The organism is Klebsiella sp. 4_1_44FAA (genome assembly GCF_000238715.1).
Taxonomy (GTDB): Bacteria; Pseudomonadota; Gammaproteobacteria; order Enterobacterales; family Enterobacteriaceae; genus Klebsiella; species Klebsiella pneumoniae.
On record NZ_JH414799.1, the window covers coordinates 127,414 to 239,432 of the forward strand.

The following is a 112,019-nucleotide window of genomic DNA, read 5'->3' on the forward strand; positions in this document are numbered from 1 at the left end:
AGCCAGCCGCCGGACCAGGCGCTGGTTCCGCCGAGCACTGACGCTTTCTCCGCCACCATGACGCTGGCGCCGTGCATCGCAGCAGTCACCGCGGCAGAGAGCCCCGCGGCGCCGGAGCCGACCACCAGCACATCCACCTTCACAGGCCCGCTCATGTTGGACTCCTTACTGCAGAGGTGAAAAAGCGGTGGGGCGCATCAGCACCGACTCGAGGCGTTCCACGGCGGCCAGTTCGCGATTTTTACGCGAGAAGGTCTGCCAGCGTTCGTCCTGGGCCATCCGCGCGCGGCGCACCAGACGATCGTCCAGGCTTTCATAAGCCCAGATGTGCACTACCTGATTGACCACGCCGATCTCGGTAAAAAAGAAGCCGATTAGCTGGCCGAGATGGTCGGTTTGCACCGCCAGGGCATCGCTTTGGTATAGCGCCAGCCAGTCGGCCATTTTCAGCGGATTGATGGTGTACGTGCGTTTTTCGTAGATCATGATGTTTTCCTGATTAGTGGGTGGAGTGTTGTGCCAGATGGCAGGCGGCGAGATAGCCAAACGTCAGCCCCGGGCCGAGGGTGATGCCGGGGCTCGGATAGGTGCCGGCCATCAGCGAATCCATGTCGTTTCCCACCGCGTACAGCCCCGGGATGGGGTGTCCTTCGGTATTGACGACCTGGGCATCGGCGGTGGTGACCAGGCCCCGTGAGGTCCCCAGATCGCCGGTATAAAGTTTGATGGCATAGAACGGCGCGCTGAGCAGGGGGGCATTACAGGCGTCAGGCTGATGGCCCGGATCGCCCATCGCCCGGTTATAGCTGTTGCCGCCTTTAGCAAATTCCCGATCCACGCCCTGCGCGGCGTCGCGGTTGTAGCGGGCTACCGTCTCGCTCAGGGTTTGGGCATCCAGACCAAGCTGTTGCGCCAGCGCGGCCAGGGTATCGGCTTTGTGCAGATAGCCGGCGGCGACCAGGGCGTCATTATTGACCGGCGCCGGGCGTGCCAGCCCGAGGCCATAACGCTTCATCGCCTGGGCGTCGCAGAGTAAAAAACAGGGGGCATTTTCCGCTGCATCCTGCATTGCGCTGGCGAAATGGTGATAGGAGCTGGACTCGTTGACGAAGCGTACCGCCCGCTGATTGACGGCAATCACGCCCGGTTTTGCGCGATCGGTTACCAGATGGGGGAAGCGCTCCTCGCTGCCGTCGGCCCGGGTCAGCACCGATACCGGCGCCCAGAAATAATTGGATGGCCGATCGGCTCCCTCGCGAGCGTTAAGCGCCGCCGCGAGACGCAGCGCGGCGCCATCGTTGGCCGGCGGCGACATGGTGAAATGCTCGCGGGTGTGCGGCCGATAGCGCGCCGCCAGCGCGCCCGCGGCAAAGCCGCCTGCGGCCAGCACCACCCCGCGTCGGGCGTGCAGCGTCTCTCTTTGCCCCTGATACTCAATCTCCACCCCGCGGACCGCGCCTTGCGCTTCGTACAGCGTCAGAACATTGACATTCAGCCGCAGGCTCATGCCTTTACGCAGCGCCGTAGTCGCCATGCGGGCTATCAGCGCATTGCCCATCGCCAGGCGGGTGCCGCGAGGGTACTTCACCCGGTCGCGGGCGTAGCGCAGCAGCAGCCGGGTGCAATGGGCCAGGGAGCGCAGCGAGCGGCGCATGTCGAGAAAATGTTGAATATCGACGCGGTTGACCATCATCCCGCCAAACAGCAGCATCCCCGGCGGCGGTGAACGCAGGTCGCGAAACGCGTCCCCCAGTTCACGACCGTCATACTCCACCACCTCCAGCGCACGACCGACGTCGACTGCGCCGGGTTCATCCGGATAGTAATCGGGCGAGAGCGGACGCAGGCTGTACTTTACTGCCCCCTCACGCTCGAGAAAGGCCAGCGCTTCCCGCCCGGCGCTGACAAACGCTTCGGCAAGATCTTCGCGGTACTGGCCCTCGCCGATAATGGTTCGCAGGTAGGTTTTCATCGCCTCGGCGCTACCGCTTTTGCCCTCGGCGCGCGCCTGGTCGGTATCGTGCAGCCACACGGCGCCGCCGGAGATGGCCGAGGTGCCGCCGAACTGGCCGGCTTTCTCCAGCATCAGCACCGACAGCCCGTTACAGCAGGCGGTGACCGCGGCGGCAAAACCGGCCGCGCCGCTGCCGATGACGATCACATCCCAGCTCTTCATGCCGCCGCTCCCTGCGCCTGCGGGATGGCGCCGATAAACTGGCCCATCAGCCTCATCTGCGCCAGCGCCATTTCCGGCCCGGTCTGTACTTTGCAACCACGTGCGGCGGCGAAAGTGAGCAACGGCGTCATCACCGGGGCGGTGACAACGTCGGCCACATGAGTGGTGCTGTCGAGCGTATCCAGCAGCGCCTGCGGTAGAGGCAGCTCATCAAATCCGGCCATGCCGGCCGGTGAACCATTAACCAGGAGATCGAGGCCGTAAAGGGTGTCTGGCAGCGCGCTCAGTTGCACCGTCGGAAAGGCCTCAGCCAGAAGGTCATGCAGGCGCTGCCGGGTGGCCGGGGTTTGATCGTGCAGGGCCAGCCGACGGATCCCCGCCTCGCACAGTCCCCAGGCGATGGCGCTGCCGACGCCGCCGCAACCGGAGAGCAGCGCCTGCTTACCTGCCGGCTGAAAACCCTGCGCCTCGGCGGCGAGCTGAAAGCCGACGCCGTCCAGCATATCGCCCTGCAGGCGGCCATCCGCCAGCTTGCGGATCACATTGACGGCGTTGAGTCGGCGGGCGCGCGGCGTGAGGTCGTCGACCAGCGCGGCGGCGCGTTGTTTATGCGGCACCGTCACCAGCACGCCGGTCATGTTCTGCCAGCCGCGCAGGGCGTTGAGGTAGGCGGCCACCGCGTCCGGGGCGATATCCACCGGGATCATGACGCTGTCCATGTGCTGTTCGGCAAAGTAGCGGTTGAAGTTATCCGGTGATTTCACCTGGGCGATCGGATGACCAATCACGGCGACAACCTGGGTAGTTCCACTGACCATTTCAAACCTCATTTGTTAAATGAATGTTGTGAAAGTATTTCAGTGGAAGCTGGGAGCGACAACGCAGAATTCGGACATGTCGGTTGTTAATCGCACGAACGCTGCGATAATCGCAGGAAATCGATAATGATGTTGCAAAAATGTGAGCGAATATGCAAAACACCATTCATCCACGCGATCTGATCGTCGGTTTACAAAAAGGGCTGGCGCTAATTCAGCTTTTTTCCAAAACATGCCCAAAGCTCACCGTCGCCCAGACGGCGAAAATGAGCGGCCTGACGCAAAGCGCCGCGCGACGTTTTCTGCTGACGCTCCTGCATGAGCGCTATCTGCAAACCGACGGGCGCTATTACTGGCTTACCCCAAAGACGCTGCGGCTTGGCCAGGCCTATGTCGATTCGGCGCAGTTTCCTCGCATGGTACGGCCGATTGTCGAATACATCGCCAGCCGGACCGAAGAGCACGCCTCGGTGGGGGTGGTGGATGAAGATGAACTGGTCTATATCGCCCGCAGTCGGCATACGCCGTTCAACTCTACGTCGGTGCGGCTTGGGGAGCGGGTGCCCATTTTCTGTACCGCCGGGGGGCGACTGTGGCTGGCTTCGCTGCCGGAAGCAGAGTGTGAGACCGTCCTGCAGCGCATAACCCGGGAACAACGTACCCCCTATACGGTGACCGATATCGCGTCGCTGATGGAGAAAATCGCCCAGGTACGGCGCCAGGGATACGCCACCATTGAGCAGGAGTTTGAGATTGGCATGCTGGTGCTGGCGGTGCCGTTAACCGACAGGGAAGGGACCTGGTGGGGGGCGCTGAGTCTGACCAGTCATCAATCGCGCACTTCGCTGGAAGCGTTATGCCGCGATCACCTCGATCTGCTCTACAGCGCGCAGGCGATGCTGGTGGGTTAAACAGGGCAGCCAGTGGCGCTGCCCTAAGATAGACGTCGCTTAGGCCGACGCTTTGGTCAGAAAGGTGTTCCAGTCGCTGGCCGCGTTATTCACGAAAGTATTCCAGCTGTTGCCGGCGGTGTTAACAAAGCTTCCCCAGTTTTCCTTTCCGGCGGTCACAAAGGTTTCCCAGTTTGACTGTCCGGTCAGGAAGGAACCAAACGCCATCGCGCTGTCGCCGACGAAGGAGGCAAATGCGGTGCCGGAGGTCAGAACAAAAGAGGTGAAGCCGACGCCAGAGTTGGCGACAAAGCTGGCGAAGCTGCTGGCTGCGCCGAACAGATTAAAGCCACCGGAGATATACTCCATTTCGTTCAGTGTTAACTCTTTCATTGCAATTCCTTGTAGTGATTATTTCCCAAAGGGGCAAGAGCCCCGGCGAAAGGTAGCATTGCAGGACCGTGCGGCGCGAGTGATGCCCGATGCGTACTGGCTCAATTTTTCCTCATTTTTTGATATGAAAGATAGCGGGAAAGCGACGGGGGAGGGGAGGGAAGTATGAAATGAGAAAGAAAGCGATGATGAAACAGGAAAGAAAAAGCCCCGTAAATACGGGGCTTTAGATCGTACGGGAGTGCGTAATTATCTCACGTAAGCCAGCAGACTATGTGAATCCGGCACCATAAAGTCAACGGACATCATCACGGACAGCGCGGTGATGGCGACGATAGAAAAGACGAACAGCTTACGCGCCCAGACTTTATCATCGGCCACTTTATAGCCACGCAGCGCCATGCCCAGCCACCAGACGCTGACCGCTGCCGCCACGACCAGGTATTTATACCCGGCGTAGCCGCCCAGCGAGAGCATCAGGGTTGCCACGGCAAAGGCGACGATGTACAGCGTAATATGGTTTTTGGCGACCGAAATGCCTTTCACCACCGGCAGCACCGGAATATTCGCCGCCTGATAATCCTTAAAGCGGAAAATCGCGATGGCGTAGGAGTGAGGCATCTGCCACAGGCTAAAGATAGCCAGCAGGATCGCCGCACCGCTGTCGAAATCACCGGTGACCGCGCAGTAGCCAATCACCGGCGGCGCAGCGCCGGAGAGTGAGCCAATCAGCGTGCCGTAGACGGAGTGGCGTTTCATGTACAGGCTGTAGACGCCGACATAAACCACGAACCCCATCACCCCCAGCCAGCAGGCCAGCGGGTTAGCGCCGAACCACAGCAGCATGAAGCCAGCAATACCCAGCAAGGTGGCGTACACCAGCGAAGCTTCTGGCGAGATCAGCCCTTTGACCAGCACCCGGTTTTTCGTCCGTTCCATCTTACGATCGATGTCCCGGTCGATGTAGTTGTTGAATACACAACCCGAGGCGACCACCAGGGATACTCCAAGGAGCGTCCAGACGAACAGCGGATAGTCGATGTGGCCTTTGGAGGCCAGCAGGAAACCGCCGATCACGGAGATCAGGTTGCCAAAAATAATGCCTGGTTTCGTTACTTGCAGGTATTGCTTAAACATACTCGCCGCTCTTAGTGCATCATCATGTTGTAGTTCAGGTTCCACATAATCCAGATGGAGCCGACAACCACGATCGCAATGATGATTACGGTGAAGATAAATGCGGTCAGGTTCCAACCTTCATCGGACTTGCTGTTCATATGCAGGAAGTACACGAGGTGTACCACGATCTGCACCACAGCGGTCACCAGAATGGTGCCAAGGATAACCGCATGCGAGGCGGAGCCACTCATCACCATGGCGAACGGAATGACCGTCAGGATGATGGACAGGATAAATCCTGTCATGTAGCTCTTCACGCTGCCGTGAGAAGCGCCGCTATGATCGGTAGAATGACTCATTACATCGCCCCCATCAGATAGACAACCGAGAACACGCAGATCCACACGACGTCCAGGAAGTGCCAGAACAGGCTCAGGCACAGGATACGCGTGCGGTTAGTGCTGGTCAGGCCACGACGTGAAACCTGGAACATCAGCACCGCCATCCAGATAAGACCGGAGGTCACGTGCAGACCGTGGGTGCCGACCAGCGCGAAGAACGCGGACAGGAAGCCACTACGATCCGGACCAAAGCCTTCCATGATCAGGTGATGGAATTCATAGATTTCCATCCCGATGAATCCGGCGCCAAACAACCAGGTCAACGCCAGCCAGGAAACCACCTGGCTTTTGTTGTTTTTGTACATGGCGATAGCCGCCATGCCGTAGGTGATGGAGCTGAACAGCAGCAGTGCGGTTTCAACCAGAACGAACGGCAGTTCAAAAATATCTTTGCCCGTCGGTCCGCCGGCCGTGCCGTTCACCAGAACGGCATAGGTAGCAAACAGCGTAGCGAAGATAATGCAGTCGCTCATCAGGTAGATCCAGAAACCGAATACCTTCATCGGTCCTGTATCATGGTGCCCGTGTTCATGCGCGTGGGCAGTATGCGCAAGAGTATCAGTTGCCATTTTTCAGCCCTGCTTTGTTAATCTCATCGAAATGCTGTTTTTCCAGTTTTTCGACTTCTGCAACCGGTACGTAGTAATCCACGTCCTCGTCAAAGCTCTTAATAATCCAGGTCGCTACGATGCCGATGAAGCTGGCGATCGCCATCCACCAGATATGCCAGATCATGGCGAAACCAAATACCGTAGCGAAGGCGGCAATCACGATGCCGGCGCCGCTGTTTTTCGGCATATGAATTTCTTCATAGTGAGCAGGCTGTTTGTACGCTTCACCTTTCTCTTTCATTTCCCAGAAGGCATCACGTTCGTGAACCTGAGGAACGATAGCGAAGTTGTAGAACGGCGGTGGAGAAGAGGTTGCCCACTCCAGCGTACGGCCACCCCACGGGTCACCGGTCAGGTCACGGTTCTGATCGCGGTCGCGAATAGACACGTAGAACTGAATCAGCTGGCACAGAATACCGCAGGCGATCAGCGCCGCACCGCAAGCTGCAATAACCAGCATCGGGTGGAACTGCGGATCGATCTGCTGGCTCAGACGACGGGTCATACCCATGAAGCCCAGCACGTACAGCGGCATAAACGCCACGAAGAAGCCGATGATCCAGAACCAGAAAGCGCGTTTGCCCCAGGTTTCGTTCAGGGTGAAGCCAAAGGCTTTCGGCCACCAGTAGGTCAGACCTGCGAAGCAACCGAACACTACGCCGCCGATGATAACGTTATGGAAGTGCGCAATCAGGAACAGGCTGTTGTGCAGAACGAAGTCCGCGCCCGGTACCGCCAGCAGCACGCCGGTCATCCCACCTACGGAGAAGGTCACGATAAAGCCGATAGTCCACATCATCGCCGAGTTGAAGACGATGCGACCCTGATACATGGTGAACAGCCAGTTGAAGATCTTAACCCCGGTCGGGATCGCGATAATCATGGTAGTAATACCGAAGAAGGCGTTTACGTTCGCGCCAGCACCCATGGTGAAGAAGTGGTGCAGCCAAACGATGAACGACAGAACGGTAATACAGACGGTTGCCCATACCAGAGAGGTGTAACCGAACAGACGCTTACGCGAGAAGGTCGCGGCGATTTCGGAGAAGACCCCGAACACCGGCAGAACCAGGATGTACACTTCCGGGTGACCCCAGGCCCAAATCAGGTTGATGTACATCATCATGTTGCCACCCATATCGTTGGTAAAGAAATGGGTGCCCAGGTAACGATCCAGGGTCAGCAGCGCGATGGTGACGGTCAGAATTGGGAACGAGGCGATAATCAGGATGTTAGCGCACAGAGATGCCCAGGAGAATACTGGCATCTTGAACATGGTCATGCCCGGGGCGCGCATCTTGATAATGGTCACGAAGAAGTTAATACCGGTCAGGGTAGTACCGATACCGGAGAGCTGCAGCGCCCAAATCCAGTAATCAACCCCTACGCCAGGACTGTACTCAATTCCCGACAGCGGCGGATAGGCCAGCCAACCGGTCTGCGCGAACTCACCAACGCCCAGAGACAGGTTAACCAGAATCACGCCCACAACGGTGAACCAGAAGCTCAGGTTGTTGAGGAACGGGAAGGCTACGTCGCGCGCGCCGAGCTGAAGCGGAACCACCAGGTTCATCAGACCGATAACAAACGGCATCGCCACGAAGAAGATCATGATGACGCCGTGGGCGGTAAAGATCTGATCGTAGTGATGAGGCGGCAGGAAGCCGGCTTCCCCGGCCGAAGCCAGCACCTGCTGGCTACGCATCATGATGGCGTCAGCAAAGCCACGCAGCAGCATGACGATTGCCACGATAACGTACATGATACCGAGACGTTTGTGGTCGACAGAAGTCAGCCACTCGTTCCATAGGTAGGACCACTTACCGAAGTAAGTGATGGCTGCCAGAAGCGCCAGTCCCCCAATGATAATCGCAGCCACCGTTACCACGATAATAGGTTCGTGGTAGGGCACTGCATCCAGTGTAAGTTTTCCGAACATCGTTTTCTTCCTCGGCCCCTTAGTGAGCGGTTTCCGCGTGGCTCATGTCCATGCCTTCCATCCCGTCGTGAGCAGCGTGCTCGCCTTCAGGTTTAGACATGTTCATGCTCTCGTGAGACATGAATTTGTTCACAACATCTTTGAACAGATCCGGTTTCACGTTAGAGAAATATTCCACTTTGTTGTATTCGCTAGGCACAGCCACTTTCTCGAACGCGGCCATGGAGTCCATGGAGTTCGGAGACTGTTTGGCTTTTGCAACCCACTGATCGAATGTCGCCCGATCCGGGGTGGCAATCGCTTTGAACTTCATACCTGAGAAGCCCGGGCCACTGTAGCTAGCGGAGATACCGTCATAAGTACCAGCTTCGTCAGCAATGAGGTGCAGCTGAGTCTGCATACCGGCCATTGCATAAATCTGGCTACCTAAGCGCGGAATAAAGAACGAGTTCATCACCGAGTTAGAGGTCACTTTGAAGTGTACCGGTACGTTCGCCGGGAAGGCGATTTCGTTAACGGTAGCAATACCCTGTTCCGGATAGATAAAGAACCATTTCCAGTCCATCGATACGACTTCGATGGTGATTGGCTTCTCGTCATGGACAAGCGGTTTGCTTGGCTCCAGTGCGTGAGTGGTTTTCCAGGTCAGAACGGCCAGGAACAGGATGATCAGAATAGGTACCGTCCAGACCACAGCTTCCACTTTGTTGGAGTGTGACCAGTTCGGGCTATACTTCGCATCTTTATTGCTCGCGCGATACTTCCAGGCAAATCCTACTGCCATCAAGACGGCGGGAATAACGACAATCATCATCAGGCCGAAGGCCGTCAGAATCAAAGAGCGTTGCTCCAGTCCAATCTGTCCTTTTGGGTCAAGGAGTGCAGAATCACAACCACTGAGTAATACAGTACCTGCGATTAATGACATCCATCCCAAACTTTTATTGTATTTCCTGAGTCTCATTGAACGACCTCAATTCCACGGGATCTGGTGGCGTTTAAAGTGTATGGGCATTTTACGGTAAGGTTGCATTACTGTAAACATGATTGGATCTCTGTCAGTTCTGTGTTAGCGGCTTCTGCTTGGTTTGTCACATATGTAACGTAGTGTTACTTAATCGCTTGCAAAGCCTGATTTTCGCGGGATTGATAACGAAAGGGATAAGAAAAGGAGTGCTTAGCGGCTAATGGGCATAACCACCCACAAATTAGAACAATTGTTTAACATTTAATTATCAAATAAAAGACATTGTGAAAACGAAAAATAAAATCCCCGGAGCTGAATCGGTTAAATTATTTAAAGAATCGAACGAAAACTGTCAATAATTTCCAGAAATCAAAAACGCACAAAACAACAAATAGCGCGGCGGACAATATAAAAGCGTTAATAAGCCGTTATAATTACGTTTCGTAATTACAACGGCTAATAATGATGCTGGATCCTTAAATCAGGCGGGTTTTACGCAGCGCCAGATAGTCAAGCAGGCCGCCGAACAAAATCCCGCCGACGGCGGTGAGCGCGGCAACCTCCAGCAGGCCGGACAGGAAGGAGAACGACGTATAATCCAGCGCGTTGAGGATCAGCAGCGCCAGCCACACCGCGAGCAGCAGGCAGCCCAGTGTCAGGATCCCCAGTGCCAGCGCATAGGCCTGCGGGAACTCGCTACGCGGCATAAAGCTTGCGGTGCGTTGGGTATGCTCAAGCGTTTGCCGGCACAGCAGCAATAGGGCAATCCCCGGCACCGCCGCAACGACAGAGAAGAGATAGAAGGTCGACCAGCCGTGAGCCTCGACAAACCAGCCGGCAATCGGCCCAACGTATACGCGACCGACCGCAGAGAGCGCCGAGAGCAGCGCGAACTGGGTGGCGGAGAACGACTTATTACATAGCGTCATCAGCAGCGCGACAAATGCCGCCGTCCCCATTCCCCCGCACAGGTTTTCAAAGAATACTGCGGTCGCCATGGAATAGAGGTGCTTATCGGTAATCGACAGCAGCCAGTAGCCGGCGTTAGAGACCCCCTGCAGCAAACCGAAAATGAGCAGTGCCCGAAACAGCGTCAGCCGCTGCATCAGGACGCCGCCGTACAGGGCGCCGAGAATGGTGGCGAACAGGCCTAAGGTTTTGTTCACCATTCCCACTTCGCCAGCGTCAAATCCCACGCCGCGGATCAGGAAGGTGGTGGTCAGGCTCATGGCAAACGCATCGCCAAGCTTATAAAGGACGATGAGCAGCAGAATCAGCCAGGCGTTGTTGCGGCCGAAAAAATCGCGCAGCGGTTCGGCTACCGCCTGCTCGAGCGATCTGGGAACCGGGATAACGTCGCTCGGTTCGGGCGCCAGCAGCGTGGCGATAATGCAGGGCACCAGCAGCGCCGCCATCAGCCAGTACATCCCCTGCCAGCCGAGATAGCGGTCGGCAAGCCACAGGGCCAGTCCACCGGAGACCAGCATCCCCAGGCGATAGCCCAGCACGCTGATCGCGGCGCCGGCGCCACGCTCTTCTGCTGGCAACACGTCGGTTTTCCAGGCGTCGAACACAATATCCTGCGACGCCGAGCAGAAGGCGATCACCACCGCCAGCGCCGCCATCCAGCGTAATTGGGTGACCGGCTCAAGAAAGCCCATCGTCGCGATCGCCAGCAGGAGTAATACCTGGGTGGTCAACAGCCAACCGCGACGACGCCCAAGAAACGGCGGCGTGTAGCGGTCCATCAGCGGGGACCAGAGGAATTTAAAGACATAGGCCTGGCCGACGAGCGAGAAAAAACCGATCGTTTTCAGATCGATATTTTCCACCGTCATCCAGGCCTGCAGGGTACCGGAGGTGAGAGCCAGCGGCAGACCGGAGGCGAAGCCAAGGATCAGCAAAATGGCTGATTTCGGCTGCTGAAAAATGCGTAAGTAATGACTGGACATAGCATAAAGCACGAACCCGGCGGAGGCCGGGTTCGCGATAGCATTAACGCGCGTTTTGCTTGATGAAATCGTGGATGCTGGTGTCCTGCGCCATATCGGCGATGGTATCGGTCAGGACGCTGTTGACGGCATCAGCGATGTTTTTGTTCGAGGCCTGGAAGGCGCCTTCAACGGAGTAGCTGGCGCGGTAGTTTTTGGTCATTTTTGTGCCGTTTGCCGCGGTGGCGATGATGGCGATATCGGCTTTGGTGGCGATGTTATAGCGCACGTTACCCTGAGAGACGTCAGCATAGAGTTTGTTGACGATGATCTGCAGATCGACCGCGCCGTTCGGGCCAATCATGTAGCCGCGAGACGTCATCTGTTTCTCCAGCACTTCCTGCAGCAGGAAGCGCAGATCGCGGGAGGCGGTGAGAGTGACCAGCTGATTGTCACGCGTCACTTTCGCCAGCGCCTGGTCCGGACGCTGATCGGCGCCGTTGATGCTGACGGTCACGCCCATCAGGCTTGGATCCTGCTGCGGCAGCGTGATTTTCGGCGATACTTCAATGGTGGTCGGCGGCGTGGCGCATCCTGCCAGCATAAACATGGCGACCAACGGGAAAAGAATCTTCTTAAGCATGTTCAGGTCTCAACGCATGGTGTTGTTATAAGGAAAATTACCGCCATCATAGCATTGCCAACGGCAAGGGGAAGTGGCAACGCGTGTAAATCCATCGTGCTGGCGGTTTTCTGAGCGTCCCGCCACGGTTAATGGCTCGTTCCCCGACGGATCTGGCGACCAGAGCCAGTAAACGTGATACTTTTGAATGAAAATATCAGAACAATGCTAATTTTTTGTTGTTTTCTCCTAATGGAAGCGGTAAAAGCGGCTAACATTTAAATGGAGTGGCGGCATCTCAGCGTTGTCGGAGGAGAAAATTCATGATGATACGTGAACAGATCGAAGCAAAACTTAGAGCAGCGTTCGACCCGATGTATCTCGAAGTCGTGGATGAAAGTTATCGTCACAACGTCCCTGCGGGCTCTGAAAGTCATTTTAAAGTGGTGTTAGTGAGCGATCGCTTCACTGGCGAGCGTTTCCTCAATCGCCACCGTATGATCTACGGCACGCTAACCGAGGAGCTGTCGAATACGGTGCATGCCCTGGCGCTGCACACCTACACGATTAAAGAATGGGAAGCATTACAGGATACGGTATTTGCTTCGCCGCCGTGCCGCGGCGCAGGGAGTATCGCTTAGAAATCCCATTTGCAACCGCTGGCGCTTTTCCAGTATGTTGCTTGCAGATTTAGCAAAAACGGCCTACGGGCCGTTTTGTTTTGCCTGGAAAATGCGCAAAGTCAGCGCTTTTGCGGGCAAATTTGAGCGGGAAATGTGAAAAATGCCGCAGCACCAGGCGACAACCGTTCTCGACTCACAAAAGTGATGCCGCTATAATGCCGCGTCTTATATATGAATGTCTTCGGGATGATTCTGACGACAGGGAATGTGTTTCTGATTTGAAGAGGGCATCCCGGTTCTGCGAAGCCACCTACACGCGCTTCCAGAGTTGACCGAGCACTGTGATTTTTTTGAGGTAACAAGATGCAAGTTTCAGTTGAAACCACTCAGGGCCTTGGGCGCCGTGTAACGATTACTATCGCCGCTGACAGCATCGAGAATGCTGTCAAAAGCGAGCTGGTCAACGTAGCGAAAAAAGTTCGCATTGACGGCTTCCGTAAAGGCAAAGTGCCGATGAATATTGTTGCTCAGCGCTATGGCGCTTCCGTTCGCCAGGACGTGCTGGGCGACCTGATGAGCCGTCATTTCGTTGACGCGATCATCAAAGAAAAAATCAATCCGGCCGGCGCGCCGAACTACGTTCCGGGCGAATACAAACTGGGCGAAGACTTCACCTACGCGGTAGAGTTCGAAGTGTATCCGGAAGTTGAACTGCAGGGTCTGGACGCGATCGAAGTTGAAAAACCGGTTGTTGAAGTCACCGACGCTGACGTTGATACCATGCTGGAAACTCTGCGCAAGCAGCAGGCGACCTGGAAAGAAAAAGAAGGCGCGGTTGACGCTGAAGATCGCGTAACCATCGACTTCACCGGTTCTGTTGACGGCGAAGAGTTCGAAGGCGGCAAAGCCTCTGACTTCGTACTGGCGATGGGCCAGGGTCGCATGATCCCGGGCTTCGAAGACGGTATCAAAGGCCACAAAGCGGGTGAAGAGTTCACCATCGACGTGACCTTCCCGGAAGAGTACCACGCAGAAAACCTGAAAGGTAAAGCGGCTAAGTTCGTTATCAACCTGAAGAAAGTCGAAGAGCGTGAACTGCCTGAGCTGACCGAAGAGTTCATCAAACGTTTCGGCGTGGAAGATGGTTCCGTCGCTGGCCTGCGCGCTGAAGTGCGTAAAAATATGGAACGCGAGCTGAAAGGCGCTGTGCGTAACCGCGTGAAGTCTCAGGCTATCGAAGGTCTGGTTAAAGCCAACGAGATCGACGTTCCGGCTGCCCTGATCGACAGCGAAATCGACGTGCTGCGTCGTCAGGCTGCTCAGCGTTTCGGCGGCAACGAGAAACAGGCTCTGGAACTGCCGCGCGAGCTGTTCGAAGAGCAGGCTAAACGTCGCGTCGTTGTTGGTCTGCTGCTGGGCGAAGTGATCCGCACCAACGAGCTGAAAGCTGACGAAGAGCGCGTAAAAGCCCTGATCGAAGAGATGGCTTCTGCGTACGAAGATCCGTCTGAAGTCGTTGAGTTCTACAGCAAGAACAAAGAGCTGATGGACAACATGCGCAACGTGGCGCTGGAAGAGCAGGCTGTTGAAGCCGTGCTGGCGAAAGCCAAAGTGTCTGAAAAAGCCACTTCCTTCAACGAACTGATGAACCAGCAGGCGTAATTTCGCCGCTATCGTTTAAGGTTCGAGCAAAAACCCGTTGCCGAAAGGCGGCGGGTTTTTTTTTTAAGATAATGATAGCCACAGGCACGGTGCGAAAACGCATTAACCATGATAGCGTTACAGCAAAAGCTTGTTATGCTTGAAATATGGCAACACCATCCCCATTACCGGGGGAGGCAACTGCATCCGCAATCGCACGCGTATTGAAGAGGCGGTGACGCATTCAGCGGATAGAAACTGTGGCTGATAATCCGTCCGTAAGGTTACAATCAGTGCAGCAGGTATTTTAAAATTACTCCAGGAGACGGAAATGTCATACAGTGGCGAACGAGACAACTTTGCACCCCATATGGCCCTGGTGCCGATGGTCATTGAACAGACCTCACGCGGTGAACGTTCTTTTGATATCTACTCCCGTCTGCTTAAGGAACGCGTCATTTTTCTGACCGGCCAGGTCGAAGACCACATGGCAAACCTGATCGTGGCGCAGATGCTGTTTCTGGAAGCGGAAAACCCGGAAAAAGACATTTACCTGTACATTAACTCTCCGGGCGGGGTAATCACCGCCGGGATGTCGATTTATGACACCATGCAGTTCATCAAGCCGGATGTCAGCACCATCTGTATGGGGCAGGCCGCTTCTATGGGCGCGTTCCTGCTGACCGCCGGGGCGAAAGGCAAGCGCTTCTGCCTGCCGAACTCCCGCGTGATGATCCACCAGCCGCTGGGCGGCTATCAGGGACAGGCGACGGATATTGAGATCCACGCCCGTGAAATCCTGAAGGTGAAAGGACGCATGAATGAGCTGATGGCGCATCATACCGGCCAGTCTCTTGAGCAGATTGAGCGTGACACCGAGCGTGACCGCTTCCTGTCTGCTGCGGAAGCCGTGGAGTACGGGCTGGTCGACTCTATTTTGACCCATCGTAATTGATGCCCAAGGCGCAAGGGTGCCGCTTTACGCTTCATCCTTCTCGCCACGTCTGTGCGAGCGGTTGGCTTTTATTCGGCCGCTTGTCTGGCAGGCTTGCGGCCGGTGGCTTCGCTACCGGCTCGATGTAGCGCGAAGGATTTTGTGTATATACTAATGAAGGGCGGCACAACGCTATATGGCGGCTTGCGCCTGAGAATGGCATTTGCGTCGTCGTGTGCGGCACAAAGAACTTAAAAAGAGGTTTGGACTCATGACAGATAAACGCAAAGATGGATCGGGCAAATTGTTGTATTGCTCTTTTTGCGGCAAAAGCCAGCATGAAGTGCGTAAGCTGATCGCCGGGCCATCCGTGTATATCTGCGACGAATGCGTTGATTTATGTAACGACATCATTCGCGAAGAGATTAAAGAAGTGGCGCCGCACCGCGAGCGCAGCGCGCTGCCGACGCCGCACGAGATTCGCCACCACCTTGATGACTACGTCATCGGTCAGGAACAGGCGAAGAAGGTGTTGGCGGTCGCGGTATACAACCACTACAAGCGTCTGCGCAATGGCGATACCAGCAATGGCGTAGAGCTGGGTAAAAGCAACATCCTGCTGATCGGGCCGACCGGTTCCGGTAAAACGCTGCTGGCGGAAACGCTGGCGCGCCTGCTGGATGTGCCGTTTACCATGGCGGATGCCACTACCCTGACCGAAGCCGGTTATGTGGGTGAGGACGTCGAAAATATCATTCAGAAACTGCTGCAGAAGTGCGATTACGACGTGCAGAAAGCGCAGCGCGGCATCGTTTATATCGACGAAATCGACAAAATTTCGCGTAAATCCGATAACCCGTCGATTACGCGCGACGTCTCAGGCGAAGGCGTGCAGCAGGCGCTGCTGAAGCTTATCGAAGGGACCGTTGCCGCCGTTCCGCCGCAGGGCGGGCGTAAACATCCGCAGCAGGAGTTCCTGCAGGTTGATACCTCCAAGATCCTGTTTATCTGCGGCGGCGCGTTCGCTGGCCTGGACAAAGTGATTTCCCACCGTGTGGAAACCGGCTCCGGCATTGGTTTTGGCGCGACGGTAAAAGCGAAGTCCGACAAAGCGAGCGAAGGGGAACTGCTGGCTCAGGTCGAGCCGGAAGATCTGATCAAGTTTGGTCTGATCCCGGAGTTCATCGGCCGTCTGCCGGTAGTGGCGACCCTGAACGAGCTGAGCGAAGAAGCCCTGATCCAGATCCTGAAAGAGCCGAAAAACGCCCTGACCAAGCAGTATCAGGCGCTGTTTAGCCTTGAAGGCGCAGAGCTCGAATTCCGCGACGAAGCGCTGGACGCTATCGCCAAGAAAGCGATGGCGCGTAAAACCGGCGCCCGTGGCCTGCGCTCAATTGTGGAAGCGGCGCTGCTGGATACCATGTATGACCTGCCTTCGATGGAAGATGTCGAAAAAGTGGTCATTGATGAGTCGGTTATCGCCGGTCAGAGCAAACCGCTGCTGATCTACGGCAAACCGGAAGCTCAGCAGGCATCTGGTGAATAATTAACCATTTCACTCAAGCAGTTAACAAAAGGGGGGATTTTATCTCCCCTTTTATTTTTCCTGCATTCCCGCCGTTGAATGTGTGGAATACATCCCCATATACTGGATTACATATTAACGACGATGCAGTGGAGTGTGGCGTCGTCGGCTACCTGGCGGACTTTAAACTAAGAGAGAGCTCTATGAATCCTGAGCGTTCTGAACGCATTGAAATCCCCGTATTGCCATTGCGCGATGTGGTGGTTTATCCGCACATGGTCATACCCCTGTTCGTAGGGCGGGAAAAATCTATCCGTTGCCTCGAAGCGGCCATGGACCATGATAAAAAAATCATGCTGGTTGCGCAGAAAGAAGCGTCGACGGATGAGCCGGGTGTAAACGATCTTTTCACCGTTGGAACCGTGGCGTCTATTTTGCAGATGCTGAAGCTGCCGGACGGCACCGTGAAGGTGCTGGTCGAAGGGCTGCAGCGTGCTCGCATTTCTGCGCTGTCTGATAATGGCGAGCATTTCTCGGCGAAAGCGGAGTATCTCGACTCGCCGGCGATTGACGAACGCGAGCAGGAAGTGCTGGTTCGCACCGCTATCAGCCAGTTTGAAGGCTATATCAAGCTGAACAAGAAGATCCCACCGGAAGTGCTGACGTCGCTGAACAGCATCGACGATCCGGCGCGCCTGGCGGATACCATCGCGGCGCACATGCCGCTGAAGCTGGCTGACAAGCAGTCTGTGCTTGAGATGTCCGACGTTAACGAACGTCTGGAATATCTGATGGCGATGATGGAATCGGAAATCGATCTGCTGCAGGTTGAGAAGCGCATTCGCAACCGCGTCAAAAAGCAGATGGAGAAATCTCAGCGCGAGTACTATCTGAACGAGCAAATGAAAGCGATTCAGAAAGAACTCGGCGAGATGGACGACGCCCCGGACGAAAACGAAGCGCTGAAGCGTAAGATCGACGCGGCGAAAATGCCGAAAGAGGCGAAAGAAAAAACCGAAGCGGAACTGCAGAAGCTGAAGATGATGTCGCCGATGTCTGCGGAAGCGACCGTCGTGCGTGGCTACATCGACTGGATGGTGCAGGTGCCGTGGAATGCGCGCAGTAAGGTCAAAAAAGACCTGCGTCAGGCCCAGGAGATCCTCGATACCGATCACTATGGCCTGGAGCGCGTGAAGGATCGCATCCTTGAATATCTCGCGGTGCAGAGCCGGGTGAACAAAATCAAGGGGCCAATCCTTTGTCTGGTGGGACCGCCGGGGGTAGGTAAAACCTCGCTGGGTCAATCCATCGCCAAAGCGACCGGACGGAAATACGTTCGTATGGCGCTTGGCGGCGTGCGCGATGAAGCGGAAATCCGCGGTCATCGTCGGACCTACATTGGCTCGATGCCGGGCAAACTGATCCAGAAAATGGCGAAAGTGGGGGTCAAAAACCCGCTGTTCCTGTTGGACGAGATCGACAAAATGTCTTCCGACATGCGCGGCGACCCGGCTTCCGCGTTGCTTGAGGTGCTGGATCCGGAACAGAACGTGGCCTTTAACGACCACTACCTGGAAGTGGATTACGATCTCAGCGACGTGATGTTCGTGGCGACTTCCAACTCCATGAACATTCCGGCGCCGCTGTTGGACCGTATGGAAGTGATTCGTCTCTCCGGCTATACCGAAGATGAAAAACTGAACATCGCCAAACGTCATCTGCTGCCGAAGCAGATCGAACGTAACGCGCTGAAGAAAGGCGAGCTGACCGTCGACGATAGCGCCATTATCGGCATTATTCGTTACTACACGCGGGAAGCGGGGGTACGTAGCCTGGAGCGTGAAATCTCCAAGCTGTGCCGCAAGGCCGTTAAGCAACTGCTGCTGGATAAATCGCTGAAACACATCGAAATTAACGGTGAGAATCTGCATGATTATCTCGGCGTACAGCGCTTCGACTATGGCCGCGCCGATAGTGAGAACCGCGTCGGTCAGGTGACCGGTCTGGCGTGGACGGAAGTGGGCGGCGATCTGCTGACCATCGAAACCGCCTGCGTGCCGGGCAAAGGCAAGCTGACCTACACCGGCTCGCTGGGCGAGGTGATGCAGGAGTCGATTCAGGCTGCGCTGACGGTGGTACGTTCGCGGGCTGACAAGCTGGGCATTAACGCCGACTTCTACGAGAAGCGTGACATTCACGTGCACGTGCCGGAAGGGGCGACGCCTAAGGATGGTCCGAGCGCGGGTATTGCCATGTGCACGGCGCTGGTCTCCTGCCTGACCGGTAACCCGGTACGCGCTGATGTGGCGATGACCGGTGAAATTACTCTGCGTGGTCAGGTGCTGCCGATCGGCGGTCTGAAGGAAAAACTGCTGGCGGCGCATCGCGGCGGCATTAAGACTGTTCTGATTCCTGATGAGAACAAACGCGACCTTGAAGAAATTCCGGATAACGTTATCGCCGATTTGGATATCCATCCGGTGAAACGAATCGAGGAAGTTCTGACACTTGCGCTGCAGAACGAACCGTTCGGCATGCAGGTTGTGACCGCGAAATAGTGATTCTGCGCAAATTGCGCTAATAAAAATAGGGCTGGTAAGTCATTTCGGACTTGCCAGCCTTTTTTTGTGTAGCTAACTTAGATCGCTGGCAGGGGGGTCATCGACAACTGCTGTTGTAAGGGCATGACAGTCCTGATATAACTGCTGCGCGGTCGCACTATGAAGGACTCAGGTGCGATATAAATTATAAAGAGAGGAAGAGAACAGTGAATAAATCTCAACTGATTGACAAAATTGCTGCGGGTGCGGACATTTCTAAAGCTGCAGCTGGACGTGCGTTAGATGCTTTAATCGCTTCTGTTACTGAATCTCTGCAGGCTGGGGATGACGTTGCGCTGGTAGGTTTTGGTACCTTTGCTGTTAAAGAACGTGCCGCCCGTACTGGTCGCAACCCGCAAACAGGTAAAGAAATTACTATCGCTGCCGCAAAAGTGCCGGGCTTCCGTGCTGGTAAAGCGCTGAAAGACGCGGTGAACTGATCGGCTTTCCCGTCAGGGAATGTGACGAAGTACAAGGGCGCATCGTGAGATGTGCCTTTTTTATTGCCTTTTCAGACCACTTTATGTGTGTTTATCGCCACTTGTGGGCTGACAATCACCCTGTTTTCTTGTCAAAATACGTCCTCACGCGCGGCGGCCATCACGTGCTATGCTGCGCGAGCTAAAGTCATCTACAGCGGAGCGTTGTTACACCATGATGGACAACCTACGCACGGCCGCCAACAGCGTCGTGCTCAAGATTATTTTCGGTATCATTATCGTCTCGTTCATTTTGACCGGGGTGAGTGGTTACCTGATTGGCGGTGGCAAAAACTATGCCGCAAAAGTGAATGGCCAGGAGATTGGCCGTGGGCAGTTTGAAAACGCCGTCGCCAGCGAACGTAACCGTATGCAGCAGCAGCTTGGCGATCAATTCTCCGAGCTGGCGGCGAACGAAAACTACATGAAAACCATGCGCCAGCAGGTGCTGAACCGCCTGATCGATGAGTCGCTTCTGGATCAGTATGCCCGCGAGCTGGGCCTCAGCATCAGCGATGAGCAGGTGAAGCAGGCGATCTTCCAGACTCAGGCGTTCCAGACGAACGGTAAGTTCGACAACCAGCGTTTCAGCGGTATTGTCGCCCAGATGGGGATGACCACCGATCAGTACGCCCAGGCGCTGCGTAACCAGCTGACCACGCAGCAGCTGATTAACGCCATTGCGGGTACCGACTTCATGCTGCCGGGCGAGTCCGATCAGCTGGCGGCGCTGGTATCTCAACAGCGGGTGGTCCGCGAAGCGACCATCAACGTAAATGCCCTGGCGGCAAAACAGACCGCCAGCGATGAGGAAATCAACGCCTTCTGGCAGCAGAATCAGGCCCGTTTTATGGCGCCGGAGCAGTTCCGCGTCAGCTACATCAAAATGGATGCCGCCAGCATGCAGGAGAGCGCCTCTGACGAAGAGATTCAGTCATGGTACGACCAGCACAAGGATCAGTTCACTCAGCCGCAGCGCAACCGCTACAGCGTGATTCAGACCAAAACTGAAGCCGATGCGAAAGCGGTACTGGCCGAGCTGCAAAAAGGAGCGGACTTCGCCACGCTGGCGAAAGAAAAATCGACCGATATTATCTCTGCCCGCAACGGTGGCGATATGGGGTGGATGGAAGATGCCTCTACCGTGCCTGAGTTGAAAGATGCCGGGCTGAAAGAGAAAGGCCAGCTGTCTGGCGTGATCAAATCCTCGGTTGGCTTCCTGGTAGCTCGTCTGGACGACGTCCAGCCGGCGCAGGTGAAGCCGCTGGCTGACGTGCGTAATGACATTGCGGCGAAAGTGAAGCAGGAAAAAGCGTTGGATGCTTACTACGCGCTGCAGCAGAAGGTGAGCGATGCGGCCAGCAACGATAATGAATCGCTGGCGAGCGCAGCGCAGGTCGCCGGGCTGAAGGTCGTAGAAACCGGCTGGTTTGGCCGCGATAACCTGCCGGAGGAGCTGAACTTTAAACCGGTCGCTGACGCTATTTTCAACGGCGGTCTGGTGGGTGAGAACGGCGCGCCGGGCAGCAACTCCGATATCATTACCGTTGACGGCGATCGCGCTTTTGTTCTGCGCATTAGCGAACACAAAGCCGAGGCGGTGAAGCCGCTTGCCGAAGTGAAGGCACAGGTTAGCGATATCGTTAAGCACAATAAAGCGGAACAGCAGGCGAAACTGGAGGCCGACAAGCTGCTGGCGGCGCTGAAAGACGGCAAAGGCGATGAAGCGATGAAGGCGGCTGGCCTGAGCTTTGGCGCGCCGCAGACGCTTTCTCGTACCGGCCAGGATCCGCTGAGCCAGCTGGCATTTACCCTGCCGCTGCCGCAGCAGGGTAAACCGGTCTACGGCGTGGGCAGCAATATGCAAGGCGATGTGGTGCTGGTAGCGCTGGATGAGGTGAAAGCCGGCAGCATGCCGGAAGAGCAGAAGAAGGCCATGGTTCAGGGGATCACCCAGAACAATGCCCAAATCGCTTTCGAAGCGCTGATGAGCAACCTGCGCAAGGCGGCGAAAATTAAGCTCGGCGACAGCATCGACCAGCAGCAGTAATTTCGCGTCGTCTCGCAAAAATGAGCAACACGATGTAATCCTCAAGGGCCGCTTTCGCGGCCCTTTCCATTTCTGTGATTTGCCTTTTGTCGACCATCCGCACTGACGCTATCGTGACCTTGCTGTCTACACACAAGGAGATATCAGCATGAAATATGGAATAAAAGCACTGATGGCCGCGGGCGTTCTGGTTTTTGCGGTAGGCGTACAGGGGGCGCTGGCGGCACCCGCCAGCGGCAAAGCGGCAGTGAATAAAGAAAATGTGCAGGCGTCCTCTTCGGCGAAGGCGGAAGCGGTGCCCGGCGAGGCCGACAACGGGGCGACAAAGGTCAGTATTAACCGCGCCAGCGCCGAACAGCTGGCGCAGGCGTTGAATGGCGTAGGATTGAAAAAAGCCCAGGCCATTGTCAGCTACCGCGAAGAGTACGGGCCGTTCAAAACCCTCGATGATCTGAAGCAGGTCCCGGGAATGGGGAGCGCGTTGGTGGAGCGCAATTTAGCCCATCTGACGCTGTAAATTTTATGCCAGACCTTGCACAGCGGTGATTTTTTGCCAGGATAAAGAGGTTGCATCAAGTGGTGTGACCTCTTACCTCATAAACAACAATAACAGAAAGGCATTAGTGCTATGCAGACACAAATTAAAGTTCGCGGCTATCATCTGGACGTCTACCAGCATGTGAACAACGCTCGCTACCTGGAGTTCCTTGAGGAAGCCCGCTGGGACGGCCTGGAAAACAGCCCCGCGTTTCAGTGGATGATGGAGAAAAACATCGCCTTCGTGGTGGTGAATATCAATATTAACTATCGTCGTCCGGCGGTACTGGGCGATGTGCTGACGGTGAGCAGCAAACTGGAGCAACTCAACGGCAAAAGCGGCACCCTAAGCCAGGTGGTCACCCTCAACCCCAATGGCGAAGTAGTGGCCGATGCGCTGATTACCTTCGTTTGTATCGATTTGAAAACCCAGAAGGCGCTGCCGCTGGAAGGGGAATTGCGTGCGAAACTTGACCAGATGAACCTGCGCTGACAACCGTCGTGCGACTGGCGGGCCCACGGCAGGTGATGAACCCGTAGCCCCGGTAAGCATCGCGCCACCGGGGAATTTGAGTCAAAGCTCCGGTAAATCGATCCCCGGAGATTATGCCTGCGCCAGTCCGGTTTTTTGCTGCATAACCGCCATTACCCCGACCTTGTCCGCCAGATACTGGTTGAGTCCGTTTGCGCGCAGGTTACAGGCGGCGCACTGGCCGCAGCCATCGCCCTTAATGCCGTTGTAGCAGGTGAGGGTTTCCCGGCGCACCAGATCCAGCTGACCCCAGTAGTCGGCGAGCGCCCAGGTCTCGGCTTTATTCAGCCACATCAGCGGCGTCTCAAAGCGAATGTCTTTCGCCATCCCCAGGCTGACGGCGTGGTGCAGCGCTTTGACAAACTCATCGCGGCAGTCCGGGTAGCCGGAGAAGTCGGTCTCGCACACGCCGGTGATGATGGCTTCGGCTTTTACCTGATAGGCGTAGATTGCCGTCAGGGTTAAAAACAGAATATTACGCCCGGGGACAAAGGTGTTGGGAATACCCTCGGCATCAGGCTGATAGTCCGGTACCGGAATGTTATCGCGGGTCAGGCTGCTGACTGCCAGTTCGTTGAGCAGAGTGACGTCCAGCACTTTATGCGCGACGGCGCCCAGTTTCAGGGCGAGTTCGCGCGCAACGTCGATTTCCGCGCGGTGGCGTTGGCCATAATCAAAAGTGACGCAATGCACTTCATCATACTGTTGCAGAGCCTGCACCAGACAGGTGGTTGAATCTTGTCCTCCGCTGAAGACAACTACGGCGCGTTTCATGGCAATTCCTGACTAAATGAATAAAGGCGATATGGTAGCGCCAGACGCCCTCCATCACCAGCTCTCTCACGTCGACGAGGCCGGCAGCCAGGCGCTGGCGAAGTCGAACCAGCCCCGGGCGTTGAGGCGCAGACCATTGACCCCCGGTGGCGCGCTGATCCGATAGTTATACTTGAACAGCGGCGTCATGATGGCGTCTTCCATCAGGCTGTTAAATACGTTGCGCAGCGCATCGTTGCGGCTGCGAGCGTCGGGCTGAGACTGCACCGCGTCTAATGTCGCCTGCAGATGAGCATATTGCGCCCCGGTCAGCAAATTAGGCCACAGCATATCGCAACGCAGCCACTGTTCCAGGGCGTACTCCGGCGCTTCGCCGATCAGACGGTCGCCCATCATCAGGTCGGCCTGCCCCAGATGCTGGCAGCCTTCCCAGTTTTTAGCGTCGTGAAACAAGAGCGTCAGCTCGCAGCCCAGCAGAGCCAGACGTTGCCTCAGCTGTTCGGCCATCGCATGTAGCTCGACCGGCAGATGATAGAGCAGGGTGAGCCTGGCCGGCAGCGGTACCGCGTTGTTTGCCGGTCCCTGCGGGATGGACCATCCCGGCAGCACCTCATGGCTTGGCGTAATCAGATCCTCCTCGAGCGGCAGCGTATCCAGTAGCGACGAGTGATGGATTATCGACACCAGCCGCTGGGCCTGCGCTTTGCTAAGCCGAGGGCTGTGGCGCAGGGTCAAATAGCAGAAGCCAAGGCTGATACGGTTGCTGACCTGACGCAGATTATGCAGCTCTGCGCGATCGCCGATGGTGATCTGCACCGGATGGCGGCAGCTGGTGCCGAGATCGCGGTCAAAGAGCTGAGGAGTGATCCAGTACTCCACCGCCTGGATCAGCGGATGCTGCAGGTGGTAGCGGGGATGGTTTTCCAGGCGGACGAGTTCCGGACTAAACCGCTTCAGGCGGAACGGTCCGCAGCCAATGGCCGGATCGTCGGGATGCGCCAACACGCTGCAGTAGCTGGCGAGGCGGAACGGCAGCCAGTAGTCAGGGCGATGCAGGGTTATTGTTAAACACTGGGCATGGGTGACATCGATACGGCTGATGCTGGCGAAGAGGGTCCGCAAGGCGGGCAGCTCAAGCAGCAGCAGTAACCGCTGTCGCAACTGCGCGGTTTCCACCGTATCGCCATTGTGCCAGCACAGCGTGGAGCGGATATAAAAATGCCAGCGCAGGCCGTCCGGGGAGACCTGCCAGTGGTGCGCCAGATCGCCGATCGGCATATTGTCGCCTTCGTCGAAGCGCGTCAGCCCGGCATAGATTTGTCCGGCCAGATGCTGCTCGGCGCGGCCGGGGAGAAAGCCGGGACGCAGCGGCTCCAGCGGGCGATAGTAAGGAATACGCAGCGTGGGGGTATTGTTTTGCCACTGACCGCCGAGGAAGGGATGGAGCAGGGCTTTCAGCTCCACCGGGGCAAGCTGCGCCAGCTCCAGCGCGGTTTGTTGCTGACCGTTGTTCAGCGCCTGCTCCATCATCTCGTTGCGCAGACTTTCCGGGGTTTTGTGAAATAAGAGCTGTCCGCGTTTGCCGCGCCCGGAGCTGGCCTGCCAGCTTAGCCACCCGGCCTCCTGCGCCTGACGCAGCAGAGTACGGACGTGGCGCTCGCTGCAAAAACAGCGCTCCGCCAGTTCGCCGACGGTGACCTGCTGCGGCGCCCCGGCTGAGGGTTGCCATAGGCGCTGGTATTGATTTAAACGGTGTAAGAGTCGCATGGGGGCCGTCGTCCACCGGGCCGCTGTAAACCCGGAACAATTAATAATATCTATTCACTATTACTTCCGTATATCCCAGGTGATACTGCAACACAAGCGAAGCCCATCACACATCGGGGAATATACCATGGCAAAACTGGCGGCATTTGATATGGACGGCACCCTGCTGATGCCGGACCATCGTCTTGGAGAAAAGACGCTTTCCGCGCTGAAACGGCTGCGTGAGCGCGATATCACCTTGACCTTCGCCACCGGCCGCCATGTGCTGGAGATGCACCATGTGATTGGCGAATTTTCCCTTGATGCATTTCTGATCACCGGCAACGGGACGCGCATCCATTCGCTGGAAGGGGAGGAGCTTTATCGCCAGGATCTCGCTCCCGAGGCGGCGGAAGCGGTGCTGCACGGCAAATGGGATACCCAGGCCAGCATGCACGTCTTTAACGATGGCGGCTGGTTCACCGGCCAGGCAAGGCCTGAATTGTTGCAAGCGCATGTATTCAGCGGCTTTCACTATCAACTGTGCGATCTAAAGCGTATGTCGGCGCAGCATGTCACCAAGATCTGTTTCTGCGGCGATCATGACGATTTGCGCCGTCTGCGGATCCAGCTGAATGAGACGCTGGGCGATCGCGCATTTCTCTGCTTCTCGGCAATGGACTGTCTGGAGGTGCTGCCGGTTGGCTGCAATAAAGGCGCGGCGCTGGCGGTGCTCAGCCAGCATTTAGGCTTCACCCTGCAGGAGTGCATGGCCTTCGGCGATGCGATGAACGACCGCGAGATGCTGGGCAGCGTTGGGCGGGGGTTCATCATGGGCAACGCGATGCCGCAGCTGAAAGCCGAGCTGCCGCATCTGCCGGTAATTGGCGACTGCCGGAATCAGGCAGTCTCCCATTTTTTAACTCATTGGCTGGATAATCCTGATCTTCCTTATTCCCCCGAATAGAGAGACCCTTCCAGCAAGCCAGATAGGCTTCTATCTGGCTTTTTTTATCGCCTTTCGACCAGACCGGCGATCTCCGCCTGCCAGGGCGCAATATCGCCGATATTGTCCGCCACCCACTGCGGGTTGTAATAGCTTTCCAGGTAACGCTCGCCGCTGTCGCACAGGAGTGTCACTATCGAGCCGGTGCGACCTTCTTCGCGCATCCGCGCGGCCAGCTGCAATACGCCCCACATATTGGTGCCGGTCGAGGCGCCGACCTTGCGCCCAAGCTGCGTTTCCAGCCACAGGGCGGTGGCTACGCTCGCCGCATCCGGCACGCGCAGCATCTCATCGACAACGTCGGGAATAAACGACGGCTCGACGCGCGGCCGTCCGATGCCTTCAATTTTGCTGCCGACCGGGCTGCGCAGGCTGGCGTCGCGGGTCTGCCAGTAATCGAGGAACACCGAATTCTGCGGATCAACGACCATCAGCTGCGTCTCGTAGCCCTGGCTGCGAATATAGCGGCCAATGGTCGCTGAGGTGCCGCCGGTGCCGGCGCTCATGACGATCCATGACGGCTGCGGGTGCGGCTCATGGCTCATCTGGCGGAAAATACTGTCGGCGATATTGTTGTTGCCGCGCCAGTCGGTGGCCCGCTCGGCGAAGGTAAACTGATCCATATAATGGCCGTTCAGCTCGCGGGCCAGCGTTTCGGAAGCCGCGTAGATTTCGCCGGCGCTCTGCACAAAATGGCAGCGTCCGCCGTAGAACTCGATCTGTTCGATTTTGCGTCTGGCGGTGCAGGAGGGCATCACAGCGATAAACGGCAGCCCCAGCAGGCGGGCGAAATAGGCCTCCGAAACGGCGGTTGACCCTGAGGAGGACTCTATAATTGGCGTGCCTTCTTTGATCCAGCCGTTGCACAAGCCATAGAGAAACAGCGACCGCGCCAGGCGATGCTTCAGGCTGCCGGTGGGGTGGGTGCTTTCATCTTTCAGATACAGGTGGATGCCCGGAAAAGCGGGCAGCGGCAGACGGATCAGGTGCGTGTCGGCGGAACGCTGATAGTCAGCGTTGATTTCGCTAATGGCATGTTTAACCCAGGCGCTATTCATCGTGATTTCCTGTTTGTCATTTTGTGCCTAGCTTAGCGGAAAGCGCAGGAAAAATTGTTGCCATTTAACCTGTGGATTACCATTATGAGAGCAAAATTTTCTCTGAGGATGCCCAATGCTAGATAAAATTGACCGTAAGCTGCTGGCGCTACTGCAGGAAGATTGCACCCTCTCTTTGCAGGCGCTGGCCGATGCCGTTAATCTGACCACCACGCCCTGCTGGAAACGCCTGAAACGGCTCGAAGACGAGGGTATTCTCCGCGGGCGCGTCGCCCTGTTGGACGCGGAAAAGGTGGGGCTGGGGCTGACGGCGTTCGTCCTGATCAAGACCCAGCATCACAGCAGCGACTGGTACTGTCAGTTCGTGAGCGAAGTGACGCAGATGGCGGAAGTGCTCGGCTTCTGGCGGATGGCGGGGGAGTATGACTACCTGCTACGGGTGCAGGTGGCTGATATGAAACGCTATGACGACTTTTATAAACGTTTAGTGAACAGTGTGCCCGGTCTGTCGGATGTCACTTCGAGTTTTGCCATGGAACAGATAAAATATACCACCGCCTTGCCTGTCGAATAACGGTATTGCGCCGTAACCCATTACAAAATCAGGATTTTATTGCTTGCGATTATTTGCTCAACTCAGCTGGTACTTCCGCCGGGAGTGGCGCCGCTATCTTGGCGCAATTGCCCTGCTGGTCATTATTGCCGTCCTGCAGCTTATTCCACCGAAGGTGGTGGGCATTGTGGTAGACGGCGTGACGCAACAGCATTACACCGCGGAGAAGGTGTGGATGTGGATCGGCGCGCTGGTGCTGATCGCGGTGATGGTCTACCTGCTGCGCTATGTCTGGCGCGTGCTGTTGTTCGGCGCTTCTTACCAGTTGGCGGTTGAGCTGCGGGAAGATTTTTACCGGCAACTGAGCCGCCAGCATCCGGCGTTCTATTTGCGCCATCGCACTGGGGATCTTATCGCCCGCGCCACCAATGACGTGGACCGGGTGGTGTTTGCCGCTGGCGAAGGAGTATTAACCCTCGTGGATTCCCTGGTGATGGGCTGTGCGGTATTGATTGTAATGTCGACGCAGATTAGCTGGCAGCTTACTCTGCTGGCGCTGCTGCCGATGCCGCTGATGGCCCTGGCGATCAAACGCAACGGCGATGCGCTTCACGAACGTTTTCGCGTTGCTCAGGCGGCCTTTTCCAGCCTCAACGATCGCACGCAGGAGAGCCTGACCAGCATCCGCATGATTAAGGCGTTTGGGCTGGAGGATCGCCAGTCGGCGCAGTTTGCTGCCGATGCTGCCGATACCGGCGCGAAAAACATGCGCGTGGCGCGCATTGACGCCCGCTTCGACCCCACCATCTATATCGCCATCGGGGCCGCTAACCTGCTGGCCATCGGCGGCGGCAGCTGGATGGTGATCCACGGCAGCCTGACCCTGGGCCAGCTGACCAGCTTCGTGATGTATCTTGGCCTGATGATCTGGCCGATGCTGGCGCTGGCGTGGATGTTTAACATCGTGGAGCGCGGTAGCGCGGCCTATGGTCGTATCCGCACGATGCTTGAAGAGGCGCCGGCGGTGGATGACGGGAGCGAGGCGGTGCCGGCAGGCCGCGGCGTCCTGCAGGTTGCTATCCGTGATTTCATCTATCCGCAGGCGAGCAAACCTTCGCTGGAGCAGGTAAATTTTACTCTCCAGCCGGGGCAAATGCTGGGCATCTGCGGGCCGACGGGCGCCGGCAAAAGCACCATTCTGGCGCTGCTGCAGCGCCATTTTGACGTCACTCACGGCGAGATCCGCTTTCACGATCTGCCGCTGCCGATTCTGCAGCTCGACAGCTGGCGCGCCCGGTTGGCGGTGGTCAATCAGACGCCATTTTTATTCTCCGATACCGTCGCCAATAATATCGCGCTGGGAAAACCGGACGCGACGCAGGCGCAGATTGAGCGGGTTGCTCAACTGGCCAGCGTGCATGACGATATTTTGCGTCTGCCTCAGGGCTACGAGACCGAAGTGGGCGAGCGCGGCGTGATGCTCTCCGGCGGCCAGAAACAGCGCATCTCCATTGCTCGCGCCCTGCTGCTGGAGGCCGAAATTTTGATCCTCGACGATGCCTTATCGGCGGTGGATGGCCGCACCGAGCACCAGATCCTGCATAACCTGCGCCAGTGGGGGGAGGGGCGGACGGTCATTATCAGCGCCCACCGCCTGTCGGCGCTCACCGAGGCCAGTGAAATTTTGGTACTGCAGCATGGGCATATTGCCCAGCGCGGCCGCCACGAGGCGCTGGCCGTGCAGCCCGGCTGGTACCGCGACATGTATCGATATCAGCAGCTGGAGGCCGCGCTCGACGAGGTTCCGCAGACGCAAGAGGGGGCCCTGGATGCGTAGCTTTACCGAACTCTGGCCGACGCTTAAACGCCTGCTGGCCTATGGTTCACCGTGGCGCAAGCCGTTGGCCATCGCGGTGGCGATGATGTGGATTGCGGCGGCGGCGGAAGTGAGCGGCCCGCTGCTTATCAGCTATTTCATCGACAACATGGTGGCGAAACATACGCTGCCGCTGAAGCTGGTGGCCGGCCTGGCGGTAGCCTATATCTGCCTGCAGCTGCTGGCGGCGCTCCTGCACTATAACCAGTCGCTGCTGTTTAACCGCGCCGCGGTCGGCGTCGTCCAGCAGTTGCGCAGCGACGTGATGGATGCCGCCCTGCATCAGCCGCTCAGCGAGTTTGATACCCAGCCGGTTGGGCAGCTTATCTCACGGGTAACCAACGATACGGAAGTCATTCGCGATCTGTACGTGACGGTGGTGGCTACGGTACTGCGCAGCGCCGCGCTGATCGGCGCGATGCTGGTGGCGATGTTTAGCCTCGACTGGCGGATGGCGCTGGTGGCGATCGCGATTTTCCCGGCGGTGCTGATCGTGATGATTATCTATCAGCGCTATAGCACGCCGATCGTGCGGCGGGTGCGCGCCTGGCTTGCCGACATCAACGATGGCTTCAACGAAGTGATCAACGGCATGGGCGTCATCCAGCAGTTCCGCCAGCAGGCGCGCTTTGGCGAACGGATGCGCGAGGCCAGCTATGCCCACTATCTGGCGCGGATGCAGACGCTGCGCCTGGACGGTTTTCTGCTGCGCCCGCTGCTGAGCCTTTTTTCCTCGCTGGTGCTGTGCGGGCTGCTGATGCTGTTCGGCTTTAGCGCGGTGGGCACGATCGAGGTTGGGGTCCTGTACGCGTTTATCAGCTATCTTGGACGCCTTAACGAGCCGCTTATCGAGCTGACCACCCAGCAGTCGATGCTGCAGCAGGCGGTGGTCGCCGGCGAGCGCGTTTTCGAGCTGATGGATCGCCCGCGCCAGGCGTGGGGTGCGGATGACGCGCCGCTGAGCAGCGGTCGGGTGGAAATTGACCATCTCTCCTTTGCTTACCGGGGGGACCGTCTGGTTCTCCAGGATATCACGCTGGATATTCCCTCCCGCAGCTTCGTGGCGCTGGTCGGACATACCGGCAGCGGAAAAAGTACCCTCGCCAGTCTGATGATGGGCTATTACCCGTTAACCCACGGCGAGATCCGCATCGATGGTCGACCGCTCGCATCCCTCAGCCACAGCGCGTTGCGTCGGGGCATCGCGATGGTGCAACAGGATCCCGTAGTGCTGGCGGATACCTTTTACGCCAACGTCGCGCTGGGCCGGGACATCAGTGAGGCGCAGGTTTGGGAAGCGCTGGAGGCGGTGCAGCTGGCGGCGGTGGCGCGCAGCATGAGCGATGGGCTGTACACCCAACTGGGCGAGCAGGGCAATAATCTCTCCGTCGGGCAGAAGCAGCTGCTGGCGCTGGCGCGCGTGCTGGTGGACACCCCGCAGGTACTGATTTTGGATGAGGCGACGGCAAACATCGACTCCGGTACCGAGCAGGCGATCCAGCAGGCGCTGGCGAAGGTCCGCCAGCATACCACCCTCGTGGTTATTGCCCATCGGCTGTCGACCATTGTGGAGGCCGATACCATCCTGGTTCTGCATCGAGGTAGGGCTGTCGAGCGGGGCACCCATCAGCAGCTGCTGGCGGCGAAAGGCCGCTACTGGCAGATGTATCAGCTGCAGCTGGCCGGCGAAGAGCTGGCGGCCAGCGCCAGAGAGGAGTCGCTCAGCGCCTGATGCACCACCAGCAGGCAGGGAACGCTGGGCGGCCTGCAATGGTGCAAAAACGTTACATCAAATGCACCGTTGTGGTGCATTTTTGCGCGCCAGGCGCCGTTGCGCAGGATATTGCCTGACCTGTCCCCTGTTTTTTGCCATCAAAGGGCCGCTTTGCGGCCTTTTTTCATTTCTGGCATAGCCCTTGCTTTATATCCATCGTGTTAGCTGCGGCCATTACCGAATACTGACTGGAGGGGACTTATGAAGCTGGTTACCGTGGTAATCAAACCATTCAAACTGGAAGACGTGCGTGAAGCTTTGTCTTCCATCGGCATTCAGGGCCTGACGGTCACTGAAGTCAAAGGATTTGGCCGTCAGAAAGGTCACGCGGAGCTCTACCGCGGCGCCGAGTATAGCGTCAACTTTCTGCCAAAAGTGAAGATTGATGTGGCGATTGCCGACGATCAGCTGGATGAAGTCATCGATGTCATCAGCAAAGCGGCTTACACCGGAAAAATTGGCGACGGCAAAATTTTCGTCGCTGAATTGCAGCGCGTCATTCGCATCCGTACCGGCGAAGCTGACGAAGCGGCACTGTAATTTCCAGACCACACAGTGATGGGGAACGAAACAATGAAAATGGCAACAATGAAATCGGGTCTGGGGGCATTAGCCCTTCTGCCGGGGCTGGCGATGGCCGCACCTGCGGTGGCGGACAAAGCCGATAACGCGTTTATGATGATTTGCACCGCGCTGGTTCTGTTTATGACTATCCCGGGGATTGCGCTGTTTTACGGCGGCCTGATCCGCGGTAAGAACGTTCTGTCCATGCTGACTCAGGTGATTGTCACCTTTGGCCTGGTCTGCGTATTGTGGGTGATTTATGGCTATACCCTGGCCTTCGGCACCGGCGGCAGCTTCTTCGGCAGCTTTGACTGGGTGATGCTGAAAAATATTGAGCTGAAAGCGCTGATGGGTACCTTCTATCAGTATATCCACGTGGCATTCCAGGGCTCGTTCGCCTGCATCACCGTCGGGCTGATTGTCGGGGCGCTGGCGGAACGTATTCGTTTCTCCGCGGTACTGATCTTTGTGGTGGTATGGATGACACTCTCCTACGTGCCGATTGCGCATATGGTTTGGGGCGGCGGTCTGCTGGCGACCCATGGCGCGCTGGACTTCGCCGGCGGCACCGTTGTGCACATCAACGCCGCGGTCGCCGGGCTGGTCGGCGCCTATATGATGGGCAAACGCGTGGGCTTCGGCAAAGAAGCGTTCAAACCGCATAACCTGCCGATGGTGTTCACTGGCACCGCTATCCTCTACGTGGGCTGGTTCGGCTTCAACGCCGGCTCTGCCAGCGCAGCGAATGAAATTGCGGCCCTGGCGTTCGTTAACACCGTCGTGGCGACCGCTGCGGCTATCCTGGCGTGGACCTTTGGCGAATGGGCTCTGCGCGGCAAACCTTCACTGCTGGGCGCCTGCTCCGGGGCAATTGCCGGTCTGGTTGGCGTTACGCCGGCGTGTGGTTATATCGGTGTCGGCGGGGCGCTGATCGTCGGTATCGCCTCTGGCCTGGCGGGTATCTGGGGCGTGACTGCGCTGAAACGCTGGCTGCGTGTGGATGATCCTTGCGACGTCTTCGGCGTTCACGGTGTCTGCGGCATCGTCGGCTGTATCCTGACTGGTATCTTCGCGGCGACTTCTCTGGGCGGCGTCGGTTATGCGGAAGGCGTCACCATGGGCCATCAGCTGCTGGTGCAACTGGAAAGTATCGCCATCACCGTGGTCTGGTCCGGCGTTGTGGCGTTCATCGGCTACAAAGTGGCGGATATGACCGTCGGGCTGCGCGTGCCGGAAGAGCAGGAGCGCGAAGGGCTGGACGTCAACAGCCATGGCGAAAACGCCTATAACGCCTGATAAAAAAGCCATTCTCTCCTGATAGCGAAAAGCCTCCCGTCCGGGAGGCTTTTTTTATGCGTTGCGGTTGCGCATCACCCCTTCCTGAACCGTTGAGGCAACCAGCGTGCCATCCTGGGTGTAGAATTCGCCGCGAACGAAGCCGCGGGCGCTGGAGGCCGAGGTGCTTTCGACGCTATAAAGCAGCCATTCATTAATATTAAACGGCCGGTGGAACCACATAGAGTGGTCGATGGTGGCGACCTGCATGCCGGGCTCAAGGAAACCAACGCCGTGCGGCTGCAGCGCCACCGGCAGGAAGTTAAAGTCTGAAGCATAGCCCAGCAGATACTGATGAATACGCAGATCGTCAGGGACGGCGCCGTTGGCGCGCAGCCAGACCTGGCGCACCGGTTCGGCGATATGGCCTTTCATTGGGTTATGAAACTCCACCGGACGGATCTCCAGCGGTTTATCGCAGAGGAATTTGTCTTTCACCTGCGGCGGCAGGAGATGCGCCAGCTTGCGAGCGATATCGGTTTCCGAAGGCAGGCCGTCAGGGGAGGGGGCGGCCGGCATTGCTTTCTGATGCTCATAGCCATTCTCTGGCGCCTGGAAGGAGGCGGTCATATAGAAAATCGGCTTCCCGTTCTGGATGGCGGCTACCCGACGGGCGCTGAAGCTGTTGCCGTCGCGCAGCACCTCCACATCGTAAACGATCGGCTTCTGGCTATCGCCGGGGCGAAGAAAGTAGCTGTGAAACGAATGAACCAGACGCTCAACGGGCACGGTCTCTTTTGCCGCATACAGCGCCTGACCCACTACCTGGCCGCCAAAAACCTGACGTAACCCCAGGTCTTCGCTCTGCCCGCGAAACAACCCTTCCTCAATTTTTTCCAGATCTAATAATGCCAGCAGGTTAGAGAGTGCCTGACTCATACTTATCCTCAATTAACAATAGCGGCGCAGCGCGCGTAATGTGGCCAAGTATAACCTGGAATCGCAAGTGGTCCGATGGGTGTAATAATCTGAATAACGACCAGTTAACAGGAACAAATCTGAGATCTGTGCCACACTTATTGACGACACGAAAGTTCCTGCCGGCGAAGCGGCGGAACATCCTCCTGGGTATTAAGGGATGATAAGGAGAACATCATGAAATTTGCCTATATGTTTAGTGCTTTAGCCGTCGCCGCGACGCTGACCGCCTGTGCTAATCACCACTCGAACAATTCTTCGACGCAGGCGGCCGCGCCCGACCCTTACGGTATCGCGACGCTGAGCGTGGCGCAGCAGCAGCCGAGCGTCACGGGGACGATTAATATCCGCCAGAGAATCGCTTTACCGCCGGATGCGGTACTGACGGTGACCCTGTCGGATGCTTCTCTGGCAGATGCGCCAGCCCGCGTATTGTCGCAAAAAGCGGTGCGTACCGAAGGCAAACAGGCGCCATTTAACTTTGCGCTGCCTTACAACCCGGCAGATATTCAACCGAACGCTCGCATTCTGCTAAGCGCGGCGATCACGGTTAACGGCCAGTTGATGTTTATTACCGATACCGTGCAGACGGTAATAAACCAGGGCGGCACTCATGCCGAACTGACGCTGGTTCCGGTCCAGCAGACCGCCGTTCCTGTCGCCCAGTAAGCTCGCTACGCCCCCGGATGGGGGCTTTTTTTTGCCTTCAATAAACCCAGCGATAATGCTGGAGATCGATATGGCCGCTGCCGGAGACCTGCACACCCTCGGCCAGCAGCGCCTGACGCTGCCGCTGTAGATCGGGGCCGGTGAGGGAGATATCGCCATGGCGATTGACCACCCGATGCCATGGCAGGGTGGACCCTTCCGGCAGGCGCTTCAATACGCCGCCCACCTGGCGCGCCGCGCGCGGTGAACCTGCCAGCCGGGCGACCTCGCCGTAGGTCGTGACATACCCTTCCGGTATCGACGCCACGATGTGCCAGACGCGTTGGGGAAATGTGTCGTGCGGAGCCATTTTCTGTCCTGTTACCGGCAAAACGTCAGCATAAGCGCTAAGCCAGGAGCTGTACAGCCGGCCTGGGTCAGGCGGCCTGTTCGACGGTGAACGTCAGAGCGAGGCCGAGGATCTGCATGCCATGGACATTGTCGGAGGCTGAGCTGGCGATGAGACTTTCAAGAAATTTCAACCGCTGCGAAGTGGCGTTGATGATCAGCCTCGCGCGCAGGCCCGGCATGGTTAACGACGAGATAGGGTACACCACCCGACCGCTGATATAGACCGGCAGCTTGCGTAGCTCCACCTGGCGCAGCACGCCGACGGTGGAATAGAGCAGCGCCAGCGGCGTAACCGCCCGCACCGGCGCGGGACTGATGGTCGCGAAGTCGAGCATTTTTTCAGGACGCAGGTAGTTTACGCCCTGAAAGGCGATAGTCATCCCTTCAATAGCAGGTAAAGGCAGAGTGATGGTCTGTGGTGATGAGTCAGTCATTCGATTACCGTCGAGACAATGTACTGGTGATAAAAGAGGACGAAGAGGATAAGTATGGTGGATAACCCGGATGTGTGCTGAGCGCGGGCTCGCAATCTCACAGGCTGACCGTGAGTGGCTGGTTTTATTCGCGTTATTGCGCAATAAACCAGCAGGCGGACGGTGTGAGCTTGCAATTCACCAGGTCAGCAGGGATAATGCGCCAGCGCGTTAGGCAACTAACGCTCTCAATGGGGGCTCTGTTGGTTCTCCCGCAACGCTACTCTGTTTACCAGGTCAGGTCCGGAAGGAAGCAGCCAGAGCAGACGACGTGTGTGCCGGGATGTAGCTGGCAGGGCCCCCACCCATTTCTCCCGCCTGGTGTTTCCCTTATATTTGTCCGGTTTTTACTCCTGCAATAATTAATTTCTGATAAAGATCGCATATTAGTTTTTGTTGTTAAAACCCCCTGCTTTTATTCCATAATATTTACTTGTCATAAATCTGAAATACTACTGAAATATTAATGTCATTTGCATGTCATAAATAAAGCGCATCTTACTGATGGGAATTTGTTGCCAGGCTCATGCTGTAAAATATATCTCTGGATCAGCATGTTAACTTCGTGTATTAATTATGATGATTTTATTGCACGGGAAGCGTAGCTATGACCACAGTGGTTTTGAATGTAAAAATTGACGCAGAGCTAAAAGAAAAGTTGCGTCATTTTGCGGAAGTTAATAACGAGAACCTGGGAACGGCAACGGAAAAGCTGCTGCAGCTGGCTTTTCAGCTGGAGGAGTCAGCAGGTGAGGCGGGGGTGACGGAAGAGGACATTGACAGCCAGCATACCGAAGAGGAAGCGACGCCACTTACCCCTAAAGAAATCAAAGCATTAAGAAAACTTCTGAAGAAGAAAAAATGAAACAACAATTCTCTACAGCCAGCAACTATAGCGAAGCTTGCGATATGTTGCGCTCAGGATACGTAAAACACGTCCGCCTGAACTGGAATATCGGTAGTGATGAGTTCTTTCGCATTGCTTCCGACTGGTGTGACACCGGCGCTAAAATCAAAAAAGATGAAGATGGCTTTATTATTTCCCTGAAAGGGTTTCCTATTCCGCGCCAGCATTAATGAAATTGCCTTCTTTCTGTCATTGGGTTGCCATAACCAGAGGGCAGGATAGCCAGGCAATTTTATAAAAACATCTCATATACCTCATGGATGAAGGCCATTTGACGGGCTGAAGTCAGCCCGTCGCTATTTTCTTATATTATTTTTCGCATACGTGTATTTTCCTTCTGTTCAGCAAGGCTTTGCCACAGCGGTTGTAGCGTGGAGAAGGCCCGGCGCAATGCTTCATCCGGCAGCGTAAACGGCAGACGTAAATAGCGATCGAACGCCCCTTCCAGCCCAAACCGCGTACCGGTGCCGATATGGATCCCCTGGCTTTCCGCACGCGCAGAGAACAGGGTGGCTAGCATGTCAGGAAGTTCCACCCAAAAAGAGAGCCCACCTTCCGGTGGCGAAAACCGCCAGCGGGGAAAATATTCCGCCATCAGCGTTTCGCACATGTCCCGGCGCGCCTTGAGCATATCCCGCCGCGGCGGCAGCAGTGTGGCGGCATTTTCCAGTAGCCAGCTGCAGGCCAGTTGCTCCAGCAGCGGCGTACCCAAATCCAGCGAATCGCGGGCCTGAATAAGCGAGGCGATGGTCCGCGCGCTGGCGCGGATCCAGCCGATACGTAGTCCCCCCCAGAAGCTTTTCCCGGCCGAACCAATGGTGAGCACCGCGGCATCGGGATTGAAGCTGGCCAGCGGCGGGGGCGGCGGCGCGTTATACCAAAGGTCGGCCATGGTCTCGTCGATTACCAGCGTTGTTCGCGTCCTGGCGGCGATGTCCGCAACCCGCTGGCGGGTGGGGGCATCCATACAGCGTCCGGTGGGGTTGTGAAAATCCGGCATCAGCCACGCCAGCCGCGGCGCAGTCTGCGCAATAGTCGCCGCCAGTCCATCGCAGTCCCATCCCTGCTGCGGAAGCGCAACCCCGACGGGGCGGCAGGAGGCGCCCTGAATGGCGCTGATGGCCATCGGATAGGTGGGGGCGTCAATAACCACCCGATCGCCCGGCCCGGTGAACAGGCGCAGGATCAGCGCGAAGGCGCTGAGGGCGCCGTTGACCACCATCACCTCATCGGGCCGCGTCGGCAGACCGCGTTCGCTGTAGCGCCGGGCAATCGCCTCCCGCAGCACCGGCAGCCCCTGCTGGTCATAGCCAGTCTGTGCGAGATAGGGCGGCAGCAGGGTCATAGCGTGCTGGAAGGCCTGATGGACCTCCGGCCCGGCGCTGAGGGCGGCGGTAGATAGATTAAGCGTAGATGAGATGCCGGCAGGCAGAGGAAGATCGGCGGGGCGTTCCGGCAAAACAATGCGTGACCCGCTCCCCTGGCGGCTGTAGAGAAAGCCCTCCTCCCGCAACTGGCCGAGGGCGCTGGCGATGGTGGTCCGGCTGACGTTCAGGGCCGCCGCCAGCTCGCGCTCGCCGGGCAGGCGCGTTTGCAGCGTCAGGCGACCATCAAGGATCAGCAGGCGGAGCGCTTCCGCCAGCTGGCGCCATAGCGGCGTGCGTGAGCTGGTCTCCTGCCAGTTGCCGAGCAGGCGTACCAGCGATTGGGTTCCAAAGCGTCGGGCTGACATAGCGATCCACTTTTCCAAAACTGGCCATTAATTATCAGTCCATTTTTGCTGATGATGAGGGCATTCGCAATGATGTTGAGGAAAAAATATGCTTCGTCGCCTGCTGCAGTTATATATTGGTCTGGTGCTTTACGGCGTGTCCACGGCGCTCTTCGTGCATGCCAATCTCGGCGCCGATCCGTGGGATGTTTTCCATCTCGGGGTGGCTAAACAGCTGGGTATCAGTTTCGGTACGGTGATTATCCTGACCGGCGCGGCGGTACTGCTGCTGTGGATCCCGATCCGGCAAATGCCGGGGCTCGGCACGGTGAGCAATGTCATCGTGCTGGGACTGGCGGCGGACGCCACGCTGGCCGTCCTGCCGCCGCTGGAGTCGATGGTGGCGCGCAGTGCGCTGCTGGTAGGAGCGATTGTGCTGAACGCTATCGCTACCGGAATGTATATTGGCGCGGGCTTTGGCCCCGGGCCGCGCGATGGCCTGATGACCGGTCTGCATGCTCGCACTGGTTGGTCACTGCGCGGTATCCGGACGGCGATCGAGCTTTCCGTACTGCTGATTGGCTGGCTGCTGGGGGGCAAATTTGGCGTCGGAACCGTCATCTACGCGCTGTCGATTGGGCCGCTGATCCAGCTGTGCCTACCGTGGTTCAGCCAGCCCCTCAGCCGCAACGCGGTCAGCCCTCCCCGGGAAATAGTCTCCTGAATTAACCCATCGCCCTCTTCATCATGGAGAGGGCCTTTCATCGCTTACAGGCCGCTCAGGCCATGAAGCATCATGTAGATCCCCACCACAATAATCAGTAAGCCTGAGAACCAGGGCGCCTTGCGCGAGAGGTCGTTAAGCCACGGCCAGCGGCGGGTGGCATGTTTAAGGCTCAGGGCGGCGATGGCCCCGGAAGCCACCAGCGTCAGCGCCAGACCAACGCTAAAGCCCAGCACCAGCGTGGCGCCCAGCGAGAATTTCTTCAGCTGTAAACAGATAAGCAGCACGGTAATGGACGCCGGGCAGGGGATCAGCCCGCCGGTCAGGCCAAACAGCACGATCTGCCCGGTCGTCACCTGGCGGCCATCAAAGCGCCGGTTGATCTCCTGAGCATGGGCCCGCTGATGCGCGTCCTGCCACTCCTCCGCCACCAGCGGCGCGGCGGATGAGGACGCATGGTGATGGTCATGGTGATGGTCATGGTGGTGATCATGTTCGTGGTGATGATCATGTTCGTGATGGTGATCGTGGTGCGTGTGGGGCTGCGATTCGCGCCAGGTGCGCCAGAGCATCCAGCAGGCAATCAGCACAATGACAATCCCTGAGACCAGCTGAAACCAGGGTTCAGAGGTCTGCGCGTTCCAGCCGCGGCCAAACCACAGGCCGGCCATGGCGATCAGCCAGACCACTGCCGTATGCGAAACCGTGGCCGCCAGCCCCAGCAGTACCGCCTGTTTTAACGTTCCTCGCACCGCCACGATAAAGGCGGCCATCATGGTTTTTGAGTGCCCGGGTTCGAGACCGTGCAGCGCGCCGAGCAGTATTGCGCTGGGTATAAACAGCCAGGCATTGCCCTGCTGCAGAAGGGAAGTGAAATCGTTCATATCGGGATCCTTGCCAAAAGTGCGTTTATCCTACTCCCCCCCAGTAGTAAAATACTACCCCCCAGTAGATAAAGCGGCTAATAAAAAGGATCATGGTATGCTGGCAGGCGTTGCTGACCACGCAGGTCGGTAATCCCGGACAGAATGAAACGGTGGATCGTGCAATGTCACATACAGTTCGACACAAAAAGATGTTACTGACCCGGCTGAAGAAAATTCAGGGGCAGAGTACCGCGTTAGAGAAAATGCTTAATCGCGAGCATGAGTGCGCTGAAATATTACAGCAGCTGGCGGCGATCCGCGGCGCGGTCAACGGCATGATGCTGCAGGTTATTCAGGGGCATCTTACCGACCATGTGGTGAAAGAGCCTGACGAGACGCAGCGCGAAGCGGATCTGGAGACGGTGATGCAGGTGATTAAATCCTATCTGAAGTAGCGCCCCCTGACGTTCCGCTCAAGCCACCCGCCGCTTAATGCGCATGGAGGTTATGCTCTGCCCACAGAATGAACTGCTCTTTTGGCAGCGCTTTGCTGTAAAGCCACCCCTGGGCGTACTGAACGCCATGCTGGCGCAGCCAGTCGCGCTGGCTTTCGGTTTCCACCCCTTCGGCGACGGTGGCCAGATTGAGCGCTTTGGCCATTTCAATAATGTGCGGCGTCAGCGGCCGGTACTCGAGGGTATCGACAAAAGATTTATCGATTTTCAGCGTGTCGACGTCCAGTTTCTGCAGATAGCTCAGGCTGGAGTAGCCGGTGCCAAAGTCATCAATCGAGATCCGATGCCCGGCCTGACGGTAGTGAGCGATCACCGGCATGGTGGTCTCCGGGTCGACAAACCCGCGCTCGGTGATTTCAAGGATGATCTGTTCGGCAGCGATCCCCCAGTGCTGCAGCTGATCGTGTAACAACGTCGGTAGGGTGGGCGAGCGTAAATCATCTACCGACAGGTTGATGGATATGTGCACTTCCGGCCGCTGCCGCAGCCAGGGACCGAGATCGGTAAAAATTTTCCTGACGATATCTTCCGTCAGCTGCGTGATGAGCCCGGTCTGCTCGGCCAGGGGAATAAAGATATCCGGCGATAAAAAAGTGCCATCGGGTTGCTGCCAGCGGGCCAGGGCCTCGGCCCCGGCAATTTTCCCGTCCTGCAACGAAATAATCGGCTGATAGTGAACCTGAATCGCTTCGGAATTGAGGGCGTCCAGCATGCTGTTGCGCGGTGAGCGCAGGTGCCTTAGCAGACGCAGCAGCAGCCAGGTGGCGAGCAGGCTGGTGAAAATGCCGGCAGGGAGCCAGAAGAACAGCTGCTGTCGAATGCGCTGCTGCAGCGGCAAGGTTGAAGACCAGGTTACGATGCCAGAGCCCAGCTCGGGAATGCGCTGGATCCGGTAGACTGTGTTATCCAGAGTAAGCATATCCACATGCGGATCTTTAATGCGTTGCCAGACTTTCGCCGGCAGCGGCTGACTGCTGATCACCATTTTCTGGTGGTCCAGGCCAAACAGCATGGTATGGATCTTCTCTTCGCTGGCGGGAACGACATCAATAAAGGATACGGGGTCGATCATCACCATGTGCTGCCGGCTGCCCATGGCCGTCATCTGATGATCGAGGCCAAGATCGTTAATTGAGGTCAGCCAGGTGCGATAGCCGTCGGGGGCAATGTGGTCCGGCGGGGGGAAGGTGACCGCGACGCTATGGTCTTCCAGGGAGGAGCATTGCGGCACGGAATCACGCAGCCAGAGCACTTCCTGAATGTAGCGATGGGTATAGGCGATGCGGCGGAGCGTAAGCAGATGTTCAGGGCTACAGGAGGCGGCGGTGTGTGCGTCAGCCTCTCGTAACGCTTCCCGGGCCTGGTCGGCAACCTGCAGCGTCCGAACGACGATACGGTTGGAATAGTCATCCAGTTCACGATAGAACTGCATTTTGGCCTGCCGCGCCGCCTGCCAGATGCTGAGTGAAATGGGCAGGATGATGGCCAGTATCAGCACTCCTGTAAACAGCGCCATCAGATGCCGGGTCCTCATGCCTGTGTCCTTATCGTTCGCCGGGTGTCATCAGTATATGCGAAAGATAATTCGGGCGCAGCGGGAGAAAACGCGTCGTTTGGGGAAAAAGCCGGCATCACAACAGGCTGCGATGCCGGGAGAGAAGGATGATTCCGATGTAGCAGAATAAAAATGAGGGTGTGAATGCCGGGCAGGGTGTGTTCCGGCATTCAGTCGCAGCATACGCTGCGCAGATGACAGCAATATGTTAGCTAGTGTGCATCCGGCGCCGGGATATCAGCGCTGATGCGCAGGTCGTTCTCATCAAACACCATGCAGAAGCGCTCATCGAAAGCCAGATTAATTTTCTGCCAGGGGCGGAAATGGACGTCGCCGGGCAGCAGAACCTTGACGTTGTCGTGGCCGTAGCACTGGCCGAACAGATAGGTATTGTTGCCCAGACGCTCCACCACTTCACATTGAAACTCCACCACGGTACCAGTGGCGACTTCCGGGGTGAGGTGCTCCGGCCGGATCCCCAGCGTCACCGCAGCGCCGGGCTTCAGCGGCTGGGTGGCGATATTCAGGGCCAGCTGATGGTCCTGCGCGAGGGTGACCGTTAAGCGTTCCGGCTGCCAGTCGCTGACGATAGCCGGCAGAAAGTTCATCTTCGGCGAGCCGATAAAGCCGGCGACGAATTTGTTGACCGGATTGTAGTACAGCGCCATCGGCGAACCCATTTGTTCGACTTTCCCGTAGTTCATGACCACGATTTTATCGGCCAGCGTCATCGCCTCCACCTGATCGTGCGTGACATACACCATAGTGGTCTTCAGCTCCTGGTGCAGACGGGCAATATGCAGGCGCATATCGACGCGCAGCTCCGCATCAAGGTTAGAGAGCGGCTCATCGAACATAAATACCCGGGGATTACGCACGATCGCCCGGCCAATGGCCACGCGCTGCCGCTGGCCGCCAGAGAGCTGCTTCGGTTTACGATCCAGCAGGTGCGAGAGCTGCAGCGTTTTAGCCACCATTTCCACCTGGCGACGGATCTCCGTTTTCGGCACTTTATTCACCTTCAGCCCGTAGCCCATGTTCTCTGCCACCGTCATGTGCGGATAGAGCGCATAGGACTGGAAGACCATCGCCACGCCGCGGCGGGCGGGCACGACATCATTCATCACCTCATCGCCGATCAGTACTTCTCCTTCGCTGACCTCTTCCAGCCCGGCAATCATGCGCAGTAGCGTCGATTTTCCACAACCGGAAGGGCCGACGAAGACGGCAAACTCGCCATCTTCAATATCGAGATTGACCTGGTGCAGCGTCACCGTGCTGCCGAACCTTTTGGTGACATTCCTCAGTCGTATATTGGACATCCACATTCCCCGGAGTGAGTAGCTGTTATTTGCCGTTGGCGTGTCGCTGATTTGAGTGTGTTTGTATTACGTGTAACAAATCAGTGTGACGATATTCAACAGCGCTAAAATCATGTCCTGACTATAACTTCCGCGGTTTTTGCGCCATACAGCGGCGTTTCATTTCTGCAAGGATGATCACACAACTGGCAGCTTATGGTAGTTTTATCCCCAATCAAAGCGTAGCGTATAACAAAAGCGAATCAGAGTCTGTTTTCTATGTAACAAGGCAGTTTGAAATGATTTTTTTCTAACTGGCAGACGTAAGTCAAATAAAAAACCATTAAATTGTTATACCTTCACATTAGGTTGATAATGAAAAAGAACACGCTTGCTGCACTGATCCTTACCACTCTCGCGGCGGGGCAACTCGCCAGCCTGCAGGCGCATGCCGCCGGGCAGCTCAACGTCTGGGAGGACATTAAAAAATCCGCTGGCATCAAAACCGCGGTTAGCGATTTTGAAAAGCAGTACAACGTGAAGGTCAATCTCCAGGAGATGCCCTACGCCCAGCAACTGGAAAAACTGCGCCTCGACGGCCCGGCGGGCATTGGGCCGGACGTGCTGGTGATCCCGAATGACCAGCTCGGCGGCGCCGTGGTTCAGGGACTACTCTCGCCGCTCAGCGTCGATCAGGCGAAACAGGATGCCTTTACGCCAGCCTCCATCAATGCCTTCCGCATGGACAACGCGCTGTATGGGATCCCGAAGGCGGTGGAAACCCTGGTGCTTATCTACAACAAGGACCTGATCGACAAGCCGCTGGACAGCCTGCAGGCCTGGCTGGACTACTCGAAAACCCAGCGCGAGCAGAACAAATACGGCCTGCTCGCCAAGTTTGACCAGATCTATTACAGCTGGGGGGCGATTGGCCCGATGGGCGGCTATATCTTTGCTAAAAACGACAGCGGCGGCTTTAACCCGCAGCAGGTGGGTCTCAATACCCCCGGCGCCGTCGAAGCCGTCACCTTCCTGAAAAAATTCTATGCCGAGAAGGTCTTTCCGGCGGGGATCCTCGGCGATAACGGGCTGAATGCCATCGATTCCCTGTTTACCGAGAAAAAAGCGGCGGCGGTGATCAACGGCCCCTGGGCCTTCCAGCCGTATGAAGCCGCTGGCATTAACTATGGCGTGGCGCCCCTGCCGACCCTGCCGGACGGCAAGCCGATGAGCTCCTTCCTCGGCGTCAAAGGCTATGTAGTATCGACCTGGAGTAAAGACAAAGCGCTGGCGCAACAGTTTATCGAGTTCATCAACCAGCCGCAGTATGTGAAAGCCCGCTATGTCGCCACTGGCGAAATTCCGCCGCTGAAGGCGATGATTGACGATCCGGTGATTAAAAACGACCAAAAGGCCAGCGCCGTCGCCATCCAGTCGGCGCGAGCGGTAGCGATGCCGGGCATTCCCGAGATGGGGGAAGTGTGGGGGCCGGCCAACGCCGCGCTTGAACTGAGCCTCACCGGTAAGCAGGCGCCGCAGGCCGCGCTCGATAACGCGGTGAAACAGATCACGATGCAGATCGAAGCGATGCAGGCCAGCAATCAGTAATTCACCGTCACGTGAAGTCACCGAGCGGGAGGGGGACCTCCCGTTTGTAGAAGGAGTCGAGTGTGAGCATCCATTCCAGCGAAAATTTTAGCGACGCACGCGGGCCCGGGCGCCATGCATGGTGCGGCCTGCTGCTGGCAATCGTGCCGGGTTTCGGTCAGTTTTATCATCGCCAGTGGCTGAAAGGGCTGGTCTTCCTGGTGCTGCTGAGCAGCTTTCTGGGGATTTTTTATGATTTCCTGCGTGAGGGGTTGTGGGGGTTATATACCCTGGGTGAAGAGGTACCGCGGGATAACTCTATCTTCCTGTTAGCCGAGGGGATTATCAGCGTGCTGATCGTCGCTTTCGGCGTGCTGATCTATTTTCTCTCGCTGCGGGATGCGTGGCTCAACGGCAAAAAACGCGATGAGGGGATCGCCCTCAACAGCGTGCGTAAGCAGTACCAGATGCTGCTGAGCGACGGCTTTCCGTACCTGATGATCACCCCGGGCTTTATTCTGCTGGTGTTTGTGGTGATCTTTCCGATTCTGTTCGGTTTCGCCATCGCCTTCACCAACTACAACCTGTACCACACCCCGCCGGCGAAGCTGGTGGACTGGGTGGGGCTGAAAAACTTTATTAATATTTTCACCCTCTCCATCTGGCGCTCCACTTTCCTGGATGTGCTGCAGTGGACCGTGGTGTGGACGCTGCTGGCGACCACCCTGCAGTGTACGGTGGGCGTACTGCTGGCGATTCTGGTGAACCAAAAAGATCTGCGCTTTAAGCCGCTGATCCGCACCATCTTTATTTTGCCGTGGGCGGTGCCGGGGTTTGTCACCATTCTCGTTTTTGCCGGCATGTTCAACGACTCCTTCGGGGTCATCAACAACGCGATCCTGTCCTTTTTTGGCATCAGTCCGAAGGCATGGCTCACCGATCCGTTTTGGACTAAAACGGCGCTGATCATGATGCAGACCTGGCTTGGCTTCCCGTTTGTCTTTGCCATGACCACCGGCGTGTTGCAGGCGATCCCGGACGATCTGTATGAAGCGGCGACGATGGACGGCGCCAGCGCCTTTACCCGTCTGCGCACCATCACCCTGCCGCTGGTGCTGTATGCGATCGCGCCGATCATCATCACCCAGTACACCTTCAACTTTAATAACTTCAATATCATTTACCTGTTCAACAACGGCGGCCCTGCGGTGGCAGGCTCTAACGCCGGCGGGACGGATATTCTGGTGTCGTGGATCTATAAGCTGACGATGTCTTCGTCGCAGTACGCCATCGCGGCGACCATCACGATCCTGCTGTCGATCTTTGTCGTCGGCCTGGCGCTGTGGCAGTTCCGCGCCACCAAATCCTTCAAAAATGACGACATGGCGTAAGGGAAGCAACATGGCTCAATCACCCAGTATTAAACGCGAAAAGTGGATCCGACTCTCTCTCACCTGGCTGGTGGTTATTCTGGTCTCGGTGGTGATTATCTATCCGCTGGTCTGGACGGTCGGGGCGTCGCTGAACGCCGGCAATAGCTTGCTCAGTACCTCAATCATTCCGGAAAATGTGTCGTTCCAGCACTATGCCGATCTGTTCAATGGCAATGTGAATTACCTCACCTGGTACTGGAACTCGATGAAAATCAGCTTCCTGACTATGGTGCTGACCCTGATTAGCGTCAGCTTTACCGCTTACGCCTTCTCCCGCTTCCGCTTTAAAGGGCGGCAGAACGGGCTGATGCTGTTCCTGCTGCTGCAGATGATCCCACAGTTTTCCGCGCTGATTGCCATCTTTGTGCTGTCGCAACTGCTTGGCCTGATAAACAGCCACCTGGCGCTGGTGCTGATCTACGTCGGGGGAATGATCCCGATGAACACCTGGCTGATGAAAGGGTATCTCGACGCGATCCCTAAAGACCTGGATGAGTCCGCTCGCATGGACGGCGCCAGCAGCTTTCGCATCTTTATCGAGATCATCATGCCGTTGTCGAGGCCCATCCTCGCGGTGGTGGCGCTGTTCTCGTTCACTGGGCCGCTGGGGGATTTCATCCTCTCCAGCACCATCCTGCGTACCCCGGATAAATACACGCTGCCTATCGGTCTGTATAACCTGGTGGCGCAAAAAATGGGTGCCAGCTACACCACCTACGCGGCGGGGGCGGTGCTGATCGCCGTACCGGTGGCGATCCTCTACCTGGCGCTACAAAAATACTTCGTCTCCGGACTGACCTCGGGCAGTACTAAAGGATAAGCACATGAAAAGATTCACACCCGCATGGCTTGCGGTTTGTCTGGCATGCAGTTTCTCCACTTCTTCTCTGGCCGCGGACGCGCTTGCAACCCGCGCGTTTCAGGGCATGCCGGCGGACTTTATCAAAGGCGCGGATATCTCCACGCTGCTGGACGCCGAAAAGCACGGGGCGACGTTCTACGATCAGAATAATCAGCGCAAGGATCCGATCGCCATTCTGAAAGAGAACGGCGTCAACTATGTCCGCCTCCGTCTGTGGGTGGATCCGCAATCGGCGAGCAGCGAGGACTATGGCGGAGGTAACAATGATCTGGCCACCACCCTGGCGCTGGCGAAACGGGCGAAAGCCCAGGGGATGAAGCTGCTGCTTGATTTTCACTACAGCGATTTCTGGACCGATCCCGGCAAGCAGTTCAAGCCGAAAGCATGGGAAAAGATGGATTACCCGCAGCTGAAAACGGCGATTCATGACTATACCCGCGATACCATCGCCCGCTTTAAGCAGGCGGGCGTGCTGCCGGATATGGTGCAGATCGGCAACGAAATCAACGGCGGCATCCTGTGGCCGGAAGGGAAAAGCTGGGGGCAGGGCGGCGGAGAGTTCGACCGGCTGGCTGGCCTGCTGAACGCGGCTATCGCTGGCCTGAAGGAGAACCTGCGCCAGGGCGAGCAGGTGAAAATCATGCTGCATCTGGCCGAAGGGACCAAGAACGATACCTTCCGCTGGTGGTTTGATGAGATCGACAAGCGCCATGTACCGTATGACGTGATTGGTCTGTCGATGTACACCTACTGGAATGGCCCGATCAGCGCCCTGAAGGCCAATATGGATGACATCAGCAAACGCTATAACAAAGACGTCATCGTCGTCGAGGCGGCCTATGCCTATACCCTGGCCAACTGCGATAACGCGGAAAATAGTTTCCAGGCGAAAGAGGAAAAGGATGGGGGATATCCCGCCAGCGTACAGGGGCAATATAACTATATTCACGATTTAATGCAGGCGGTGGTTGATGTGCCAGACCAGCGTGGCAAAGGTATTTTCTATTGGGAGCCTACATGGATTGCCGTGCCGGGAAATACCTGGGCCACCCCGGCGGGGATGAAATATATCCACGACGAGTGGAAAGAGGGTAATGCACGTGAAAATCAGGCGCTATTTGATTGCCAGGGAAAAGTATTGCCGTCGGTAAAAGTTTTTAATTAATTTTTTTGTCGTCTTTTTCAGGAAGTTTATTATGAATAAATTTGCACCTTTACATCCGAAGGTTAGTACGCTGCTGCATGGCGCGGATTATAATCCGGAGCAATGGGAGAATGACCCCGATATTATTGATAAAGACATTGCCATGATGCAGCAGGCAAAATGCAATGTGATGTCGGTGGGAATATTTAGCTGGGCGAAACTGGAGCCACGCGAAGGGGTATTTAATTTCGCCTGGCTGGATATTATCCTCGATAAACTGTATACCGCCGGCATTCATGTCTTTCTGGCCACGCCGAGCGGCGCGCGTCCGGCGTGGATGTCGCAGCGCTATCCGCAGGTTCTGCGGGTGGGGCGCGATCGGGTGCCGGCCCTGCACGGCGGCCGTCACAACCACTGTATGTCGTCACCGGTCTATCGCGAGAAAACCCTGAAAATCAACACCCTGCTGGCAGAACGTTATTCCTCACACCCGGCGGTGCTGGGCTGGCATATTTCCAACGAATATGGCGGTGAATGCCATTGCGATCTCTGCCAGAACCGTTTTCGCGACTGGCTGAAGGCGCGTTACCAGACCCTGGAGAACCTCAACCAGGCCTGGTGGAGCACCTTCTGGAGTCATACCTATACTGACTGGTCGCAGATTGAATCGCCTGCGCCGCAGGGCGAGATGTCGATCCACGGTCTTAATCTTGACTGGCATCGCTTTAATACCGCTCAGGTGACCGATTTCTGCCGCCATGAAATTGCTCCGCTGAAGGCGGCGAATGCCTCCCTGCCGGTGACTACCAACTTTATGGAGTATTTCTACGATTACGACTACTGGCAGCTGGCGGAGGCGCTGGATTTCATCTCCTGGGACAGCTATCCGATGTGGCACCGCGATAAAGACGAAACCGCGCTGGCCTGCTACACCGCGATGTATCACGACATGATGCGCAGCCTGAAGGGCGGCAAACCGTTTGTGCTGATGGAGTCCACCCCGGGCGCCACCAACTGGCAGCCGACCAGCAAACTGAAGAAGCCGGGAATGCATATTCTTTCCTCGCTACAGGCGGTGGCGCATGGCGCCGACTCGGTGCAGTATTTCCAGTGGCGGAAAAGCCGCGGTTCGGTTGAGAAATTTCACGGCGCAGTGGTCGACCACGTCGGACATATTGATACCCGCATTGGCCGCGAAGTCTGCCAGCTCGGCGAGATCCTCAGCAAGCTGCCGGAGGTGAGAGGCTGTCGCACCGAGGCGAAAGTAGCGATTATCTTCGACCAGCAGAACCGCTGGGCGCTGGATGACGCCCAGGGGCCGCGTAATCTTGGGATGGAATATGAGAAGACGGTCAACGAGCACTACCGCCCGTTCTGGGAGCAGGGCATCGCCGTCGATGTGATTGACGCCGATGTCGATTTAACGCCGTATCAGTTAGTGATTGCCCCGATGTTATATATGGTGCGCGACGGCTTTGCCGGTCGGGCGGAGGCGTTTGTCGCCAACGGCGGCCACCTGGTGACCACCTACTGGACCGGTATCGTCAATGAGTCCGATCTCTGCTATCTCGGCGGCTTCCCGGGCCCGCTGCGCAATCTGCTGGGGATCTGGGCGGAAGAGATCGACTGCCTGAATGAAGGCGAGTTTAATCTGGTGCAGGGGCTTGCCGGGAATCAGTGCGGTCTGCAGGGCCCTTATCAGGTGCGCCATCTCTGCGAACTGATCCATATCGAGAGCGCCCAGGCGCTGGCCACCTACCGGGATGATTTTTATGCCGGACGGCCGGCTGTGACGGTGAACGCGTTCGGGAAAGGCAAAGCCTGGCATGTGGCCTCCCGCAACGATTTAGCCTTCCAGCGCGATTTCTTTACCGCCCTGAGCAAGGAGCTGGCCCTGCCGCGGGCGATAGCGACGGAGTTACCACCCGGCGTGGTGGCGACTGCGCGCACCGACGGTGACAACGCATTTATCTTCCTGCAGAACTACAGCGCGCAAAACCATACCCTGACCCTGCCGCAAGGGTATCGGGATTGCCTGACCGACGCGGCGGTATCGGCTCCACTGACCCTGTCGGCATGGGATTGCCGTATTCTCCGTCGTCACGCGTAATTTCTTCTTCTCCACGCCTGCTCTGACGAGCAGGCTTTTTTTTATCTTAAACCTGGAGTTTATTATGGTGAGTTTAAAATCCTTCCTGCACTATTTCTCCCCAGCGCGTCCGGCACAGCCATTAAGCGAGGCGGAAAAACAGCAAATCGAGGCGCTGATTCAGGCCTTTGGTGGCGAAGCGAATATTACGCAAGTGGACGCCTGTATTACCCGTCTGCGGGTTAGCGTTCGCCATCTTGCGGCCGTGGACTCCGAAGCATTACAGCAGCAGGGCGCGCTGGGGGTTATTATTCTTGGTCAACAGGTGCATGCTATTTTCGGTAAACAGTCCGATGCGCTGCGTCAGCTTCTGGATGAACATTTTGCCGCCCGGAAATAAATAAAACGGGATAACCTGAAAACAGGTTATCCCGAAAATAAGACAAAGACAGCAGTGGCAATAAAGTTTACCGGAAGATAATTAACAGTCTTACAGCAGGAGATAAAAATAACGTATGAGTCTTAGCCGTGCGCAATTACCACCAGGCCTCAACCTGCACGCCGAAATTCCAGGTATTATTCGCCGTCTGGTCTTCAAACGGTTTACCATCTTCGGAATCATTCAAATATGAAGCAAAAATGCGTAATTCCGGACGTGACATAAAGTCTGGCCCGTCCGCCAGGCCCAACGCAATGGTGTATTTCTCACCGGCCTGTTTGTAGCTGGTGCCATTGTTGTAGCTGTCTTTCTGATAGAAACCGCCGACTTCGCCAATCAGGCGCACGTATTCGGTGAACTGGTACTGCCCGCGGGCGACCAGCGACAGCATCCGCGTTTTGTCGGTATAGTCGGTAATGTCATCCGCCGAGCCCCAGGTCAGAACGTGGTTGATAGAAAACTTCTCAGTAATCGGGATCAGGCCGGTGTTAATCACGCGATAACCGGTGGCGTCGTTCACGTAGTTCCACATATCGTACCAGCCGCCGCCCTGGGAGACCATGTTCTGCGCCAGGCCTTTGTTGGCGTACTGCAGCACGGTTTTGTTATAGCCGCCCAGCATATCCTGACTGATTTCACCGGTCAGCATGACGCCGTTGTCAGCATCGTACAGTCCGCCGTAGCTATCCTGTTTTTTGGTGGTGTTTGGCATCGCGTAGTCGATACCGAATTCGGTCCACGAGCCCGCCCATGGCTTCCAGCCCGCGTAGCGTAAATCGATATAGTTGATATTGACGTTGCTGTCGCCATCGACGCGATAGTCAACATCGTTGGCATCGCCGCGGATCCAGGCCAGCGAGACGGCGCCCGGGCCGAGGGTGTAGTTTTCCACCCCGGCTCCGGAGCCGGAAATGTTCCAGTATTTGGTATCGATGATATGCAGATCATGGCGCTGGTAGTAACGTTTACCGCCCCAGATCACCGCATTCGGATCGCCAGGGATCAGCCCCTTTATCTGCAGGTTCAACTGACGTAAGCCGAACTGTGCATCATCGTTCAGCGTGGTTTCATTATCGTTAGAGCCGTCGGAGACCATGCTGACCATACTGTCGAGATAGAAGCTGACGTCATCTTTCTTATAGACCTCAGAGCCCAGCTCCAGCTCGCCGTAGGTATCCGACTCGTTCCCCAAACGGCCCAGCTTATTTTTTTGCCATTCCGCTTCGCTACCGTCGCCGGAGACCCCAACCCCGGCGCGCATATAGCCATGGAAATCGATCGTTGGGATCGCGGCGGTGGCCGCAAACGCGGAAGGAGCGATTAGCGCAGCGGCTAACGCGACTGAAAGGGCGCGCAGTGTAGTGTTCATCTCTATCCTCTTATTGTTTTGTATTACGTTCACATAACTGGTGTCATAAAATGCCTAAATGTAACTTCAGGCAAATGAGATATGATTATTGTGTGATTAACTGCAAATAATCACGGTGGTTTTTGTTGTGATGGGTGAGATGATTCACAATTCGTTGTATTGTGAACGTAATACTTTTATCGCTATTGTTTTGCAGTGAGAGGTGGCGGTGAGCGTTTTTTCAAATGGCCCCTGTTACAATCATGGGATAACAACATAAGGAACCGGACCATGAAGTCTAAAAGCGCTACTCTGGAAGACGTCGCACGCCATGCGGGCGTCTCTTACCAGACCGTGTCCAGGGTACTCAACAAATCAGCTAATGTATCCGAAGCGACGCGTCGCAAGGTGGAGAAATCGATAGAGGCCTTACGCTATGTGCCAAACCGGCTGGCGCAGCAGCTGGTGGGGAAGGAGAGCCAGACGGTCGGGCTGGTGACTATTTCTCTGGCCTGGCATGCGCCTTCCCAGGTGGCGGCGGCGGTAAAACGCTATGCCAACCTGGAAGGTTACCAGGTTCTGATTTCGATGATCGATGAGAGCGTCAACCAAAGCATCCAGGATTCCATCAATGAGCTGAAATCTCAGCGGGTGGATAAAGTCATTATCAACGTGCCGCTGGAGACCGAACAGGCGCAGAAAATCGCTGCTGACAACGATGATATCGTCTGCCTGTTTCTCGACGTTGATCCCTACAGCTCCGTGTTTAACGTTTCGTTTAACCCGGCGGACGGCACCCGGGCCAGCGTCAAATATCTCTATGAGATGGGGCATCGGGAGATCGCCCTGCTGGCGGGGCCGGACAGCTCAGTCTCGGCCAAACTCCGGTTAAAAAGCTGGCTGGAGACCCTGGATGGTTACGGACTGAAGCCGGTGACCGTCCTGCACGGCAACTGGGATGCGCAGAGCGGCTACGCCGGCGCGCTGCAGATGCTGCGCGAAACGCCTAATTTCAGCGCTGTGCTGGTGGGTAATGATCAGATGGCGCTGGGGGTGCTCAGCGCCTTCCATCAGCATCAGGTGGCGGTGCCGGGTGAGAAGTCGGTTATTGGCTATGACGATACCTATGAAAGCTCCTTTTTCTATCCGGCGCTGAGTACCGTGTCGCTCGACCTCGACCTGCAGGGGAAAGAGGCGGTGCGGCGGATCCTCGCCAGCACCAGCGGGGCGCCTCATACCTCATCCATTCTGCCGGCGCGCCTGGTGATACGCCATTCCAGCGGCGCCCGAATTGAGCAGGGAAAAGATCTGCAGGCCATTGCGGAACAGCTCCGCGCCATCGCCCACCGTCTGGCACCCTGACGCCAAAGGCGGGGAAACTCGCCTTATCACCTTACCCTTAAATTGAGCAGGGTTGATCTTTGTCACAGCACGGCGTAACCTTATTGTTATGTTATAACGTAATGAAGAGGTCATCATGAAAGCCCATATCCATCCTCCCTATCGTACGGTGGTGTTTCACGACACCAGCGCGAATGAGTATTTTAAAGTCGGCTCAACTATCCGCACCGATCGCGTGATTGAACTCGATGGCGAAACTTTTCCGTATGTGACGATCGACGTCTCCTCGAAATCGCATCCGTACTACACGGGCAAACAAAAAACCTTCGCCAATGAAGGCAGTGCAGCCCGATTCCGCCAGCGCTTCGGCGGCTTTATTGATGCGAAAAGGAAAGCATGATGCAGGTCGTCAACTCATTACGTAGCGCTAAACAGCGCCACCCGGATTGCCAGCTGGTTAAGCGCAAAGGGCGGCTGTACGTTATCTGTAAGAGCAACCCCCGCTTCAAAGCGGTGCAGGGGCGCAAAAAACGCCGTTAACGGAAACTCTCCAGCGAGCGGCGCTGTTGGCCGTCGGCGGTAAAATTGTCGGCGGCCAGCCATTGGCGCATGGCGTTATCCAGCTCCGGCCATTCGCCGTCTATCACCGAAAACCAGTCCGTGTCCCGGTTGTGTCCTTTACTCACCAGCGCCTGGCGAAAACGTCCTTCGTACTGAAACCCCAGCCGCCTTGCCGCCCGGGCTGATGGGATATTAAGACTGTTGCATTTCCATTCATAGCGACGGTAGCCGAGCGTATCAAAGACATACTGCATCAACAGCCAGTGCGCTTCGGTGGCCATGGCCGTTCGGCTCAGTAACGGTGAAAAATGCACATGCCCCACCTCTACCACACCGTGAGCGATATCGATACGCATTAACGCCAGCGAGCCGACCGCTTTCCCTCGCTGCTGGTCAACGACGGCAAAATGAATCGGGTCTGCCAGCGTGGCGACCTGCTCCACCCAGGCACTGAATTCTGCAAGGTTGCTCTCAGGTTCACGCAGCAGCCACGTCCAGCTGCGGGCGTCTGGCGCCAGCTGGTGAGCGGCGAACAGATCGCTGGCATGAGCAAGAGTCAGCGGTTCGAGTCGACAACGGCTGCCCTGTAATACCTGTCGTGTCGGCCAGGGGCGCGGCTGCCAGTCAGGCAGCGCGACGCCGAGCGCCTGGCCAAACTGATTATATTCGCACATTGCGGTTTCCTTATTGGGGATTTACAGCAGCGTACGCGCTCGCTGGTTCCATAAAAAGTGCCAATAGAGTATGTTTTTATGGGGCCACGAGGGGGCAAAATGAATATACCGGACGAGGGGTTTTTTACGCTGTTGACGCAGGGGATGCGGAACCGCACGGTCGAAACCTTACAGCGCGCCCTTTACCACACCTTGCGTGACGCTATCCTGCAGGGAACCCTGACGGCCCGCTGCCGTTTACCCGGATCGCGGGTGATGGCCGAACGGCTACACCTGTCGCGGAATACGGTCAATGCCGCACTGGAACAGCTGGCGCTGGAGGGGTACCTGACACGGAGCCGTCAGGGAACGCAGGTGGCACCACTCGCCTCCTGCCGCCAGGAGGCGGGTCAGATGCCGCCCGTCGTGCTGCCTGAGCGGCTGCAAAGGCTGCCAGCCGCGATGCGCCGCGACTCACCGACGCTGGCATTTACGCCAGGCATGCCGGCGGTAAACTATTTCCCGCTGCCGCTGTGGCGGCGACTGATGGATAACGTGCTACGCGAAGATGGTAGCGCGCTGCTGGGTTATGGCGAAGCCGCGGGCGATCCTTTGCTGCGAGAGGCTATCGCTCGTCATCTGGCGCTCTCCCGGGGCATCCGGTGCGATATCCGGCAGATCGTCATCACCGAAGGCGCGCTGGAAGGCGTCAACTTATGCGCCTCGCTACTGACCAACCCGGGCGACAGCGTGTGGCTGGAAGAACCGGGGTACCTGGGGGCGAGGAGTGGCTTTCAGCGGGCGGGACTGCGGGTCAGAGGAATGGCTGTCGACGATGAAGGGATGTGTATTGCCAACGGCGTCGCGGAGCCGCCCCGGCTCATTTTCACCTCTCCTTCACACCAGTATCCCTATGGGAGCATCATGAGCGCCGGGCGCCGTCTGGCGCTCGTGGAATATGCCCGCCGGCACGGGGCGTGGATTGTGGAGGATGACTACGACAGCGAGTTTCGCCATAGCGGAGAACCGATCCCGGCGATGCTGGGAATGGTGCCTGATGCCCCGGTGGTCTATCTCGGCACCTTCAGCAAAACGCTGTTTCCGGCGTTGCGTATCGGTTTTATGGTTATGCCGCCCGCGCTGGCGGATGCTGCTCAGGACGCCATTGGCGCGCTGCTGCGCGGGGGACACCGTGCTGAACAGCGGGCGCTGGCCAGCTTTATCGAGAAGGGACACTATGCGCGCCATCTGGCAGCGATGCGCCGCCTGTACCGTAAACGTCAGCAACAGCTGCGCGAGGCGCTGGCGCAAGAGATAACCGTGCCGTGCGACGTTCTCGGCGGGGGAGGGGGGATGCACCTGACGGTGGCGATGGAGGGCGTTAATGACCGGACGCTTGCGCAGCAGGCGCGCCAGTTTCAGCTGGCGCCCGCCGCGTTAAGTCATTTCTATCTCGACCCGCAGCGAGCGCGGAGCGGACTGGTGCTTGGGTATGGCAATACCTCTGCTTCTCGCTATCTCCCGGCGCTGCGGACCCTAAATCGCCTTATTGCGCAGCACCGGCGCGCGTGAGGGTAAAGACATCGTAGAAGGAGAGCTCGCCTTTGGTGGCGACCATCTTTTTGAGCTGCGCCTTCTGCTCGCTATCGACGTCTGGCGACTGCAGGATACGGTCGATCAGCTGCCGGGGGACAAAGCGGGTGTTGTACCATTCCCCGTTGTAGCACACGCGAAAGTCGAGGACATCGATATCCTCGTAGCGATAGCGTGGATAGACGTCAAAGAAGAAAAAGGCGTTGAACAGAATGAACAGCACCACCAGCAACCAGACCGAGTCTACCAGCGTTTCAGAGCGCAGCATGACCACCAGCGTCGCCAGAAACGCGGCATACATGGCAACAAACAGTCCCGGATGGTTGCGGATAAAACTGATGCTAAAACGCGGGCGATTATCGCGTTTTTCCTGGACGTTGAGTTCGTCAATGGTGTGAATCAGCAGGCGTTGTATTTCTGTCATCTTGGTCCTCGAATTCTGCAATGAGCCTGCCGCGCCCGGCGGACCAGGCGCGGCAGGCTCAGCCTGAAGGCTATTTTATGTTGCAATATTCTGCGGAGAAAGTAACAGATCAGTTACAGAAAAGCATAACAGTTACGGATTTGTCGGCGGAAGGCGCTTAATGATCTGCGCCGGGTTACCGCCGACGACGGTACAGGCAGGGACGTCTTTGGTGACTACCGCGCCGGACGCAATGACCGCATTATCGCCAATGGTCACGCCGGGATTGATCACTGCCCGACCCCCAATCCACACATTGTGGCCAATAGTTACCGGCTTGCCGTATTCCTGGCCGCTATTACGCGCATCGGCGTCCAGCGGATGAGTGGCAGTATAAATATGGACGCCTGGCGCCAGCATACAGTTATCGCCAATATGGATAGGGCAGACGTCGAGCATCACGCAGTCAAAATTGGCGTAAAAACCGGCGCCGAGAAAAATATTATAACCATAGTCGCAGCGAAAGCTTGGCTCGATATACGCATCGCCGGCGCGAGCGAACAGCTCGGCCAGAATATGCTGACGTTGTTCCTGGTCATCCGGGGCGGAATGATTATAACGGTGCAACAACTGTCTGGCGCGCAGGCGATCGGCGCGAAGCGTTGGGTCGCCAGATAAATAGAGCTCACCGGCGATCATTTTGCGTTTTTCTTCACTCATGGGTCTTCCTTATACCTGACTGTTGATGGCCGTAGCAGTATAAAAAAGAAACCGGTTACAGGGTTGCTGTTGGCTGAATGATGTGATGTCTATCACAAAGATACCCTGCGGCGGCTGACCCGTACCGTCCGGCCAGCAGACCACGTAGTACGCGTAAATTAGCGGATAAATTTCCAGACAGAGGTCGGGATTTTATCGTATAGCTTATTCATGGTCAGTTCCGCCAGACGATGGTCGGCAGCTGAGTAAAATACCGCCAGCTCATTATCAGACAGTTCATATTTATTTTTTTCAATGACGCGCTCCAGCGTGTCAATTGTCTGGCAACGACGTAAGCGCATCAAATAGTCTGTTTTAGTTAATGGCTTATCAGACATAATTCCACCTTTTGATTGTAATAATTCTAACACGATAGACTGGCCGGGTTTTCCCGGCTGGCGTTGACAAAGCAACGAAATAGTCGGTTACCGGATTTTTTCCACTTTTGCAAATCCGTAGAGTTAATGCCGTAGTTACTGAACAACGTAAAAGTGTCGTCCAGATATTCGTCAACCTGAGCGATCAGCTTATTATCCTCTGCATACTTAATTTTATAATTAAGAGCGAATGTGGCAATGTGCTCGATCAATTCATTTAACTGGAGATTGACAGCCGACGTCGGGTCGTTGACCCAGCCATGGTTGCTCTCTTCCAGGTTTGCAAGGCAGTCATGATACAGCGTTTCGCAGAGAAAGCGTAGCTGTGCAATATCATGTCTTTTTGGCGAGTATTCGTCCATAACGCATCCCCTTTTGAGTGGTTTAAACGACGACTAGCAAACACCGTTGTGGGATGAACACGACTAACTGACCTGACACTAACTGAGTAATCCTGCTGATTTAACTATAATCCACTCTCCAACAGATTTCATCGTGCTATTACGAAAAATTACAATTATCAGCGAGAAATTATCTTAAAAATAGACGAATTAATTTCGCAGGCGCTGGCCCACAGCCGGAGAAATAGAGAAATCTTATGAATCATTGGTTTAAGGCAGGCAGCTGTCGCGTTCAGAAACCGCCGACCCGTGGATAATGATAGTAGGATTATTCCTGGTAAATGAGTGTTTGCCGATCCCGAGTTGTTGAACAAGCTGCTAAAAATAGCCTGCGCCATATCAATATATATTAAATGCAGAACGAAAAATAAACAATGGCAATATGTGCCTTGCCAGCCAGTGATAAAAAAGGGCCGCGGTAGCGGCCCTTTGTTCAGGAGTGAAGATTAATGATGCTCAACCTGATGGCTGTGCTCTATATCTTCCGATTTTTTGCTAAAGCGGCGACGAACCACCACAAAGAACACCGGCACGAAGAAGATCGCCAGGATCGTCGCGGTCACCATCCCGCCCATTACGCCTGTACCGACGGCGTTCTGCGCACCGGAGCCGGCGCCGGAGCTGATAACTAGCGGCATTACCCCGAGGATGAACGCCAGAGATGTCATCAGGATTGGACGTAGACGCATACGTACTGCTTCAAGCGTCGCCTCAATCAGCCCTTTGCCCTCTTTCTCCATCAGGTCTTTGGCGAATTCAACGATCAATATTGCGTTCTTCGCCGACAGGCCGATGGTGGTCAGCAGACCCACCTGGAAGTAAACGTCGTTGGTTAGCCCGCGGAAGGTGGCGGCTAACAGCGCACCGACCACACCCAAGGGGACGACCAGCATAACCGAGAACGGAATCGACCAGCTCTCATACAGCGCCGCCAGACACAGGAAGACGACAATCAGCGAGATGGCATACAGGGCAGGGGCCTGGTTGCCGGACAGTCGCTCCTGATAAGACATCCCGGTCCAGTCGTAGCCGATACCGGAAGGCAGTTTACCCGCCAGCTCTTCCATCAGCGCCATCGCCTCACCGGTACTCTTGCCTGGCGCGGCCTGACCGAGGATTTCCAGTGACGGCAGACCGTTGTAGCGTTCCAGACGCGGCGAACCGTATTCCCAACGCGAGGTCGAGAAAGCAGAGAACGGCACCATCTGACCATCGCTGCCGCGAACATACCACTTGCCGATATCTTCCGGCAGCATACGGTATTTCGCTTCGGACATGATGTACACTTTCTTCACGCGGCCGCGGTCGATAAAGTCGTTGACATAGCTTCCGCCCCAGGCTGCGCCCAGCGTGGTGTTAATGTCGCTGATGGAGACGCCCAGCGCCTGAGCTTTCTCCTGATCGATATCGATTTTAAACTGCGGTGTATCTTCCAGACCGTTAGGGCGCACGCCGGTCAGCACGTCAGGATGCTGCGCCACCATGCCAAACAGTTGGTTACGCGCCTGGGTCAGTTTTTCGTGGCCCAGACCGCCCTGGTCAATCAGCTCGAAGTCAAAGCCGGTCGCGGTACCCAGTTCAACGATAGCCGGCAGGTTAAAGGCGAAGACCATCGCATCTTTAATCTGCGAGAAGTAGCCCATTGCTCTCGCGGTGATCGCTTCAACTTTGTTTTCCTCACCCGGACGCTGGCTCCAGTCTTTCAGCGAAACGAACGCGATACCGGTGTTCTGGCCGCGGCCGGCGAAACCGAAGCCGTTAACCGCAAACACGGATTCCACGTTGTCCTTCTCTTTGGTGAGATAGTAATTCGTCATCTCATCCAGCACTTTCTGCGTACGCTCCTGTGTGGCGCCGGCAGGCAGCTGCGCCATACTCAGGAATACACCCTGGTCCTCGTCCGGCAGGAACGAGCTCGGCAGACGGACGAACAGCCATGCCATACCCACCACGATGATCAGATACAGCACCAGATAACGACCGGTGCTGCGCAGAATGTTACCTACGCTGTCGGTGTAATGGTGCGTGCTCTTATCAAACATGCGGTTAAACCAGCCGAAGAAGCCGGTGGTCGCGCCATGGCTGCCTTTCTGAATGGGTTTCAGCATCGTGGCGCACAGCGCCGGCGTCAGGATTAACGCCACCAGTACCGACAGCGCCATCGCGGAAACGATAGTGATGGAGAACTGGCGATAGATGGCCCCGGTTGAGCCGCCGAAGAACGCCATCGGGATAAATACCGCCGACAGCACCATAGCGATACCTACCAGCGCGCCCTGAATCTGTCCCATCGATTTACGCGTCGCTTCTTTCGGCGGCAGACCCTCTTCCGCCATCACGCGCTCGACGTTCTCTACCACCACGATGGCGTCATCCACCAACAGGCCGATGGCGAGCACCATCCCGAACATCGTCAGGGTGTTTATCGAGAAGCCAAACGCCGCCAGCACCGCGAAGGTGCCTAACAGGACCACCGGTACCGCGATGGTGGGGATCAGGGTGGCGCGGAAGTTCTGCAGGAACAGATACATGACCAGGAACACCAGGATGATCGCTTCCACCAGCGTTTTAACCACTTCGTGAATAGAAATTTTCACGAACGGGGTGGTGTCATACGGGTAAACGATCTTCATCCCCGACGGGAAAAACGGCTCCATCTTCGCCAGTTCAGCGCGAATAGCGTTGGCGGTATCCAGCGCGTTCGCGCCGGTAGCCAGTTTAATACCCAGACCGGATGCCGGCTGGCCGTTAAACTTCGCCACTACGTCATAGCTTTCGCCGCCCAGCTCAATTTTGGCGACATCACGCAGACGAACCTGGGAACCGTCCTGGTTCACCTTCAGCAGGATGTTGCCAAACTCTTCCGTATTGGTCAGACGCGTCTGCGCGATGATCGAGGCGTTAAGCTGCTGGCCTTTCACCGGCGGCGTACCGCCTAACTGGCCCGCGGCCACCTGGGCGTTCTGCGCTTTCAGGGCGCTGATCACATCCACCGGCGTAAGCTGGAAGTTGTTCAGTTTGTTTGGATCCATCCAGATACGCATCGCATACTGGGAACCGAATAGCTGAACGTCGCCGACGCCGCTGGTACGGCTAATCGGATCCTTCATGTTGGCCGCCACGTAGTCCGAAATATCGTCCTGGTTCATGGTGCCGTTGGTGTTAATGACGCCGACAACCATCAGGAAGCTGCTGGACGCTTTCTCAACGCTAATCCCTTGCTGCTGTACTTCTTGCGGCAGCAGAGGCGTCGCCAGCGCCAGCTTGTTCTGAACCTGAACCTGGGCGATATCCGGATCGGTACCGGATTCGAAGGTCAGCGTAATGGTTGCCGTACCGGTGGAGTCGCCATTTGAGGACATGTACATCAGGTGATCGATACCGTTCATATTCTGTTCGATAACCTGAGTTACGGTGTTCTGCACCGTTTCGGCGTCAGCACCGGGGTACATGGCGGTAATGGAAATTGCTGGCGGCGCAATCGTCGGATATTGCGCCACCGGCAATTTGAGGATCGATAATCCCCCAGCCAGCATGATGATAATGGCGATCACCCATGCAAATATGGGGCGATCGATAAAGAAATTAGGCATGTCTTAACGGCTCCTGTTTAAGTTAAGACTTGGTTTGTTCTGATGGCGCGTTGCCTGCGGCTTGCTGTTTATCATCAGAAGCTACTTCCTGCGCTTTTACCTGCACACCTGGTTTGATTTTTTGCAGGCCGGTGACGATAACGCGATCGCCGGATTTCAGACCGTCAGTGACCAGCCATTTATCGCCGATCGCCTGAGAAGCAGTGACCTGGCGGACTTCGACTTTATCGCCTTCCCCCACTACCATGACGCTGGCGTCGCCGCGCGGCGTACGGGTAACACCCTGTTGCGGTACCAGCAGGGCGTCAGGGTTAATCCCTTCTTCCAGACGGGCACGGACGAACATCCCCGGTAGCAGGGTGTGATCCGGGTTCGGGAAAATAGCGCGTAGCGTGATTGAGCCGGTGGTCTGATCGACGGTGACATCCGAGAATTCCAGCGTGCCGGACTGTGGATACTTAAGACCGTCATTAGTCACCAGCTCCACTTTCGCTTTGCCGTTTTCCTGTTTCAGGCGGCCGTCGGCTAGCTCCTGCTTCAGGCGCAGGAAATCATTGCTCGACTGGGTGACGTCAACATAGATCGGATCCAGCTGCTGAACGGTTGCCAGGGCGGTCGTTTGACCATTCTGTACCAGCGCCCCTTCGGTCACGGCGGATTTACCGATCCGGCCGCTGATCGGCGAGGTGACTTTGGTGTAGGCCAGATTGATGCGCGCGGTTTCAACGGCCGCTTTCGCCGCGACCACGGCCGCATTGCTCTGCTGCGCCGTCGCAACGGCGGTATCGTAGTCTTGTTGACTAATATATTTGGTGCCCAACAGTTTCTGATAACGCTTGACCGTCAGTTGATCCATGTTTGCCGCCGCCTGGGCTTTTGCCAGGTCGCCTTTGGCGCTGTCATAGCTGGCCTGATAGGTGGCTGGATCGATCTGATACAGGGAGACGCCGGCCTGGATATCGCTACCTTCCACGAAGTTACGTTTTAAAATAATGCCACTGACCTGAGGACGGACTTCCGCAATGCGATAGGCGCTGGTGCGGCCTGGCAGTTCGGTGGTTATTTGTAGAGGTGCGGATTTGAGCGTCACAATACCGACTTCCGGCATGTGCTGGGCTCCCTGTTGAGCCGGTTTATCGTCACATCCTGTTAGCGCTAAGCTGCCTGAGAGCATCAGAACGACCGCCAGAGGCGTTAACCCTCTGTTTTTGTTCATATGTAAACCTCGAGTGTCCAATTTCAAAATGTTCAGTGGCTCAAACAACCACAAACCCACTACAGTCTTTCTATTATGGTCATGCTATGGTACATACATTCACAAATATATGTAAACGTAACCTCTGTAAAGTCATTAACCTATGGCACGAAAAACCAAACAACAGGCACGTGAAACCCGGCAACTGATTCTGGATGTTGCTCTGCGTCTGTTTTCGCAGCAAGGCGTATCATCTACCTCGTTGGCAACAATTGCAAAAGCTGCGGGTGTAACGAGGGGGGCTATCTACTGGCATTTCAAGAATAAATCAGATTTATTCAACGAAATTTGGGAGCTGTCAGACGCCAGTATTAGCGATCTCGAAATTGAGTATCGGGCAAAATTCCCCAACGATCCACTCTCAGTTATCAGGGAGATTCTAGTCTATGTTCTTGAAGCGACAGTGACAGAAGAACGTCGACGATTAATGATGGAGATTATCTATCATAAGTGTGAGTTCGTCGGTGAAATGACCGTGGTGCAGCAGGCCCAGCGGCAGCTCTCCCTGGCGAGTTATGAGCGTATCGAGCAGACCTTGAAAGAGTGCATCGCGGCGAAGCTGCTGCCCGCCAATTTACTCACCCGGCGGGCGGCCGTGTTAATGCGCAGCTACCTTTCCGGACTGATGGAAAACTGGCTGTTTGCCCCCGATTCGTTCGACCTGCATGCGGAAGCGCGGGACTACGTCGCTATTCTGCTGGAGATGTATCAATTCTGCCCGACGCTACGCGGCCCGGAGAGCTTGTCAGCTTAAAGGTAGCGCGCGGATGGGCGTGAATTTTTAGCGCCGTCCGCCGCTATTCGCCAGCGCTGAGAAGTGCTATTCTGCGCGCTTGCGACGACCCCCGGTATTCTCCGGCATTTGCATTCATTCATATTAACTATGCTGCACACGATCTCCAGGCAACGCGCCACGTTCATCTTTATTATCACGCTGCTCTGTTTTATTGGCCTTTTCAGCCCAGTCCAGGGCCGCGCCGCGGATCTCCCCGATCGGGCAGAGGTGCAGAGCCAGCTCAATACGTTAAACAAGCAAAAAGAACTGACTCCGCAGGACAAACTGGTCCAGCAGGATCTGACTCAGACGCTGGAAACGCTGGATAAAATCGAGCGTATCAAAAGCGAGACGGCACAGCTGCGACAGCAGGTCGAGCAGGCGCCGGCGAAGCTGCGCCAGGCGGTGGAGAGCCTCAATAACCTGAGCGATGTCCCGAACGACGACGCGACGCGCAAAACGCTAAGTACGCTCTCCCTGCGTCAGCTGGAGTCGCGCGTCACCCAGACGCTGGACGATCTGCAGAATGCGCAAAACGATCTGGCGACCTATAACAGCCAGCTGGTTTCCCTGCAAACGCAGCCGGAACGTGTGCAAAATGCGATGTTCAACGCCTCCCAGCAGCTGCAGCAGATCCGCAATCGTCTGAATGGCACCTCGGTGGGCGACGAGACCCTACGCCCGACCCAGCAGGTGCTGTTGCAGGCTCAACAGGCATTGCTCAACGCGCAGATCGAGCAACAGCGCAAGAGCCTCGAAGGCAACACTATCCTGCAGGATACCCTACAGAAGCAGCGTGACTACGTCACCGCCTGGAGCAACCGGCTGGAGCATCAGCTACAGCTGCTGCAGGAGGCCGTGAACAGCAAACGGCTGACCCTGACCGAGAAAACCGCCCAGGAGGCGGTTACCCCCGACGAAACGGCGCGTATTCAGGCCAACCCGCTGGTCAAGCAGGAGCTGGATATTAACCATCAGCTCAGCGAGAAGCTGATCCAGGCAACAGAGAACGGTAACCAGCTGGTGCAGCGCAATATCCAGGTCAAAAACTGGCTCGACCGCGCGCTGCAGTCTGAACGGGATATTAAAGAGCAAATTTCAGTTCTACGGGGGAGCCTGCTGCTGTCGCGTATTCTTTACCAACAGCAACAGACACTACCGTCGGCGGATGAGCTGCAGGATATGACCAACCGCATCGCCGACCTGCGGCTTGAACAGTTTGAGGTGAACCAGCAGCGCGACGCGCTGTTCCAGAGCGATGCCTTTGTCGCCAAACTGGAGGAGGGGCACAGCAGCGAAGTGAACGATGAAGTCCACGCCGCGCTACTGGAAGTGATCGACATGCGTCGCGAACTGCTTGATCAGTTCAACAAACAGTTGGGCAACCAGCTGATGATGGCCATCAACCTGCAGATCAACCAGCAGCAGCTGATGAGCGTCTCGAGCAGTCTGAAGGAAATTCTGACCCAGCAAATTTTCTGGGTGAACAGCAATAAACCGATGGACTGGGAGTGGATTAAGGCCTTCCCGGAGGCGCTGAAAGGTCAGTTTAAGGCGATGAAAATCACCGTGAACTGGGAAAAAGCGTGGCCTGCGGTGTTTGTCGCTTTCCTGGCCGGTTTACCGCTGCTGTTGATTGCCGGCCTCATCCGCTGGCGTCTGCAGTGGCTCAAGGATTATCAGGCAAAGCTTGCTTCCCAGGTGGGACAGCTGCGCAACGATACCCAGCTGCATACGCCGAAGGCGATCCTGATCGATCTGATCCGCGCCTTACCGGTGGTGCTGTTGATTCTGGCTATCGGTCTGATCTTACTCACCATGCAGTTAAATATTAGCGGACTGCTGTGGGCGTACAGTAAAAAGCTGGCTATGTTCTGGCTGGTGTTTGGCCTGTGCTGGAAAGTGCTGGAAAAGAACGGCGTCGCGGTCAACCACTTTAATATGCCGGCGCAGTTGACCAGCCACTGGCGGCGGCAGATTGTTCGCGTCAGCCTGGCGCTGCTGCCGCTGAATTTCTGGTCGGTGATTTCCGAACTGTCGCCGCTGAACCTGATGGACGACGTGCTGGGGCAGTTGGTGATTTTCTTCAACTTACTGCTGATCGCGGTGCTGGTTTGGCCGATGTGCCGGGAAAGTTGGCGCGATAAAGAGTCGCACAGCCTGCGCCTGCTGACGATCACGGTGTTGTCTATCGTTCCGGTGGCCCTGATGGTGCTGACGGCAACCGGCTACTTCTACACGACGCTGCGTCTGGCGGGACGCTGGATCGAGACCGTGTATCTGGTGATGATCTGGAACCTGCTGTACCAGACCGTGCTGCGCGGCCTGAGCGTGGCGGCGCGGCGTATCGCCTGGCGCCGCGCGCTGGCGCGCCGTCAACATCTGGTGAAGGAAGGGGCGGAAGGCGCCGAGCCGCAGGAAGAGCCAACTATCGCTCTCGAGCAGGTCAACCAGCAGACGCTGCGCATCACCATGTTGGTGATGGTCGCGCTGTTCGCAGTGATGTTCTGGGCGATTTGGTCTGATTTGATCACCGTTTTCGCCTACCTCGACAGCATTACCCTCTGGCACTACAACGGCACCGAGGCGGGGGCCAGCGTGGTGCGCAGCGTGACGATGGGCAGTTTGTTGTTCGCCATTGTGGCGTCAATGGTCGCCTGGGCGCTGATCCGCAACCTGCCGGGTTTGCTGGAGGTGCTGGTGCTGTCGCGGCTCAACATGCGTCAGGGGACCTCCTACGCCATCACCACCATTCTCAACTATGCGATTATCGCTATCGGGGCGATGACGGTATTCGGGGCGCTGGGTGTCTCCTGGGATAAACTGCAATGGCTGGCGGCCGCGCTGTCGGTTGGTTTAGGTTTTGGTCTGCAGGAGATCTTCGGTAACTTTGTCTCCGGCCTAATCATTCTGTTCGAACGTCCGGTGCGCATTGGGGATACGGTCACTATCGGAACCTTCTCGGGGACGGTAAGCAAAATCCGTATTCGCGCCACCACCATCACCGACTTCGATCGCAAAGAGGTGATTATCCCGAACAAGGCGTTCGTTACCGAGCGCTTGATCAACTGGTCGCTCTCGGACACCGTGACCCGGGTGGTGATCCGCCTCGGCGTCGCCTATGGCTCAGACCTGGATAAGGTGAAAGAGGTGCTGCTGAAGGCCGCGCACGATCATCCGAAAGTGATGCAGGAGCCGGCGCCAGCGGTTTTCTTCACCACCTTCGGGGCCAGTACCCTGGATCATGAACTGCGTCTGTATGTTCGAGAACTGCGCGATCGCAGCTACACGGTGGATGAGCTCAACCGCGCCATCGACCGCCTGTGCCGGGAGAATGACATCAACATTGCCTTTAACCAGCTGGAAGTTCATCTGCGCAATGAAAAAGGCGATGAAGTCACCGAAGTGAAACGGGACGGGAAAGGCGACGATCTGGCGCCCACCACCGCGTCCTGATCGAAGAGGGGCGGCGCAAAGCCGCCCCTGCTGTATCAGGGCGCCAGCGCGGCGAGTTCTTCATCGCTCAGCCCGGTGAGCTCCTGCACGGTTTGACGTTCGAGGCCGCGCGCCAGCATTCTGGCGGCGATGCTGCGAGTGGCGGCTTCTCGACCTTCCTGCTCACCCTCTTGCTGTCCCTGTTTACGGCCTTTCTCTTCCAGCCATTCGGCAATGGTCATCATCAGCTCCTTATGCCTGGGCGACTGCGCCGCCAGCGTGCGGATCAGCGCCCCCGGATGTTCCGTAGTTCCCGCCTGCAACATATAGCGCAGCAGCGTATTCAGCTGCGCTTCTGTCAGATAGCCTTGCGTCATCAGCGCAATCAGCGGCACCTGCAGCTCGGCCAGATCGCGATGGCGGATATGCTTTTGCAGCAGCTCCAGCATGGCCATCCGCCGATGACGGGCGATCTGATTATCTGGCATTACGGTGAGGTCCACCAGCGGAAAATCATTGCTATAGAGCGCCTTCGCCAGCGCCGGATCGGCGAATAGCTGTTGCCAGTTGCGGGCCCAGGGCCAGGGGCTCACTTTGCCGTGATAAAACAGAATCGGCACCACCAGCGGCAGAGTGTCGTGGCCGGCGTCCAGATGACGCTGCATGGCGGCCAGCGTATAGCGCAGCAGGCGAAACGCCATCAGCTTGTCCGGGGTACTCTGGTGCTCAATCAGCGCGTACACATAGCCCGGTCCATGACGCGTGCGCAGTGAGTAAAGGATATCGGAATAGCTGGCGCGCAGGTCCTCTTCAACAAAGCTACCGGAGACCAGCTGCAGCGAATCCAGTTCGCAGATCGCCAGAAACGGCGCGGGGAGGTACAACTGCAAAAAATCCTTCGCGACCGCCTGATGCATGAGCATCTGGCGAAACACCGCGTCGTGTGGGGTTTGACTGACTTTTTCCATCAATATTGTCTCCAGTGGCGTCATGCGCAGAGGACCAGACTGCCAGCACACTGCCGGAGACAACATCCTACTTCTCTGGGTTTTGCGACCCGCTTTCCGCGTTTTTTAACTTGTTTGCATAATCCCGCCGGACAATTTCCAGCGCGCTCAGCACGGTTTGCGCCGGGATCTGATGCGATTCCAGCAACATGATTAAATCGACGGCCAGTTTGACCTCATCGGATGCATTTTCCAGCGACATCGGGCTCTCCTGTTAGCGCGTCAGCCGCGCCAGTACGTTTTCAATCTTGTCCAGCGCCTGTCGGCAGCGCGCCAACCGGCCGCTGTAGGCTTCAACTTCTTTCCCCAGCCGCTGCTGCTCGTCAAGGCTGGTCGCCTGCGCCAGCTGACGCTGGCGTTGGTCGCGCATCGCCAGCAGGCGGCGCTCATACTCCTGATGCTGCAGGCGACGGCGCTGCCAGCGGCTCAACGTTGGCGACGCGTGGTCCCAACTGCGCAAGGACCAGGTGGCGGTTTCACGGCGCAGCGCGGCGATTTGCGCCGCCAGACGCTCGGCAATCCAGACCACCTGCGGCAGCTGCTGGCGCTCGATGGCCTGGCGGAGCTGGTTAAAGTTGTGTTGGGCTTCCGCCAGATAGGCCTGCATCAGCGTGCTGCGGGTGTGGAAGAGCTGGCGGTCAAAGCGCGGGCTGAGGGTCGCGTGCTCCGCCAGCGGCGCCACCAGCGCGGCCAGCTCGCTGAGCTGGTCGTTCAGCGTTTGTAAAAGTTGAGCAGTTTTCACCAACCCCCTCCATTTTCCGTCAGCCAATTGTGCTACAGTAGCCTCATCTGTTTGATAACGATTCGCATTATGCCACCTGTTATTTTAACCATTATCGGCTGGCTGGCGGTAGCGCTGGGTACGCTGGGCGTCTTCTTACCGTTGCTGCCGACGACGCCGTTTATTCTGCTCGCCGCCTGGTGCTTTGCCCGCTCATCGCCGCGCTTTCACCAGTGGCTGCTGTATCGCTCCTGGTTTGGCGGCTATCTTCGCCACTGGCAACAGTACCGCGCCATGCCTCGCGGCGCTAAACCGCGCGCCATTGCGATGATCGTGGTGACTTTTGCTATTTCGCTATGGCTGGTTAAGCTTACGTGGGTGCGCATCATGCTGTTGGTCATTCTGGCCTGTCTGCTGATCTTTATGTGGCGCATTCCGGTGGTTGACGCAAAGCAACAAAAGCACTGATGCGCAATAATGCCTGTTGCAATTGTTGCCGACAGCCAGTAAATTCTGGCGTTTTCGAGCGCGGGCAAGCCTGGTCAAAGGTTAAACAAATGTTTCTTTGGCCCCTTTTGCACGCCCGTGGGTAATACCGTTTCAATCAGGCATACACTTATGACCGCAACTGCACAGCAGCTTGAATATCTGAAGAACAGCATCCAGAGTATCGAGGATTATCCAAAACCTGGCATTCTTTTCCGCGATGTCACCAGCTTACTGGAAGACCCGAAGGCCTACGCGCTTAGCATTGAACTGCTGACCGAGCGCTACAAAGACGCGGGTATTACCAAAGTGGTAGGGACTGAGGCGCGTGGCTTCCTGTTCGGCGCACCGGTTGCGCTGGCGCTGGGCGTGGGCTTTGTTCCGGTACGCAAGCCGCGTAAGTTGCCGCGTGAAACCATCGCCGAGACCTATGAGCTGGAGTATGGCACCGATCAGCTGGAGATCCACGTTGACGCCATTAAACCGGGCGATAAAGTGCTGGTGGTTGACGATCTGCTGGCGACCGGCGGCACTATCGACGCCACGGTCAAACTGATCCGCCGCCTCGGCGGCGAAGTGCACGATGCCGCTTTCATTATCAATCTCTTCGATCTGGGCGGCGAACAGCGCCTGGAGAAGCTGGGGATCCACTGCTACAGTCTGGTGCCGTTCCCGGGCCACTAAGCAAATCCCTCCACATAGCCTCGCCGATCGGGCGGGGCTGTGATAGCATGACCCCTTCGTGATTTCACCTTCCAGCGTTTCAGAGCCAGCCCATGAGTTATCAGGTCTTAGCCCGTAAATGGCGCCCACAAACCTTTGCTGACGTCGTCGGCCAGGAACATGTGCTGACCGCACTGGCGAACGGCTTGTCGTTAGGGCGCATTCATCACGCTTATCTTTTTTCCGGTACCCGCGGGGTCGGGAAGACCTCCATCGCCCGTCTGCTGGCGAAAGGGTTAAACTGTGAAACCGGCATCACCGCCACCCCCTGCGGCGTGTGCGATAACTGCCGGGAAATTGAACAGGGGCGCTTTGTCGATCTGATTGAGATTGACGCCGCCTCGCGAACCAAAGTCGAAGATACCCGCGATCTGCTGGACAACGTCCAGTACGCGCCGGCCCGCGGCCGCTTTAAGGTCTATCTCATCGACGAAGTCCATATGCTGTCGCGTCACAGCTTCAACGCGTTGTTAAAAACGCTGGAGGAGCCGCCGGCGCACGTCAAATTCCTGCTGGCGACAACGGATCCGCAGAAGCTGCCGGTAACGATCTTATCCCGCTGCCTGCAGTTCCACCTGAAGGCGCTGGACGTTGAACAGATCCGCCATCAGCTGGAGCATATTCTTGGCGAAGAGCAGATTGCCTTTGAGCCCCGCGCGCTGCAGCTGTTGTCGCGGGCGGCCGATGGCAGCCTGCGCGATGCCTTAAGCCTGACCGATCAGGCGATTGCCAGTGGGGAAGGGCAGCTGACGGCCGCATCGGTGAGCACCATGCTCGGCACCCTTGATGACGATCAGGCGCTGTCGCTGATTGAAGCGCTGGTTGCTGCCGACGGCGAGCGGGTCATGGCGGGCGTCAATGACGCCGCCGCACGCGGCGTCGAGTGGGAGGCGCTGCTGGTCGAGATGCAGAGCCTGCTGCACCGCATCGCCATGGTTCAGCTGTCGCCTTCGGCGCTGGGCGCCGACATGGCCGCGGTCGAAGTGCGGATGCGCGAACTGGCGCGAACCGTACCGCCCGGCGACGTTCAGCTCTACTACCAAACGCTGCTGATTGGCCGCAAAGAGCTGCCTTACGCCCCGGACCGGCGGATGGGCGTCGAAATGACGCTGCTGCGTGCCCTGGCGTTTCATCCGCGTAAGCCGCTGCCGGAGCCGGAGGTGCAGCCGGCACAGGCCGCCGCGCCCGCGCCGCGTCAGCCGGTTGCCCCCGCCGCGCCGCCGCCACAGTCGCCGCAGAGTTTGCCGCCGACCACCAGCCAGGTGCTGGCGGCCCGCAGCCACCTGCAGCGCAGTCAGGGAGCAACCACCCCAAAAAAGAGTGAACCGGCAGCCGCTTCCCGCGCGCGGCCGGTGAATAACGCTGCGCTGGAGCGACTGAGTTCGATTACCGAGCGCGTCCAGGCTCGTCCGGCCGCGGCCGCGCTGGAGCAGGCCCCGGCGAAGAAAGAGGCCTATCGCTGGAAGGCGACGACGGTGGTGGAAGAGAGCAAAGTCGAAGTCGCCACGCCCAAAGCGCTGAAAAAGGCGCTGGAGCATGAGAAGACGCCGGAGCTGGCGGCCAAGCTCGCCGAAGAAGCGGTCGAGCGCGACAGCTGGGCGGCGGAAGTGAGCCAGCTGGCGGTACCGAAGCTGGTCGAGCAGGTGGCGCTCAACGCGTGGAAAGAGCAGGAGGGCAGCCGCGTCTGTCTGCATCTGCGTCCCAGCCAGCGCCACCTCAATTCCGCCAGCGCGCAGCAAAAGCTGGCTGAAGCGCTGGGGGTGTTGTACGGTACGCCGGTTGAATTGACCATCGTGGAAGACGATAATCCCGCGATGCGTACGCCGCTGGAGTGGCGGCAGGCTATTTATGAAGAGAAGCTCGCGCAGGCGCGCGAAGCCATTATCGCGGATAATAACATTCAGACCCTGCGTCGTTTCTTCGACGCCGATCTGGATGAAGAGAGTATTCGCCCCATTTGAATGCCAGTCTGACTGGCATTCAGTACCTTTAACGATGACTGACTGAGAGAGAAGCCTATGTTTGGTGGAAAAGGCGGCCTGGGTAACCTGATGAAGCAGGCCCAGCAGATGCAAGAGAAAATGCAGAAGATGCAGGAAGAGATCGCTCAGCTGGAAGTAACCGGCGAATCCGGCGCGGGTCTGGTGAAAGTGACCATTAACGGCGCGCACAACTGCCGCCGTGTGGAGATCGACCCAAGCCTGCTGGAAGACGACAAAGAGATGCTCGAAGATCTGGTGGCTGCCGCGTTCAACGACGCCGCGCGCCGTATCGAAGAGACCCAGAAAGAGAAGATGGCTTCCGTTTCTGCCGGTATGCAACTGCCGCCAGGCTTCAAGATGCCGTTCTGATGCAAACCAGCCCGCTGTTAACTCAGCTTATGGAAGCGCTGCGCTGTCTGCCGGGCGTCGGCCCGAAGTCAGCGCAGCGCATGGCGTTTACCCTGCTGCAGCGCGATCGCAGCGGCGGGATGCGCCTGGCGCAGGCGCTGACGCGTGCGATGTCGGAGATCGGCCACTGCGCCGATTGCCGCACCTTCACCGAGCAGGAGGTGTGCAATATCTGCAGCAACCCGCGTCGCCAGGAAAACGGCCAGATCTGCGTGGTAGAGAGTCCGGCGGACATCTATGCCATTGAGCAGACCGGGCAGTATTCCGGCCGCTACTTCGTGCTGATGGGGCACCTGTCGCCGCTCGACGGCATCGGGCCTGATGACATCGGGCTCGATCGCCTGGAGCAACGGCTGGAGGCGGAGTCGATCACCGAGGTGATCCTCGCCACCAACCCGACCGTTGAGGGCGAGGCGACGGCCAACTACATCGCAGAGCTGTGCGCGCAGTATGGCGTCGACGCCAGCCGAATCGCCCACGGCGTGCCGGTGGGCGGCGAGCTGGAGATGGTCGACGGCACCACGCTGTCCCACTCCCTGGCCGGTCGCCACAAGATTACTTTCTGAACAAATGGAGGCGGCCTTCGCCGCCTCCGCTTGAAAAATTTCCCCGCTGTCCCCATCTCCCACTCAACGGTTTTTTACCCATTTAAAATGGCATTGTTGAGGTTGAATCAGATGAAAGGACAAGAAACTCGTGGTTTTCAGTCAGAAGTAAAACAGCTTCTGCACCTGATGATCCATTCCCTCTATTCCAACAAAGAAATCTTTCTGCGTGAGCTGATTTCCAACGCCTCTGATGCGGCCGATAAGCTGCGTTTCCGCGCGCTGTCGCAGCCGGATTTGTATGAGGGAGACGGCGAGCTGCGCGTGCGGGTTTCGTTTGATAAAGACAACCGCACCCTGACCATCGCCGATAACGGTATCGGTATGAACCGGGAAGAGGTTATCGACCATCTCGGCACCATCGCCAAATCCGGCACCAAAGCGTTCCTCGAATCGATGGGTTCTGACCAGGCGAAGGATAGCCAGCTGATCGGTCAGTTCGGCGTCGGCTTCTATTCGGCCTTCATCGTGGCGGACAAAGTGACCGTGCGTACCCGTGCGGCGGGCGACAAGCCGGAAAACGGCGTGTTCTGGGAATCCGCCGGCGAAGGCGAATATACCGTAGCTGATATCACCAAAGCCGATCGCGGCACCGAAATCACCCTGCATCTGCGCGAAGGCGAAGATGATTTCCTCAACGACTGGCGCGTGCGCTCTATCATCAGCAAGTATTCCGACCATATCGCGCTGCCGGTTGAGATTGAAAAACGGGAAGAGAAAGACGGCGAAACCGTGGTTTCGTGGGAAAAAATCAACAAGGCGCAGGCCCTGTGGACCCGCAGCAAATCCGAAGTTAACGACGACGAATACAAAGAGTTTTATAAGCATATCGCTCACGACTACAGCGACCCGCTGACCTGGAGCCACAACCGCGTGGAAGGTAAGCAGGAGTACACCAGCCTGCTGTATATCCCGTCGCAGGCGCCGTGGGATATGTGGAACCGCGATCATAAACACGGCCTGAAGCTGTACGTCCAGCGTGTGTTCATCATGGACGACGCCGAGCAATTTATGCCGAACTACCTGCGCTTCGTGCGCGGCCTGATCGATTCCAACGATCTGCCGCTGAACGTCTCCCGTGAAATCCTGCAGGACAGCAGCGTGACCCGCAACCTGCGCACTGCGCTGACCAAACGCGCGCTGCAGATGCTGGATAAGCTGGCGAAAGACGACGCTGAAAAATACCATACCTTCTGGAAACAGTTCGGCCTGGTGCTGAAAGAGGGCCCGGCGGAAGATCCGAGCAACCAGGAAGCGATCGCCAAACTGCTGCGTTTCGCAACCACCCATACCGACTCCTCCGCGCAGACCGTATCGCTGGAAGAGTATGTCTCACGCATGAAAGAAGGTCAGGAGAAGATCTACTACATCACAGCCGACAGCTATGCGGCGGCGAAGAGCAGCCCGCACCTCGAGCTGCTGCGTAAGAAAGGGATCGAAGTGCTGCTGCTCTCCGATCGCATCGACGAGTGGATGATGAGCTACCTGACTGAGTTCGACGGCAAAGCGTTCCAGTCTGTCGCTAAAGCCGACGAGTCGCTGGACAAGCTGGCGGATGAAGTAGACGAGTCCACCAAAGAAGCCGAAAAAGCGCTGGAGCCGTTCGTTGAGCGGGTGAAAAACCTGCTTGGCGACCGGGTGAAAGAGGTGCGTCTGACCCATCGTCTGACCGACACCCCGGCGATTGTCACTACCGATGCCGATGAGATGAGCACTCAGATGGCGAAGCTGTTCGCGGCAGCGGGCCAGGCGGCGCCGGAAGTGAAATACATCTTCGAACTGAACCCGGCGCATCAGCTGGTGAAACGCGCGGCTGATACCCAGGATGACGCCCAGTTCGGCGAATGGGTGGAACTGCTGCTGGATCAGGCGCTGCTGGCCGAGCGCGGCACGCTGGAAGATCCGAACCAGTTTATCCGTCGTATGAACCAGCTGCTGGCTTCCTGACACGAAGCTGAACGAGTAGCCCGGCCGAGCGACGCGACGCCGGGAACGGGATAAATGCCCCGTCTGAGCGATGTGCTCAGGCGGGGCATTTCACATTGGATTGCATAAAATATCTCACCATTAACCGTTTCAGCCGCACCGCCTTCCTTGAGCCATCGCCGTTCTGGTGGTATGGTTTAGCGTTTTTGAAAAATTGAATCGACTTTTGAGGGGATTTTCGTAATGCGTATTATTCTGCTTGGCGCTCCGGGCGCGGGTAAAGGAACTCAGGCTCAGTTCATCATGGAGAAATACGGTATTCCGCAAATCTCCACCGGCGATATGCTGCGCGCGGCGGTAAAATCCGGCTCTGAGCTCGGTAAGCAAGCGAAAGACATTATGGACGCTGGCAAGCTGGTGACCGATGAGCTGGTCATCGCGCTGGTGAAAGAGCGTATCGCCCAGGAAGATTGCCGTAACGGCTTCCTGCTGGACGGCTTCCCGCGGACCATTCCGCAGGCTGACGCCATGAAAGAGGCGGGCATTACCGTTGATTACGTGCTGGAATTCGACGTGCCGGACGAACTGATCGTCGACCGCATCGTTGGCCGTCGCGTCCACGCGGCATCCGGTCGCGTATACCACATCAAATTCAATCCGCCGAAGGTGGAAGGCAAAGACGACGTGACCGGCGAAGAGCTGACCACCCGTAAAGACGATCAGGAAGAGACCGTGCGTAAGCGTCTGGTAGAATACCATCAGATGACAGCGCCGCTGATCGGCTACTACACCAAAGAAGCGCAGGCGGGCAACACCAAATACGCCAAAGTCGACGGCACCAAAGCGGTAGCTGACGTGCGCGCCGAACTGGAAAAAATCCTCGGCTGATAAAGCCTTTTCTCATCCTGCTGCGGCAGGATGAGAACTCCTCTCATTTCTACCTTTTGCTATGATTGGTTCCGTTTAGCGCCATTTCAGCTACAATTGGCTGCGATTCAAATGGTTAAGAGGCGGTAATGCATCAGACGAAAACAGGTATCTTGCTGGCCAATTTAGGCACTCCCGATGCGCCCACCCCCGGGGCGGTGAAGCGCTATCTGCGACAATTCCTCAGCGACAAACGGGTGGTGGATACGTCTCGTCTGCTATGGTGGCCGCTGCTGCGCGGCGTCATACTGCCGATTCGCTCCCCGCGTGTGGCGAAGCTCTATCAGTCCGTGTGGATGGAAGAGGGATCGCCGCTGATGGTGTATAGTCGTCGCCAGCAGCAGGCGCTGGCTGCCAGGCTGCCGGATACCCCGGTGGCGCTGGGCATGAGCTATGGTTCACCGTCACTGGCCAGCGCGGTGGATGACTTACTGGCGCAGGGGGTGGAGCACATCGTGGTGCTGCCGCTGTATCCGCAATATTCCTGCTCGACGGTGGCCGCCGTCTGGGACGAACTGGCGCGGATTCTGGCGAAAAAGCGCGCCATTCCGGGTATCTCGTTTATTCGCGACTATGCCGAACATCCGGACTATATCCATGCGCTGGCGGCCAGCGTGCGCGCTTCCTTCGCTGTCCATGGGGAACCGGATCTGCTGCTGCTCTCCTATCATGGGATCCCGCAGCGCTATGCCAACCAGGGCGATGATTATCCTCAGCGCTGTCGCGATACGACGCGGGAACTGGTTTCCGCGCTGGGGCTGCCGCCGGAGCGGGTGATGATGACTTTCCAGTCGCGCTTTGGCCGGGAACCCTGGCTGACGCCGTACACCGATGAAACGCTAAAGATGCTCGGCGAGAAAGGGACGAAGCATATTCAGGTGCTGTGCCCGGGGTTTGCCGCCGACTGTCTCGAAACGCTGGAAGAAATCGCCGTCCAGAACCGGGAAATATTCCTCGAAGCAGGCGGCAAGCAATATGAATATATTCCGGCGCTTAATGCGGACGCAGCGCATATTGAGATGATGGTCAATCTGACGGCGCCTTATCGCTGATCGCGCGCAGGGCGGGGAATATGCTACTATTTCCCGCTTGTTCCCTGTTATTTAAGCGCCACTATGAAATTTCCCGGTAAACGCAAATCTAAACACTATTTTCCCGTTAACGCCCGCGATCCGCTGCTGCAGCAAATTCAGCCGGAGAATGAATCCAGCGTCTCCTGGGTGGTCGGTATCGACCAGACGCTGGTGGATATCGAAGCGAAAGTGGATGAGGCGTTTATCGTGCGCTACGGCCTGAGCGCGGGCCATTCGCTGGTGATTGAAGATGACGTCGCCGAGGCGCTGTACCAGGAGCTGGTGCGCAACAATCTCATTACCCATCAGTTTGCCGGCGGCACCATCGGCAATACCATGCACAACTACTCGGTGCTGGCGGACGATCGCTCGGTGCTGCTTGGCGTGATGTGCAGCAATATCGAAATCGGCGGCTACGCCTATCGTTACCTGTGCAATACCTCCAGCCGCACCGATCTGAACTATCTGCAGGGCGTCGACGGCGCCATTGGCCGCTGCTTTACCCTGATCGGTGACAGCGGCGAGCGCACCTTCGCCATCAGCCCGGGCCACATGAACAAGCTGCGTCCCGAAAGCATTCCGGAAGCGGTGATCGCCGGCGCCTCGGCGCTGGTGCTGACCTCTTACCTGGTCCGCTGCAAGCCGGGCGAGCCGATGCCGGACGCCACGATGAAGGCTATTGAGTATGCCAAAAAGCACGATGTGCCGGTGGTGTTAACCCTCGGAACCAAATACGTGATTGCCGATAACCCGGCGTGGTGGCAGGAGTTCCTGCAGGAGCATGTCTCTATTCTGGCAATGAACGAAGAGGAAGGGGAAGCGCTGACCGGCTTTGCCGATCCGCTGTCAGCGGCGAATAAGGCGCTGGACTGGGTCGACCTGGTGCTGTGCACCGCCGGCCCGGCGGGCCTGTATATGGCGGGCTTCACCGAAGAAGAGGCGAAGCGGAAAACCCAGCATCCGCTGCTGCCGGGGGCGATCCCGGAGTTTAACCAGTTTGAATTCAGCCGCGCGATGCGTCACCAGGATTGCGTTAATCCGCTGCGCATATATTCCCATATCGCTCCCTATATGGGCGGCCCCGAGAAGATCATGAACACCAACGGCGCAGGCGACGGCGCGCTGGCGGCGCTGCTGCATGACATCACCGCCAATAACTACCACCGCAATAACGTCCCCAACTCCAGCAAGCACAAATGCAAATGGCTGACCTACTCCTCGCTGGCGCAGGTGTGTAAATATGCCAACCGCGTGAGCTATCAGGTGCTGAACCAGCACTCGCCGCGTTTAACTCGCGGCCTGCCGGAGCGTGAGGACAGCCTGGAAGAGGCGTACTGGGATCGGTAAGCGCGTCCCTCTCCCGGCGGGGAGAGGGCAGTACATCAGCCGGTGACCACTTCGCCGGCCGGTGGCGTTTCCAGAAGCCGCAGCATGGCGCGGGCAATTTCCCGTTCGCCCATCACCACCTGATTGGCTCCGCGATCGATAATGTAGTCCACTTCGTCATCATAATGGGCGCGGGCGATAATCTCGATATTCGGACATTTTTCCCGTGCGGAAGCGACAATCTCTCCGGCCTCGTAGCCGTTAGGGATTGTCAGCAGCAGCCAGCGGGCGCAATCGAGATGCGCCAGCTCCATGATCTCTTCATTGGCGGCATTGCCGAGCACCGCGCTGATCCCGCGCTCGCGTAGCTCATCCACGCGGGTGCGCGAGGTTTCAACCACCACCAGCGGGATCCCCTGGGCCATCAGCTTCTCGCCCAGCAGGCTGCCGACGCGGCCGAAGCCTACCAACAGCGCGTGGTTGCAGATATCGACCGGCACCTGCTTCTCGTCTTCCAGGACCTCTTCCAGCGTCTGCTCGTCGAGGGTTTCGGTTTTATCGAGATATTTTTCCAGCAGGGTAAACAGCACCGGGTTGAGCATAATTGAGATGATCGCCCCGGCCAGCACCAGATTTTGTCCGGCCTGCGGCAGCAGGTTAAGCGCCATTCCCAGGCCGGCGAGAATAAAGGCAAACTCGCCAATCTGCGCCAGGCTGGCGGCGATGGTCAGCGCAGTGCGCGGCGAGTGACCAAACATCCGCACAAGGAAAAAGGCGGCTGCGGATTTACCAAAGATAATAATCGCCAGCGTCGCCAGCACCGCCAGCGGCTGTTGGACCAGCACCATCGGGTCAAACAGCATGCCGACGGAGACGAAGAACAGCACCGCGAAGGCGTCGCGCAGCGGCAGGGTGTCATGGGCGGCGCGGTGGCTGAGCTCGGATTCGTTAAGCACCATGCCGGCAAAGAAGGCGCCGAGGGCAAAAGAGACATCAAACAGCTCCACGGCGCCGAAGGCGATGCCCAGCGCCAGGGCCAGCACCGACAGAGTGAACAGCTCGCGTGAGCCGGTGGCGGCGCTGCGCGACATGATCCACGGCACCAGCCGGCGGCCGACCAGCATCATAATGGCGATAAAGGCCACCACTTTGCCAATGGTGATCCCGAGGTCGAGGGCCAGGGACGCGAAGCCGACGTTGCCTTTCTCCGCCATACCGGCAATCGCCGGCAGCAGGACCAGCGTCAGGACCATCACCAGGTCTTCCACAATCAGCCAGCCGATGGCGATTTGCCCGCGCTGGCTGTCAATCAGTTGTCGTTCCTCCAGCGCGCGCAGCAGCACTACGGTACTGGCGGTGGAGAGGCACAGGCCAAAGACGATGCCGGTCATCAGCGACCAGCCGAGGGCGGCGGAGAGCGCCATACCCAGCAGCGTCGCCACGGCTATCTGGGCGATAGCCCCGGGGATGGCGATCGATTTTACCGCCATCAGGTCTTTAAGTGAGAAATGCAGCCCGACGCCGAACATCAGCAGAATGACGCCAAGTTCCGCCAGTTCCGGAGCCAGTTTGGTGTCAGCAACAAAGCCAGGGGTGAAAGGTCCGGCCAGCACGCCCGCTAAGAGATATCCCACCAGAGGAGAAATACGTAGCTTATTGGCAATCATGCCGAGAATAAAGGCGAGCACGAGGCCGCCGACTATGGTGGTGATAAGCGGTGTTGCGTGGTGCATTCCGTCTCCTTTCCAGTGGTGTATCGGTCCATTTTGCTACCCTGTCCGGGTAATAGTTTATGACAAAAACGTTCACTTTGTTTATGAATAATTCTTGAGTTGTGCAAAAAAATGCAATTAGCCGATGAAAAGGCACAGAAGGGAAAATGGCGGGGGGAAATCGTGGAACAGGCTGATGACACAAGGGTTAACGGCGGCCAGGGTTGCACTTTGGCCGCCGAATAATCAGGCTTTTTGCCGGTTATCAGGAAGGAATATCGTCAGGAATCCCAGCAGCGGCAGGAAGGCGCAGATTTTATAAACCAGATCGATGCTGGTATGGTCCGCCAGCAGGCCTAACACCGCGGCGCCAAGGCCGCCCATGCCAAAGGCGAAGCCGAAAAACAGGCCAGAAACCATGCCGATGCGTCCCGGCAGCAGTTCCTGCGCATAGACCAGAATAGCGGAAAAGGCCGAGGCGAGGATAAAACCAATGATCACCGTTAAAATCCCCGTCCATTCAAGGCTGGCGTAGGGTAAAACAAGGGTGAAAGGCGCTACGCCGAGGATAGAACCCCAAATCACATACTTACGCCCAATTTTATCGCCAACAGGCCCGCCAATCACCGTCCCGGCAGCCACTGCGAACAGGAAGGCAAACAGATGAAGCTGGGCGTTTTGCACCGTTAAGCCGAATTTATGCATCAGATAAAAGGTGTAATAGCTGCTAATGCTCGCCATATAGAAATATTTCGAGAAAATCAGCATCAGCAGAATGCCTACCGCCAGAATGACCTTCTTGCGCGGCAGCGGATTAACGATGGCCGGTTTCGGTTTGCCCTTATTCATTCGATGCTGCGCGGCATACCAGCGGCTGATTTGCGACAGCACGACAATAGCCAACAGAGCGGCCAGCACAAACCAGGCGACGTTGCCTTTGCCGTACGGGGCGATGATCACCGCCGCCAGCAATGGGCCAAGCGAGCTGCCGAAGTTGCCGCCCACCTGGAACAGCGACTGGGCCAGGCCGTGACGGCCGCCGGAGGCCATCCGCGCTACGCGGGACGATTCCGGATGGAAAACCGAGGAGCCGGTACCTACCAGCGCGGCGGCCAGCAGCACCATGCCGAAGCTACCGGCCAGCGCGAGGAGAATCAAACCGCAGAGGGTGAAGCACATGCCCACCGGCAGCGACCACGGCATCGAGCGTTTATCGGTGATGTAGCCAATCACCGGCTGGAATAGCGATGAGGTGAGCTGGAAGGTCAGGGTGATCATGCCGATCTGCACGAAGGTAAGGGAGAACTCCGCCTGCAGCAGCGGGTAGATAGCGAGAATAAGCGACTGGATCATATCGTTAAGCAAATGGGACAGGCTGATCGCGCCTAAGATGCCAAACGAGGTGCGTGCTTTTTGCGGCGGCGCAGCGGGGCCGGACAAGGGTTGAGCGGTCTGATTGATTGCCATAGGTTCACGTCACTTTTTTATATAGCTTTCGTCTTTTGTCCGCCATGGCGACTGCCCTGATTTTCCCGGCTACTGCATGGGAAATATGACGAACGGGCTGACGCAATGCCATACAACGCGAAGGCGTATAGAGGATGCAGGTAGAATTATTATCCGACTAACATACCTGTTGATAAGGTTTGAAGGAAGTCGCAATTCTGAAAACATATTTGTCAACGCGACTCACTCGCTATACTTTCGGCACTTGGGATTAAGTCAGGGAGTGAAGCATGCATTATTTCAAACACAGCGTAGCGCTGGCGCTATTCGCCGCTTTATCGCTGGGCAGCCTGTCGGCACAGGCCTATGAGCAGGATAAAACCTATAAAATTACCATCCTGCACACCAACGATCACCACGGCCATTTCTGGCGCAATGACTACGGCGAATATGGCCTGGCGGCGCAGAAAACGCTGGTCGATGGCATCCGGAAAGAGGTGGCGGCGGAAGGGGGAAGCGTCCTGCTGTTATCCGGCGGCGATATTAATACCGGCGTACCGGAGTCTGATTTACAGGATGCAGAGCCCGATTTTCGCGGCATGAACCTGATCGGCTACGACGCGATGGCGGTGGGGAACCATGAATTTGATAATCCGCTGAGCGTGCTGCGCCAGCAGGAAAAGTGGGCTAAGTTCCCGTTCCTGTCGGCCAATATTTATCAGAAAAGCACCGGCGAACGGCTGTTCAAACCCTGGGCGCTGTTTAAGCGCGGTGGGCTGAAAATCGCGGTGATTGGCTTAACCACCGACGATACGGCCAAGATTGGCAATCCGGAATATTTCACCGATATTGAATTCCGCAAACCGGCGGAAGAGGCGAAGCTGGTTATCCAGGAGCTGCAGCAGAATGAAAAGCCGGACGTGATCCTGGCCACCACCCATATGGGCCATTACGACAATGGCAACCACGGCTCTAATGCGCCGGGCGATGTTGAAATGGCGCGGAGTTTACCTGCGGGATCGCTGGCGATGATCGTCGGCGGTCACTCGCAGGATCCGGTATGCATGGCGGCGGAAAATAAAAAGCAGGTCGATTATGTGCCAGGCACCCCGTGCGCTCCGGATCGTCAGAACGGCATCTGGATCGTCCAGGCGCATGAGTGGGGCAAATACGTCGGCCGCGCCGATTTTGAGTTCCGCAACGGCGAGATGAAGCTGGTGCACTATCAGCTGATCCCGGTCAACCTGAAGAAAAAAGTGACTTACGATAACGGCCAAAGCGAGCGGGTGCTGTATACGCCGCAGATCGCCGAGAACCCGCAGATGATGTCGCTGCTGACGCCGTTCCAGAACAAAGGCAAGGCACAGCTGCAGGTCAAAATCGGCAGCGTGAATGGTCATCTGGAGGGCGACCGCAGTAAAGTGCGCTTTGTGCAGACCAATATGGGCCACCTGCTGCTGGCGGCGCAAATGGCGCGCAGCAACGCGGATTTCGCGGTGATGAGCGGCGGCGGGATCCGCGACTCCATTGAGGCGGGGGATATCACCTACAAAGATGTGATGAAGGTCCAGCCGTTCGGCAATGTGCTGACCTATGTCGATATGAGCGGCAAGGAGGTAGTGGATTACCTGACCGCCGTCGCGCAGATGAAGCCGGATTCCGGCGCTTATCCGCAGTTTGCCAACGTCAGTTTCGTGGCCAAAGACGGTAAGCTGAACGATCTGAAAATCAAAGGCGAACCGGTGGATCCGGCGAAGACCTATCGGATGGCGACGCTGAGCTTTAACGCCACCGGCGGCGATGGCTATCCGAACATCGCCGATAAACCCGGGTATGTGAATACCGGCTTTATCGATGCCGAAGTGCTGAAAGAGTATATCGAGAAGAACTCGCCGCTGGATGCCGCCGCCTATGAGCCGAAAGGCGAGGTGAGCTGGCAGTAAGCCTGGGCTTCAGGTTGGCTATTTCCCCGGTGGCGCTACGCTTACCGGGGCTACAAGTTGGGTATCCCGGATAAGGCGCGTGCGCCGCTATCCGGGATCGTTTTATCAATCGCGGCGGGCGATATCGGCGAACTTCGCATCGAGAAGCTGCGCCAGATCGCTGGCCGCCAGCTCAATATCCAGCCCGCGTTTGCCGCCGGAAATATAGATGGTGGCAAATTCCTGCGCCGGGGCGTCAATCACCGTCGGCAGGCGCTTCTTCTGCCCCAGCGGACTGATGCCGCCCACCAGATAGCCGGTGATACGCTGCGCCACCATCGGGTCGGCCATGTCGACTTTCTTAGCGCCCAGCGCTTTCGCCACTTTCTTCAAATCCAGCTGCCCGGCGACCGGAGTGACGGCCACCGCCAGATGCTTCATATCGCCGTTCACGGCGACCAGCAAGGTCTTGTAAACCTGGTCGGCATTGAGGCCGAGCTTGCGCACCACTTCATCTCCGAAGTTGGTCTCATTAGGATCGTGATCGTAACTGTGGATCTGAAAGGAAATTTTGTTTTTTTCGAGTAATTTAACGGCGGGAGTCATAGCTATCCTTCTTACCAACCGGTTTTGCGTGACGTCAGAATACGCCCGCAGGTTGTCTAAAAAATAGTACCATCTTGCGCAATAGTGTTGGCAGTGATGGTCACTTTGAGCGACAATCAGACGATCCGGGATGCAAATCCCGGGATAATAATAATGATGAAATTCCTCTTTGACGGGCCAATAGCAATATTGGCCATTTTTTTTATGTCAGCATATCCGGCAGATTCCCTTCGCCATACAGGTGCAGCGCGCCGACGGCAACCACGTAGCGCCCCGGCGGCAAGGCCAGCAGCGTCTCGCGCCAGGCGAGGTTGCGCTGGTGCATCAGCACATCATATAAAGACTGGCTAAAGGTCGTCGGCAGCGATACCGCGCCGCGCGACGGCGGTTGCTCCAGCCACCAGCCGATCATGACCTGCAGTAAACGGGCGTTGGTGCGCCAGTGGGTCAGTGTATCCTCCAGCAGCGCCATCCCCCCGTCGGGCAGATCGCGCAGCAGTGCGATTTGGCTGTCGGCGCCTTCCAGCTCCATCACCGCTATGTTGCTCTCGCGGGCGGCCATCAGCAACTGATAATCGATGCCGTAATCTGGTCGCAGCCCCAGCTTCTGCGCCTGGGTGGCCTGCAGGACCATCGCCACCTGCCACAGCGGCTGGCTGTCGAACAGCCCGACCGACAGGCCCAGCTCGCCGGTTCGCGCCTCTAGCTCGCTCAGCTGCGCATCGCTCAGGCGTTCCGCCAGCGGTGGGTAAGTGGGGAGATCGCTAAACGGTGTTTCATTGCCGCTGATATCGGCCTCGACGATTAACGCATCGGCCTGGCGTATTTTTTTCAGAAGCTTCGCCGGCGGCGGCGCCATGTCGCGGGTGCCCATATGGATACTGCCGACGAGGTGCAAATAGCGTTCGCCGGGCAGGACGATATCCATCGCAGGCCAGGAATAAGACGAGCCGACGGCGGCTCGCCACAGCATTTTTATCCGGTTTAACAGGCCCATACGCGCTCCGAAGTGTGAGGACTTCATGCTAGCGCATATGGTGATACACGTCACCCTTCCGGCGGGCTTTTCTTGTCCCGGCAAAAAAACGGGCGCCGAACAACGTCGGCGCCCGTTTCATCTGACAGCGTTTACTCTTTTGGTTTAAAGCGCAGCAAGCGGTTGGCGTTACTCACCACGGTGATCGACGACAGCGCCATCGCCGCGCCGGCGACCACCGGGTTGAGCAGGGTGCCGGTCAGCGGCCAGAGGATCCCGGCGGCAATCGGGATACCCAGCGAGTTGTAGACAAACGCGCCCAGCAGGTTCTGCTTCATATTGCGTAACGTTGCTTTCGAAATCGCCAGCGCATCGGCCACGCCGTGAAGACTATGGCGCATCAGGGTGATCGCCGCGGTTTCAATAGCGACATCGCTGCCGCCGCCCATGGCGATCCCGACATCCGCCTGGGCCAGCGCCGGGGCGTCGTTAATCCCATCGCCAACCATCGCCACTTTGTGCCCCTGGCTCTGCAGACGCTTAATGGCATCGGCTTTACCGTCCGGTAGCACGCCGGCGATCACTTCATCAATGCCGGCTTCTTTGGCGATAGCCTTCGCGGTGGTGGGGTTATCCCCGGTAAGCATCACCAGCCGGTAGCCCTGCCGATGCAAACGCGCCAGGGCGTCGACGCTGTCTTCGCGCAGCGGGTCGCGGATGGCGAACAGCGCGGCGGCCTGACCATCCACCGCCAGCAGCACCGGTGTGGCGCCGCGTGAGGCCTGGGCTGTCATCTCGCTTTCCACCTCGGCGGTATTGATATGCTGCTCGTTGAGCAGCGCCTGGTTACCGAGCAGCAGACGATGACCTTCCGCCTCGCCGCTGACGCCAAGGCCGCGCAGGGTGCGGAAGCCGCTGACTTCCGGCAATGGGCCGTCGGCAGCTTTATCAAGGATCGCTCGCGCCAGCGGATGGCTTGAGCCCTGCTCCAGCGCGGCGGCAAGACGCAGCGCGGTATGCTCATCAACGCCAGCGAAAGTTTTCACCGCCACCACCTGCGGCTTGCCTTCGGTCAGGGTGCCGGTTTTATCGAAAACCAGGGTGTCGAGTTCACTGGCGCGCTGCAGCGCATCGGCATCGCGCACCAGCACGCCGTACTCCGCCGCCCGGCCAACGCCGGAGATAATCGACATCGGCGTCGCCAGGCCTAAGGCGCACGGACAGGCGATAATCAGTACTGTGGTGGCAATGACCAGGGTATAGACGATCTGCGGCGCCGGGCCGAAGAAGTACCAGATCGCAGCGCTGATCAGCGCAATGACGACCACCGCCGGAACAAATACGGCGGAGATTTTATCCGCCAGCTGGCCGATCTCCGGTTTGCTGCTCTGCGCCTGGCGCACCATGCGGATAATTCTTGCCAGCGTGGTCTGGCTGCCGACGGCGCTGGCGGTAAACAGCACGCTGCCATCCTGCACCACGGTCCCGGCGTGAATGGCGTCGCCATCGCCTTTTTGCTGCGGCACCGGTTCGCCGGTGAGCATCGCTTCATCAAACCAGGCTTCGCCCTGGCTTATCATGCCGTCGACCGGGACGCGGTCGCCGGTAGTCAGGCGCAGCGTCATGCCGGCCTGAACTTCCGCGAGCGGCAGATCTTTCTCGCCCTCGGGCGTGACGACCCGCGCCGAAGGCGGCGTCAGGTCGAGCAGTTTTTCCAGCGCTTTCGAGGAGCGCTGACGCGCGCGGGCCTCCAGCATATGGCCGAGGTTAATCAGGCCGATAATCATCGCGCTGGCTTCGTAATAGAGATGGCGGGCTTCCATCGGGAACCACTGCGGCCACAGGTTGACGCTCATCGAGTACAGCCAGGCGACGCCGGTGCCGAGCGCCACCAGCGTATCCATGGTGGCGGTGCCGTTTTTCAGGCTTTTCCACGCGCTGCGGTAGAAGTGGTCGCCGGCGAAGACCATGACGGCGAGGGTGACAAGGCCGATAACCAGCCACAGCGAACGGTTGTCGTCGTTGACCATCATGTTATCGCCGATCATGCCCCAGACCATCACCGGCACGCCGACCAGCAGGGCGACAATCGCCTGCCAGCGAAAACGTTTCATCGTCGCGAGGGCGGTTTCCTGTTGGCGTTCGCGGCGTTGCAGATCGTCTTCGATCGCCTCCGCGCCATAGCCGGCTTTCTCCACCGCCTGCACTAATTCTGCGGCGGACGCACTGCCCATCACCAGCGCCGTGCGTTCCGCCAGGTTAACCCGCGCCTGTGAGACGCCCGGCACCGCGGCAAGCGCGTTTTGTACCCGGGAGACGCAGCTGGCGCAGCTCATGCCGTTGATCAGCAGCTGTTGACTGTCATCTTCGTCATGGGCTGCCGGAAGCTCAGGAGTGGCCGCTGTCAGTGCTTCCGACGGGATTGATGATTCTGCCAGCGGTTTAGCCTTTGGGTGGCTGAGCTCCGCGCCGTATCCGGCTTGTTTAACGGTATCAATCAGCGCTTGCGCGCTGGCGCTGCCCGTCACATGGGCTTCAGTGAGGGTGACTTCCGCTTGCTCAACGTCAGGACGCTGCTCCAGACTCTCTTTCACGCGTTTGACGCAGTGGCCGCAGGAGAGGCCATCCAGCGTCAGGTCGATAGTGTTAGACATAAATAACTCCTGAATAATTTTCCGGTCAACGATTGACCAGAACCACTCTTTCATCGAGTATTAAGAAGGTTAAACCTTCCAGCAAGGGGAAGGTCAAGGAGAAAAAATGAATATCAGCGATGTGGCGAAAAAAACCGGCTTAACCAGCAAAGCGATTCGTTTTTATGAAGAGAAGGGGCTGGTGACGCCGCCGTTGCGGAGCGAAAACGGCTACCGCACCTATAGTCAGCAGCATCTCGATGAGCTGACGCTGCTGCGCCAGGCGCGGCAGGTGGGGTTTAACCTGGAAGAGTGCCGCGAACTGGTGGCCCTGTTCAACGACCCGTCGCGGCACAGCGCCGATGTGAAAAAACGCACGCTGGAGAAAGTGGCGGATATCGAGAACCATATCCGCGAGCTGCAAAATATGCGCGCGCACCTGCTGGCGCTGGCCGAATCCTGCCCCGGCGACGACAGCGCGGAGTGCCCGATTATCGATAATCTTTCCGGCTGCTGCCATCGCAAGGCGCAGGCTTAACGGACGGCGGGTCTGATTCGTAGCGTAATCCCTTCTACGGCAATCACTTCAACCTTGCTGCCCGCCGCGAAGTCTTCATCGGCAATCACCGGCCAGGAGCTGTCGCCCACGCGGACGTGGCCGCGGCCGTTCACCAGCGGGGCATCCAGCGTCAGGCGGCGGCCCACCAGTTGCTGCCCGCGCTGGTTGAGCTGGGCATCGGCCGGGCGCTGCGTTTTGACGCGCTTGCGCAGCCATTTCGACCACAGCCACGCCGCCAGCAGGGTGAGAACGGCAAACAGCGTGCCTTGCCATTCCCAGCTCAGCGGCAGGAGCCAGGTCAGGGCGCCGGTCACCACGCCGGCGACGCCGCTCCACAGCAGGTATCCGCTGCCGCCCAGCATCTCGGCCGCCAGCAGCAGCCCGCCGAGGCTTAGCCAGAACAGATGGGGGTGTGCGAGGATCATGCCGATCATGATTTTTTCCGATCGCCAGCGCCTTCTTTGATCAGCTCGCTGATCCCGGCGATCGATCCCATCAGGCTGCTGGCATCCAGCGGCATCAATACCACTTTGCTGTTGTTAGCGGCGCCAATCTGCTGCAGCGCATCGGTGTATTTCTGCGCCACGAAGTAGTTGATCGCCTGAATATCGCCCGAGGCGATCGCCGAGGAGACCATTTGGGTGGCGCGGGCTTCCGCTTCGGCGGACCGTTCGCGTGCCTCCGCCTGCAGGAACGCGGACTGCCGTTCGCCCTCGGCCTTGAGGATCTGCGACTGCTTTTCCCCTTCCGCTTTCAGAATTTCCGCCTGTCGCACCCCTTCGGCCTCAAGGATGTACGCGCGTTTGGTACGTTCGGCTTTCATCTGGGCGTTCATCGAGGCGATAAGCTCCGCCGGCGGGCGAACGTCGCGAATTTCGACGCGGGTGATTTTCACCCCCCACGGGTTGGTGGCGTCGTCAACGATATGCAGCAGGCGGGTGTTAATGCTGTCGCGCTGGGAGAGCATTTCGTCCAGCTCCATTGAGCCGAGCACGGTACGGATGTTGGTCATCGTCAGGTTGACGATCGCCTGCTCAAGATTGCTGACCTCGTAGGCGGCCTTTGGCGCGTCGATCACCTGAATAAAGCAGACCGCGTCGATGGTGACGTTGGCGTTATCCCGGGAGATAACCTCCTGCGAGGGGATATCGAGCACCTGCTCCATCATGTTCACTTTGCGGCCGATACGGTCCATAAACGGCACGACTAAGCTTAATCCCGGCTGCAGCGTCTGGGTAAAACGCCCGAAGCGCTCCACCGTCCACTGGTAGCCCTGCGGGACAATTTTCACCGCCGCGGCCACAATAACCAGCGCGACGAAAATAAGGATAGGAATAAAAATTAGCATCAAAAACCTCCTGTCTTGTTGCCTGGCGGGGCGCTACAAGGAAATAGCGCATGTTTAAACTGAGTATATCTTTCTCCTCATCCTGGAGAAAGGAAAGTGCGGTAAACTAGCGCTGTTTCAGAAAATAATCAGGAAGACTCATGAAGGAAAATAACGCGCTTTTGCGTCTCGACGGTGTGGGGTTTAAGACCGACGACGCCGTTATTTTACACAATATCAATTTTCAGCTTCGCGCCGGAGAATTCAAGTTGATTACCGGCCCTTCCGGCTGCGGGAAAAGTACCTTGCTGAAGATTATCGCCTCGCTGCTCAGCCCAACCTCCGGGCGCCTGTTCTTCGACGATGCGGATGTCGCGACGCTGTCGCCGGAAAGGTATCGCCAACAGGTCTCTTACTGCGCGCAGACGCCGGCCCTGTTCGGTGATTCGGTTTACGATAATCTGATTTTTCCGTGGCAGATCCGCAATAAACAACCGGATCCGCAGGCGCTGCTGGCCGACCTGCAGCGCTTTGGCCTTGACGAAAATATGCTGGAAAAATCCATTAACGAACTGTCCGGCGGGGAAAAGCAGCGCGTATCGCTGATCCGCAATCTACAATTTCTGCCGCGCGTGCTGCTGCTGGACGAAATTACCAGCGCGCTGGATGAAAGTAATAAACAGAATGTGAATGAAATTATTCATGGCTACGCAACGGAAAAACAGGTCGCTGTTCTGTGGGTCACCCACGATCGCAATGAAATTTCGCATGCCGATGAAGTGATTACGCTGCAACCTGCCGGCGGAAATATGCAGGAGGTACAGCATGAACGGGCATAACATTACGAACGAATCGCTGGCGCTGTCGATGGTGCTGGTGCTGATCGCTATTCTGGTCAGCTATCGGGAAAAGCTGGCGCTGGAAAAAGATATTATCTGGAGTATTTGCCGGGCGATCGTGCAGCTGATAATCGTCGGCTATGTGCTGAAATATGTCTTTAACGTCAATCATGCGGTTCTGACGCTGTTGATGGTGCTGTTTATCTGCTTTAACGCGGCGTGGAATGCGAAGAAACGCAGTAAATATATCGACAAAGCTTTTATCTCGTCGTTTATCGCCATCACTACTGGCGCTGGACTAACGCTGGCGGTACTGGTGTTTTCTGGCTCGATCGCCTTCGTGCCGATGCAGGTGATCCCGATTGCCGGGATGGTGGCCGGGAACGCCATGGTGGCGGTGGGGCTGTGCTACAACAATATGGGCCAGCGCTTCAGCAGCGAGCAGCAGCAGATTCAGGAGAAACTGAGCCTCGGCGCGACGCCGAAGATGGCCTCAGCGCGGCTGATTCGCGAGAGTATTCGCGCGTCATTGATTCCCACCGTCGATTCGGCGAAAACGGTCGGTCTGGTGAGCTTGCCTGGGATGATGTCGGGGCTGATTTTTGCCGGTATTGACCCTGTGAAGGCGATTAAGTACCAGATCATGGTGACCTTTATGCTGCTGTCGACCGCCAGCCTGTCGACGATTATCGCCGGCTATCTGACCTACCGGAAGTTCTTCAACGCCCGCCATCAGCTGGTGGTGACGCAGCTGAAAAAGCGCCCGTGAACGATCCCGGGTTGCGGCGTTCACGCCTTACCCGGGCTACTTAGGCTACGTTCCGCATAGTTCGCGTAGCCCGGATAAGCGCAGCGCTATCCGGGGAAGGCAACGGATTAGTACAGCAGCGAATAGAGCTGACGACGATATTTGGCGGCCAGCGCATCGCCGGTACCGAGGGCGGCGAGGATCTCCTGCAGCATCTTGCGCGCCTGGCCATCGCCGGCGCCTAAATCTTTCTGCAGATGGCTGAACAGCAGGGCCAGCGCTTCTTCATTACGCCCGACCTGATGCAGCTGCAGCGCCAGCTGGGAGGCCAACTGCGCATCCTCCGGATTCTGTTCCACCTGCTGCTGCAGCTGCTGGATTTCCGGGGTGTCGGCGGCCTGTTTGAGCAGCTCAATCTGCGCCACCAGACCCTGATAGTGGGTATCCTGATCCTGCAGAGGAATGGTTTTCAGCACGCTTTCCGCTTCATCGGAACGGTGCAGAGCAATCAGCGTTTCCGCCAGCAGCAGGCCAATCTGGCTTTCCTGATTCGACAGCTGCCAGGCTTCCTTCAGCAGCGGCAGGGCATCGGCGTATTTTTCTTCCTGCATCAGGGCCAGCGCCTGCTGAGCTTTCAGCTCCTCTTCTCGGGGCAGGACTTTATCCAGCAGGGCGCGGATCGCTTCTTCCGGCTGCGGGCCTTCAAAACCATCCACCGGCTGGCCGTTCTGGAACAGATAAACCGTAGGGATGGCGCGCAGACCAAACTGTGAGGCGAGCATCTGCTCGGCGTCGCAATCGACCTTCGCCAGCGTGAACTGGCCGTTGTATTGGGCTGCCAGGCGCTCGAGCACCGGGGTCAGCTGTTCGCAGTGCTGACTGCGGGCAGACCAGAAATAAAACAGCACCGGAACGTTCATGGACTGCTGTAGCGTCTGCTGCAGGTTCGCTTCGCTAATGTTGACAATATTCTGTTCGGACATGGGCATTTCTCGTTAGTCGATTTCTGTTTTACATGGGGGCGGCATTCCGCGCTTCAACTCAGCCGTGGATAATTTTGTCCATCGCGCGGGCAGGCAGCAGGCGCTTAAGCAGCGCCACCGCGTGGGTGACCAGGGTGACCGGATAGCGCAGCTTTGGTTTATCGCTGGTAAAAGCATGGCGCACTTTTTCCACCACCGCCTCCGGCCCGAGGGTAAAGCGGGCGGCGATACCCGGATTTTCTACGGGCTTATCGCTTTGCGTCTGGTTGACGTTATCGGTAAAGCGGGTGCGGATCGGGCCCGGTTCAATCAGGCTGACCTGAATACCGCTGTGGCGCAGCTCCATGCGCAGCGCGTCGGACCATGCCTCGAGGGCATATTTACTGGCGGCATAGGCTCCGCGGCCGGGACTGGCGATAAGCCCCATCACCGAGGAGGTCATCACGATGCGCCCTTCGCCGTGCGGCGTCATCGCCGGCAGCAGCAGCATGGTGAGCTGATGCGCGCCGAAAAAGTTAGCGGAAAATTGCTGTTCCATCTGCTGGCGGCTGATGGTGTTCAGCGGGCCATAGACGCCATACCCGGCGTTATTGAACAGGCCGTAGAGACGATTATCGGTCAGCGCAATCACCTCCGCTGCCGCGCGCTCCACGCTCTGCGGGTCATCCAGATCGAGCAAAATACCGGTTAGCCCCAGCTCCTGCATCCGCGCGACATCCTCTGCTTTGCGGCAGGCCGCCAGCACGCGAAAGCCCTGGCGGGTTAAATCCAACGCGCTTTCCAGACCAATTCCGCTGGAACAGCCTGTCACTAAAACCGTTTTTTGCATAACTTTACCTGTCAGCGACCCCTGGCGTTCAGGAGTCATGATTAACTAAGGGAGCCAGCCGCTTCGCCATCCAGTCGGCGATAAACGGCTGCGCGTCGCGATTTGGGTGAATGCCGTCGTCCTGCATCCATTGCGGCTTGAGATAGACCTCCTCCATAAAAAAGGGCAGGAGAGGAATAGCGAACTCTTTGGCCAGGGCCGGGTAAATCGCGCCGAAGGCTTCATTATAGCGGCGGCCATAGTTCGCCGGCAGGTGAATTTGCATCAGCAGCGGCTCGGCGTTGGCCGCTTTGATATCTTTAATAATGGTGCGCAGCGTATGCTCGGTCTGCTGCGGCGGAAAACCGCGCAGTCCGTCATTGCCGCCGAGCTCAACCAGCACCCAGCGCGGCTGGTGCTGCTTAAGCAGCGCTGGCAGGCGAGCCAACCCCTGCTGCGAGGTATCGCCGCTGATGCTGGCGTTCACCACCGGCGTTTTCGCCTGCCACTGCTCATTGAGCAGCGCCGGCCAGGCGGCGTTGGCCGCCATCCGATAGCCAGCGCTCAGGCTGTCGCCGAGGATCAGCAGCGTGTCCGCCGCCATCGCGCGGCAGGTAAACAGGAACAACAACAGGAAAGGCACATGCCAGCGGAAAACATACTTGAAGTTCATCATCTTAAGAAGTCCGTCGGTCAGGGGGAGCATCAGCTCTCCATCCTTACCGGAGTTGAGCTGGTTGTCAAACCGCGGCAGACCATCGCCCTGATCGGCGAGTCGGGTTCCGGTAAATCGACCCTGCTGGCGATCCTCGCCGGCCTCGACGATGGCAGCAGCGGGGAAGTATCGATGCTGGGCAAACCGCTGCACCGGATGGATGAAGAGGCGCGGGCGGCGCTGCGGGCGCAGCACGTTGGTTTTGTTTTTCAGTCGTTTATGCTGATCCCGACGCTCAACGCCCTGGAGAACGTCGAGCTGCCGGCGTTGCTGCGCGGCGCCAGCGATAGCCAGAGCCGGGGCGATGCCCGCGCGCTGCTTGAGCAGCTGGGACTTGGCAAACGCCTGCACCACCTGCCGGCGCAGCTCTCCGGCGGCGAACAGCAGCGGGTGGCGCTGGCCCGGGCCTTTAACGGGCGCCCGGCCATTCTGTTCGCCGATGAGCCCACCGGCAACCTCGATCGCCAGACCGGGGACAAAATTGCCGATCTGCTGTTCTCGCTTAATCGCGAACACGGCACCACCCTGATCCTCGTCACTCACGATCCGCTGCTGGCGGCGCGCTGCGATCGCCGTCTGCGCCTGGTGGATGGCCAGCTGCGGGAGGAAGCATGATCGCCCGCTGGTTCTGGCGCGAATGGCGCTCGCCGTCGCTGCTGATCGTCTGGCTGGCGTTAAGCCTCGCCGTGGCCTGCGTGCTGGCCCTGGGGTCGATAAGCGATCGGATGGAGAAAGGCCTTAGCCAGCAAAGCCGTGAATTTATGGCCGGCGACCGTACGCTGCGTAGTTCGCGCGAGGTACCCGCCGAGTGGATCGCACAGGCGCGGAAGTCAGGGCTGACCGTCGGCGAGCAGCTGAGCTTTGCCACCATGACGTTCGCCGGTGATACGCCGCAGCTGGCGGACGTTAAGGCGGTGGACGACCGCTATCCGCTGTATGGCACCCTCGAGACGCAGCCGCCGGGGCTGAAGCCGCAGGCGGGGAGCGTGCTGCTGGCGCCAAGGCTGATGGCGCTCCTGAACCTGAAAACCGGCGATACGATTGACGTTGGCGATGCCACGCTGCGCATTGCCGGGGAGGTGATTCAGGAGCCGGATGCAGGGTTTAACCCCTTCCAGATGGCGCCGCGACTGATGATGAATATGGCCGACGTGGCAAAAACCGGGGCCGTGCAGCCCGGCAGTCGCGTCGCATGGCGCTATAAGTTCGCCGGCGACGCTGAACAGCTGGCCAATTATGAGCAGTGGCTGCTGCCGAAGCTCGGCCCGGAGCATCGCTGGATTGGCCTTGACCAGGACGACAGCGCGCTGGGCAAATCCCTCGAACGCTCGCAGCAATTCCTGTTGTTATCCGCGCTGTTGACGCTGCTGCTGGCCGTCGCCGCAGTGGCGGTAGCGATGAGCCACTACTGCCGCAGCCGCTATGATCTGGTCGCCATACTCAAGACGCTGGGCGCCGGAAGGTCGCAGCTGCGCAAGCTTATCGTCGGCCAATGGCTGCTGCTGTTGACGCTGTCGGTGATAACCGGCGGGGTGGCGGGCTTGGCGCTGGAGCGTCTGCTGCTGCTGGTTCTCAAACCGGTGCTGCCCGCCGCGTTACCCGCTGCCAGCGGTTGGCCGTGGCTGTGGGCTATCGGGGCGACAGGCGTCATTTCCCTGCTGGTGGGCCTGCGACCCTATCGACTGCTGCTGGCGACCCTGCCGCTGCGAGTGCTGCGTCAGGATGTGGTGGCTAACGTCTGGCCGTTGAAAATCTGGATCCCGGCGGTTAGCGTCGTGGTGGTGGGCCTGTTGGCCTGGCTGCTGGGCGGCAGCCCGCTGCTGTGGTCGGTGCTGGCCGGGGCGGTGGTGCTGGCGCTGCTGTGCGGCCTGGTGGGCTGGGGATTGCTGTGGCTGCTCAAACGCCTGACGCTCAAAGCCTTGCCGCTGCGTCTGGCGGTGAACCGCCTGCTGCGCCAGCCGTGGTCGACCCTCAGCCAGCTGGCGGCGTTTTCCCTGTCGTTTATGCTGCTGGCGCTCCTGTTGGTGCTGCGCGGCGATCTGCTTGACCGCTGGCAGCAGCAGTTGCCCCCGCAGAGCCCGAACTACTTTCTGATCAATATCGCCCCTGAGCAGATAGTGCCGGTGAAGACCTTCCTTGCCGAACACCAGACGCGGGCGGCGGAATTCTATCCGATCGTCCGGGCCCGTCTGACGCAGATCAACGGTCAATCCACGAACGGAAACAAAGACGAAGCGCTGAATCGCGAGCTTAATCTCACCTGGAGCGAACAGCGTCCGGATCATAATCCGCTGGTGGCCGGCAGCTGGCCGCCGAAGCCGGGCGAGGTATCGATTGAGGAGGGGCTGGCGCAGCGGCTGGGGATAAAGATCGGCGATACAGTGACCTTTACCGGAGATACCCAGGAGTTCAGCGCGAAGGTCAGCAGCGTGCGCAAAGTAGACTGGGAGAGCCTGCGGCCAAACTTCTTCTTTATTTTCCCCGCCGGGGCGCTGGACGGGCAGCCGCAGAGCTGGCTCACCAGCTTCCGCTGGGATAACGGTCCCGCGATGTTGACCCAGCTGAACCGCGAGTTTCCCACCGTCAGTCTGCTGGATATCGGCGCCATCCTGCGTCAGGTCGGCCAGGTGCTCTCCCAGGTCAGCCGGGCGCTGGAGGTGATGGTGGGCCTGGTGACAGCCTGCGGCGTGCTGCTGTTGCTGGCGCAGGTGCAGGTCGGTATGCGTCAACGCCATCAGGAGCTGGTGGTCTGGCGCACGCTGGGGGCAGGAAAATCGCTGCTGCGCGCTACGCTGTGGGCGGAGTTTGCCCTGCTGGGGCTGGTTTCCGGCCTGGTGGCGGCGATAGGCGCGGAAGTGGCGCTGGCGATGCTGCAGACGAAAGTCTTTGATTTTCCCTGGGCGCCGGACTGGCGCCTGTGGGTGTTGCTGCCGCTGACGGGAGCGGTGTTGTTATCCCTGTGCGGCGGCGGGCTGGGGCTGCGTCTGTTAAAAGGAAAAGCGCTATTCCGCCAGTTTAGCCAGTAAGAATATTGCATTTTGATGATGCGCCGCCTTTTTTGGCGGCGCTTTTATTTTAAACGCACAAATTGATAAATCATTGATTTTTAAGAGCACAAAACATTAAAAACCCAACAACACGCTATGCTGATTCGCGGTTAATATTCAACTGGAAAATATAAGGTGGCTTATTAATCAAGGAAAAACTATGGCACACACAATAAAAGCGCTGGCGATCTCGATCGGCGCAGCATTAGCGTTAACGTCATTGCCTTCCCACGCGGAGATTACGCTGCTGAAACAAGATCCGCAGGCGGGCGATCCGTTAAGCCGGCTTAACTTTACCGTCGGCGGCAGTATCCGGCCGCAGTTCAACATGATGACCGGCGATGGCGACAAAGGCTCCTATAAGCGTAACGGTTTTGACGGCGGCACCCGCTTCCGCTTCGCGGCGGATTACTACCTGTTCGATGATATTAGCTGGATCAGCTACTATGAGCTGGGCGTGAACATTCCGGCGCTGTTTGACTGGGATAACCACTACGCGGAAGGCGCGAACAATACCACCCGCCGCATGCTGTATACCGGCCTGAAAAGCGATACCTGGGGTACGTTAACCTACGGGCAGCAGAACAGCATTTACTATGATGTGGTGGGGGTGAAAACCGATATCTGGGACTACGATATGATCGGTCAGGCCCCGGGGAACGGTATTAATGGCGATTACGATGGCTCCTATCGTTCACGTAATATGCTGAAATATAAGAAAACTGTAGGTGATGTCGATCTTTACGGATCTTATCTGTTCGAAGACAGCGAATACCTGCCGGGTAACGGCCTGCGCTACAAGCGTAAAGGCGGTGGTTCTGTTGGCGCGGACTACCACATCATGAAGGATCTGACCTGGGGTACCGCGTGGAACTACACCCGCGCGGAAATGCGCGACCCGTCAAGCGCCGACAGCAAAACCTATGACCAGAATATCGTCGGTACCGCGCTGAGCTGGACCCCGGATAACTGGACCTTCTCCTTCGGCGGCGGCTGGTATCAGAACTTCCTCACCACCAAGAAAACCGATGTGCATAATTACTTTGCCGGTGACGCCTGGGGGATTGAATATTTTGCGGGCTATAAATTCCCGATCAATCAATACGCTGTTAAATCTATTCAGCCGTACTTTATGGGCGACCGTCTGGAATATGTGAACGGCCGCAACTATCAGCGTATCGATAACGGTCTGGGGATTAGCTTCCAGCTGGATTACGGTTTCCGCGTTGACTACGAACACGTGTTTACCTCCAGCACCGACAACCTTGGCGATATGAACCTGGTCCGTCTGCGCTACGACTTCTAAGCGGTCACAACTCCCCGGTCGCGCGCGCTTACCGTGGCTACAAATCGCGCCGACCGGTAGCCCGGCTAAGGCGTTTACGCCGCAAGCCGGGACAATAGAGCATGCGATTACTTCGCCAGCCAGGCTGCGACCTCCTGCCAGCTGCCGCGAAAGAGAATTTTCCCGGCTTTTTTCCCCAACTGATAGCGATACATCGGGTCGTAGTATTCTTCCAGCAGCGGTACCAGCCAGGCAAAGTGCGCCTCGGTGCTGGCGGTGCGCTGCTGCTGCACCAGCGCCTCATCGAGCCGTTCAGTGAGCTGAGCAAAACGCTGCAGCCCCAGGCGACGGCGGATGGCAAACAGGCCGTGATGCAGATACTCGCCGTATGCCTGCCAGCCTTTCTCTTCGCCATACGCGGCGATAAAGTCGCGATACATGCGATCGAAATACTCTTCGCGCAGCCGTTCGAGGCGAACGTCAAACGGATCTTCCACCACCGCCAGCGGCGACTGCGCCATGCGGAGGCGCAGGCTCTCCGGTAGATGATTGGCGCCGATCATATGGCCTTCATCTTCCAGCACCCAGCGGGTCTGCTGTTCGGCTTTTTTAAGCAGGCTGACCGCCAGGTGGTTTTCAAAGGTGGCCTGTGGATGCTGATCCTGCAGGGTTCGACCGAATGAAGAACCGCGGTGATGAGCAAGCCCTTCCAGGTCGATACCGTCCGGGCGCGAGCAGACCAGTTGAGTTTTGCCGTTGCCGGTGCAGCCGCCAATCAGCACGATCGGGCGCTGCACCAGTTCGTCGGTGGCCTGGATCGCCGCCTGGCGTAGCGCTTTATAGCCGCCGACGATCAGGGGGTAATCCACGCCAGCTTCTTTCAGCCACTGCTGGACGATATGCGAGCGCTGGCCGCCGCGGGCGCAGCACAGGTAACCGTGTGGGTAACGGGCGCACGCTTCCAGCCACGCCTGAGTACGGCTGGCGCGCAGGTCACCCTGGACCAGTTTATGGCCGAGCGCCAGCGCCGCTTCCGGCCCCTGACGCTTGTAGCAGGTGCCGACCGCGGCGCGTTCTTCATCATTCATCAGCGGCAGGTTGATCGCCGCCGGCATCGCGCTTTGGCTAAACTCCACCGGGGCGCGTACGTCAATCAGTGGCGTATCGCTGGCGAGAATGGCGCGATAATCCGTCCCATTGGTCATGGGGTATCCTCTGAAGTCAAAACAGAAATGAGCTTTACAGCAAGGGGGGGATTGTACGCGCCTCAAGGTGTGCCGGGGAAGGGGATAGATCAAATCCCCGGCACGAAGGGCTTAGCTGAGCTGCGATTGCGCCCAGACCAGGCCGCTGGTGTACTCCGGCGGCAGCAGCGGCTTGATCGCTTCCAGCGTCGCGCTCAGGCGATCGGTATCGCTGTCGGTGAGGTTCAGGTGGCCGACTTTACGACCCGGGCGCACCTCTTTGTCATACCAGTGCAGGTGCACCAGCGGCAGCTTCAGCCAGTCGTAGTTAAGATCGGTGCCGATCAGGTTGATCATCACCGACGGGCTGTTGACCACCGGCGGCGGCAGCGGCAGGCCGGTAATCGCCCGCAGATGCAGCTCGAACTGGCTGATAGACGCCCCGTTCTGCGTCCAGTGGCCGCTGTTGTGCACCCGCGGCGCCAGCTCGTTAATCAGCAGCCCCTCGGCGGTAACGAAGCACTCCATCGCCATCACGCCGACATAGTTCAGCTCGTTCATGATCGCCGTCAGCATGCTTTCCGCCTGTTCCTGCTGGCGAGCGTTGGCCTGCGGGAAGGCGACGCTGGCGCGCAGAATACCGTCCTGATGCAGGTTACGGGTCAGCGGGTAGAAGACGGTGCTACCGTCATGAGCGCGGGCGCCCACCAGCGATACCTCGCCGGAGAAGTTAATCCCCTGCTCGACGATGCACTCGCCGTAGTTATCGGCCGGTAGCTGATCGATCTCGTTTTCCCGCAGACGCCACTGGCCGCGGCCGTCGTAACCGCCAACGCGACGCTTAACGATCGCCAGTTCGCCAAGGCGAGCAAACACCGCCGGCCACTCGCTTTTATCCGCCAGCAGCTGCCACGGGGCGGTGGCGAGGCCAAGCTTGTCAAACAGCTGCTTTTGCGTCAGGCGGTCGGCGATAATCGGGAAGACATCGCGGTTGACGAACGCCGGGTGGCGGGCCAGCTCGCGGGTGAGGGCGGTTTCCGGCCAGCGTTCAATTTCTGCCGTGATGACGCTCTGCTGGAACGGCACCGCTTCCGGGTCGGCTTCCAGGCCGACCGGCCAAACGGCGATGCCCAGCGGCTCGCCGGCCTGGCGCAGCATACGGCCTAACTGGCCGTTACCGAGCACGCATACCTGTTTCATGCCGCACCCCGCGGATCCGGATTATCCAGCACTTCATCGGTTTGCGCCTGACGCCAGGCGCTCAGGCGCTGGTGCAGTTCTGTATCATGCTGGGCAAGGATCTGCGCGGCGAGCAGGCCGGCGTTCGCAGCGCCAGCTTTGCCGATGGCCAGGGTACCGACCGGAATGCCGCGCGGCATCTGCACAATGGAGTAGAGGCTGTCGACACCGCTTAAGGCTGCGCTCTGAACCGGTACGCCGAGCACCGGCACAAGGGTTTTCGCCGCAATCATGCCCGGCAGATGCGCCGCGCCGCCTGCTCCTGCAATAATCACCTGATAACCGTGGCTTTCGGCGCTTTCAGCAAAGCTGAACAGCTTATCGGGCGTGCGGTGGGCGGAGACCACTTCGACATGGTACGGAACGTTCAGGGCATCAAGGATTTCTGCGGTAAATTGCATGGTAGCCCAGTCGCTTTTGGACCCCATCACGATGGCGATACGCGCCGAATTATTGCGGGAAGACATGCGTCTTAAAACTCCTGTGGGTGTGTTTCACACTGCTTTAGAGGCCACAGAGAATAGCATGAACTGCCAGCAAGGAAAACGGTTGCGTGCGCATGGTTAGCCGTCTTTTGTCTCGCCTGGAGGTGTTGGCGTGGGTGCCTGATTGACCTTTATCTCCCTCATGATACAGGTGATAAGCAGCACTAACCCCCACGGGAGCATCAGGGTGCCCATAAGCAGTAAATAGATTTGTACCAGCCGGCTATCGTGAGGTCGGGTGCAGAGCAAATAAATGGCATAAAAATAGATAGCCCACGCCAGCATCGCACACCAGACAAACGTCAGCGTGTTGCCGATAACGACGCCGATTAAGGCGATATAACTTACCCCTAACGGATTGAGGATCGCGATGATCATTCCCCACATCAGCGGCTGACTCCACCTTTTCCTGCTCATGCTCGTTCCTTGAGAGTGACGTTGTGGAAGACTAGCATGCAGGGCGGGGGGAAGCGCGCACCTTCGCCCGGGCAAAAGGCGCTTTCGGAATTGTGCTCGCGCAGGAATTAGAACGGAAAGTGGATTAGTTCGACGTCGTCCGGCGTCACCTTGACCATCGAACCTTCGCTGTGCCAGGCGCCAAGTACCACGCGCCATGCGGGTTGGCCGTTGGCCTGCAGTTCATGGACCGCCGGGCGATGGGTATGGCCGTGGATCAGCCACTGCACGTGATGCCGCTCCATCGCGTCAACTACCGCCTGTGGATTTACATCCATAATTTCCATAGATTTACTGCTGTTGGCGGCTTTGCTGTCGGCGCGCATGCGGGCGGCGATGCGACGGCGGATAAACAGCGGCAGGGCCAGGAACAGACGCTGGATCCACGGGGTGTGGACTTTGGCGCGAAACGCCAGATAGCCTTGGTCATCGGTGCACAGCGTGTCGCCATGCATGATCAAGACTTCACGGCCATAGAGGTCCAGTCGCTCTTCTTCGGCGAGCAGGATCATCCCGCTCTGGCGGGCAAAGCGCTGGCCGACGAGAAAATCGCGGTTGCCATGGATGAAGTAGCACGGCACGCCGGCGTCGACGACGGCTTTGATTGCCGAGGCAATTTGTTGGTGCAGCGGGTTAGGATCGTCATCGCCGATCCATGCCTCAAACAGATCGCCAAGGATATACAGAGCGTCCGCCTGGCGGGCTTCGCCCTGTAAAAAACGCAGAAAACCGGCGGTGATCGCCGGTTCTTCTGTTTGCAGGTGCAAATCTGCAATAAAAAGTGTCGCCACGAATTACTCGCTGACGGTGACGCTTTTGATGATCACATCATCTTTCGGCACATCCTGGTGCATGCCGCTGCGGCCGGTGGCAACCGCTTTGATTTTGTCTACCACGTCCATGCCTTCAACCACTTCCGCGAAGACGCAGTAGCCCCAACCCTGCAGGCTTTCGCCGGAGAAGTTCAGGAAGTCGTTGTCAACCACGTTGATGAAGAACTGCGCGGTGGCAGAGTGCGGCGCCTGAGTACGGGCCATCGCCAGCGTGCCGCGGGTGTTTTTCAGACCGTTGTTCGCTTCGTTCTGAATCGGAGATTTGGTCGCTTTTTGTTTCATGCCAGGTTCAAAACCGCCGCCCTGAATCATGAAGCCGTTGATAACACGGTGGAAAATGGTGTTGTCGTAGAAACCTTCGCGGCAGTAGTCCAGGAAGTTTTTAACTGTTTCCGGCGCTTTGTCGTCAAACGTTTTGATTACGATATCGCCATGATTGGTGTGGAAAGTAACCATTTTTGCATCCTGTTCCGATGAGTGTGGTGCCAGCACCCGGTGTCGGGTGAGATATAGGGGGGTGTTATAGCATAACCGCGGGGGTCGATGCACCTTGCAATGTGTGCTGCGTCCGGTCTGAATTATGGGTATTATAGAGACTTCATTACCCACACACGTCTACACGGAATCTTCGATGTTAAAAATTTTTAATACACTGACGCGCCAGAAAGAGGAATTTAAACCTATCCATGCCGGGGAAGTCGGCATGTACGTGTGTGGTATTACCGTTTACGATCTCTGTCATATCGGCCATGGACGTACCTTCGTCTCCTTTGACGTCGTGGCGCGCTATCTGCGTTTTCTCGGCTATAAGCTGAAGTACGTGCGCAATATCACCGATATCGACGACAAAATCATTAAGCGCGCTAATGAAAACGGCGAAAGCTTTGTCGCGCTGGTCGATCGCATGATTGCCGAAATGCACAAAGATTTTGACGCGCTGAATATTCTGCGTCCCGACAGCGAGCCGCGCGCAACGCACCATATTGCGGAGATCATTGAGATCACCGAGCAGCTGATCGCCAAAGGCCATGCTTACGTGGCAGATAACGGCGACGTGATGTTCGACGTGCCGACGGACCCGAACTACGGTCTGCTGTCGCGTCAGGATCTCGATCAACTGCAGGCGGGGGCGCGCGTCGACGTGGTTGACGTCAAGCGTAACCCGATGGACTTCGTCCTGTGGAAAATGTCGAAAGAGGGCGAGCCGAGCTGGCCGTCGCCGTGGGGCGCGGGCCGTCCGGGCTGGCATATCGAGTGCTCGGCGATGAACTGCAAGCAGCTTGGCAACCACTTCGATATTCACGGCGGCGGTTCGGATCTGATGTTCCCGCACCATGAAAACGAAATCGCCCAGTCCACCTGCGCCCACGACGGCGAATACGTCAACTACTGGATGCACTCCGGCATGGTGATGGTTGACCGCGAGAAGATGTCGAAATCGCTGGGTAATTTCTTTACCGTCCGCGACGTGCTGAAGTATTACGATGCGGAGACGATTCGCTACTTCCTGATGTCCGGCCACTATCGCAGCCAGCTGAATTACAGCGAAGAGAACCTCAAGCAGGCGCGTTCGGCGCTGGAGCGTCTGTACACCGCGCTGCGCGGGACGGACAAATCCGTCGATGCGGCGGGTGGCGAAGCCTTCGAAGCACGCTTTATCGAGGCGATGGACGACGACTTCAACACCCCGGAAGCCTACTCGGTGCTGTTCGATATGGCGCGTGAAGTGAACCGTCTGAAAACCGAGGACGCGGCCGCGGCGAACGCCATGGCGGCCCACCTGCGTAAGCTTGCTGCGGTACTGGGTCTGCTGGAGCAGGAGCCGGAGGCGTTCCTGCAGAGCGGCGCGCAGGTTGACGACGCGGAAGTGGCGGAGATCGAATCGCTCATCCAGCAGCGTCTGGACGCGCGCAAAGCGAAAGACTGGGCGGCGGCGGATGCGGCGCGCGACCGTCTCAACGAGATGGGCATTGTGCTGGAAGATGGCCCGCAGGGCACCACCTGGCGCCGGAAGTAAGCCATAAAAAAACGCCCGCAAAAGCGGGCGTTTTTATTTTCGTTGTCAGGCCGTGACGGTCACGCTCTGGCCTTCAAAGCTCACCGTCTGACCAGCGACGATTTTGCAGCGTTTGCGGGTTTCCACCGCGCCGTCGACTTTTACCAGCCCGTCGGCGATGGCGATCTTCGCCTGGGCGCCGCTTTCGCTCCAGCCTTCCAGCTTCAGCAGATCGCACAGCTCAACGTGCGGGTGTTTACCTAAGGAAAATGTCGCCATCTCAGGCCTCCTCAACGTCGTGATACTCTTCGCACGCCTGCAGCGTGTTCTGGATCAGGGTGGCGACGGTCATCGGGCCAACGCCGCCGGGAACCGGGGTGATGTAGGACGCGCGTTCGGCGGCATCTTCATACACCACGTCGCCGACCACTTTGCCGCTTTCCAGACGGTTGATGCCGACATCGACCACAATCGCCCCTTCTTTAATCCACTCGCCAGGAATAAAGCCCGGTTTGCCCACCGCGACGATCAGCAGGTCGGCGTTTTCGACATGATGGCGCAGGTTTTTTGTAAAGCGGTGGGTGACGGTGGTGGTGCAGCCGGCCAGCAGCAGCTCCATGCTCATCGGGCGACCGACGATATTGGAAGCGCCAATGACCACCGCATTGAGGCCGTAGGTGTCGATATTGTAGCGTTCCAGCAAGGTCACGATACCGCGCGGAGTGCACGGACGCAGGCGCGGCGCGCGCTGGCACAGGCGGCCAACGTTGTAAGGATGGAAGCCGTCGACGTCTTTATCCGGCGCGATGCGCTCGAGAACTTTGACGTTATCGATCCCTGCCGGCAGGGGCAGCTGAACCAGAATACCGTCGATGGTCTTATCGGCATTCAGAGTGTCGATAAGCTCCAGCAGCTCGGCTTCGCTGGTGGTTTCCGGGAGATCGTAAGAGCGGGAGACGAAGCCCACTTCTTCACATGCTTTGCGCTTGCTGCCGACATAAATCTGCGAGGCCGGGTTGCTGCCGACCAGCACGACGGCCAGCCCAGGGGCGCGTTTTCCGGCCGCAACGCGAGCCTTCACTTTTTCCGCAACCTCAGAGCGTACCTGCTGCGCAATCGTTTTACCGTCAATAATTTTTGCTGCCATCAGAGAGAGGATTCCATCTGTATCTTTACGAAAGGGGGATGAGGATATTTTGTCAGAAGCGGGCCTCGCTGTCAGTCCTCGTTTGCTGTTTTATCCTGTCTGAGGCTAATTTAGCCTGTTATGACCATGGTTATTACATGGTTATTGGTGCGTTGCGCCTGGCCACTGAGTCGATTTACGCGCGCATTAGCCCCGGCGGTATGCTTCTTGTACAGTTGGTGGGGGATATTTCGCCAGCGTCGTATAAGCCCCGCAGTTTCCTGGCAAAATGGATTGACTCGACCGACGTGGACCGTATAATTCCACGCGTTTCACTCCGCGAAGCACTTGCTTCTCAGGGCGCCCTTAGCTCAGCTGGATAGAGCAACGGCCTTCTAAGCCGTAGGTCACAGGTTCGAATCCTGTAGGGCGTACCATTTTCATTTCTCTTAACGTCTCTCGAAGTCTACTAAATCCAGCATATACGCGGCATTCGCCAATATCTCATTATCTCAACGTCTACTATAGTCTATTGAAATCCACATTCATGTGGGGGTACATTTGGGGGTAGATTCCTGTTCAATGAAATGAGATACCCCCAAGTGAAGCTCACAGCCCGCCAGGTCGATACATCTAAAGCGAAGGACAAACCCTATAAACTGTCTGATGGCGGTGGTCTTTACCTCTTGGTGAACCCCAACGGCGCTCGATACTGGCGGCTGAAGTACCGGGTCGCCGGTAAAGAAAAATCGTTGGCTTTAGGTGTATACCCTGACGTCTCGCTGGCCGATGCACGTCAAAAACGAGCAGAGGCTAAAAAAGTACTGGCTGCTGGTGGTGACCCGGGGCAGGAAAAGCAGGAAAAAAAACATGCTAGGGCGATGGCCGTATCAAACAGCTTTGAGAGACTGGCGCTGGAATGGCATGAACATAAATCGATGAACTGGTCAGCAGGCTATGCCAGCGACATCCTGGAGTATCTGAGAAAAGATATTTTTCCTTATATTGGCTCCCGGTCGATCACTGATATTAAGCCCGTTGATATGTTGGCTGTTCTTCGCAAGATGGAACAACGTGGAGTACTTGATAAGCTCAAAAAGACACGTCAAGCCTGCCGGCAGATCTTCACCTATGCTGTCATCACCGGCAGAGCAGAACATAATCCCGTGGTCGATCTCGCCAGTACTCTAAAAGCACCGAAGCAAAAACACTTCCCTCATTTATCGGTTGAACAAATACCTGACTTTCTGCGAGCTCTGAACGACTATAGCGGCAGCGTGGTGACTCGAAATGCTACCCGCCTGCTTATGCTTACTGGGCTCAGGACAATTGAGCTCCGTGCTTCTGAATGGGCTGATATCGACTTTGACAAAGGCGTTTGGAATATCCCCGCAGAGCGAATGAAGATGCGGCGCCCACATCTCGTTCCTCTCTCGAGCCAGGTTCGCGAGTTGCTGAAAGAGATCCACCAGCTTACCGGGCGAGGGAAGTATGTTTTCCCTGGAAGGAATGATGCTGGTAAGTCAATGAGCGAGGCCAGCATTAATCAGGTGATTAAGCGTATTGGCTATGATGGTAAAGCGACCGGGCACGGCTTCAGGCACACCATGAGTACCATACTCCACGAACAGGACTTTAACACCGCCTGGATTGAAACGCAGTTGGCCCACGTCGATAAGAACTCCATCCGCGGGACATACAACCATGCTCAGTACTTGGATGGCCGCCGGGAAATGCTCCAGTGGTATGCCGACTATATGCAGGCGTTAGAAAATGGTGAAAATGTGGTCCATGGCTCGTTCGGGAAACGTGCCTGACTGGATGCATAGACAGTATATACAGACGATAGTAGACTTAGGTAGACGAACAAAGAATAGGCTATGTCTAGGCTGATCCCCGAAAACCCGTACACCTCTGCGGGCTGGCATAGCCGCCAAAATCAGAGGGCGTGAGGTGGCGTGTGTTAAATGCTGATTCATTAAAAAGATGTTATGACGTCATATCATCTTTGCGGGATAATAAGCCTTTATGGATCCCCAAAGCTAGTTTGTTAAATGATCTTAGTTTCTATAAAGTAAGTTATAACTATAAAACCAAACCAGCATCATTTATTTACTCTATTATACATACACACTCTGAATTTGAAGAGTATATGTCAGTGGTTAAAAAATCCATTGATGGATATGTCAAAATTTCAGATCTGGACTATTGTAATGCTGTCTGGAAAGAAATAATTGATGATAAATATATAAGGAAGTCATTTAATGATGCTGGGTTTCCATTTGATTGCTCTATCCAGCCCGATAGATATGCAAGATATGTGATATTGACTCGGTTATTAGAGTTATCGAATAATAAAGAAAGGTTTGATTACTGGCATGCACTTTACGATTTTTCTAAAGTAGAAGTGGAAACTTTTGAAAATAGCTATCTTCAATTTCATGAAAAACTCGTGTCTATTATGTATGGATATGTGTCAGGAGAGTTACGCACTGCCTATGTTAACGGAGTTGATGCAATAAAAAAATATAAATTACTTCTTGAAAATTTAATTGTTGTTGAAAAGGAACTGGTTTTTAAATACCTGTTTGATAAAAAAATTCATCGAGATATCGAGTGGGATATGATTGCCGCGAATGAAATCCTCGATGTTCTAATAACTAATAGGAATGATGAGACTCTGTCAGAACGTGCTTTTGTAAGCGAATTACTGAAATTGTATATGAAGTATTCAATAAATGGAAATAGAAGTTTTGTATCTTTAGTGTATAGATTTACCCGCGCTTCTTTCATAGTTAATGATATAGAAAGAAAAACAATTCAACGATGCTGGGAATCATTGTGTAGGGCGATGCGTGATGGCGAACATGCCCATGATAGGTATTTTAAAATGGAGAATGAAACCGTTTCTGGGACAAAGTAGCGCATTGAATGGTTGTTTTTGTCCTGACATAGATATGTAATTAAAACCTTTTATTGTCATGTCAAACAACTAGTTACTTCCCTCGTTTTTGGTATTTTAACCGGTGAGTATTTACCGCATTCTACTGCTGTCATCTCCCGTAGATTGAGGTTAAAAATGTCTAAAGCTCTTATCCGTTTATCTGAGGTCCGCCGCAGGACTGGCTACAGTAAGGCGTGGATTTACCGACTGATTAGCGAAAATCGCTTTCCTCAGCCAATCAAAATAGGTGCTCGTGCAATCGCGTTTGTTGAAGGCGAAATTGATGAGTGGATAGAGAGACGTATTGCTGATTCGCGTGGTGAGGTAGCTTGATGCAAAAGGAAACTACCAATACAGAGTTAAATCTGTCTAATTAACCTCAGGTAACCAGCGATGAAAAATATTAATGCCCTCATAGGGCAGGGCTTAACTCACCCTGTAGACAGCCAGAAGGAGTTTCTTACCCTACACAAACAGGAGGTGCGTATTGATTCTCGAGTAATCGCTGATCGCGCCGGAATACAACATGGAAGCCTCGTTGCGACGATTAAAATGCATCAAAGCAAATTGCGTGAACTTGGTACATTACCACGTCAATCTCTGAAAGAGTTTTCCGATTTGAAATCGGGAAACTCCAAGAGTAGAGGCGGAAGGCCAGAAATCAGTTATCTGCTTAACGAGACACAATTTGATTACACACTCCGTATTATTCGTGGGCGTGATCCTGAACGAATGAATCAGTTCAAGCTAGACATAACTAAGGCGCTCTCTAAACGAAGAGTCGTTGAACCCATTCGTCGCGAATATCTGCCTGGTTATCACGAAAGCCGTGATGGACTTAAGGCGCTAGGGGCGCAGCGTCATCATTACATCAATTTGGCTCGGGCCGAAAATCGTGTAGCTGGCTTGTCGGATGGTGAGCGTGGATCCGCCGGCGAGCAGCAATTAGGGTTACTGGTAGTAATACAGAAAATTGAACAGGCAGCATTTAACGAAGCAGTGCAAAGCGGAATGAGTCCGGGTGATGCAGTGCGGGAAGTCGCCCGCAGAATGGATACATTTGCGTCATTGCTCAGCACAAAACCGTTACTGGGGGGAGAAAATGTTTAACCCAATTCAACCTCCCAGCTCACCTGCAGTATCCATAAATTGCAGCTGTAATCACATTGCGGAGACTATACGCAAAAACCACTTGCTGGCGCTTGGTGTATTAGTCTACCCTGAAAAGGCACCAGCAAAATCTGGTGCCGGGATTGGCGTCCTGGAAAAGTACAAGGCGACACATGACGCGCCTAGCGTCTTTTTTTGTGTCCTCACATTCGTTCACCCTTTTTTCAGCGCTGCGGTTATAATCCGTGCCGCTCGCAGAGTTATGGTGAGTTGGATGGGGGCGGAGAAATCCGCGCCGGTTACCTTGTACGCCGGTTACGCCAACCCTGTTCAGCTCACCACCAGTGAAATTGGCGTTTCCGGTGGTGGGATTAAATCCCAGTACAAGGAGGCTGCCATTATGGCTACTACCCCTACCAAAAATCCGCAATATATCTGGATTATCGCCGCTGTTCGCCGCGAAATGCCGACAATTAAGCCCAAAATTTACCATATCGCCGCGCCGTCTGAGCGTGAAGCCCGCAGTTATCTAGTTCGTGATCACGTCTGTTTTTTCGCCGGACGCATCCGTCTGACGGAGGTGCATCATGCGTAAAAACATCCTCTCTACTGCCATCGCTGAGAAGCCGTATTTGCTCGATGAACTCACCTACGAAACCGAATGTGTGTTGGCGATTCTGCGAACAATCAACGATGTCAGTGATCCACACACCAAAAGCTATCTCGTAGATGCAAGTGAGCTAATTTGCTCACGGTTATTTGAAAAACTACAGCACAATGAACGTATTGAGAATGGTGATAACTGATGAACAACACGGATATGGTCAGCTTAATCGTGGAGATTACTCTATGAAAATGGCGCCGAACGTTAAGCAATTACCAAAAGATAAGTTCTCGGAGGCGATAATTTTTGCTGGTTCCGATGCTTACGCCCATGCTCAACACTGGATCGAAAGTGAAGGCAGGAAACACGGCGATAATGTGCCGCCTGTTTACTTAGGTGGCAAACAACTAGCTGAACTGAATAACCTTCATATTATCGATAAAGGCCGGCGTTCTGCCCGTGTTTATATTGCCGGTGACATAGAGCCTATTTTCATCAACGCTATTGGCGAAAAGTTAGCGATGGCCGGCGTGCAGGATGCGAAATTATATAAGGGGATTCCTGACCAGAAGCCGGAGAACTGGCGGGAATACTTGGCCAGGCTCAGAGAACGAGGCGAACAAACGACGACCTCAATTCTAAAAGCCAATAAATCAGTGAATAGTGACAGCCTGAAACCTCATGTCCAAAGCCGTATTGATGGGGTGTACTGGGTTGAGCCACGCACAGACAACGCTACCGGAGAAATCATCAGTCGTGAAAGTTGGTTATGTTCTGCTCTGGAGGTTGTCGGTATTGGCATTGATGACAGTAAAACCCGGTACCTGATCCTGCGCTGGCAGGCATTCGGTGCGAAGAGTGAGACCGTACAGGCGATACCTCTTGCTGACATTGGCGAGCGAGAAGGCTGGCGAACACTCAAGGCCGGCGGGGTGAACGTCACAACCAAGAGCGGTTTACGTGCAACGCTGGCCGACTGGTTGCAGAGCTGTGCCAATGGCGAAGTCTGGCGCATTGCGCACGCTACGGGGTGGCAGTATGGTGCCTATATCATGCCGGATGGCGAGATCATTGGTACACCAGAACAGCCGGTACTGTTTAACGGGCGAAGTTCGGCCGCATCGGGGTATACCACCAGCGGTACCACGCAAAGCTGGCGCGAAAGCGTCGGGCGTCTGGCCTTTGGCAATTATTCCATGATGACTGGCGTGGCCGCAGCACTGGCCGCCCCGCTGATTGGCCTTGCTGGTGCTGATGGATTCGGTATCCACCTCTACGAACAGTCGAGCGCGGGTAAGACCACCACTGCTAATGTGGCATCCAGTCTCTACGGAAACCCGGATGTACTGCGCCTTACCTGGTACGGCACCGCGCTTGGGCTGGCGAATGAGGCCGCCGCGCATAATGACGCGCTGATGCCGCTTGACGAAATTGGCCAGGGTGCTGACCCGGTGGAGGTCTATAAATCGGCCTACGCGCTTTTTAATGGTACGGGTAAGCTGCAGGGAGCGAAGGAGGGAGGGAACCGTGATCTGAAGCGCTGGCGTACTGTGGCCATCAGTACCGGTGAGATGGATCTGGAAACATTCATCGCCAGTGCCGGCCGTAAGGCTAAAGCGGGCCAGCTGGTTCGCTTGCTGAATATTCCGATGCGTCGGGCAGTACGCTTCCATGAGTATGCCAATGGTAAACACCATGCCG

General features: G+C 57.0%; 110 protein-coding genes, 1 tRNA gene, 1 other RNA gene, 1 pseudogene and 1 other annotated feature (1 of these 114 running past the window's edge). Of the genes and pseudogenes, 61 read left to right on the forward strand and 52 right to left on the reverse strand.

The window, feature by feature from the left end; translation table 11 throughout:
• From HMPREF1024_RS28405 to HMPREF1024_RS19805, 4 genes are all read right to left on the reverse strand, one after another.
• Window positions 1-155 (reverse strand): FAD-dependent oxidoreductase (locus tag HMPREF1024_RS28405; protein WP_009307939.1); only part of this gene is annotated, 155 nt, incomplete at its 3' end.
• A 10-nt stretch (window positions 156-165) separates the two neighbouring features.
• Entirely contained in the window at window positions 166-486 is a 321-nt protein-coding gene (locus HMPREF1024_RS19815; protein ID WP_002891541.1) for an NIPSNAP family protein, read from the reverse strand.
• A 13-nt stretch (window positions 487-499) separates the two neighbouring features.
• On the reverse strand, window positions 500-2,176 hold the full coding sequence (locus HMPREF1024_RS19810; protein ID WP_009307940.1) for an FAD-dependent oxidoreductase: 1,677 nt from the start codon (window positions 2,174-2,176) through the stop codon (window positions 500-502).
• Window positions 2,173-2,994 carry a shikimate dehydrogenase gene (locus HMPREF1024_RS19805; protein WP_009307941.1) on the reverse strand — a complete coding sequence of 274 codons (822 nt, stop codon included), beginning with the start codon at window positions 2,992-2,994 and terminating at the stop codon, window positions 2,173-2,175. Before HMPREF1024_RS19805 ends, HMPREF1024_RS19810 begins: the two co-directional genes overlap by 4 nt.
• A 152-nt stretch (window positions 2,995-3,146) precedes the next feature.
• On the opposite strand from HMPREF1024_RS19805, the gene HMPREF1024_RS19800 reads away from it, so the two are divergent.
• Complete coding sequence (locus HMPREF1024_RS19800) at window positions 3,147-3,905, forward strand: IclR family transcriptional regulator C-terminal domain-containing protein (RefSeq protein WP_002891624.1); 759 nt, start codon at window positions 3,147-3,149, stop codon at window positions 3,903-3,905.
• Window positions 3,906-3,944: 39 nt separating this feature from the next.
• On the opposite strand, the gene HMPREF1024_RS19795 is transcribed toward HMPREF1024_RS19800, so the two are convergent.
• The 8 genes from HMPREF1024_RS19795 to HMPREF1024_RS19760 all read right to left on the reverse strand — a co-directional run bounded on the left by HMPREF1024_RS19795 (window position 3,945) and on the right by HMPREF1024_RS19760 (window position 11,888).
• On the reverse strand, window positions 3,945-4,277 hold the full coding sequence (locus HMPREF1024_RS19795) for a hypothetical protein (RefSeq protein WP_002891626.1): 333 nt from the start codon (window positions 4,275-4,277) through the stop codon (window positions 3,945-3,947).
• A gap of 249 nt (window positions 4,278-4,526) precedes the next feature.
• Window positions 4,527-5,414 carry a heme o synthase gene (gene cyoE / locus HMPREF1024_RS19790; protein ID WP_002891629.1) on the reverse strand — a complete coding sequence of 296 codons (888 nt, stop codon included), beginning with the start codon at window positions 5,412-5,414 and terminating at the stop codon, window positions 4,527-4,529.
• An 11-nt stretch (window positions 5,415-5,425) separates the two neighbouring features.
• Window positions 5,426-5,755: a cytochrome o ubiquinol oxidase subunit IV gene (locus HMPREF1024_RS19785; protein ID WP_002891634.1), complete on the reverse strand. Its 330-nt coding sequence runs from the start codon at window positions 5,753-5,755 to the stop codon at window positions 5,426-5,428.
• Window positions 5,755-6,366: a cytochrome o ubiquinol oxidase subunit III gene (locus HMPREF1024_RS19780; RefSeq protein ID WP_002891635.1), complete on the reverse strand. Its 612-nt coding sequence runs from the start codon at window positions 6,364-6,366 to the stop codon at window positions 5,755-5,757. Before HMPREF1024_RS19780 ends, HMPREF1024_RS19785 begins: the two co-directional genes overlap by 1 nt.
• Window positions 6,356-8,347 (reverse strand): cytochrome o ubiquinol oxidase subunit I, encoded by a 1,992-nt coding sequence (gene cyoB, locus HMPREF1024_RS19775; RefSeq protein ID WP_002891638.1) that lies wholly within the window; start codon window positions 8,345-8,347, stop codon window positions 6,356-6,358. Before cyoB ends, HMPREF1024_RS19780 begins: the two co-directional genes overlap by 11 nt.
• A gap of 19 nt (window positions 8,348-8,366) precedes the next feature.
• Entirely contained in the window at window positions 8,367-9,311 is a 945-nt protein-coding gene (gene cyoA, locus HMPREF1024_RS19770) for a cytochrome o ubiquinol oxidase subunit II (protein ID WP_002891641.1), read from the reverse strand.
• A 479-nt stretch (window positions 9,312-9,790) separates the two neighbouring features.
• On the reverse strand, window positions 9,791-11,266 hold the full coding sequence (gene ampG, locus HMPREF1024_RS19765) for a muropeptide MFS transporter AmpG (RefSeq protein WP_004144673.1): 1,476 nt from the start codon (window positions 11,264-11,266) through the stop codon (window positions 9,791-9,793).
• Between the two features lie 43 nt (window positions 11,267-11,309).
• Window positions 11,310-11,888, reverse strand: a complete 579-nt coding sequence (locus HMPREF1024_RS19760; protein WP_002891647.1) for a lipoprotein — start codon at window positions 11,886-11,888, stop codon at window positions 11,310-11,312.
• 302 nt (window positions 11,889-12,190) lie between these two features.
• Between HMPREF1024_RS19760 and bolA the strand changes: the two genes are divergently transcribed.
• The 9 genes from bolA (at window position 12,191) to HMPREF1024_RS19715 (ending at window position 22,749) form a co-directional block, all read left to right on the forward strand.
• A complete protein-coding gene (gene bolA, locus HMPREF1024_RS19755) occupies window positions 12,191-12,508 on the forward strand; it encodes a transcriptional regulator BolA (RefSeq protein ID WP_002891649.1) in 318 nt (105 codons plus the stop codon).
• Window positions 12,509-12,853: 345 nt separating this feature from the next.
• A complete protein-coding gene (gene tig, locus HMPREF1024_RS19750) occupies window positions 12,854-14,152 on the forward strand; it encodes a trigger factor (protein ID WP_004147333.1) in 1,299 nt (432 codons plus the stop codon).
• Between the two features lie 310 nt (window positions 14,153-14,462).
• Window positions 14,463-15,086, forward strand: a complete 624-nt coding sequence (gene clpP, locus HMPREF1024_RS19745) for an ATP-dependent Clp endopeptidase proteolytic subunit ClpP (protein WP_002891804.1) — start codon at window positions 14,463-14,465, stop codon at window positions 15,084-15,086.
• Between the two features lie 250 nt (window positions 15,087-15,336).
• On the forward strand, window positions 15,337-16,611 hold the full coding sequence (clpX, locus tag HMPREF1024_RS19740; protein WP_002891807.1) for an ATP-dependent protease ATP-binding subunit ClpX: 1,275 nt from the start codon (window positions 15,337-15,339) through the stop codon (window positions 16,609-16,611).
• Between the two features lie 182 nt (window positions 16,612-16,793).
• Complete coding sequence (gene lon, locus HMPREF1024_RS19735) at window positions 16,794-19,148, forward strand: endopeptidase La (RefSeq protein WP_004151336.1); 2,355 nt, start codon at window positions 16,794-16,796, stop codon at window positions 19,146-19,148.
• 209 nt (window positions 19,149-19,357) lie between these two features.
• Window positions 19,358-19,630 carry a nucleoid-associated protein HU-beta gene (gene hupB / locus HMPREF1024_RS19730; protein WP_002444653.1) on the forward strand — a complete coding sequence of 91 codons (273 nt, stop codon included), beginning with the start codon at window positions 19,358-19,360 and terminating at the stop codon, window positions 19,628-19,630.
• Window positions 19,631-19,844: 214 nt separating this feature from the next.
• Complete coding sequence (ppiD, locus tag HMPREF1024_RS19725) at window positions 19,845-21,719, forward strand: peptidylprolyl isomerase (RefSeq protein WP_004177252.1); 1,875 nt, start codon at window positions 19,845-19,847, stop codon at window positions 21,717-21,719.
• A 148-nt stretch (window positions 21,720-21,867) separates the two neighbouring features.
• Window positions 21,868-22,236 carry a helix-hairpin-helix domain-containing protein gene (locus tag HMPREF1024_RS19720; protein ID WP_004191677.1) on the forward strand — a complete coding sequence of 123 codons (369 nt, stop codon included), beginning with the start codon at window positions 21,868-21,870 and terminating at the stop codon, window positions 22,234-22,236.
• A 111-nt stretch (window positions 22,237-22,347) separates the two neighbouring features.
• Entirely contained in the window at window positions 22,348-22,749 is a 402-nt protein-coding gene (locus HMPREF1024_RS19715) for a YbgC/FadM family acyl-CoA thioesterase (RefSeq protein WP_002891860.1), read from the forward strand.
• Between the two features lie 111 nt (window positions 22,750-22,860).
• Here HMPREF1024_RS19715 and queC read toward each other — a convergent pair whose 3' ends face one another.
• Together queC and HMPREF1024_RS19705 are read right to left on the reverse strand one after the other, a co-directional pair.
• Complete coding sequence (gene queC, locus HMPREF1024_RS19710) at window positions 22,861-23,562, reverse strand: 7-cyano-7-deazaguanine synthase QueC (RefSeq protein ID WP_002891863.1); 702 nt, start codon at window positions 23,560-23,562, stop codon at window positions 22,861-22,863.
• Between the two features lie 66 nt (window positions 23,563-23,628).
• Window positions 23,629-25,329, reverse strand: coding sequence for an SgrR family transcriptional regulator (locus tag HMPREF1024_RS19705; RefSeq protein WP_009307942.1), 1,701 nt, complete (start codon window positions 25,327-25,329; stop codon window positions 23,629-23,631).
• Window positions 25,330-25,456: 127 nt separating this feature from the next.
• Here HMPREF1024_RS19705 and cof point away from each other — a divergent pair, with 127 nt between their 5' ends.
• Entirely contained in the window at window positions 25,457-26,275 is an 819-nt protein-coding gene (gene cof, locus HMPREF1024_RS19700) for an HMP-PP phosphatase (RefSeq protein ID WP_004151335.1), read from the forward strand.
• A gap of 44 nt (window positions 26,276-26,319) precedes the next feature.
• On the opposite strand, the gene HMPREF1024_RS19695 is transcribed toward cof, so the two are convergent.
• Window positions 26,320-27,372 (reverse strand): PLP-dependent cysteine synthase family protein, encoded by a 1,053-nt coding sequence (locus HMPREF1024_RS19695; RefSeq protein WP_009307943.1) that lies wholly within the window; start codon window positions 27,370-27,372, stop codon window positions 26,320-26,322.
• Window positions 27,373-27,487: 115 nt separating this feature from the next.
• Here HMPREF1024_RS19695 and HMPREF1024_RS19690 point away from each other — a divergent pair, with 115 nt between their 5' ends.
• The 5 genes from HMPREF1024_RS19690 to amtB all read left to right on the forward strand — a co-directional run bounded on the left by HMPREF1024_RS19690 (window position 27,488) and on the right by amtB (window position 33,435).
• Entirely contained in the window at window positions 27,488-27,946 is a 459-nt protein-coding gene (locus HMPREF1024_RS19690) for an Lrp/AsnC family transcriptional regulator (RefSeq protein ID WP_002891873.1), read from the forward strand.
• 43 nt (window positions 27,947-27,989) lie between these two features.
• Window positions 27,990-29,762, forward strand: a complete 1,773-nt coding sequence (locus HMPREF1024_RS19685) for a SmdA family multidrug ABC transporter permease/ATP-binding protein (protein ID WP_009307944.1) — start codon at window positions 27,990-27,992, stop codon at window positions 29,760-29,762.
• Window positions 29,755-31,533 carry a SmdB family multidrug efflux ABC transporter permease/ATP-binding protein gene (locus HMPREF1024_RS19680; protein WP_009307945.1) on the forward strand — a complete coding sequence of 593 codons (1,779 nt, stop codon included), beginning with the start codon at window positions 29,755-29,757 and terminating at the stop codon, window positions 31,531-31,533. The genes HMPREF1024_RS19685 and HMPREF1024_RS19680 overlap by 8 nt, the downstream gene beginning before the upstream one ends.
• 243 nt (window positions 31,534-31,776) lie before the next feature.
• Window positions 31,777-32,115: a P-II family nitrogen regulator gene (glnK, locus tag HMPREF1024_RS19675; protein ID WP_002891893.1), complete on the forward strand. Its 339-nt coding sequence runs from the start codon at window positions 31,777-31,779 to the stop codon at window positions 32,113-32,115.
• A gap of 33 nt (window positions 32,116-32,148) precedes the next feature.
• Complete coding sequence (gene amtB, locus HMPREF1024_RS19670; protein ID WP_004152876.1) at window positions 32,149-33,435, forward strand: ammonium transporter AmtB; 1,287 nt, start codon at window positions 32,149-32,151, stop codon at window positions 33,433-33,435.
• A 54-nt stretch (window positions 33,436-33,489) separates the two neighbouring features.
• Here the strand turns inward: amtB and tesB are convergent, their stop codons facing one another.
• A complete protein-coding gene (gene tesB, locus HMPREF1024_RS19665) occupies window positions 33,490-34,353 on the reverse strand; it encodes an acyl-CoA thioesterase II (RefSeq protein ID WP_002891899.1) in 864 nt (287 codons plus the stop codon).
• 216 nt (window positions 34,354-34,569) lie between these two features.
• Here tesB and HMPREF1024_RS19660 point away from each other — a divergent pair, with 216 nt between their 5' ends.
• Window positions 34,570-35,061 (forward strand): YbaY family lipoprotein, encoded by a 492-nt coding sequence (locus tag HMPREF1024_RS19660; protein ID WP_009307946.1) that lies wholly within the window; start codon window positions 34,570-34,572, stop codon window positions 35,059-35,061.
• 37 nt (window positions 35,062-35,098) lie between these two features.
• Here the strand turns inward: HMPREF1024_RS19660 and HMPREF1024_RS19655 are convergent, their stop codons facing one another.
• Entirely contained in the window at window positions 35,099-35,410 is a 312-nt protein-coding gene (locus tag HMPREF1024_RS19655) for an MGMT family protein (protein ID WP_004142687.1), read from the reverse strand.
• A 67-nt stretch (window positions 35,411-35,477) separates the two neighbouring features.
• Window positions 35,478-35,885: a dTDP-glucose pyrophosphorylase gene (locus tag HMPREF1024_RS19650; RefSeq protein ID WP_004178755.1), complete on the reverse strand. Its 408-nt coding sequence runs from the start codon at window positions 35,883-35,885 to the stop codon at window positions 35,478-35,480.
• Between the two features lie 240 nt (window positions 35,886-36,125).
• Here HMPREF1024_RS19650 and ffs point away from each other — a divergent pair.
• The 3 genes from ffs (at window position 36,126) to HMPREF1024_RS19640 (ending at window position 37,001) form a co-directional block, all read left to right on the forward strand.
• Window positions 36,126-36,222, forward strand: an RNA gene (gene ffs / locus HMPREF1024_RS28410) — signal recognition particle sRNA small type.
• A 309-nt stretch (window positions 36,223-36,531) separates the two neighbouring features.
• The gene (locus tag HMPREF1024_RS19645) at window positions 36,532-36,789 is read left to right on the forward strand and encodes a hypothetical protein (protein WP_004147352.1); all 258 of its coding nucleotides are present in this window, start codon (window positions 36,532-36,534) and stop codon (window positions 36,787-36,789) included.
• Window positions 36,786-37,001 (forward strand): hypothetical protein, encoded by a 216-nt coding sequence (locus HMPREF1024_RS19640; RefSeq protein WP_004142688.1) that lies wholly within the window; start codon window positions 36,786-36,788, stop codon window positions 36,999-37,001. The genes HMPREF1024_RS19645 and HMPREF1024_RS19640 overlap by 4 nt, the downstream gene beginning before the upstream one ends.
• A 134-nt stretch (window positions 37,002-37,135) precedes the next feature.
• On the opposite strand, the gene HMPREF1024_RS19635 is transcribed toward HMPREF1024_RS19640, so the two are convergent.
• Complete coding sequence (locus tag HMPREF1024_RS19635) at window positions 37,136-38,563, reverse strand: PLP-dependent aminotransferase family protein (RefSeq protein WP_009307947.1); 1,428 nt, start codon at window positions 38,561-38,563, stop codon at window positions 37,136-37,138.
• A gap of 88 nt (window positions 38,564-38,651) precedes the next feature.
• Here HMPREF1024_RS19635 and HMPREF1024_RS19630 point away from each other — a divergent pair, with 88 nt between their 5' ends.
• The gene (locus HMPREF1024_RS19630; RefSeq protein WP_009307948.1) at window positions 38,652-39,266 is read left to right on the forward strand and encodes a YitT family protein; all 615 of its coding nucleotides are present in this window, start codon (window positions 38,652-38,654) and stop codon (window positions 39,264-39,266) included.
• Between the two features lie 44 nt (window positions 39,267-39,310).
• On the opposite strand, the gene HMPREF1024_RS19625 is transcribed toward HMPREF1024_RS19630, so the two are convergent.
• Window positions 39,311-40,150 carry a nickel/cobalt efflux protein RcnA gene (locus tag HMPREF1024_RS19625; protein WP_009307949.1) on the reverse strand — a complete coding sequence of 280 codons (840 nt, stop codon included), beginning with the start codon at window positions 40,148-40,150 and terminating at the stop codon, window positions 39,311-39,313.
• A 164-nt stretch (window positions 40,151-40,314) separates the two neighbouring features.
• On the opposite strand from HMPREF1024_RS19625, the gene HMPREF1024_RS19620 reads away from it, so the two are divergent.
• Window positions 40,315-40,587, forward strand: coding sequence for a metal/formaldehyde-sensitive transcriptional repressor (locus HMPREF1024_RS19620; protein ID WP_002891985.1), 273 nt, complete (start codon window positions 40,315-40,317; stop codon window positions 40,585-40,587).
• Window positions 40,588-40,621: 34 nt separating this feature from the next.
• Here HMPREF1024_RS19620 and HMPREF1024_RS19615 read toward each other — a convergent pair whose 3' ends face one another.
• Complete coding sequence (locus HMPREF1024_RS19615) at window positions 40,622-42,181, reverse strand: EAL domain-containing protein (RefSeq protein ID WP_009307950.1); 1,560 nt, start codon at window positions 42,179-42,181, stop codon at window positions 40,622-40,624.
• A gap of 233 nt (window positions 42,182-42,414) precedes the next feature.
• Window positions 42,415-43,524 carry an ABC transporter ATP-binding protein gene (locus tag HMPREF1024_RS19610; protein ID WP_009307951.1) on the reverse strand — a complete coding sequence of 370 codons (1,110 nt, stop codon included), beginning with the start codon at window positions 43,522-43,524 and terminating at the stop codon, window positions 42,415-42,417.
• 354 nt (window positions 43,525-43,878) lie between these two features.
• Between HMPREF1024_RS19610 and HMPREF1024_RS19605 the strand changes: the two genes are divergently transcribed.
• The 6 genes from HMPREF1024_RS19605 to HMPREF1024_RS19580 all read left to right on the forward strand — a co-directional run bounded on the left by HMPREF1024_RS19605 (window position 43,879) and on the right by HMPREF1024_RS19580 (window position 51,018).
• On the forward strand, window positions 43,879-45,111 hold the full coding sequence (locus tag HMPREF1024_RS19605; RefSeq protein WP_002891991.1) for a maltodextrin ABC transporter substrate-binding protein: 1,233 nt from the start codon (window positions 43,879-43,881) through the stop codon (window positions 45,109-45,111).
• A gap of 62 nt (window positions 45,112-45,173) precedes the next feature.
• Window positions 45,174-46,481 carry a carbohydrate ABC transporter permease gene (locus tag HMPREF1024_RS19600; protein WP_004177243.1) on the forward strand — a complete coding sequence of 436 codons (1,308 nt, stop codon included), beginning with the start codon at window positions 45,174-45,176 and terminating at the stop codon, window positions 46,479-46,481.
• Between the two features lie 10 nt (window positions 46,482-46,491).
• Window positions 46,492-47,343: a sugar ABC transporter permease gene (locus HMPREF1024_RS19595; protein ID WP_000079398.1), complete on the forward strand. Its 852-nt coding sequence runs from the start codon at window positions 46,492-46,494 to the stop codon at window positions 47,341-47,343.
• A gap of 4 nt (window positions 47,344-47,347) precedes the next feature.
• Window positions 47,348-48,550 carry an arabinogalactan endo-beta-1,4-galactanase gene (locus HMPREF1024_RS19590; protein ID WP_009307952.1) on the forward strand — a complete coding sequence of 401 codons (1,203 nt, stop codon included), beginning with the start codon at window positions 47,348-47,350 and terminating at the stop codon, window positions 48,548-48,550.
• A 31-nt stretch (window positions 48,551-48,581) separates the two neighbouring features.
• Entirely contained in the window at window positions 48,582-50,639 is a 2,058-nt protein-coding gene (locus HMPREF1024_RS19585; protein WP_009307953.1) for a beta-galactosidase, read from the forward strand.
• 64 nt (window positions 50,640-50,703) lie between these two features.
• Window positions 50,704-51,018, forward strand: a complete 315-nt coding sequence (locus HMPREF1024_RS19580) for a glucose PTS transporter subunit EIIB (protein ID WP_002892003.1) — start codon at window positions 50,704-50,706, stop codon at window positions 51,016-51,018.
• A 136-nt stretch (window positions 51,019-51,154) separates the two neighbouring features.
• On the opposite strand, the gene HMPREF1024_RS19575 is transcribed toward HMPREF1024_RS19580, so the two are convergent.
• Entirely contained in the window at window positions 51,155-52,426 is a 1,272-nt protein-coding gene (locus HMPREF1024_RS19575) for a maltoporin (protein ID WP_009307954.1), read from the reverse strand.
• Between the two features lie 270 nt (window positions 52,427-52,696).
• Between HMPREF1024_RS19575 and HMPREF1024_RS19570 the strand changes: the two genes are divergently transcribed.
• The 3 genes from HMPREF1024_RS19570 (at window position 52,697) to ykgO (ending at window position 54,286) form a co-directional block, all read left to right on the forward strand.
• On the forward strand, window positions 52,697-53,767 hold the full coding sequence (locus HMPREF1024_RS19570; protein ID WP_002892007.1) for a LacI family DNA-binding transcriptional regulator: 1,071 nt from the start codon (window positions 52,697-52,699) through the stop codon (window positions 53,765-53,767).
• 115 nt (window positions 53,768-53,882) lie between these two features.
• Window positions 53,883-54,146, forward strand: coding sequence for a type B 50S ribosomal protein L31 (locus HMPREF1024_RS19565; protein ID WP_002892011.1), 264 nt, complete (start codon window positions 53,883-53,885; stop codon window positions 54,144-54,146).
• Window positions 54,146-54,286 (forward strand): type B 50S ribosomal protein L36, encoded by a 141-nt coding sequence (ykgO, locus tag HMPREF1024_RS19560; RefSeq protein WP_002892018.1) that lies wholly within the window; start codon window positions 54,146-54,148, stop codon window positions 54,284-54,286. The genes HMPREF1024_RS19565 and ykgO overlap by 1 nt, the downstream gene beginning before the upstream one ends.
• Here ykgO and HMPREF1024_RS19555 read toward each other — a convergent pair.
• Complete coding sequence (locus HMPREF1024_RS19555) at window positions 54,283-54,981, reverse strand: GNAT family N-acetyltransferase (protein WP_002892021.1); 699 nt, start codon at window positions 54,979-54,981, stop codon at window positions 54,283-54,285. The two genes, ykgO and HMPREF1024_RS19555, sit on opposite strands and share 4 nt — an antisense overlap.
• Before the next feature lie 99 nt (window positions 54,982-55,080).
• On the opposite strand from HMPREF1024_RS19555, the gene HMPREF1024_RS19550 reads away from it, so the two are divergent.
• Window positions 55,081-56,532, forward strand: coding sequence for a PLP-dependent aminotransferase family protein (locus tag HMPREF1024_RS19550; protein ID WP_009307955.1), 1,452 nt, complete (start codon window positions 55,081-55,083; stop codon window positions 56,530-56,532).
• Here the strand turns inward: HMPREF1024_RS19550 and HMPREF1024_RS19545 are convergent.
• Window positions 56,507-56,977 carry a YlaC family protein gene (locus tag HMPREF1024_RS19545; RefSeq protein ID WP_002892026.1) on the reverse strand — a complete coding sequence of 157 codons (471 nt, stop codon included), beginning with the start codon at window positions 56,975-56,977 and terminating at the stop codon, window positions 56,507-56,509. The genes HMPREF1024_RS19550 and HMPREF1024_RS19545 overlap by 26 nt on opposite strands.
• A 20-nt stretch (window positions 56,978-56,997) precedes the next feature.
• On the opposite strand from HMPREF1024_RS19545, the gene HMPREF1024_RS31150 reads away from it, so the two are divergent.
• Window positions 56,998-57,138, forward strand: coding sequence for a hypothetical protein (locus HMPREF1024_RS31150; protein ID WP_004147370.1), 141 nt, complete (start codon window positions 56,998-57,000; stop codon window positions 57,136-57,138).
• On the opposite strand, the gene maa is transcribed toward HMPREF1024_RS31150, so the two are convergent.
• The 5 genes from maa to acrA all read right to left on the reverse strand — a co-directional run bounded on the left by maa (window position 57,110) and on the right by acrA (window position 63,302).
• Window positions 57,110-57,676 carry a maltose O-acetyltransferase gene (gene maa, locus HMPREF1024_RS19540; protein ID WP_002892030.1) on the reverse strand — a complete coding sequence of 189 codons (567 nt, stop codon included), beginning with the start codon at window positions 57,674-57,676 and terminating at the stop codon, window positions 57,110-57,112. The genes HMPREF1024_RS31150 and maa overlap by 29 nt on opposite strands.
• Before the next feature lie 158 nt (window positions 57,677-57,834).
• A complete protein-coding gene (locus HMPREF1024_RS19535) occupies window positions 57,835-58,053 on the reverse strand; it encodes an HHA domain-containing protein (protein ID WP_002892050.1) in 219 nt (72 codons plus the stop codon).
• A 26-nt stretch (window positions 58,054-58,079) separates the two neighbouring features.
• The gene (gene tomB / locus HMPREF1024_RS19530; protein WP_002892066.1) at window positions 58,080-58,454 is read right to left on the reverse strand and encodes an Hha toxicity modulator TomB; all 375 of its coding nucleotides are present in this window, start codon (window positions 58,452-58,454) and stop codon (window positions 58,080-58,082) included.
• A 485-nt stretch (window positions 58,455-58,939) separates the two neighbouring features.
• Window positions 58,940-62,086, reverse strand: a complete 3,147-nt coding sequence (acrB, locus tag HMPREF1024_RS19525; RefSeq protein WP_002892069.1) for a multidrug efflux RND transporter permease subunit AcrB — start codon at window positions 62,084-62,086, stop codon at window positions 58,940-58,942.
• Window positions 62,087-62,108: 22 nt separating this feature from the next.
• Window positions 62,109-63,302 (reverse strand): multidrug efflux RND transporter periplasmic adaptor subunit AcrA, encoded by a 1,194-nt coding sequence (gene acrA / locus HMPREF1024_RS19520; RefSeq protein WP_004177236.1) that lies wholly within the window; start codon window positions 63,300-63,302, stop codon window positions 62,109-62,111.
• A gap of 142 nt (window positions 63,303-63,444) precedes the next feature.
• Between acrA and acrR the strand changes: the two genes are divergently transcribed.
• Window positions 63,445-64,095 carry a multidrug efflux transporter transcriptional repressor AcrR gene (gene acrR, locus HMPREF1024_RS19515; RefSeq protein ID WP_002892080.1) on the forward strand — a complete coding sequence of 217 codons (651 nt, stop codon included), beginning with the start codon at window positions 63,445-63,447 and terminating at the stop codon, window positions 64,093-64,095.
• A gap of 129 nt (window positions 64,096-64,224) precedes the next feature.
• Window positions 64,225-67,572, forward strand: coding sequence for a mechanosensitive channel MscK (gene mscK, locus HMPREF1024_RS19510; protein WP_004177234.1), 3,348 nt, complete (start codon window positions 64,225-64,227; stop codon window positions 67,570-67,572).
• Window positions 67,573-67,607: 35 nt separating this feature from the next.
• Here mscK and HMPREF1024_RS19505 read toward each other — a convergent pair whose 3' ends face one another.
• The 3 genes from HMPREF1024_RS19505 to priC all read right to left on the reverse strand — a co-directional run bounded on the left by HMPREF1024_RS19505 (window position 67,608) and on the right by priC (window position 69,300).
• Window positions 67,608-68,519: an Rpn family recombination-promoting nuclease/putative transposase gene (locus HMPREF1024_RS19505; protein WP_009307956.1), complete on the reverse strand. Its 912-nt coding sequence runs from the start codon at window positions 68,517-68,519 to the stop codon at window positions 67,608-67,610.
• A 67-nt stretch (window positions 68,520-68,586) separates the two neighbouring features.
• Window positions 68,587-68,760: a pleiotropic regulatory protein RsmS gene (rsmS, locus tag HMPREF1024_RS19500; RefSeq protein ID WP_002892136.1), complete on the reverse strand. Its 174-nt coding sequence runs from the start codon at window positions 68,758-68,760 to the stop codon at window positions 68,587-68,589.
• Between the two features lie 12 nt (window positions 68,761-68,772).
• Window positions 68,773-69,300 (reverse strand): primosomal replication protein N'', encoded by a 528-nt coding sequence (gene priC, locus HMPREF1024_RS19495; RefSeq protein ID WP_009307957.1) that lies wholly within the window; start codon window positions 69,298-69,300, stop codon window positions 68,773-68,775.
• Window positions 69,301-69,369: 69 nt separating this feature from the next.
• On the opposite strand from priC, the gene HMPREF1024_RS19490 reads away from it, so the two are divergent.
• From HMPREF1024_RS19490 to HMPREF1024_RS19450, 9 genes are all read left to right on the forward strand, one after another.
• Complete coding sequence (locus HMPREF1024_RS19490) at window positions 69,370-69,747, forward strand: DUF454 family protein (RefSeq protein ID WP_002892144.1); 378 nt, start codon at window positions 69,370-69,372, stop codon at window positions 69,745-69,747.
• A 150-nt stretch (window positions 69,748-69,897) separates the two neighbouring features.
• A complete protein-coding gene (gene apt / locus HMPREF1024_RS19485; RefSeq protein WP_002892145.1) occupies window positions 69,898-70,449 on the forward strand; it encodes an adenine phosphoribosyltransferase in 552 nt (183 codons plus the stop codon).
• A gap of 92 nt (window positions 70,450-70,541) precedes the next feature.
• Window positions 70,542-72,449 (forward strand): DNA polymerase III subunit gamma/tau, encoded by a 1,908-nt coding sequence (gene dnaX, locus HMPREF1024_RS19480; RefSeq protein ID WP_004147381.1) that lies wholly within the window; start codon window positions 70,542-70,544, stop codon window positions 72,447-72,449.
• Window positions 71,782-71,846, forward strand: a sequence feature (DnaX frameshifting element). (Overlaps the previous gene by 65 nt.)
• Window positions 72,450-72,506: 57 nt before the next feature.
• Window positions 72,507-72,839, forward strand: a complete 333-nt coding sequence (locus tag HMPREF1024_RS19475) for a YbaB/EbfC family nucleoid-associated protein (RefSeq protein WP_002892173.1) — start codon at window positions 72,507-72,509, stop codon at window positions 72,837-72,839.
• Window positions 72,839-73,444, forward strand: a complete 606-nt coding sequence (recR, locus tag HMPREF1024_RS19470; RefSeq protein ID WP_002892177.1) for a recombination mediator RecR — start codon at window positions 72,839-72,841, stop codon at window positions 73,442-73,444. The genes HMPREF1024_RS19475 and recR overlap by 1 nt, the downstream gene beginning before the upstream one ends.
• Window positions 73,445-73,555: 111 nt before the next feature.
• Window positions 73,556-75,430: a molecular chaperone HtpG gene (gene htpG / locus HMPREF1024_RS19465; protein WP_009307958.1), complete on the forward strand. Its 1,875-nt coding sequence runs from the start codon at window positions 73,556-73,558 to the stop codon at window positions 75,428-75,430.
• A gap of 222 nt (window positions 75,431-75,652) precedes the next feature.
• A complete protein-coding gene (gene adk / locus HMPREF1024_RS19460; protein WP_002892184.1) occupies window positions 75,653-76,297 on the forward strand; it encodes an adenylate kinase in 645 nt (214 codons plus the stop codon).
• A 128-nt stretch (window positions 76,298-76,425) separates the two neighbouring features.
• A complete protein-coding gene (gene hemH / locus HMPREF1024_RS19455) occupies window positions 76,426-77,388 on the forward strand; it encodes a ferrochelatase (protein WP_002892189.1) in 963 nt (320 codons plus the stop codon).
• A 63-nt stretch (window positions 77,389-77,451) separates the two neighbouring features.
• Window positions 77,452-78,756 carry an inosine/guanosine kinase gene (locus HMPREF1024_RS19450; RefSeq protein ID WP_002892192.1) on the forward strand — a complete coding sequence of 435 codons (1,305 nt, stop codon included), beginning with the start codon at window positions 77,452-77,454 and terminating at the stop codon, window positions 78,754-78,756.
• 35 nt (window positions 78,757-78,791) lie between these two features.
• Here HMPREF1024_RS19450 and ybaL read toward each other — a convergent pair whose 3' ends face one another.
• Window positions 78,792-80,468: a YbaL family putative K(+) efflux transporter gene (ybaL, locus tag HMPREF1024_RS19445; protein ID WP_002892195.1), complete on the reverse strand. Its 1,677-nt coding sequence runs from the start codon at window positions 80,466-80,468 to the stop codon at window positions 78,792-78,794.
• A gap of 225 nt (window positions 80,469-80,693) precedes the next feature.
• Complete coding sequence (locus tag HMPREF1024_RS19440) at window positions 80,694-81,914, reverse strand: MFS transporter (protein ID WP_004147385.1); 1,221 nt, start codon at window positions 81,912-81,914, stop codon at window positions 80,694-80,696.
• 269 nt (window positions 81,915-82,183) lie between these two features.
• On the opposite strand from HMPREF1024_RS19440, the gene ushA reads away from it, so the two are divergent.
• Window positions 82,184-83,836 carry a bifunctional UDP-sugar hydrolase/5'-nucleotidase UshA gene (gene ushA / locus HMPREF1024_RS19435; protein ID WP_004191627.1) on the forward strand — a complete coding sequence of 551 codons (1,653 nt, stop codon included), beginning with the start codon at window positions 82,184-82,186 and terminating at the stop codon, window positions 83,834-83,836.
• Window positions 83,837-83,941: 105 nt separating this feature from the next.
• Here the strand turns inward: ushA and ybaK are convergent, their stop codons facing one another.
• From ybaK to copA, 3 genes are all read right to left on the reverse strand, one after another.
• A complete protein-coding gene (gene ybaK / locus HMPREF1024_RS19430) occupies window positions 83,942-84,421 on the reverse strand; it encodes a Cys-tRNA(Pro)/Cys-tRNA(Cys) deacylase YbaK (RefSeq protein WP_002892205.1) in 480 nt (159 codons plus the stop codon).
• A 202-nt stretch (window positions 84,422-84,623) separates the two neighbouring features.
• Window positions 84,624-85,418 carry a TraB/GumN family protein gene (locus HMPREF1024_RS19425; RefSeq protein WP_004178774.1) on the reverse strand — a complete coding sequence of 265 codons (795 nt, stop codon included), beginning with the start codon at window positions 85,416-85,418 and terminating at the stop codon, window positions 84,624-84,626.
• A gap of 131 nt (window positions 85,419-85,549) precedes the next feature.
• Window positions 85,550-88,051, reverse strand: a complete 2,502-nt coding sequence (gene copA, locus HMPREF1024_RS19420) for a copper-exporting P-type ATPase CopA (RefSeq protein WP_009307959.1) — start codon at window positions 88,049-88,051, stop codon at window positions 85,550-85,552.
• 106 nt (window positions 88,052-88,157) lie between these two features.
• Here copA and cueR point away from each other — a divergent pair, with 106 nt between their 5' ends.
• A complete protein-coding gene (gene cueR / locus HMPREF1024_RS19415; protein WP_002892208.1) occupies window positions 88,158-88,568 on the forward strand; it encodes a Cu(I)-responsive transcriptional regulator in 411 nt (136 codons plus the stop codon).
• Here cueR and HMPREF1024_RS19410 read toward each other — a convergent pair.
• Together HMPREF1024_RS19410 and HMPREF1024_RS19405 are read right to left on the reverse strand one after the other, a co-directional pair.
• The gene (locus HMPREF1024_RS19410) at window positions 88,565-89,023 is read right to left on the reverse strand and encodes an NfeD family protein (protein WP_004142979.1); all 459 of its coding nucleotides are present in this window, start codon (window positions 89,021-89,023) and stop codon (window positions 88,565-88,567) included. The genes cueR and HMPREF1024_RS19410 overlap by 4 nt on opposite strands.
• Entirely contained in the window at window positions 89,020-89,937 is a 918-nt protein-coding gene (locus tag HMPREF1024_RS19405) for an SPFH domain-containing protein (RefSeq protein WP_002892258.1), read from the reverse strand. Before HMPREF1024_RS19405 ends, HMPREF1024_RS19410 begins: the two co-directional genes overlap by 4 nt.
• A gap of 140 nt (window positions 89,938-90,077) precedes the next feature.
• Between HMPREF1024_RS19405 and fetA the strand changes: the two genes are divergently transcribed.
• Together fetA and fetB are read left to right on the forward strand one after the other, a co-directional pair.
• Window positions 90,078-90,755 (forward strand): iron ABC transporter ATP-binding protein FetA, encoded by a 678-nt coding sequence (gene fetA, locus HMPREF1024_RS19400; protein ID WP_004177224.1) that lies wholly within the window; start codon window positions 90,078-90,080, stop codon window positions 90,753-90,755.
• Window positions 90,742-91,524 carry an iron export ABC transporter permease subunit FetB gene (gene fetB / locus HMPREF1024_RS19395; protein WP_009307960.1) on the forward strand — a complete coding sequence of 261 codons (783 nt, stop codon included), beginning with the start codon at window positions 90,742-90,744 and terminating at the stop codon, window positions 91,522-91,524. Before fetA ends, fetB begins: the two co-directional genes overlap by 14 nt.
• Window positions 91,525-91,631: 107 nt before the next feature.
• Here the strand turns inward: fetB and HMPREF1024_RS19390 are convergent, their stop codons facing one another.
• Genes HMPREF1024_RS19390 through tesA form a run of 3 tightly spaced genes read right to left on the reverse strand, consistent with a single transcriptional unit; the run spans window position 91,632 to window position 93,967 of the window.
• Complete coding sequence (locus tag HMPREF1024_RS19390) at window positions 91,632-92,486, reverse strand: co-chaperone YbbN (protein ID WP_002892263.1); 855 nt, start codon at window positions 92,484-92,486, stop codon at window positions 91,632-91,634.
• A 58-nt stretch (window positions 92,487-92,544) separates the two neighbouring features.
• Entirely contained in the window at window positions 92,545-93,354 is an 810-nt protein-coding gene (locus tag HMPREF1024_RS19385) for an SDR family oxidoreductase (protein WP_009484702.1), read from the reverse strand.
• A complete protein-coding gene (gene tesA / locus HMPREF1024_RS0125895; RefSeq protein WP_032451336.1) occupies window positions 93,344-93,967 on the reverse strand; it encodes a multifunctional acyl-CoA thioesterase I/protease I/lysophospholipase L1 in 624 nt (207 codons plus the stop codon). The genes HMPREF1024_RS19385 and tesA overlap by 11 nt, the downstream gene beginning before the upstream one ends.
• On the opposite strand from tesA, the gene ybbA reads away from it, so the two are divergent.
• Together ybbA and ybbP are read left to right on the forward strand one after the other, a co-directional pair.
• Window positions 93,938-94,624, forward strand: coding sequence for a putative ABC transporter ATP-binding protein YbbA (gene ybbA / locus HMPREF1024_RS0125900; protein ID WP_004146399.1), 687 nt, complete (start codon window positions 93,938-93,940; stop codon window positions 94,622-94,624). The two genes, tesA and ybbA, sit on opposite strands and share 30 nt — an antisense overlap.
• Window positions 94,621-97,035: a putative ABC transporter permease subunit YbbP gene (gene ybbP / locus HMPREF1024_RS19380; protein ID WP_009307962.1), complete on the forward strand. Its 2,415-nt coding sequence runs from the start codon at window positions 94,621-94,623 to the stop codon at window positions 97,033-97,035. The genes ybbA and ybbP overlap by 4 nt, the downstream gene beginning before the upstream one ends.
• Here the strand turns inward: ybbP and HMPREF1024_RS31155 are convergent.
• Window positions 97,012-97,125, reverse strand: coding sequence for a hypothetical protein (locus HMPREF1024_RS31155; RefSeq protein WP_020316407.1), 114 nt, complete (start codon window positions 97,123-97,125; stop codon window positions 97,012-97,014). The two genes, ybbP and HMPREF1024_RS31155, sit on opposite strands and share 24 nt — an antisense overlap.
• Before the next feature lie 91 nt (window positions 97,126-97,216).
• Between HMPREF1024_RS31155 and HMPREF1024_RS19375 the strand changes: the two genes are divergently transcribed.
• Window positions 97,217-98,362: a porin gene (locus tag HMPREF1024_RS19375; protein ID WP_004142997.1), complete on the forward strand. Its 1,146-nt coding sequence runs from the start codon at window positions 97,217-97,219 to the stop codon at window positions 98,360-98,362.
• A gap of 107 nt (window positions 98,363-98,469) precedes the next feature.
• On the opposite strand, the gene mnmH is transcribed toward HMPREF1024_RS19375, so the two are convergent.
• The 6 genes from mnmH to ppiB all read right to left on the reverse strand — a co-directional run bounded on the left by mnmH (window position 98,470) and on the right by ppiB (window position 102,994).
• Window positions 98,470-99,546: a tRNA 2-selenouridine(34) synthase MnmH gene (mnmH, locus tag HMPREF1024_RS19370; RefSeq protein ID WP_004151323.1), complete on the reverse strand. Its 1,077-nt coding sequence runs from the start codon at window positions 99,544-99,546 to the stop codon at window positions 98,470-98,472.
• 111 nt (window positions 99,547-99,657) lie between these two features.
• Entirely contained in the window at window positions 99,658-100,725 is a 1,068-nt protein-coding gene (gene purK / locus HMPREF1024_RS19365) for a 5-(carboxyamino)imidazole ribonucleotide synthase (protein ID WP_009307963.1), read from the reverse strand.
• The gene (purE, locus tag HMPREF1024_RS19360; protein WP_004178780.1) at window positions 100,722-101,231 is read right to left on the reverse strand and encodes a 5-(carboxyamino)imidazole ribonucleotide mutase; all 510 of its coding nucleotides are present in this window, start codon (window positions 101,229-101,231) and stop codon (window positions 100,722-100,724) included. Before purE ends, purK begins: the two co-directional genes overlap by 4 nt.
• A gap of 96 nt (window positions 101,232-101,327) precedes the next feature.
• On the reverse strand, window positions 101,328-101,666 hold the full coding sequence (locus HMPREF1024_RS19355; protein ID WP_004183230.1) for a hypothetical protein: 339 nt from the start codon (window positions 101,664-101,666) through the stop codon (window positions 101,328-101,330).
• A 107-nt stretch (window positions 101,667-101,773) separates the two neighbouring features.
• The gene (gene lpxH / locus HMPREF1024_RS19350) at window positions 101,774-102,496 is read right to left on the reverse strand and encodes a UDP-2,3-diacylglucosamine diphosphatase (RefSeq protein ID WP_004151320.1); all 723 of its coding nucleotides are present in this window, start codon (window positions 102,494-102,496) and stop codon (window positions 101,774-101,776) included.
• Window positions 102,497-102,499: 3 nt separating this feature from the next.
• Window positions 102,500-102,994, reverse strand: coding sequence for a peptidylprolyl isomerase B (gene ppiB, locus HMPREF1024_RS19345; RefSeq protein WP_004151319.1), 495 nt, complete (start codon window positions 102,992-102,994; stop codon window positions 102,500-102,502).
• A gap of 175 nt (window positions 102,995-103,169) precedes the next feature.
• On the opposite strand from ppiB, the gene cysS reads away from it, so the two are divergent.
• Window positions 103,170-104,555, forward strand: a complete 1,386-nt coding sequence (cysS, locus tag HMPREF1024_RS19340) for a cysteine--tRNA ligase (RefSeq protein WP_004143010.1) — start codon at window positions 103,170-103,172, stop codon at window positions 104,553-104,555.
• A gap of 45 nt (window positions 104,556-104,600) precedes the next feature.
• Here cysS and ybcJ read toward each other — a convergent pair whose 3' ends face one another.
• Window positions 104,601-104,813 carry a ribosome-associated protein YbcJ gene (gene ybcJ, locus HMPREF1024_RS19335; RefSeq protein WP_004143016.1) on the reverse strand — a complete coding sequence of 71 codons (213 nt, stop codon included), beginning with the start codon at window positions 104,811-104,813 and terminating at the stop codon, window positions 104,601-104,603.
• A 1-nt stretch (window position 104,814) separates the two neighbouring features.
• On the reverse strand, window positions 104,815-105,681 hold the full coding sequence (folD, locus tag HMPREF1024_RS19330) for a bifunctional methylenetetrahydrofolate dehydrogenase/methenyltetrahydrofolate cyclohydrolase FolD (protein WP_004143017.1): 867 nt from the start codon (window positions 105,679-105,681) through the stop codon (window positions 104,815-104,817).
• Between the two features lie 339 nt (window positions 105,682-106,020).
• On the opposite strand from folD, the gene HMPREF1024_RS19325 reads away from it, so the two are divergent.
• The 9 genes and pseudogenes from HMPREF1024_RS19325 to HMPREF1024_RS19295 all read left to right on the forward strand — a co-directional run.
• A tRNA-Arg gene (locus HMPREF1024_RS19325) sits at window positions 106,021-106,097 on the forward strand.
• A 165-nt stretch (window positions 106,098-106,262) separates the two neighbouring features.
• Window positions 106,263-107,477: a tyrosine-type recombinase/integrase gene (locus HMPREF1024_RS19320; protein WP_032451351.1), complete on the forward strand. Its 1,215-nt coding sequence runs from the start codon at window positions 106,263-106,265 to the stop codon at window positions 107,475-107,477.
• 143 nt (window positions 107,478-107,620) lie between these two features.
• Window positions 107,621-108,583: a hypothetical protein gene (locus HMPREF1024_RS19315; protein WP_009307965.1), complete on the forward strand. Its 963-nt coding sequence runs from the start codon at window positions 107,621-107,623 to the stop codon at window positions 108,581-108,583.
• Window positions 108,584-108,739: 156 nt separating this feature from the next.
• A complete protein-coding gene (locus HMPREF1024_RS28425; protein ID WP_009307966.1) occupies window positions 108,740-108,937 on the forward strand; it encodes an AlpA family transcriptional regulator in 198 nt (65 codons plus the stop codon).
• Window positions 108,938-108,997: 60 nt separating this feature from the next.
• A complete protein-coding gene (locus HMPREF1024_RS19305) occupies window positions 108,998-109,714 on the forward strand; it encodes a hypothetical protein (RefSeq protein ID WP_009307967.1) in 717 nt (238 codons plus the stop codon).
• A gap of 58 nt (window positions 109,715-109,772) precedes the next feature.
• Window positions 109,773-110,208, forward strand: a pseudogene (locus tag HMPREF1024_RS28430) (ash family protein); the annotation flags it as partial.
• Window positions 110,178-110,309 carry a host cell division inhibitor Icd-like protein gene (locus tag HMPREF1024_RS32055; protein ID WP_249415962.1) on the forward strand — a complete coding sequence of 44 codons (132 nt, stop codon included), beginning with the start codon at window positions 110,178-110,180 and terminating at the stop codon, window positions 110,307-110,309. The pseudogene HMPREF1024_RS28430 and the gene HMPREF1024_RS32055, both read left to right, overlap by 31 nt.
• The gene (locus HMPREF1024_RS19300; RefSeq protein ID WP_009307969.1) at window positions 110,302-110,520 is read left to right on the forward strand and encodes a hypothetical protein; all 219 of its coding nucleotides are present in this window, start codon (window positions 110,302-110,304) and stop codon (window positions 110,518-110,520) included. The genes HMPREF1024_RS32055 and HMPREF1024_RS19300 overlap by 8 nt, the downstream gene beginning before the upstream one ends.
• Before the next feature lie 43 nt (window positions 110,521-110,563).
• Window positions 110,564-112,019: the 5' portion of a DUF927 domain-containing protein gene (locus HMPREF1024_RS19295; protein ID WP_009307970.1), read on the forward strand. Its footprint extends 656 nt past the window's final position; 1,456 of the gene's 2,112 nt are visible here — the first part of the coding sequence; its start codon is at window positions 110,564-110,566; its stop codon lies off the right edge, out of view.

Excerpts from the sequence above, each read along its gene's own strand:
- folD (WP_004143017.1), bottom strand. The coding sequence starts at position 105,681 with ATGGCAGCAAAAATTATTGACGGTAAAACGATTGCGCAGCAGGTACGC.
- tesA (WP_032451336.1), bottom strand. The coding sequence starts at position 93,967 with ATGAACTTCAAGTATGTTTTCCGCTGGCATGTGCCTTTCCTGTTGTTG.
- HMPREF1024_RS19795 (WP_002891626.1), bottom strand. The coding sequence starts at position 4,277 with ATGAAAGAGTTAACACTGAACGAAATGGAGTATATCTCCGGTGGCTTT.
- HMPREF1024_RS19475 (WP_002892173.1), top strand. The coding sequence starts at position 72,507 with ATGTTTGGTGGAAAAGGCGGCCTGGGTAACCTGATGAAGCAGGCCCAG.
- recR (WP_002892177.1), top strand. The coding sequence starts at position 72,839 with ATGCAAACCAGCCCGCTGTTAACTCAGCTTATGGAAGCGCTGCGCTGT.
- ushA (WP_004191627.1), top strand. The coding sequence starts at position 82,184 with ATGCATTATTTCAAACACAGCGTAGCGCTGGCGCTATTCGCCGCTTTA.
- cysS (WP_004143010.1), top strand. The coding sequence starts at position 103,170 with ATGTTAAAAATTTTTAATACACTGACGCGCCAGAAAGAGGAATTTAAA.
- mnmH (WP_004151323.1), bottom strand. The coding sequence starts at position 99,546 with ATGACCAATGGGACGGATTATCGCGCCATTCTCGCCAGCGATACGCCA.
- HMPREF1024_RS19660 (WP_009307946.1), top strand. The coding sequence starts at position 34,570 with ATGAAATTTGCCTATATGTTTAGTGCTTTAGCCGTCGCCGCGACGCTG.
- HMPREF1024_RS19615 (WP_009307950.1), bottom strand. The coding sequence starts at position 42,181 with ATGAGGACCCGGCATCTGATGGCGCTGTTTACAGGAGTGCTGATACTG.
- HMPREF1024_RS19695 (WP_009307943.1), bottom strand. The coding sequence starts at position 27,372 with ATGAATAGCGCCTGGGTTAAACATGCCATTAGCGAAATCAACGCTGAC.
- HMPREF1024_RS19655 (WP_004142687.1), bottom strand. The coding sequence starts at position 35,410 with ATGGCTCCGCACGACACATTTCCCCAACGCGTCTGGCACATCGTGGCG.
- ybbA (WP_004146399.1), top strand. The coding sequence starts at position 93,938 with ATGCCAGCGGAAAACATACTTGAAGTTCATCATCTTAAGAAGTCCGTC.
- HMPREF1024_RS19390 (WP_002892263.1), bottom strand. The coding sequence starts at position 92,486 with ATGTCCGAACAGAATATTGTCAACATTAGCGAAGCGAACCTGCAGCAG.
- ybcJ (WP_004143016.1), bottom strand. The coding sequence starts at position 104,813 with ATGGCGACATTTTCCTTAGGTAAACACCCGCACGTTGAGCTGTGCGAT.
- HMPREF1024_RS32055 (WP_249415962.1), top strand. The coding sequence starts at position 110,178 with ATGCCGACAATTAAGCCCAAAATTTACCATATCGCCGCGCCGTCTGAG.
- glnK (WP_002891893.1), top strand. The coding sequence starts at position 31,777 with ATGAAGCTGGTTACCGTGGTAATCAAACCATTCAAACTGGAAGACGTG.
- HMPREF1024_RS19490 (WP_002892144.1), top strand. The coding sequence starts at position 69,370 with ATGCCACCTGTTATTTTAACCATTATCGGCTGGCTGGCGGTAGCGCTG.
- HMPREF1024_RS19375 (WP_004142997.1), top strand. The coding sequence starts at position 97,217 with ATGGCACACACAATAAAAGCGCTGGCGATCTCGATCGGCGCAGCATTA.
- dnaX (WP_004147381.1), top strand. The coding sequence starts at position 70,542 with ATGAGTTATCAGGTCTTAGCCCGTAAATGGCGCCCACAAACCTTTGCT.
- HMPREF1024_RS19410 (WP_004142979.1), bottom strand. The coding sequence starts at position 89,023 with ATGATCGGCATGATCCTCGCACACCCCCATCTGTTCTGGCTAAGCCTC.
- HMPREF1024_RS19805 (WP_009307941.1), bottom strand. The coding sequence starts at position 2,994 with ATGGTCAGTGGAACTACCCAGGTTGTCGCCGTGATTGGTCATCCGATC.
- queC (WP_002891863.1), bottom strand. The coding sequence starts at position 23,562 with ATGAAACGCGCCGTAGTTGTCTTCAGCGGAGGACAAGATTCAACCACC.
- HMPREF1024_RS19620 (WP_002891985.1), top strand. The coding sequence starts at position 40,315 with ATGTCACATACAGTTCGACACAAAAAGATGTTACTGACCCGGCTGAAG.
- HMPREF1024_RS19715 (WP_002891860.1), top strand. The coding sequence starts at position 22,348 with ATGCAGACACAAATTAAAGTTCGCGGCTATCATCTGGACGTCTACCAG.
- ykgO (WP_002892018.1), top strand. The coding sequence starts at position 54,146 with ATGCAGGTCGTCAACTCATTACGTAGCGCTAAACAGCGCCACCCGGAT.
- cueR (WP_002892208.1), top strand. The coding sequence starts at position 88,158 with ATGAATATCAGCGATGTGGCGAAAAAAACCGGCTTAACCAGCAAAGCG.
- HMPREF1024_RS19590 (WP_009307952.1), top strand. The coding sequence starts at position 47,348 with ATGAAAAGATTCACACCCGCATGGCTTGCGGTTTGTCTGGCATGCAGT.
- HMPREF1024_RS19535 (WP_002892050.1), bottom strand. The coding sequence starts at position 58,053 with ATGTCTGATAAGCCATTAACTAAAACAGACTATTTGATGCGCTTACGT.
- maa (WP_002892030.1), bottom strand. The coding sequence starts at position 57,676 with ATGAGTGAAGAAAAACGCAAAATGATCGCCGGTGAGCTCTATTTATCT.
- HMPREF1024_RS19690 (WP_002891873.1), top strand. The coding sequence starts at position 27,488 with ATGCTAGATAAAATTGACCGTAAGCTGCTGGCGCTACTGCAGGAAGAT.
- tig (WP_004147333.1), top strand. The coding sequence starts at position 12,854 with ATGCAAGTTTCAGTTGAAACCACTCAGGGCCTTGGGCGCCGTGTAACG.
- HMPREF1024_RS19545 (WP_002892026.1), bottom strand. The coding sequence starts at position 56,977 with ATGACAGAAATACAACGCCTGCTGATTCACACCATTGACGAACTCAAC.
- HMPREF1024_RS19815 (WP_002891541.1), bottom strand. The coding sequence starts at position 486 with ATGATCTACGAAAAACGCACGTACACCATCAATCCGCTGAAAATGGCC.
- HMPREF1024_RS19720 (WP_004191677.1), top strand. The coding sequence starts at position 21,868 with ATGAAATATGGAATAAAAGCACTGATGGCCGCGGGCGTTCTGGTTTTT.
- HMPREF1024_RS19630 (WP_009307948.1), top strand. The coding sequence starts at position 38,652 with ATGCTTCGTCGCCTGCTGCAGTTATATATTGGTCTGGTGCTTTACGGC.
- copA (WP_009307959.1), bottom strand. The coding sequence starts at position 88,051 with ATGTCTAACACTATCGACCTGACGCTGGATGGCCTCTCCTGCGGCCAC.
- htpG (WP_009307958.1), top strand. The coding sequence starts at position 73,556 with ATGAAAGGACAAGAAACTCGTGGTTTTCAGTCAGAAGTAAAACAGCTT.
- HMPREF1024_RS19575 (WP_009307954.1), bottom strand. The coding sequence starts at position 52,426 with ATGAACACTACACTGCGCGCCCTTTCAGTCGCGTTAGCCGCTGCGCTA.
- HMPREF1024_RS19355 (WP_004183230.1), bottom strand. The coding sequence starts at position 101,666 with ATGAGCAGGAAAAGGTGGAGTCAGCCGCTGATGTGGGGAATGATCATC.
- HMPREF1024_RS19760 (WP_002891647.1), bottom strand. The coding sequence starts at position 11,888 with ATGCTTAAGAAGATTCTTTTCCCGTTGGTCGCCATGTTTATGCTGGCA.
- HMPREF1024_RS19635 (WP_009307947.1), bottom strand. The coding sequence starts at position 38,563 with ATGTCAGCCCGACGCTTTGGAACCCAATCGCTGGTACGCCTGCTCGGC.
- HMPREF1024_RS19570 (WP_002892007.1), top strand. The coding sequence starts at position 52,697 with ATGAAGTCTAAAAGCGCTACTCTGGAAGACGTCGCACGCCATGCGGGC.
- clpP (WP_002891804.1), top strand. The coding sequence starts at position 14,463 with ATGTCATACAGTGGCGAACGAGACAACTTTGCACCCCATATGGCCCTG.
- HMPREF1024_RS19680 (WP_009307945.1), top strand. The coding sequence starts at position 29,755 with ATGCGTAGCTTTACCGAACTCTGGCCGACGCTTAAACGCCTGCTGGCC.
- HMPREF1024_RS19565 (WP_002892011.1), top strand. The coding sequence starts at position 53,883 with ATGAAAGCCCATATCCATCCTCCCTATCGTACGGTGGTGTTTCACGAC.
- rsmS (WP_002892136.1), bottom strand. The coding sequence starts at position 68,760 with ATGTCGCTGGAAAATGCATCCGATGAGGTCAAACTGGCCGTCGATTTA.
- acrA (WP_004177236.1), bottom strand. The coding sequence starts at position 63,302 with ATGAACAAAAACAGAGGGTTAACGCCTCTGGCGGTCGTTCTGATGCTC.
- HMPREF1024_RS19645 (WP_004147352.1), top strand. The coding sequence starts at position 36,532 with ATGACCACAGTGGTTTTGAATGTAAAAATTGACGCAGAGCTAAAAGAA.
- HMPREF1024_RS19625 (WP_009307949.1), bottom strand. The coding sequence starts at position 40,150 with ATGAACGATTTCACTTCCCTTCTGCAGCAGGGCAATGCCTGGCTGTTT.
- ppiB (WP_004151319.1), bottom strand. The coding sequence starts at position 102,994 with ATGGTTACTTTCCACACCAATCATGGCGATATCGTAATCAAAACGTTT.
- ybaK (WP_002892205.1), bottom strand. The coding sequence starts at position 84,421 with ATGACTCCCGCCGTTAAATTACTCGAAAAAAACAAAATTTCCTTTCAG.
- HMPREF1024_RS19550 (WP_009307955.1), top strand. The coding sequence starts at position 55,081 with ATGAATATACCGGACGAGGGGTTTTTTACGCTGTTGACGCAGGGGATG.
- HMPREF1024_RS19610 (WP_009307951.1), bottom strand. The coding sequence starts at position 43,524 with ATGTCCAATATACGACTGAGGAATGTCACCAAAAGGTTCGGCAGCACG.
- hemH (WP_002892189.1), top strand. The coding sequence starts at position 76,426 with ATGCATCAGACGAAAACAGGTATCTTGCTGGCCAATTTAGGCACTCCC.
- HMPREF1024_RS19595 (WP_000079398.1), top strand. The coding sequence starts at position 46,492 with ATGGCTCAATCACCCAGTATTAAACGCGAAAAGTGGATCCGACTCTCT.
- ybbP (WP_009307962.1), top strand. The coding sequence starts at position 94,621 with ATGATCGCCCGCTGGTTCTGGCGCGAATGGCGCTCGCCGTCGCTGCTG.
- apt (WP_002892145.1), top strand. The coding sequence starts at position 69,898 with ATGACCGCAACTGCACAGCAGCTTGAATATCTGAAGAACAGCATCCAG.
- purK (WP_009307963.1), bottom strand. The coding sequence starts at position 100,725 with ATGAAACAGGTATGCGTGCTCGGTAACGGCCAGTTAGGCCGTATGCTG.
- purE (WP_004178780.1), bottom strand. The coding sequence starts at position 101,231 with ATGTCTTCCCGCAATAATTCGGCGCGTATCGCCATCGTGATGGGGTCC.
- HMPREF1024_RS19505 (WP_009307956.1), bottom strand. The coding sequence starts at position 68,519 with ATGGAAAAAGTCAGTCAAACCCCACACGACGCGGTGTTTCGCCAGATG.
- cyoE (WP_002891629.1), bottom strand. The coding sequence starts at position 5,414 with ATGTTTAAGCAATACCTGCAAGTAACGAAACCAGGCATTATTTTTGGC.
- HMPREF1024_RS19300 (WP_009307969.1), top strand. The coding sequence starts at position 110,302 with ATGCGTAAAAACATCCTCTCTACTGCCATCGCTGAGAAGCCGTATTTG.
- HMPREF1024_RS19385 (WP_009484702.1), bottom strand. The coding sequence starts at position 93,354 with ATGACTCCTGAACGCCAGGGGTCGCTGACAGGTAAAGTTATGCAAAAA.
- cyoB (WP_002891638.1), bottom strand. The coding sequence starts at position 8,347 with ATGTTCGGAAAACTTACACTGGATGCAGTGCCCTACCACGAACCTATT.
- HMPREF1024_RS19785 (WP_002891634.1), bottom strand. The coding sequence starts at position 5,755 with ATGAGTCATTCTACCGATCATAGCGGCGCTTCTCACGGCAGCGTGAAG.
- HMPREF1024_RS19650 (WP_004178755.1), bottom strand. The coding sequence starts at position 35,885 with ATGACTGACTCATCACCACAGACCATCACTCTGCCTTTACCTGCTATT.
- HMPREF1024_RS19705 (WP_009307942.1), bottom strand. The coding sequence starts at position 25,329 with ATGCGACTCTTACACCGTTTAAATCAATACCAGCGCCTATGGCAACCC.
- lon (WP_004151336.1), top strand. The coding sequence starts at position 16,794 with ATGAATCCTGAGCGTTCTGAACGCATTGAAATCCCCGTATTGCCATTG.
- bolA (WP_002891649.1), top strand. The coding sequence starts at position 12,191 with ATGATGATACGTGAACAGATCGAAGCAAAACTTAGAGCAGCGTTCGAC.
- mscK (WP_004177234.1), top strand. The coding sequence starts at position 64,225 with ATGCTGCACACGATCTCCAGGCAACGCGCCACGTTCATCTTTATTATC.
- HMPREF1024_RS19780 (WP_002891635.1), bottom strand. The coding sequence starts at position 6,366 with ATGGCAACTGATACTCTTGCGCATACTGCCCACGCGCATGAACACGGG.
- clpX (WP_002891807.1), top strand. The coding sequence starts at position 15,337 with ATGACAGATAAACGCAAAGATGGATCGGGCAAATTGTTGTATTGCTCT.
- fetA (WP_004177224.1), top strand. The coding sequence starts at position 90,078 with ATGAAGGAAAATAACGCGCTTTTGCGTCTCGACGGTGTGGGGTTTAAG.
- HMPREF1024_RS19580 (WP_002892003.1), top strand. The coding sequence starts at position 50,704 with ATGGTGAGTTTAAAATCCTTCCTGCACTATTTCTCCCCAGCGCGTCCG.
- ampG (WP_004144673.1), bottom strand. The coding sequence starts at position 11,266 with ATGTCCAGTCATTACTTACGCATTTTTCAGCAGCCGAAATCAGCCATT.
- HMPREF1024_RS19605 (WP_002891991.1), top strand. The coding sequence starts at position 43,879 with ATGAAAAAGAACACGCTTGCTGCACTGATCCTTACCACTCTCGCGGCG.
- HMPREF1024_RS19450 (WP_002892192.1), top strand. The coding sequence starts at position 77,452 with ATGAAATTTCCCGGTAAACGCAAATCTAAACACTATTTTCCCGTTAAC.
- amtB (WP_004152876.1), top strand. The coding sequence starts at position 32,149 with ATGAAAATGGCAACAATGAAATCGGGTCTGGGGGCATTAGCCCTTCTG.
- cof (WP_004151335.1), top strand. The coding sequence starts at position 25,457 with ATGGCAAAACTGGCGGCATTTGATATGGACGGCACCCTGCTGATGCCG.
- fetB (WP_009307960.1), top strand. The coding sequence starts at position 90,742 with ATGAACGGGCATAACATTACGAACGAATCGCTGGCGCTGTCGATGGTG.
- HMPREF1024_RS19555 (WP_002892021.1), bottom strand. The coding sequence starts at position 54,981 with ATGTGCGAATATAATCAGTTTGGCCAGGCGCTCGGCGTCGCGCTGCCT.
- HMPREF1024_RS19800 (WP_002891624.1), top strand. The coding sequence starts at position 3,147 with ATGCAAAACACCATTCATCCACGCGATCTGATCGTCGGTTTACAAAAA.
- ybaL (WP_002892195.1), bottom strand. The coding sequence starts at position 80,468 with ATGCACCACGCAACACCGCTTATCACCACCATAGTCGGCGGCCTCGTG.
- HMPREF1024_RS19425 (WP_004178774.1), bottom strand. The coding sequence starts at position 85,418 with ATGGGCCTGTTAAACCGGATAAAAATGCTGTGGCGAGCCGCCGTCGGC.
- acrB (WP_002892069.1), bottom strand. The coding sequence starts at position 62,086 with ATGCCTAATTTCTTTATCGATCGCCCCATATTTGCATGGGTGATCGCC.
- HMPREF1024_RS31150 (WP_004147370.1), top strand. The coding sequence starts at position 56,998 with ATGAGCCTGCCGCGCCCGGCGGACCAGGCGCGGCAGGCTCAGCCTGAA.
- acrR (WP_002892080.1), top strand. The coding sequence starts at position 63,445 with ATGGCACGAAAAACCAAACAACAGGCACGTGAAACCCGGCAACTGATT.
- HMPREF1024_RS19305 (WP_009307967.1), top strand. The coding sequence starts at position 108,998 with ATGAAAAATATTAATGCCCTCATAGGGCAGGGCTTAACTCACCCTGTA.
- tomB (WP_002892066.1), bottom strand. The coding sequence starts at position 58,454 with ATGGACGAATACTCGCCAAAAAGACATGATATTGCACAGCTACGCTTT.
- adk (WP_002892184.1), top strand. The coding sequence starts at position 75,653 with ATGCGTATTATTCTGCTTGGCGCTCCGGGCGCGGGTAAAGGAACTCAG.
- HMPREF1024_RS19405 (WP_002892258.1), bottom strand. The coding sequence starts at position 89,937 with ATGCTAATTTTTATTCCTATCCTTATTTTCGTCGCGCTGGTTATTGTG.
- tesB (WP_002891899.1), bottom strand. The coding sequence starts at position 34,353 with ATGAGTCAGGCACTCTCTAACCTGCTGGCATTATTAGATCTGGAAAAA.
- HMPREF1024_RS19640 (WP_004142688.1), top strand. The coding sequence starts at position 36,786 with ATGAAACAACAATTCTCTACAGCCAGCAACTATAGCGAAGCTTGCGAT.
- cyoA (WP_002891641.1), bottom strand. The coding sequence starts at position 9,311 with ATGAGACTCAGGAAATACAATAAAAGTTTGGGATGGATGTCATTAATC.
- ppiD (WP_004177252.1), top strand. The coding sequence starts at position 19,845 with ATGATGGACAACCTACGCACGGCCGCCAACAGCGTCGTGCTCAAGATT.
- HMPREF1024_RS28425 (WP_009307966.1), top strand. The coding sequence starts at position 108,740 with ATGTCTAAAGCTCTTATCCGTTTATCTGAGGTCCGCCGCAGGACTGGC.
- HMPREF1024_RS19440 (WP_004147385.1), bottom strand. The coding sequence starts at position 81,914 with ATGGCAATCAATCAGACCGCTCAACCCTTGTCCGGCCCCGCTGCGCCG.
- HMPREF1024_RS19585 (WP_009307953.1), top strand. The coding sequence starts at position 48,582 with ATGAATAAATTTGCACCTTTACATCCGAAGGTTAGTACGCTGCTGCAT.
- HMPREF1024_RS19810 (WP_009307940.1), bottom strand. The coding sequence starts at position 2,176 with ATGAAGAGCTGGGATGTGATCGTCATCGGCAGCGGCGCGGCCGGTTTT.